The sequence below is a fragment of the Variovorax sp. P5_A3 genome (assembly GCF_056400665.1).
Genome location: NZ_JBFUKW010000003.1, coordinates 56,344 through 168,000, shown reverse-complemented (window position 1 = coordinate 168,000; position 111,657 = coordinate 56,344). Strand labels below are relative to the sequence as shown.

Below are 111,657 nucleotides of genomic sequence, written 5' to 3'. Positions count from 1 at the left end.
CCTGTGGCAGAGCAACGAGCAGGGCCTGACCGTCGGCGGCTTCGTCGCCTACATCGCGGCCATGCTGATGCTCATCGCTCCGATTCGCCGGCTTGCCGACATGGCCAACCCGATCACGCGCGGCCTCGCGGCGCTGGAGCGTGGTCTCGAGCTGGTCGACAGCGTCGGTGCCGAGCCGCAGGGACGCCACGAGGTGGGCCGTGCCGAAGGACACATCGAGCTTCGCAAGGCGCGCGTCAACTACCGCGGCGAAGACGAGGCCCGCGCGCTCGATGATGTCGACCTGACGATCGAACCCGGCGAGACCGTGGCATTCGTCGGCCCATCCGGCTCGGGCAAGACCACGCTGGTCAACCTGCTGCCGCGCTTCGTGCTGCCGAGCACGGGCCAGGTGCTGCTCGATGGCCACGACATCGGCGAGTGGAAGCTCCAGAGCCTGCGCGCGCAGTTCGCGATGGTGAGCCAGGACGTCGTGATGCTGAACGACACGCTGGCAGCCAACGTGGCGCTCGGCGCCGCGATCGACCGCGAACGCGTCGACCAGTGCGTCGCCGCGGCCAACCTGACGGTCCACGTCGACAGCCTGCCGCAGGGTATCGACACCGTGCTCGGCCACAACGCGACGCAGCTCTCGGGCGGCCAGCGCCAGCGCCTTGCCATCGCACGTGCGCTCTACAAGGATGCGCCGATCCTCTTGCTCGACGAGGCCACCTCGGCGCTCGACACCGAATCCGAACGCCTCGTGCAGGAAGCGCTGCAGCGCCTGATGCAGGGCCGCACGACCCTGATCGTCGCGCACCGCCTGTCGACGATCCAGCATGCCGACCGCATCGTCGTCATGGACCATGGGCGCATCGCCGAACAAGGCAGCCACGCACAACTGATGGCGCTCGACGGCCTCTACGCCCGCCTGCAAAACCTCGCCGTCAGGGGCGCGCAGCCCGGTCAGGATCCGACACTCTAGGCCGCGGAGCTAGAGCAAGACGATGTCGTACTGACCCTGGCCCATCGCCGGCTCGGCCTGGAGCGAAATTGGCTTGCCGATGAAGTCGCTCAGGCCGGCAAGATGCTGGCTTTCCTCGTCGAGAAACAGCTCGATCACCTGCGGCGACGACACGATGCGGAACTCGCGCGGCGTGAACTGGCGCGCCTCGCGCAGGATCTCGCGCAGCACGTCGTAGGCCACGCTGCGCGCCGTCTTCACGATGCCCTGCCCTGCGCAGGCGAGGCAAGGCTCGCACAGCATGTGCGCCAGGGACTCGCGCGTGCGCTTGCGCGTCATCTCGACCAGCCCCAGTTGCGAGAAGCCCCCGGCTGTCGTCTTGACGCGGTCCCGCGCCAGCTGCTTGCGAAACTCCGCCAGCACCTGCTCGCGGTGGTCGTCGCGCGCCATGTCGATGAAGTCGACGATGATGATCCCGCCCAGGTTGCGCAGCCGCAACTGCCGCGCGATGGCTTGCGCCGCTTCGAGATTGGTCTTGAAGATGGTGTCGTCGAAATTGCGCGCACCCACGAAGCCACCGGTGTTCACGTCGACCGTCGTCAGCGCCTCGGTCTGGTCCACCACGAGGTAGCCGCCCGACTTCAGGTCGACACGGCGGCCCAGCGCCTTCGCGATTTCCTCGTCGATCGAATAGAGGTCGAAGATCGGCCGCTCGCCCTTGTAAAGCTGAAGCTTGCCGGCCGCCTGCGGCATGAATTCCAGCCCGAACTTGAGCAGCGAATCGAACTGCTCGCGCGAATCGATGCGGATCGTCTGCGTGTCCTCGATCGTCATGTCGCGCAGCACGCGCTGCAAAAGGCTCAGGTCCTGGTGCAGCAGTGACATGGGCGGCATGCGCGACGAAAGCTCGCGAATCCGCGACCACATCTTGCGCAGGTAGGCGATGTCCTCGGCCAATTCGGCGTCGCTCGAATCCTCGCCGTTGGTGCGCAGGATGAAACCCCCCGTGTTCGCCGGCACCACGCCGCCGCTGTCGGCCGCGGCGGCCGCCTCGATCAGCACCTGCATGCGCGTGCGCAGCGCATCGCGGAGGTCCGGCGGGATCTTCTGGGAGACGCCCACATGGTTGTCCTGCGGCAGGAAGACGAGCAGGCGCCCCGCAATGCTGATCTGCGTCGACAGCCGCGCGCCCTTGGTGCCGATCGGGTCCTTGATCACCTGCACCAGCAGCGATTGCCCTTCGAACACCTGCTTCTCGATCGGCACCATCGCACCGCCGTTTCGATGGTCGCGATCCGGCGCGGCGCCACTCGGCCGCGAGCCGGGTGTGAACGGCGACACGATGTCGGCGACGTGCAGGAACGCGGTGCGGTCGAGCCCGATGTCGATGAAGGCCGACTGCATCCCCGGCAGCACGCGCGACACCTTGCCGAGATAGATGTTGCCCACCAGCCCGCGTTCCAGCGTGCGCTCGACGTGGAGTTCCTGCACAGCGCCATGCTCGACCAGGGCCACTCGGGTTTCCTGGGGGGACCAGTTGATCAGGATGTCTTGCATCTGTTTTCTTAGAGCCTGAAGCCGGCCTGGCGCAGCAACTGGGCGGTCTCGAACATCGGGAGGCCCATGATGCCCGAATGCGAGCCGCTGATGTGTTCGATGAAGGCCGCCGCCCGCCCCTGGATGGCATAGGCGCCAGCCTTGCCGAGCGGCTCGCCGCTGGCGACGTAGTCGGCAATCAGCGGCTTGCCGATTTCGGCGAAACGGACGTGCGAGACATTGAGCGCTGCGAGCCGCTTGCTGCCGTCCTGCAGGGCGACGGCGGTCATCACCCGGTGCGTGCGTCCGGAGAGCATGTCGAGCATCCGCTCGGCATCGCGCTCATCCTCGGGTTTGCCGAGGATCTCGCGCCCCAGCGCGACGGTCGTGTCCGCGCAAAGGATGGGCGCCGCCGGCAGGCCGAGCCGCTCGTGCCGCGTCACTGCGGCGTCGAGCTTGAGCGCGGTGACCCGCTGCACGTAGGCCGTCGGCGATTCGCCCTGCAGCACGACCTCCAGCGCCTCCGAGTCCTCGTCCGGAGCAGCCAGCAGCAGTTCATGGCGAACACCGAGCTGTCCCAGAAGCTGCGCGCGGCGCGGACTCTGCGACGCCAGGTAGATGAATTCAGGGTTCATTCGCGGTGATACGGGTGACCGGCGTTGACCGACCACGCCCGATACAACTGCTCGACCAGCAACACCCGCGCCATCGCATGCGGGAGAGTCAGGTCCGAGAGCCTGATGCGTTCGTGGGCCGCCGCCTTGAATGCGGGATCGAGGCCGTCGGGACCGCCGATCACCAGCGCGACGTCGTCGCCCTCGCCTTGCCAGGCCTGCAAGCGGGCGGCGAGTGCCTTGGTGGTGAGTGCAGTACCGCGCTCGTCCAGCGCGACGATGCGCATGCCTTTCGCGATGGCGGACTCGATCCGCTCGCGTTCGGCGGCGTACAGGGTTTCGAGCGTCTTCGAGCCGCGCGGCTCGGTCTTCACGGCGCGCAGTTCGAGCTTGAGTTCGGGCGGAAAGCGCTTGGCGTAGTCGTCCCAGGCGGTCTGCGCCCAGTCGGGCATGCGCTGCCCGACTGCGACCACCAGGAGTTTCATGACCTCGCGGAAGCAGTCTTGCGCGCGGCCTTCTTCGCTGCGGGCGCAGCCTTCTTCGATGCTGCGGTCTTCTTGGCGGGTGCCTTGTTCACCACCACCGTCTTCACTGGCTTCGATGCCGCCGCCTTCCTGGGCGCGGTCTTCCTGCCGGCCGGCTTCTGTTCCTTGGCGGCCTGCTCTGCAGCGCGGATCGCCGTCTTCGCGGCGCTGGAGCGGCGCAGGGAGGTGTTCTTCGCGGCTGGCGCCTTCTCTTCCGTGGCCTTGGCGATGGTGGGCTTCGTCGCGCCGAGCTTGGTGCGCACCGGCTTGTCGCCCCAGATTTCTTCGAGGTGGTAGTACTGCCGGATGGCCGGCTGCATGATGTGCGCCACCGCGGAGCCGCAGTCCACGATGATCCACTCGCCGTTGGCCTCGCCCTCCACCCTCGGCTTGCCGAAGCCTGCCTCCCGCACCGCATCACGCACGCTGGCGGCCAGCGCCTTGGTCTGGCGGTTGGAGGTGCCCGAGGCGACGATCACGCGCTCGAACAGCGGGGAGAGATGCTCGGTGTCGAAAACCTGGATGTCCTGCGCCTTGACGTCCTCGAGGCCATCGATGATGGCTCTCTGGAGTTTCTGGGTGTCTTTCTTGGCGGCGGCTTCAGTGTTCATCAGGTGGAGCGGTAGAGGTGGTGTCGGTCAATATAGCGTGCAACCGCCGGCGGAACCAGACCATCAAGGTCTTCGCCACGCGCTGCGCGCGCCCGGATGTCGGTCGCGCTGGTGTCCATCGGCGGGAGTTCGAGCTTTTCGAATCGCGCGCCAGGAGGAAGAGATGGCAGGGTTCCGGGGTCGAATGAACCGCTGGAGCCCGTGGATGTTGCGCGAAATGCTACGGAAATTATAGCGGTCGCGAGAATCTCCTCCCAACCGTGCCAGCGAGGGAGCGACGATGCCTGGTCCGCGCCCATGATCAGCACCAGTTGTGCCGCAGGCTGCTCGCGTCGCAGTTCGCGCAGGGTGTCGAGCGTGTAGGTGGGCCCGGAACGCGCGATCTCGCGATCGTCGACGACCGTGTTCGCATGGCCGTCGAAAGCCAGCCGCGCCATGGCAAGACGGTCGTCCGCTGAGCTCAGCGCTCGCTCCTTGTGCCACGCCTGCCCTGTCGGGAAGATGCGCAACTCGGCTAGGTCGAGTTGGGCCAGCGCCGCCCGGACCAGGCCCACATGCGCGTTGTGAGGCGGATCGAAAGCGCCGCCGAAGACACCGACACGTGGCTTGTTCAGAGCCATTCGCGCCGCACGATGAAATCGCTGTACAGCGCTGCCTCCGCGCTTCCCGGCTCGGGCTCCTTGCGGTAGGCCCAGCTCGCGAGCGGCGGCATGGAGAGCAGGATCGACTCGGTGCGCCCGCCGGACTGCAGGCCGAAGTGCGTCCCGCGATCCCATACCAGGTTGAACTCGACATAGCGCCCGCGCCGGTAGAGCTGAAATTCGCGTTCGCGCTCGCCATAGGCCGTGTCGCGACGCCGCTCCACGATGGGCAGATACCCGGGCAGGAAGGCATCGCCCACCGAGCGCACCATGGCGAAACTCCGCTCGAAGCCGAGTTCGGAGAAGTCGTCGAAGAAGACGCCGCCGACGCCGCGCTGCTCGTTGCGGTGCTTCAACACGAAGTACTCGTCGCACCATTGCTTGAAGCGCGGGTACTTGTCATCGCCGAAGGGCGCGAGCGCGTCGCGGCACGTCCGATGGAAATGCACCGCGTCTTCCTCGAAGCCGTAGTACGGCGTGAGGTCCATGCCGCCGCCGAACCAGCAGACGGGCTCGGCATCCGGCGGCAGCGCCGCGAGCATCCGCACGTTCATGTGAACGGTGGGAACGTAGGGATTGCGGGGATGGAACACCAGCGAGACCCCCATTGCCTCGAAGGGCGCGCCGGCGAGTTCGGGCCGATGCTGTGTCGCCGATGGCGGCAGCTTGGGCCCCCGCACCTGCGAGAACCCGCAACCTGCGCGCTCGAACAACGCACCGCCTTCGAGAATGCATGTCAGGCCGCTGCCTTGCAGTGGCTCGTCGGGCGCCTTTCGCCACTCGTCACGAACGCTCCGGCCGCCATCGGCTGCCTCGATCGCGGCAACGATGCGCTGTTGCAGGCCGCGCAGATAGTCGCCGACCTCTTCCGGCCTGGTTCCAGGCAGGGTCTGGGTCTGCATCAAGCCTGCGAACCGCGCGCGTGGACGGCGCGGTGCCCGATGTCCTTGCGGTATTGCGCACCGTCGAACTGGATGCGCGCCGCGACGGCGTAGGCCCGCTGCTGCGCCTGCTTGACGCTGTCGGCCAGCACCGTCACGCAGAGCACGCGGCCGCCGCTGGTCTCGAGTTCGCCGTTGTCGAGCGTCGTGCCTGCATGGAACACGACGGCGTCCGCCGCTTCGGGCGGAATTCCGGTGATGCGATCACCCTTCCGGGGATCGAGCGGGTAGCCATGGGCCGCCATCACCACGCCGAGCGCAACGCGGCGGTCCCAGTCGAGTTCGACCTGATCGAGCGTACCGTCGGTCGCGTGCCAGAACACCTCGAACAGATCGGACTTGAGGCGCAGCATGATCGGCTGCGTCTCGGGGTCGCCCATGCGGCAGTTGAATTCGAGCGTCTTCGGATGGCCGGCCGCATCGATCATGAGCCCCGCGTACAGGAAGCCCGTGTACGGAATGCCGTCCTTTTCCATGCCGCGGATGGTCGGCAGGATGATCTCGCGCATGGCACGTGCGTGCACCTCGGCCGTCACCACCGGTGCCGGCGAATAGGCGCCCATGCCGCCGGTGTTGGGACCCTCGTCGCCGTCGAGCAGGCGCTTGTGGTCCTGGCTGGTGGCGAGCGCGGTGACGTTCTTGCCGTCGCACAGCACGATGAAGCTGGCTTCCTCGCCCTGCAGGAATTCCTCGATGACGACGCGCGCGCCGCCCTCGTTGTGGGATACGCCGAACTTGTTGTCCAGCAGCATGAAATCGATCGCCTCGTGCGCTTCAGCCAGCGTAGTCGCGACGACGACACCCTTGCCCGCCGCCAGGCCGTCGGCCTTGATCACGATCGGTACGCCCTTGGCATCGACGTACGCGTGTGCTGCGGCCGCATCGGTGAAAGCCTCGTACTCGGCCGTCGGGATGTTGTGGCGCTTCATGAAGGCCTTCGAGAAGGCCTTGGAGCTTTCGAGTTGCGCCGCCGCCTTCGTCGGCCCGAAGATTCGCAGGCCGTGCGCGCGGAACTCGTCGACCACGCCGGCAGCCAGCGGTGCCTCGGGGCCGACCACCGTGAGGGCGATCTTTTCCTTCCGGGCCCACGCGCGCAGCGCAGCGGGTTCCGAAATGTCGACACACTCGTAGCGCGAATCGGCGCGCGTGCCGCCATTGCCGGGCGCGACATAGATCCTCGAGACCCGATCCGACTGCGCCAGCCGCCACGCCAGTGCGTGCTCGCGGCCCCCTCCCCCGATGACAAGTACCTTCATTCGCAGTCTTTCGTTCGCGCTTCCGTCATTCGGAAAGCGCTGCGTTGTGATAGACATCCTGCACGTCGTCGAGGTCTTCCAGGACGTCGAGCAGCTTTTGCATCCGGGCGGCGTCCTCGCCGGCGAGGTCGATGGTGTTTTCGGCGCGCATGGTGACTTCGGCCACCTCGGGATTCAGGCCCGCCGCCTCGAGGGCGTTCTTGACAGTCTCGAAGTCGCCGACCGCCGTGAGCACCTCGATTGCGCCGTCGTCATCGGTGACCACGTCTTCGGCGCCGGCGTCCAGCGCCACTTCCATGACCTTGTCTTCGCTCGTGCCCGGTGCGAACACGAACTGCCCGCAGTGCTTGAACTGGAAGGCCACCGAGCCTTCGGTGCCCATGTTGCCGCCGTGCTTGGAGAAGGCGTGCCGCACCTCGGCCACGGTGCGAACGCGGTTGTCGGTCATGGTATCGACGATGATGGCCGCGCCGCCGATCCCGTAACCCTCGTAGCGGATTTCCTCGTAGTTGACGCCTTCGAGGTTGCCGGTGGCCTTGTCGATGTTGCGCTTGACCGTGTCGGCGGGCAGGTTGACCGCCTTGGCCTTTTCGACCGCCAGCCGCAGTCGCGGATTGGCGCCGAGATCGCCGCCGCCGGTGCGCGCGGCGACCATGATTTCACGGATGGCGCGGGTCCAGAGCTTTCCTCGCTTTTCGTCCTGGCGGCCCTTCCGGTGCTGAATATTCGCCCATTTGCTGTGTCCGGCCATGGCTCTGTTTCTCGCTGTCGTGTGTTTTCAAAAGCAGGCAGCAAGTTTACTGTCCGGCGCGCGCAACGACCGGGGTTCGTCTGACAGGAGCGCCAATGCCTTTTTGGGATACTCGGGGGTCCCCTTCAGATCAATCCCGCCGACGCGCATGAATATCCCCATAACAACATCGGAATCTTCCGCGCCCTCGTCGGAGGCGTGTGACGTGCTCGTGATCGGGGGCGGCCCGGCGGGCGCCACTGCGGCGGCATTGCTGGCACGGCAGGGTCGCAAGGTCGTGCTGGTCGAAAAAGCCCATCACCCGCGCTTTCACATCGGCGAATCCCTGCTGCCGGCCAATGTGGCCTTGTTCGACAAGCTGGGCGTGCGCGACGAGATCGAGCGCATCGGAATGCCCAAGTGGGGCGTGGAATTCGTTTCGCCCGATCACGATCACGTCGCCCGGCTCGAATTCGCGGAAGCCTGGGACAAGTCGATGCCCTATGCATGGCAAGTGCGGCGCTCCGACATGGACGAGATCCTGTTCCGCAATGCGGCTGCCCAAGGTGCCGAGGCCCTCGAAGGCTGCCGCGTCCGCGAGGTGGATTTCGACGCGGATGGCGCGACCGTGCAGGCGGTGCAGGAAGACGGCGCGAGGCGCTCCTGGCGCGCCCGCTTCGTGATCGACGCCTCCGGCCGCGACACCTTCCTGTCGAACAAGTTCAAGGCGAAGCAGAAGAACCCCCGGCACAACAGCTCCGCGCTCTTCGGCCACTTCACCAATGCCGAGCGCCAGCCGGGCAAGCTCGAAGGCAACATCACGATCTTCTGGTTCCAGCATGGCTGGTTCTGGTACATCCCGCTGGCCGACGGCACGACCAGCATCGGCGCCGTGTGCTGGCCCTACTACCTGAAGTCGCGCACGAAGCCGCTGAAGGAGTTCTTCGCCGACACCATCGCGATGTGCGAACCGCTGGCAAAGCGCCTGAAGGACGCCACGATGGTCGACGACGCGGTGTACGCCACAGGCAACTATTCGTACATCAGCACGCATTGCAGCGGCGAGCGCTATCTGATGCTGGGCGATGCCTTCACCTTCGTCGATCCGGTCTTCTCGTCAGGTGTGTACCTCGCGATGCACAGTGCGTTCGAGGGTGCGGACGTCGTGGCGGCAACGCTGGACCAGCCGGCGAAGGTCGCCACGGCCGCGCGCCACCGCTTCGAACGCGAGATGCGCAGGGGCCCGCGCGAGTTCTCGTGGTTCATTTTCCGGGTCACGAATCCGACGATGCGCGAATTCTTCATGTATCCGCAGAACCCGTTCCGGGTGAAGGAAGCGCTGCTGTCGCTGCTGGCCGGCGACATCCACGGCAAGACGCCCATCTGGCATTCGCTGCGCGTGTTGAAGACCATCTACTACGCGGTGTCCGCCGGTCATCCGCGGCGAACGTGGGACGCATGGCGGCGGCGGCAGCGCAACATCCGCGACCTCGGCCCGCTCGCGGGCGAAAACATCGTCGAGGCCAAGTGACCGCGCGCGTACCTCTGGGGGTGCCGCCCCTGCGCGTCGAGCGCCTGTCCCTCTCCGAAAGCCTAGCCATGGCGGTCAACGGCCGTTCGCCCTTCGGCGCGCTGGGCTACGGCACGCCCGACGACCTCGCATGGATGCCGACCGTGAATGCACGGGTGCTTTCCGACGCGGGTGCGATGGCGGATGTCTGGCACGCCAGCGAACACATCGAGTCCGGCACCACGGGCGTGGTGCGCTGGCGCTGCGACGGGCACTGGATGCTCGGCGCAATCGACCTCGACGAATCGGTGGAGAAACAAGGGCTTGCCGCCCTCGCCCAGCGGGCCTATCGCGATCTCTTCGCCGCGCTGGAGCAGACCGGTTGCACGCATCTGCTGCGCGTATGGAACTACCTGCCGCAGATCAATGGCGACGGCGGCGGACTCGAACGCTACCGGCAGTTCAATCTCGGACGGCAGGAGGCCTTCGTCGAGGCGGGCCAAGCGGCCTTCGAAGGTGCACCTGCTGCCTGCGCGCTCGGCATTCACCAGGGCGCGTTGTGCATTCGCTTCCTGGCAGGGCGTGTCGCCCCGCTGCCCATCGAAAACCCGCGGCAGGTGTCGGCCTACCGCTATCCGGCCACTTATGGCCCACGCTCGCCGACTTTCTCGCGTGCTGCGCTGGCGGAACTGGGCGGCGGTGATGTCGCACTGTTCATCTCGGGCACGGCGAGCATCGTCGGGCACGAGACGGTGCATGTGGGCGAGGTGATCGCGCAGACCCAGGAGACGCTCCGCAATCTCGCCGCTGTGATTGCGGCGGCCAATGAACGCACGAGCGCGCGCTTCGACCTGGCAAAGCTGGACTGCGTGGTCTACGTCCGTCATGTGACGGACGCGCCGCTGGTGCGCCGGGTGCTCGAGGAGGCACTGGGTCCGGCGGCTCATTCCATGACCCACGCGGTGTACCTCGAAGCCGACATCTGCCGCCAGGACCTGCTGGTGGAGATCGAAGCGCATGCCGTCGCCGCCGGCGCCTTGCATCCCTGAAGCATGAAGGGTGCGATGAACCGGCTGCTTCGTCTGGGGCTTTCCATGCTCTTCGCGCTGCCGCTCTATGCGCTGCTGGTGCTGCTCGGGAGCATTTCGCTGGTCTGGAACGTGATCGCGATGTTGCTCTACCCGGTGCTGCCGGCCGAGACGGGGCGCGCGCTCGGCCGCACGGTGATCGCGCGCGCCTATCGTTTTTTCTGGGCGGCTGCGTCGGCCAGCGGGATGATGCGCATCGACGCCGCTTGCCTCGACGCGTTGCGGGAAGAGCGGGGGCTGATCTTCGTCGCGAATCATCCGACCATGCTCGACGCGTTGATGCTGGTGGCACGGCTGCCGCGCAGTGCCTGCATCATGAAGGCGGACCTGATGCGGAACATCTTCCTCGGCGCTGGCGCACGGCTGGCGCGCTACATCCGCAACGATTCGGCGCGGACGATGGTGCGGCTGGCGGTGGACGATCTGAAGAACGGTGGGCAGCTCGTGATCTTCCCGGAGGGTACGCGGACCGTGACACCGCCCTTGAACACGTTCAAGCCGGGTGTCACGCTGATCGCCAAGCTGGCGCAGGCGCCGATCCAGACGGTGTTCATCGACACCGATTCGCCTTATCTTGCCAAGGGCTGGCCGTTGTGGCGCGTGCCGCCCTTCCCCATCGTGTTCACGCTGAGGCTGGGCCAGCGTTTTGCACCGACGCAGGACAGCGACGCGCTGCTGCGGCAGATCGAACAATACTTCCGCCAATCCATGGAACAGCGCGCGCCCGACGCGCAGCCCGCATGCCAGACGTCTCGCGCACCCACCTTGTCCTGATCCCCAGCTACAACACGGGCGAACGCCTGTTCTCGACGGTGAGTGCGGCGCGCGCCGAATGGAATCCTGTATGGGTGGTGGTGGACGGGAGCACGGACGGTACGGGCGAGCGGCTGCAGCAGATGGCGGCGTCGGATCCGGGGCTGCGCGTCTGGCTGTTGCCGGAAAATCGGGGCAAGGGCGCGGCGGTGTTGCACGGTTTGCTTGCGGCGCAGGAGGCGGGCTTCACGCATGCGTTGACGATGGATTCCGATGGGCAGCATCCGGCGGATCTGATTCCGGCTTTCATGCAGGCTTCGAAGGCCCGGCCCGAGACGATGGTGCTGGGGCGTCCGGTGTTCGATGCGAGCGCGCCGCTATTACGGGTACGTGGTCGGCGTGTATCCAACGGATGGACGCAGCTTGAGACGCTGTTCGCGGGGGTCGGTGATTCGCTCTACGGGTTTCGCGTGTATCCGGTTGCGGATCTGATCGCCATCATGAAGCGGCAGCCTTGGATGCGTCGCTTCGATTTCGATACCGAGGCCGTGGTGCGCCTCGCTTGGCGTGGCGTGAAGCCGGTCAACATCGATGCGCCGGTCAAGTACCTCACTGCGGAGGAAGGCGGGGTTTCGCACTTTCGCTATGGGCGCGACAACGCGCTGCTGACGTGGATGCATGCGCGGTTGATGGTGGAGTTTGTGCTGCGGCTGCCTGGGCTGCTGTTGCGCAAGGTGCGAAGGATGCCGCCGTTTCAGGTTTGAATGTGACTGTGCGTTGGGGGGAGAGCCCGGTAGGCGGTGCGGGCCGGTCGACCCCGCTACGCCGGCCCTTCGGGCTGCCCTGCAGTGCTCGCTTCAGGCGGGGTCCGCGCAAACTCGCTTCGCTCAAACACGCGCGGCCCTTATCCGCCTGAAGCTGCGCGCTTCGGCGGCGCAGAGGGGTCGCCCAACCCGCACCGCCTACCGGGCTCCGTGAGTGATCAACGGTTGTGGGCGTCTCGAACGGCGCCAGCCTGCGCGCAATCCCAACGGTTGCGGCGGACAGTTCAACCCCCCAAACCGACGAAAACTAGATCATCCCGCCATTGATAGAGATCACCTGCCCGGTGATATAGGCCGCCTCATCGCTCGCCAGGAAACCAGCAAGCGCAGCCACCTCTTCTGGCTTGCCAGCACGCTTCACAGGCACCATCTGATTGATCATCGCCGCGTCGAACACACCATCCGCCATCGGCGAAGCAATGATCCCCGGCGCGATGGCATTCACAGTCACGCCACGCGCCGCCACTTCGAGCGACAACGCCTTGGTCGCACTGTTGAGCGCCCCTTTGGCCGCAGCGTAGTTGACCTGTCCACGATTGCCGGTCAGCGAGGCCACCGACGAGATGTTCAGGATCCGCCCCCACCGCGTGCGCAGCATCGGCAAAAGCAATGGCTGCGTCACGCGGAAGAAGCCGTTGAGCGACACATCGATCACCTTGTGCCACTGCTCGGGCCGCATGCCAGGAAGGACCGCATCGTCGTGCACGCCGGCGTTGTTCACGATGACCTGCACCGGGCCGCCTTCGAGCATCCGCTCGCAGGCGACGCGCGACGCCTCGTCGCTGCGCAGGTCGAACACCACGCATTCGGCCTTGCCGCCTGCCGCGGCGATCGTGGATGCCAACTGTTCGACCGATTCGGGACGGGAGTTGGCGTGGAGAAGCACCGTGGCGCCATCGCGTGCGAGGCGCTGGGCGATGGCCGCGCCCAATGCGCCACTGGCGCCGGTGATCAGCGCGCGTTTTCCTGTGAGACTCATGAAGAAGCTTTCGTTGCAAGCGGCGTGTTCAGGACGACCACCGCACGGCCTTCTGCCAGCGATCGATCGTGAGAATCCTTCACCGCGAATTCATAAAGGATCTGGCTGACGTCGCCGGAGATCCGCTGGGCGCGCACGTGCAGCGTGCCTTCGATGTCCTCGATCCGTTCGACAGAGAGACGCACATTGCGCGCACTCGCCAGGAAGCCCGCCGATGGCTCGCTGCCCTCCGCCGCGAGCAGGCCGCCATGCAGCGCCATCGCCTGCGCCGCGTATTCGATCAGGTTCGGCGAAAGCAATCCGCTCGCGGTGCGCAATGGATTGTCCGCATGCGCGTGCGTGCCCGTCGTGCAGTGGATGGCATGCGCATCCCACGACTCCAGCCGTTCCAGCAGGCACATCGTGCCGCTGTGGGGAATGCGCCGGGCGATGCCAGCGCGGTCGAGTGTCTGTGGCGAAGTCATTCTGATTCCTTGAGGTCGGCCACCAGCAGCACGTTGGCGAAGGGCGTGCCTTCGCTCATCGGAATGCTCTGTACCGTGAAGCCGAGGCGCTGCAGCAGCGCCATCCAGTCCCTGAGCGGCCGCCCCCAGGTCGGCGACACGCGATGCCCGCGAATGCGCGTCACCGTGCGGTCGACCCATTGGCTGATCGCGAAGCTGCGGCGGCGGTCCGCATCGCCGATACGCAGCAGCAATCGGCCGCCCGGCTGCAGCGCATCGTGCACTCGGCGCAGCACGCCCTCCTGCGCTTCCAGGTCGACGTAGTGCAGCACATCGAGGATCACCACGAGGTCGGTCGAGGGCAGTTCGGCCGTGCACATGTCGGCGCAGATGAAGCGCGGCTCGGGTTGCAGATGCCCCACCGAGGCCTCGGCCCGCGCCACGTCCTTCGGCATCAGTTCGATGCCCGTGTAGCGCGCGCCGGCCGGGGTGGCCGGCCAGTTCGAAGGCCATTCGCCCACGCGCGACTGCATGGCGCTCATGGCCGACAGAAGACTCACGAAAAGCCCCTGCCCGCAGCCGATGTCCACGACGCGGGCGTGGCGCTCGCCGATGAGTCCACGTTCGATGAGCCCGCGGAACACCGGATCGCATCCCAGCTTGCCGCGCGCAAAGTGCCAGGCGAACTTGCCGGCCTTCCTGTAGGGCGCGGTCGCGCGCTCGTGCAATCGACGCCACGCGGCGTCCGTCGAGATCTGGGCGCTCATGCGGCGAACGATTCCGGCAGGGTCACCGCCCGAAGGCCATCGGCACGGATCCTTGCCAGCAGGGGCGGCAATACGTCGAGCACCACGGCGCGTCCCGCGGCGGTGCGCGCGGCATGACCGTCGTGCAGCAACAGGATGTCGCCGGCCTGCAGTTCGTGCGTGAGGCGCGCGAGCACGGTGTCGGCGTTTTTCTGGCGTGTGTCGAAGCCGCGGCGCGTCCAGCTGACCAGGGAGAGTCCCAGCCGATGCAGCACCGGTCCGAGGAAGGGATTGCGCAAGCCTGCCGGCGCCCGGAAGCAAGTCGCGCGCTGGCCTGTGACCTCCTGGAGCACCTCTTGCGCCCGCGAAATCTCGTTCGCAAACCCACGCGGGCCCAGAAGGGAAAAATTGTGGCGATGCCGCGCCGTGTGGTTCTGGATGCTATGGCCGCGCGCCACGATCTCGCGAGCCAGCGCCGGGTGTTCGAGCACACGCTCGGCGATGCAGAAGAAGGTTGCGCGCTGGCCTTGCGCTTCGAGCAGGTCCAGCACCTTCGGCGTGACTTCCGGATCGGGGCCGTCGTCGATGGTGATCGCGATCTCGCGCCGGGCCACGGCCGCGGGCGGCAGCCGCGTGACATTGGGCCCGAGCAGGCTGCTGCGCGGCGTCAGGCCCGCGGCGGTGATCAGCGCGTGATTCAGCACGATCCCGCCGATGGCCCAGGGTGCGGCGCCGGGCACCAGCACGGCGGCGGTGCCGGCGAGCAGATGCCAGCCGACACTGGCGCGAATCATCGGCGGCCAGGGCCAGGATGCGGGAACGGAGACGGGTGCGACTTGCGACATGCGGGGGTCGAGCATAAAGCGCGGCTGGGCGAATTTTCCCATCACTGCCGCTTCGAGGCCATCGGGATCGACGCGCGCACGAATGCGGCCGACAGCAGCAGCGCCAGGAAGGCACCCGGCGCAACGACCCGGCCGATCGACGAGAGCGCCGGAATGTTGGAAATGGCGATCAGGCCGAAAGACACCACCGTCGTCAGGTTGGCGAGCATCAGCGAAGCCAGCGTGTCCTCGTCGGCGCGCCCGGTCTCACGCAACTGGTCGAAGAAGAACGCGTAGTTGGACCCGACGGCAACGATCAGCAGCAACCCGACCAGGTGCAGGATGCCCAGCGGCACTTGCAACACGGCCATGCCCCCGAGCGTGAGCACCACCGCCACCACCAGCGGCTGGCACACGGCCAGCAGGCGACGCCCCGACCGCAGGTAGGCCGCGAGCAGCACGACCACCGCGAGCGCGCCCAGCATGACCTGGACGAAGGCCTCGTGCAGATAGCGCGTGTAGAGACTGGCAAGCTCCTGGCCGACGTTGACGACCTGCACATCGGGCAGGCCGTCGAGCGCCGTGGCGAGCCGCGCGGCATCGAAGCCGGCGCCCGGATGCAGGGAGATCAGGGTCGACCACCCGCCGCCTTGCCGTTCGAACATCAGCGCGCCGACCACCGCATCGAGCGGCCCCCCTCGGAGATCGGCGCGCTCGATCATGGGGTGCGCCTTGGCCGCCTGCACTTCGGCGATGAAAGGTTCGAGGCGCGTCGACGGCAGCGGCAGGCCATGGGTCGCCTCGACGAGCCGGGTGCGCAGCGTGTCCGCATCCGGCAGGCTCGCGATGCGTGCCGCCTGCGCCGCTTCGCTGGGCAACAGGCGGGCGACGGATTCGAATCCGGCGAGGTCGCCCTTGTCCACGAGCGCATCGAGACGCGCGCCAGCGGCTTCGGTGTTGCGCAAGGCGGCCTGCAAGTCCGCGCCGCGAATCACGATCAGCGTGCCGCCGTCGCTGGCGCCGACGTCTTCGCGCAGTTCGGCGTCGAGCACTTGGGCCGCCTTCGGCACCGGGCTCATCGCGCCGAGATCGGCGCGCCAGAGGTGGCCGCCCTGCCAGAGCACCAGCGCCAGGGCGGCAATCCCGAGGCCCGCGAACACATACCGCAGTCGCGGCAGCGCGCGCACGAGGATGCCGGCGACCTGCGCCATCTGCTTTCGCATGCCCATGCCCGTCGCGCCGTCCGGCGCCAGCACCGGCAGCACGTGGCGCGCGACGAGCGCCGCGGCGATCAGGCCGGCGAGCGAGAACACGCCCAGTTGGGCGAGCCCCGGGAATCCCGAGAACACCAGCGCCGCGAAGCCGCAGACCGACGTCAGCAGGCCGAGCCTTACCGTGGGCCAGTGGATGTCGCGCCAGCGCTGCCAGCCGGTGCCCGGCACGGTGGCGCCGCGCGCCTGGATCAGGTAGTAGATGGCGTAGTCGACGGTTTCGCCGATCAGGGTGCTGCCGAAGCCCATGGTGAGGCCGTGCACCCCGCCGAACACCAAGCTCACCGCCGCGGTACCGGCGACCACGCCGGTGGCGACAGGCAGCAGGGCGATCACCAGCGCACGCGGCGATGCAAAGGCGAGCAGCAGCAGCGCACCCATGACGACTCCGCCGACGACGGCGAGGTGAATCGCCTCGCTCTTGATCTGGTCGCGGCTCTGTACCGAAAACACGGGCGCCCCGGTCATCTGCAACTGCGGCCCAGTGCCGGCAAAGTCCCGCGTCGCGGCATCGAAGGCGTCTTGCACACGCGTGATGGCTTGGGCGATCGCATCGAGGTCGCTGCCGGCCGCGTGCGTCGTCGCCAGGATGAGCGCGCGCGGCGCGGTGCGCGACGCCCAGACGCCCTCCTCGCTGCGCGGCGAGCTCGCCGGGATCAGGCCTTCGGCAATGCGTTGCGTCTCGCCGGTCGGGTCGCGCTCCAGCAGTGGCTTGAGCGCGTTGCCGGCGGGCGTGCCGAGCATCGACAGGCTGTCGACGATCGCATCGCGCAGCCCGTCCGCGGTGAAGCGCTCCGGCGTGACGGCGGGAGACAACTGGTAGCGATGGTCGAACACCCAGGTGCCGGCGTCCTTCCATTCGCTGGTGTCGCCGTTCTGCACTTGATCGAACAACTTGCTCTCGCGCATCGCCGACGCCACGGCGCGCGACACGGCCGAGCGCTGCGCCGCATCCTTGCCGCCCTCGATGCCGATGAAGATCGTGCGCGACGCGATGCCGCTTTGCAGTTGCTCGATCAGCACCCGCTGCCGTGCATCGGGGCTGGCCGGCAGGAAAGCCGAGAGATCCGCGCTGAAATGGGTTCGCGCGATCAGCACGATGCCGGCCAGCAGCAGCACCAGCCAGATGCCAAGCGCCAGCCCGGCGCGGCGGCGGTCCGCTGCGGCTGCGACGGACGTCACGGCGCGGAACGGGCAGGCGCCCGCGCCGCCCCCGCCGCACCGCGCTCGGGCGTGATGTTCATCACCGAGCGGTCGCCGCCGATGAATTCCATCTCGATGCCGAGTACCTCGCCGCCCCGCCCGCTCAGCCGCATGCTGCGCACCTGCGCCGCGAGGCGTTCGTCGATGGGCTGCAGGTCGAGCGTCCAGCTGTTGGTGGAGCCCGAGAGCGTGCTGCGGAAATAGCGCTGCAGGCCCTGCGAATTGCCGCTGAGCGTGCCGCGCATCGCCTCGACCATGCCTTGCAGCTCCGGCATGCTGTCCAGTTGCACGGTGCGCGTCCGACCGCCGCGCGACAAGGTCAGCGTGTTGCCTTCCACGCTCATGCTCTCCGGCCGCGGCGTGAGCGTGCGGCGCACGAGCTTGTCGGGCGCGGTGAAGCCGAGCACCCCGCTCGCCTCCAGCGGCCCTTCCAGGCCATGCACGAAGCGCTGCTCGGTGAACTTCGCTTCGCCGCTCCTCTGCTGCGCCAGCAGGGCCATCAGCTCCGGCAGGTCGAAGGCCCAGGCCGACGATGCCGACAAGGCCAGCGCCGCCAGCAATGCCCTGCACCAGCGGTCAAACCGAATCTTCGAGCCAGAAATCATGAAAGTTGAACCAGTTGTACGGGTAGGCGCGGCACAGCGCCTCGAGCCGCGCCACATAGCTTTCGAGCGCGGCGCGGATGCGCCGTTCTCGCTCCGCCGGGTCAGTCACCCGCTCGCTGAAATCGGCCAGCGGCTCGAACAGCACATCGTAGCGGGCGCCGCCTGTGTAGAGCCCGGCCATGAAGAACACCTTGCGGCGCAGCAGGGCCGCGAGCCGGAAAGGTCCGTCGTTGAACAGCGCCGGCTTGCCGAGGAATGGCAGTTCGATGCTGCTGCCGCGCTGCTGCCCCGCTTCCTCGGGTCCGGCCAGCGTGCGATCGGCAAGCAGGCCGGCCAATCCGCCCCCATCGAGCCAGTCGCGCAGGTCGAGCATCGAATGCGGTCGGCCGAGCGCAATGATGTGCGGCCGCAATCCCGGCAGGCTGATCGCATCGAGCACCGCATTGATCTGCTGCGCGTTGTCCGGGTACATCACCATGGCCGCGCGGAGGTGCTCGGGAGCGGCGCTGTGGTTCGTGGTCGCACCGACCGCCTCGAAGCTGCCGACGTGGGCGCCGAGCATGAAGGCCCCTCTCCCCGCATTGGTCTCGGCCTCGACCGGCTGGTTGCCGTAGACGCGAATGTCGAAGAGGTCGAGCCGTCCGCGCAGGAAGTAGAGGCGGTCGAGCACCGTCGACGCGAAGGCATGCAGCAGGCGATAACCGTCGCTCCACCCGGCGTGGGGGCCTATGGCGCGGAACAGGTAGCGCTTGATGTGCCGCCGCGGCGTGGGCGAGAACAGCAGGAAGTAGAGGGAGATCGGGTGAAGGATCAGCCGCGTCAAAGGCCGGCCGCACTGGATCGCGATCCAGCAGATCACGCGCAGCGCCAGCATGTTGCTGCGCTCCGGCGCGCGCGACCACTCGGCCTGGCGCGATTTCAGGTCGCCGGCCTCGGGGGGCCGGTCCGCGTTCATGGCGTGCCGGCGCCGGGTGTCCATCGCCCGCTGACCGCGATCACGTCGTCGCAACGCACTTCGAAACGCAATCCCCGCGACGCGCCGGTCTCGGGGATGAGATCGATCACCAGCGTGCTGCCCGGTCGCACCGGAGCCAGGAACTTCGCCGCAGCAAGTGTCGGTTGCGTGCCGATGCGCGCGGCGAGTGCGGGAACGCTGCGCACGGCTTCGAGCACTTCGGACACGAGAAGCGCCCCGGGCATCAGTGGCTGACCGGGAAAGTGCCCCGCGAACGCGGGATGGTCCACCGGCACTTCGCGTGTGAACTGCACGGACGTGCTGTCCGAGGCCAGGTGCGCAAGCGCGAATTCCCGCAGCGACCGCACGGTGAGCTTGCCCGTGCCCTCGCGCGGAAACGCCGCCACATGCACCACCCGTCGCGGCACGAAGACCGCCTCCAGACGCTCGCGAAGCGCCGCGATGATCGCGTGCGCGTCGAGCGTCGGCGCCACGACGAAGGCCACCGGTCGCACCACACCGTCGGCCACCTCGTCCGGCAGCCAGAACGCACCGTCCTCGATACCGGGAATGCTGTTGAGATGATGGTTGAGGTAGCCCAGCGAACTGCGCCGGCCCGCGACGTGGATCAGGTCGTTGGCACGGCCCAGCAGGCGGAAGCGGCGGTCGTCGATGAGTTCCAGCACGTCGGCCATCGGCGTGGGCTCGGGGATGAAATCGCCTTCGAAGATGAAACGCTCCGCGCCATCGTCGCCGTGCTCGGCATGCACGCGGATCTCGCCGAAGGTTTCCCAGACTTCACTCTGCGTCGGACGTCGGGTCGCGACCTGGCCCGATTCGGTGCTGCCGTAGATTTCGATCAACATGGCGCCCATGGCCTGCTCGGCCTGAGCGGCCAACTGCGGCGACAGCGGCGCGGTGGCCGACAGGACCAGGTCCACCGGCGGCAGTTCGATGCCCGAAAGCAGCAGTGTCTTCAGATGGAAGGGCGTCGTCACCAGCGCGCGCGGCTGCGGCACCGAGGCCAGCGCCTGCGCAACGTCTGCAGGAAAGAAGGGCCGGCCACTGTCGAAAGCAGCGCCGCCCAGCAGCGCCAGCAGCGCGGACGACTCCAGGCCATAGCTGTGTTGCACAGGCACGGTCGCCACGAGCGTCAGGCCGGCCAGCGAGGGACGCCCGAGCAGGCTGGACAGCCGCCCGACCGCGGCCTGCACATCGCCCACCAGCGTGCCCCAGGTCTTGGCATGCGGTTGCGGCGCACCGGTCGATCCCGAGGTCAGCAGGCTCACGGCATGCATGTCGCGCCGGATCAGGGGCACCGTCGCATCGGCCGCGCCTGCTGCGGCGGGGCCGTGTTCAAAGAGCACACGCGGAAGGCCGGGCGTTTCGACGTGCGTGTCGTCGGTGACCACGAAGGCGGGGTCGCCGATTTCATGCACGCGGGCCAGCGTGTCGGGACGCGCATCCGGCGGCAGCAGGCTGGTTTCGCCGCGCACGAGGGCCGCCGCGAGGCTCACGGCGAACGCGTAGCGATCGACGCAAAGGTTGACGACCGGTCCGCCCGGGAGCAGTTGCGGCGCAAAGCGTTCGACGTCGGCCAGGAACTCGCGCGCGCTGACCGGCACGCCGGCACGCCAGGCGAGCGGCTGGTCCGGATCGCGGTCGGCCAGCAGCGGCAGGAAGGGGTTGGAACTCACCGTGAAATCCGGTTCAATGCCGGGCGGTGCGATCGACCGGCCCGCTGTAGAAGGCGCGCACCGCATCGACCAGGCGGTAGCGCTCGAATTCGGGATGCAGCCGATAGCGCACCAGGTATTCGCCAACGAAAAGCACGCCGATCATCACGGGCGTCAGCAGATTCGCCAGCACCGACCAGGTGGCGAAAGGGAGGGTCGCATAAACCACGACGGAGGCCACGGCCATCGCGGCGAAATACAGCGTCCAGACTGTCGTGACCTGCGAGGTATAGATCAGCATGGCCGGCGACAGCGGATGCACCCGCTCGGCGAACTGGCCGATGAGCGACAGTCGTCCGCTGCGCAGCGAGCCGCCGAACCATCCGCACAGCAAGGCGTTGATGCCGACGTGCTGGAACATGTAGAGCCGGTTCGGGTCGCCGGCCTCGCCGCGCAACACGAGCACGAACATGGCCACGCCGCCAAGACCGGCGAGTGCAAGGCCCCAGTTGCCGAAGCGGCTACCGGCGATGCCCAGCGCAGTCAACCACAGGGGCCCGAGCAGCACGGCGAGCGCCCACGGCGCCGCCGGGTGGTAGAGCATCATCCAGTGGGAGACGCAGGCATAGCTCACCCCCGCCAGCAGCAGGAGCGCCAGGCGCCATCGGGACATGGATCAGGAAGCGCGATTCTGCGCGACGTGGGCCGCAAGACTGCGCAGCGACGAGAAGATCTGCTGGTTGCGCTCGTCGTCGGAGCGCAACTGGAAGCCGTACTTGCGGGACACCTCGAGAGCGACTTCCAGGATGTCGATCGAATCGAGGCCGAGCCCTTCTCCATAGAGCGGTGCCATCGGCACGATGTCGGCCGGTGCGACCTCCAGATTGAGCGATTCGACCAGGAGGACGGCCAGTTCATTCTCGAGGGGTGACTGTTCGGAAGCGTCGCCGGCGGCGGGAATGGGGGATTGGGCAGTCGATGACAAAAGAAAACTCCGGGAACGTATGAGGAACTATCGCACGGGGTCGCGATTATAGGAGTCCGGCTTCGCTAGACTGGCTGCTCTCCCAACGACCGGAAAACCCCATGGCCGACCCTCTGCTGATCGCCCGCCACGATTCCATCGAATGCAGCCTGTTGCCGGGCCTCACCAACCGGCACGGCCTGATCACCGGCGCAACCGGCACCGGCAAGACCGTCACCCTCCAGACCATCGCCGAAAAGCTGTCGAACATCGGCGTGCCGGTGTTCATGGCCGACGTCAAGGGCGACCTGACCGGCGTCAGCCAGAAAGGCAGCATCGGCGCCAAGATGTCCGCCACGCTGAAGGAGCGCGGCCTGGACCAGCCTGAATCCCTCGCCTGCCCCGTCACGCTGTGGGACGTGTTCGGCGAACAGGGGCACCCGGTGCGCGCCACCGTTTCCGACATGGGCCCCCTGCTGTTGGGCCGCATGCTGAACCTCAATGAGACCCAGGCCGGCGTGCTGAACCTGGTGTTCAAGATCGCCGACGACAACGGCCTGCTGCTGCTCGACCTCAAGGACCTGCGAGCGATGCTCCAGCACGTCGGCGAGAACGCCAGCCAGTTCACGACCGCGTACGGCAACATCAGTGCCGCCAGCGTGGGCGCGATCCAGCGCGGGCTGCTCCAGATCGAGGCCCAGGGCGGCGACAAGTTCTTCGGCGAGCCCATGCTCAACATCGCCGACTTCATGCAGACCGAAGGCGGCAAGGGCGTCATCAACATCCTGACGGCCGACAAGCTGATGAATTCGCCGCGTCTCTACGCGACTTTTCTCCTGTGGCTGCTGTCGGAACTGTTCGAGCACCTGCCCGAAATCGGCGACCCGGATCAGCCCAAGCTCGTGTTCTTCTTCGACGAGGCCCACCTGCTGTTCAACGAGGCGCCCAAGGCGCTGGTCGAGCGCATCGAGCTCGTCGTGAGGCTCGTGCGCTCCAAGGGCGTGGGCGTGTTCTTCGTGACGCAGAACCCGCTGGACATCCCGGACTCGGTGCTCGCCCAGCTTGGCAACAGGGTGCAACATGCGTTGCGGGCTTTCACGCCGCGCGATCAGAAGGCGGTCAAGGCCACTGCCACCACGATGCGGCAGAAACCGGGGCTGGACATCGAAAAGGCCATCACCGAACTGGCCGTCGGCGAGGCGCTGGTGAGTTTTCTCGATGACAAGGGCCGCCCGAGCATCACGGAGCGCGTGTTCGTGCTGCCGCCGGGCAGCCAGATCGGGCCGATCACGCCGGAGCAACGCCAGGCGCTGATCGCCAATTCGCTGGTCGCGGGCGTGTACGAGAAAACGGTCGACCGCGAATCGGCCTATGAAAAGCTGAAGAGCCGCTCCGAAACGGCACCCGACGCGCCCGTCGTCACCGGAAAGACGGGAACGGGCACCGCCGCGTCGCAGGATTCCGGCGGGGTGATGGGCAGCCTCAACGAGATCCTCTTCGGCACCACTGGACCGCGCGGCGGCAAGCATGATGGCCTGGCGCAGACCATGGCCAAGTCGGCGGTCCGCACCATGGGCACCACGATGGGCAAGGAAATCCTGCGGGGCGTGCTCGGCGGCATCTTCGGCTCGAAGAAGCGCTAAGCCCGCCGCTGCCTTCAGACCAGCTCGGTCAGTGCGTTCTCGAACGCCGTGCGCGCGATGCCGGATCGCGCGCTGGACCGCGCATGGCATCGCTCCAGCGCGGCCGCCACGGTGCGTGACACATCGCTGAAGATGGCCGAATCGGAGATCTCGGCATCGTCCTGCATCAGGAACGCGAAGGCGCGCGCCATGCCGCAATTGGCGATGAAGTCCGGGATGACCGCGACCTGCGAATCCGCCTTCTCGTAGATCGGGCCGTAGAAGATCTCGCGATCCGCAAACGGCACGTTGGCGCCGCTGGCCACCACTTCGAGGCCGCCCTTGACGAGCGCTTCGACCTGCGCCTGCGTCACCAATCGCGAACCGGCACAAGGCAGGAAGACTTCTGCGCCCGCGCTCCAGATGAGCTCGTTGATCTCGTCGAAGCGGAGCATGTACTTGGCCGACAACTGGTTGCCCTTCTTCTCCAGGAAGAGCTGGCGAACCTGATCGAGAGTGAACCCGTCCGGATTCAGCAGCCCGCCCTCGCGGTCGATGATGCCGACCACCCGCGCACCGGCTTGCGCCAGGTAGTACGCGGCGGCCGCACCGACGTTGCCCCAGCCCTGCACGATGACGCGCTTGCCGGCCAGCTGCCCACCATAGAGCCGGTAGTAGTGCAGTACCGATTCCGCCACGCCCCAGCCTGTGATGAGGTCGGCCACCACGTACTTGCGCGTGATGTCCGGCGAATAGTGCCGGTCCTCGACGACCTTGGCCACGCCCATGCGAAGCTGCCCGACCTTCTGGATGCGCTCGCTGTCGCTCGGCGCGAAGTGTCCGTTGACCACGCCTTCCTGCGGATGCCACAGGCCGTAGCTTTCGGTGATCGGAATCACCTCGTGCACCTCGTCGATGTTCAGGTCGCCGCCCGTGCCGTAGTAGCTCTTGAGCAGCGGCGTCACTGCCTTGTACCAACGGCGCAGGACGTCGTTCTTGCGCGGGTCGGCCGGATCGAAGTCGATGCCCGACTTCGCCCCGCCGATGGCCGGCCCGGAGACGCTGAACTTGACTTCCATGGTCTTGGCCAGCGACTCGACTTCGCGCCGGTCGAGTCCCGCGCGCATGCGTGTGCCGCCGCCGGCAGCGCCGCCCCGCAGCGAATTGATGACGACCCAGCCCTTGGCCGGCGTCTCGGCGTCGTGCCATTCAAAAACGATCTCGGGCGCCTTGTTCTCGAAGCGATTCAACAGTTCTTTCATTTCAGTCCTTCAAAGTATCGGAGTCGGTGTCAGGCCAGCAGCAATTTGTCGTCATCGAGCTTTTCGCCACGGCTCTTTTCGAACATGTGCAACAGGTCGGGGACATCCATGCCTGCGCGGTCGGCGCCTTTGACGTCCAGGATCACTCGGCCTTCATGCAGCATCACCGTACGTGTGCCGTAGTCGAGCGCCTGCCGCATGCTGTGCGTGACCATCATGGCCGTGAGCTTGCCGGCCTCCACGATGCGCGCGGTGAGTTCGAGCACGAAGGCGGCCGTCTTCGGATCGAGCGCCGCCGTGTGCTCGTCGAGCAGCAGGATGCGCGACGGCTGCAGCGACGCCATCAGCAGGCTCACGGCCTGCCGCTGCCCGCCGGAGAGCAGGCCCATGCGGTCGGCCAGCCGGTTCTCCAGCCCGAGGTTGAGGATGCCGAGCTTTTCGCGGAAGAGTTCGCGCAGGCTGCGCGTCAGCGAGAAGCCAAAGGTGCGGCGCGCCCCGCGCTTCCAGGCCAGCGCCATGTTTTCCTCGATCGTCAGTGCCTCGCAAGTGCCGGCCATCGGGTCCTGGAAGACGCGGGCGACGAGGTTCGACCGCTCCCACGCCGGGCGGCGGGTGACGTCCTCGTCGTCGATGCGAATCGTGCCGCGATCGACCATCAGATCGCCGCTGACGGCATTCAGGAAGGTCGACTTGCCGGCGCCGTTCGAGCCGATGACGGTGACGAACTGCCCCGTGGGAATCTTCAGGTCCAGGCCTCGCAGCACCCGGTTCTCGATCGGCGTGCCGGGATTGAACGTGATCTCCAAGCCTTTGGCGTGCAACATTACCTGGCCTCCTTGACAGTGACAGCAGCATTCCGGCGAGCACCCGGCATGAGCCCGGCCAGCTTGCGCTTGTAGCCGGGAACGAGCAGTGCGAACGCGACCAGCACGGCGGTCACCAGGTTCAGGTCCTGCGCCTTCAGGCCGATGAAATCGCTGTTCAGCGCGAGCGCGATGAAGAAGCGGTAGAGCACCGCCCCGAGGACACAGGCCAGCGTGGTGATGACCAGGCTGCGCGCCGGCAGGATGGTCTCGCCGATGATCACAGCCGCGAGGCCGACGACGATCGTGCCGATGCCCATCGAAATGTCCGCGCCGCCCTGGCTCTGCACGAACAATGCACCGGCCAGTGCGACCAACGCGTTGGAAAGCGCCAGGCCCCACACCGTCTGCCGGTCGGTCGAGATGCCCTGCGCACGCGCCATGCGTGCATTGCCACCCGTTGCGCGCATCGCCAGGCCTGCTTCCGACGCGAAGAAGAGATCGAGCAGGACCTTGGCCGCGACCACGATCACGAGCAGCACCAGCGGCTTGAGCACATAGTCGGGCATGCCGCCGAACGCGACCATGCTGAAGACGGTCGGCTCGTCGATGAGCGCGATGTTGGGCTTGCCCATCACGCGCAGGTTCACCGAATAGAGCGCGATCATCACCAGGATGCTGGCGAGCAACTGCATGATGCGCAGCCGCACGTTCAGCCATGCGGTGAGGTAGCCGGCGAGCGCGCCGGCCAGGATCGCCGCCGCTGTCGCGGCGAACGGATTCCAGCCCGCCACGATCAGCGCCGCGGCAACCGCCCCGCCGAGCGGGAAGCTTCCATCGACCGTGAGGTCGGGGAAGTTGATGATGCGGAACGACAGGAAGACACCCAGCGCGACCAGTCCGAAGATCAGGCCGATCTCGATGGCGCCGAGGGAAGCAATGAGCGACATGTGGCGACGCCCGCTCACTTCACCACGACTTGGGCGGACTTCACCAACTCATCCGACAGCGTCACGCCCTGCTTCTGCGCGGCACCCGGATTCACGTGCAGTTCGAAGGTGCTGCTGGTCTGCGAAGCGATCGTTCCCGGCGCCTGCCCCTGCAGAATGCGCACGACGATCTTGCCGGTCTGGTGGCCGATGTCGTAGTAGTTGAGGCCCAGCGCCGCAACGGCGCCGCGCTTGACCGCGTCGGTGTCCGCCGCGACCACGGGAATCTTGGCCTGCTGCGCCACCTTGACGATGCCCTCGAACGCCGACATCACGTTGTTGTCCGTCGGTGCGTAGATCACGTCGACCTTGCCGACCAGGCTCTGCGCCGCACTGGCCACGTCGACGGTGCGTGCCGCGGCGCCCTCCACCAGCGTCATGCCGGCGGCCGGCATGGCCTTCTTCAGCGCCTCGATGATCGACACCGAATTGGCTTCGCCCGGGCTGTAGATCACGCCGACGCGCTTGGCATTGGGAACGACCTTCCTGATCAGTTCGAGGTGCTTGTCCAGCGGCGAGAGATCGGACACGCCGGTGACGTTGGTGCCCGAGGCGTCCCAGCCCTTGACCAGCTTGGCGGCGACCGGGTCGGTGACCGCGCTGTAGACCACCGGGATGTCCTTGCTCGCGGCCACCACGGCCTGGGCCGATGGCGTGGCGATCGCGACGATCACGTCCGGCCGTTCACCGACGTACTTGCGGGCGATCTGCGCCGCCGTGCCGTTGTTGCCTTGGGCGCTCTGGTATTCGTACTTCAGGTTCTTGCCGGGCTCGAAGCCGGCCGACTTCAATTCGTCCTTGACGCCGTCGCGTACGGCGTCAAGGGCCTTGTGCTCGACGATCGAGGTGACGGCGACCGACACGGTCTTGTCGGTGGCGTGGCTGGGGGCGGCAGCGCCGGCGAGCGCGACGGCAAGCAGGGTCAAGGAAGAACGCAAGAAAGAATATTGCACTTTGGAGTCCTGATGAGAAATAGTCGGCAAGGTTCAATTTCGGAGGACTCCCGGTCGGGCGTCTCCGCAAGTCCGCGGGTCGTGGGCCGCGTTCCAGGGGAGTAAGTGTGATTTTTTGCACGGAGAATCTGTTTTCATCGGGCGTTGGGGCGAACCCTCGGAAGCGAAAGATAATTTCGCCCATTCACCCAAAAAGGAGACGAACTTGCAAGAGCCCGATTTCGACCGCATCGACCGCAAGATCCTCGCCTTCCTGCAGGAGCACGGGCGCGCATCCAACCTGGAAGTGGCCGCTGCCGCCGGCCTGTCGCCCGCGCAATGCCATCGCCGCCACAGGCGCTTGGAGGAAGCGGGATTCATCGCGCGCTACGAGACGCGCCTGGACGCCGCCCGGCTCGACCTGCACGTCGTGGCGTTCATCCTCGTCGCCATGGAAAAGGGCCACATCCGCGACATGTCGAAGTTCACCGACGTGGTGACCGACCTGCCGGAAGTCCTGGAGTGCTACTCGATCACCGGCGACTACGACTTCGTGATCAAGGTCATCGCGCGCGACCTGAAGGGCCTGTCGCAGTTCCTGATCGACAAGCTGATGCGCCTGCCGGGCGTCGACGGGGTGCGCTCCAGCGTCTGCCTGGACGAGTTCAAGTGCACCAGCGCCCTGCCCTTGCCGGACTGAACCCGGGAAGCCGCGGGCCTACCAGCGAAGGATGCGGGGCCCGATCAGGGCGCCGATGACCACCGGCACAAGGATGCCCGCGACGTACCAGATCGCCAGGAAAGGTGCCGCCAGTTCCGGGCAATGCAGCGCGTAGACGGCAGCGCCCGCCCCACCTGCCATGGCGCCTGCAGCAGCGCCGGCGAGCGCCGGCCGCGTCGGCGCAAGCCCCTTCAACGCAATCAGCGCGCCCACGAACACCGGCAGGGAAATCGTCGCAATGTTCATCGCGCAGGTACGCCACGTCTGCCCCCAGATCAGGGTCGGGCGCTCTTCGGCCGGCGATGACATCAGGATCACGGCCGCCAGCACCCAGATGACGACCAAGGGCGCGGCCAGCCCGAGCCAGGCCTTGCGGACGCGCGCACCGGGCCGCGCCAGCCGCTGCAGGATCACGAAGCCCGCGATGGCCACGCAGATCGGCAGCACGATACGCACCCAGAACATCGGCCAGAACATGGCCTCGATCAGGTCGCGGCGCATGCCGTATGCGTACAGCATCCAAGCGAAGGAAAGCGGCACGCCGACCAGCAGCGCGGCGGACAGCCTGCGCGAGGCCGCACGCCGACGCACCGGCGCGGCGCCGGTGGCGAGCATCGCGACAAGGTCGTCGGTCTTCACATGGACTCCTTGATTTTCAATGCCAGCGCCTTCAGGCCGCGGTGGATGCCCACCTTGACCGCCGACTCCGACATGCCGGTCAGCTTCGCCGTCTCGGCGACCGAGAGGCCTTCGAGCTTTACGTGAACGATCGGCAGGCGGTGCCGGTCCGGCAGGGTGTCGAGCAGGCCAGCGATGTCGCGGCGCGCATCGCTCGCCTCGGTGGCGGAATCGGCGAAGACGGCGAGGTCGTCATCCAGCGGTTCATGCAGCGCCTCGCGGCCGGCCTTGGCGCGCAGCAGGTCGATCATCTTGTAGCGCGCGATCGCATGCACCCAGGCCGTCAGCGGCTGGTCGCTCTGGTAGGTGTGGCGCTGGTTGTGCATGGCGAGAAGGCATTCCTGAACGAGGTCTTCCACTTCATCGGGCCAGCCGAACAGGCGCCTGGCCAGGAACGCGCGAAGGTGCGTGCTGAGCTTCTGCAGGAACGCCCGATAGGCCGCGGCGTCGCCGTCGAGCCCACGCACGAAGAGATCGTGCAGTACGCGCTCCGCATCGCTCTTCGCCAACGGGCTCCCACTGGTCATTCGTGCTTTCGAGTCGGCCGGTTACAGGCACAGCCAAAAAAAGAAATCCGGCGGATTGTGCCGTGACCTGTAACTCGGCGCGAGCAGGCCGCGAAGTTAGAACGACTGCGCCGAGCGGCGCGGTTGAAACCCTCACTCAACCCCAGGAGCATCTCCATGATCACTCGTCCTCTCGCCATCACCGCCCTTGCACTGGGCGCCCTCGCAGCCGGTTCCGCCCTGGCGCAAGACAAACCGATGGCCGACGCGATGGCCAAGGTCGAGAAGTGCTATGGCGTCTCGATGGCCGGCAAGAACGACTGCGCCGCCGGCCCCGGCACCACCTGCGCCGGCACGTCGAAGGTCGACTACCAGGGCAACTCGTGGAAGAACGTGCCGGTCGGCACCTGCACGACGATCAAGACGCCGAAGGGCATGGGCTCGCTGGCGCCGATGAAGTCCTGATGCGCACGGACCGATCGCCACCATGACCACGCATCTCGGCACAGGGCTCGGGCTCAAGCCACAGCACTTCGACGCCGCCGCGTCGGCGCCGCCCGACGGCCTGTGGTTCGAGGTACATCCCGAGAACTACATGGTGGCGGGCGGTCCGCGCCTGGGATGGCTGGAGACGATCCGTGCGCGCCATCCGATCTCGCTGCACGGTGTCTCGCTGTCGCTCGCGGGCGATGACGAGCCCGATGCGGCGCATCTCCAGCGTCTGGGCGCGCTTGCACGGCGCCTGCAGCCCGCGCTGGTCTCCGAGCACCTTGCCTGGTCGGCTTGGAACGGCCAGCACTTTCCCGATCTCCTTCCTTTCCCTCGCACCACCGAGGCCTTGTATCGGATCGCGGCGAACATCGAGCGCACGCAGACGGCGCTCGACAGGCCCATCGCGATCGAGAACCCCTCCCACTACCTGTGCTTCGACAGCCACGCGTGGGACGAGATCGAATTCCTCTCCGAGCTCGCGCGGCGCACCGGCTGCACGCTCCTGCTCGACATCAACAACGTGCACGTGTCGGCGCGCAACCTGGGCTATTCGGCCGGCGACTGGCTCGACCGTTTTCCGGCCGGGCTGGTGACGGAGATTCACCTTGCCGGCCACACGCCCGATCCGACGCTGGGCGACGCGCTGCTGATCGACTCGCACGATGAGCCGGTGGCGCCCGAGGTCTGGCATCTCTACCGCCGCTTCATCGAGCGTGCTGGCGCACGCCCCACGTTGATCGAGCGCGACGGCAACGTGCCCGCGTTCAGCGAACTGATGGCCGAGCGCACGCAAGCCGACGAAGAATTGCGCCGCATTTCGGCGCCGGTCGAGGCCCTGCCATGACTTCAGCACTCGCTCGGTTCCAGGCGGGCTTTGCGGAGGCTCTGTTTGCATCAGAGGACGGCACGGACCCGGCGATCCGGCGTCTGGCGGCGCAGCCCGCGTTCGCCGTCTATCGGAACACTGTGATGAGGGGCTGCATCGACGCGCTCGAATCCAATTTCCCTGCCGTGGCGAGGCTGGTCGGCAGTGCATGGTTCCGCGCCGCGGCGGCCGTGCACGTGGCGGCCGAGCCGCCGCGCGACGGACGACTGATGCACTACGGCCACGGATTCGCCGACTTCCTCGCCCATTTCGAACCGGCCGCCGCACTCGACTACTTGCCCGGCGTCGCGCGCCTCGATGCGTTGTGGTGCGAAGCGCATGTCGCAGTCGACGCGGAATTGCTCGATGCGGCCCGGCTCGCCCGGTGCGAACCCGACCGGCTGGCCCGGCTCGTCCTCGTGCCGCATCCTGCCGCGCGCTGGGCCTGGTTCGCCGACCGGCCGATATTCAGCATCTGGCGGCGCAATCGCGCGCCGTCTGTCACTGACGACGCCGCGGAACTCGCCTGGCATGGCGAAGGCGCATTGATCACAAGACCCGCCGACGCCGTGGCCTGGCGTCAGGTCGGCGAAGCGGATTGCGCGTTCCTCGACGCCTGTGCAGCAGGCCTGCCACTGGCGGAAGCGGCGGAACGCGCACTCGTCGTGGCGCCCGACGTCGATCTTTCCGGACTGCTCGAACGATTGTTGCGCGCCGGCGCCTTCTGCGCCCGCTCCTTTCAACCCACCCCCTGAAAGCCCATCATGAGCACCAGCCCCGCGATCCCCCTGTCCGCCGACAAGCCCGAAAGCCATGGCGTGCGTGCACGCTGGAACCGCCTGGCCGCCGGCCTCACGCGCCTCGTGCCGCACGACCTCCTGGCGCTCGCGAGCCGCTTCGGCATCGCGGCGATCTTCTTCATGTCCGGCCGCACCAAGGTCGAAGGCTTCCTCACGCTGACCGAAGGCGCCTATGAACTCTTTCGCACCGAATACAAGCTGCCTTTCGTCCCGCCCGAGATCGCGGCCCACCTGGCGGCCTACGCGGAGCACCTGTTTCCGGTCCTGCTCGTGCTGGGCCTCTGCACCCGGCTGTCGGCCCTCGCGCTGCTGGGCATGACGCTCGTGATCCAGGTCTTCGTCTACCCCGATGCGTGGCCCACGCATCTTTCATGGGCGGCGCTGCTGCTCTACCTGGTGGGACGGGGCGGCGGCACCCTGTCGCTCGACCGTCTGCTGCGCATCGCATAGCGCCCCACACGCCCCCTTCGGGCGCTACGGCGAATGGCGTACACCCCAACTTGCCAGTTGCGGGAGCCCTCGGTACATTGCGGTTTTTGAGGGCCTGCAATGTCTGTTGACACCGTTCCGACTCCATCTTCCCCATCGCTTTCCCCCACGTCTCCCGAGCCCTCCCCTGACGTCGCGCCGCCCGAGTCTGTCTCGATCTCGCCGGTGTATCCCGGCTCAGCCCCCCAACGCAGCCACATCCGCCTGACCTCGCACGCCGGCGGCTTCGGCGCGCTGCCGATCCAGTGGGGCGCGGCCACTGCGGCCGAGCGCGGGCCGGTGGTCGGCACCACGACCAAGCGTGCGCATCGCAACGTGATCGGCACGCACAGCGGCTCGTACAGCGTCTACCGCGCGCTGGCCGTGGCCTCGGGCGCGCTGTCGCCGCACCACAAGGCCGACCTCACCAACACGGCGCCGACCGATGCCATCGGCCCCTACCCGCAATGGAGCGAGCCGGGCAGGATCGTCTCGCTCGATCCCTGGGGCGCCGTCGTGGCCGACGCTTTCGCCACGGAGCTCGCGGCCGGCTACGACATCCGCCCGACCATCGCGATCACCAAGGCGCACGTGATCCTGCCGGAGGTCATCGAGGCCCTGCAGAAAGGCCGGCTGAAGGCCGACGGCAAGTTCCTCACGGCTGGCGGCGCGGCCATGGTCACCAAGGCGGCGATCGAACCGGTGTGGTTCTTGCCCGCGGTCGCCAAGCGCTTCGGCTGCTCCGAGACCGACCTGCGCCGCGTGCTCTTCGAGGAAACCGGCGGCATGTACCCGGAACTCGTGACGCGCTCCGACCTGGAAGTGTTCCTCCCGCCGATCGGCGGCCAGACCCTCTACATCTTCGGCAACCCGCGCGACCTCGCCAATCCGGAGGTCGAGCTGACTGCGCGCATCCACGACGAGTGCAACGGCTCCGATGTGTTCGGCTCCGACATCTGCACCTGCCGGCCCTACCTCACGCACGCCATCGAAGAGTGCATCCAGGGTGCGCAGCGCGGCGGCGTCGGGCTCATCGCCTATTCGCGCAAGGAAGGCCGCGCGCTCGGCGAGGTGACCAAGTTCCTCGTCTACAACGCGCGCAAGCGCCAGGTGGGCGGCGACACGGCCGACCAGTACTTCGCGCGCACCGAGTGCGTGGCCGGCGTGCAGGACATGCGCTTCCAGGAGCTGATGCCTGACGTGTTCCACTGGCTCGGCATCCGCAAGATCCACCGCCTGGTGTCGATGAGCAACATGAAGTTCGACGCCATCACCGGCTCGGGCATCGAGATCGGGACGCGCGTGAACATCCCCGACGAACTGATCCCGGCCGACGCCCGCGTCGAGATGGACGCCAAGATGGCCGCCGGCTACTTCACGCCCGGCGTGGTGCCGGACGCCGAGGAACTCAAGAAGGCCAAGGGCCGGAAGTTGGACCAATGACAAAGGAAAACTACGGGTTGGATCCGGAACGACCCACCCACAATCCTGCCGTGCGCAGCGCCGACGCGGAAGGGCATGTCGACCCGGCGGCCGAATTCTTGCCGGACACCGAGCACCCCACGGGCGCGGCTGCGTACCTGCGCACGACGCAGGCGGTGCGAAGCCGTGCAGCAGCACTGCTTGCACGCGCACGCGCCGGCGAATCGCAGTGGTTCACGATCGGCGCGGACAATGCGATGGAAGACACCGCGCGCACCGTCGCCGAAGTGACGCGCGACCGCTACCCGTGGAGTCCCATTCCGTACCACAGCCGCTGGCGCCATTTCGAGGCAGGTGGCGTGAACCGGCTCAAGATGCTGGACGACCTGCTGGGCAACGCCGATGCCAGCCAGCGTGCCCGCGCGCACATCGACCTCGTGCTCGTGAGCGTGCTGCTCGATGCCGGTGCCGGCCCGGACTGGCACTATGTCGAGGCGGCCACGGGCCAGCGCTTCACGCGCTCCGAAGGGCTCGGCGTCGCGAGCTTCCACGCTTTCACGAGCGGCCTGTTCTCCTCGAATCCCGCACAGCCGCTGCAGGCCGACTCGGCCGGACTGCGCGCCCTCGTGACCGACCGGCTCGGCGATGCCTTCCAGATCAATGCGGTGAACCCGCTGGTCGGACTGGCGGGCCGTGCGACCCTGCTGCGCCGCCTCGGCGAAGCGATGAGCGAGCAGCCCGAAGTGTTCGGCGACGATGGCCGGCCCGGCGGGATGTTCGATGCGCTCGTGGGACCCTACGGGCCCGCCGCGCCACCGACCGCCGAGATCACGGCGCACGAGATCCTCTCGCTGCTGCTCGACGCGCTCTCCGGCATCTGGCCGGCTTCGAATTCGATCGACAGCATCGCCGCGGACGGCAGCGACACCATCGGCACCGGCGACCCAGCGCATGCGCTGGGCGACTGCTGGCGCCACAGCGCGGTGCGCGGCCCCGGGCTGACCAATGGCTGGATGCCGTTCCACAAGCTCTCGCAATGGCTCACCTATTCGATGCTCGAACCCTTCGAATGGGCCGGCGTCAAGGTCCGCCATCTCGAAGCGCTGACCGCCCTGCCCGAATACCGCAACGGCGGCCTGCTCATCGACAGCGGCATGATCGTGCCCAAGGACCCGGCCTTCCTCCAACGTGACTGGAAGGTGAGCGACGAGTTCATCGTCGAATGGCGCGCACTGACCGTCGCCCTGCTCGACGAACTGGCACCGCGCGTGCGCAAGGTGCTGGGCCGCAGCGAGGATGACCTGCCCCTGGCGCGCGTGCTCGAAGGCGGCACCTGGGCCGCCGGCCGCGTCATGGCACAGCGCTTGCGTGAGGGTGCGCCACCCTTGCGCATCGAAAGCGACGGCACCGTCTTCTAGACTTCATCACCTTTTTCACAACGACAAGAACGCCCAGCCGCTTCTCGACCACTCATGAGCAACGTCCACCTCGTCGACCACCCCCTCGTCCAGCACAAGCTCACGCTGATGCGCCGAAAGGAGGCCAGCACCAACAGCTTCCGGCGGCTTCTCAACGAAATCAGCATGCTGATGGCCTACGAGGTCACCCGCGACATGGCGATGCAGGACATCGAGATCGAGACCCCGCTCGAGGCGATGAACGCCAAGGTCATCGACGGCAAGAAGGTCGTGCTGGTGTCGATCCTGCGTGCGGGCACCGGCATCCTGGACGGGATGCTGAGCGTGATTCCCGGTGCGCGCGTCGGGCACATCGGCCTCTACCGCGACCCGAAGACGCTTACCGCCGTCGAGTACTACTTCAAGATGCCCGGCGGCATGGAAGAGCGCGACGCGATCGTGGTCGACCCGATGCTGGCCACCGGCAATTCGGCCGTGGCGGCGGTCGAGCGGCTGAAGGAGCTCAATCCGAAGTCGATCAAGTTCGTCTGCCTGCTGACCTGCCCTGAAGGCGTGAAGACGATGCAGGATGCGCATCCCGATGTGCCGATCTACACCGCCGCGATCGACCGTGAGTTGAACAGCCACGGCTACATCCTGCCGGGCCTCGGCGACGCCGGCGACCGCATCTTCGGAACGAAATGAAGCTCGCCCCCAGGCTTACTCACTGCGTGTAGACGCCTACCCCCGGCCGGGGGCAACACCGGCGGCCCGGCGAAGCCGGTTCCGCGGTGTTTCACGAATAAGAAGCTGGATTTTTTAACTCGAGGAGAAGCACTGTGACAGCACGTCGTCAGATCATCGTTCGTTCGGTCGCCATTGCCGCTGCGCTCGCGGCGGGGGCGCCGGGCCTCGCGTTCGCGCAGGCGAAGCTCAAGGTGGCGGCGGTGTACACCGTGCCCTTCGAGCAGCAATGGGTGGGTCGCATCCACAAGGCATTGAAGGCGGCGGAAGCGCGTGGCGAGATCGAATACACGGCGACGGAGAACGTCGCGAATGCCGACTATGAACGCGTGATGCGCGAGTACGCGACGGCGGGCAACCAGCTCATCCTGGGCGAGGTGTTCGGCGTTGAAGCGGCTGCCCGCAAGGTGGCGAAGGACTTTCCGAAGACGGCCTTCCTGATGGGCTCGTCGCTCAAGCCCCAGGCGCCGAACTTCTCGGTGTTCGACAACTACATCCAGGAGCCGGCCTACCTGTCGGGCATGGTCGCTGGCGGCATGACCAAGACGAACAAGATCGGCATGGTCGGCGGCTTCCCGATCCCCGAGGTGAATCGGCTGATGAACGCCTTCATGGCCGGTGCGAAGGAAGTGAATCCGAAGGTGGAGTTCAGCGTGAGCTTCATCAACAGCTGGTTCGATCCGCCCAAGGCCAAGGAAGCGGCCTTCGCGATGATCGACAAGGGCGCGGACGTCATGTATGCCGAGCGCTTCGGCGTGAGCGATGCGGCCAAGGAAAAGGGCAAGCTCGCGATCGGCAACGTGATCGACACGCAGGACAAGTACCCGGACACGGTGGTCGCATCCGCGCTCTGGAACTTCGAGCCCTCGGCCGACCGCGCGATCAAGCTGGTCAAGGAAGGCAAGTTCACCGCCGAGGACTACGGCCCCTACTCGATGATGAAGTACAAGGGCTCGGAGCTGGCGCCGCTCGGCACCTTCGAGAAGAAGGTGCCCGCCGACATCGTCGCGAAGGTGAAGGCGAAGCAGGCCGACATCCTCTCCGGCAAATTCACGGTGAAGGTGGACGACAGCCAACCAAAGTCGTCGAAGTGACGCTGACCCCCAGGCTGCGCGCGCTTCGTGTCTGGTTGTTCGCGCTGGGCGTGGCTCTGGCGGGTTGCGCCAGCGTGCCCGACGGCCGCTCGTCGCGGCTCGACGAAACACCACGGATGGCGGTGATCTCGGCTTTCCAGCCTGAGCTCACGCTGTTGTTGGCACGGCTGCAGGATCCTCGCAAGCACAGCGTGAACGGCGTCGAGTTCACCACCGGCACGCTCGAGGGCAAGCCGGTGGTGCTGTTCCTGTCGGGCATCAGCATGACCAATGCGACGATGAACACGCAGCTTGCGCTCGACCGTTTCAAGGTGACGCATGTGGTGTTCAGCGGCATCGCGGGCGGGGTCAATCCGGCGCTGCATATCGGCGACGTGACGGTTCCTGTGCAGTGGGGCCAGTACCTCGAAATGCTCATGGCGCGCGAGACCGCGCCGGGCCGCTTCAGTGCGCCGTCCTGGATGGACGACGCCACGATGCCGGCCTTCGGCATGATGTTTCCTCGCCCGGTGGAAGCGCGTTCGGCGGCGCATCCGGCCATCGCGAAGAAGTTCTGGTTCGAAGTGGATCCGAAGATGCTGGCGGTCGCACGCAGCATCCGCACCGTGGACCTGGCCGACTGCAACGCCGGCAAGTGCCTGAGCCGCAAGCCCCGGCTCGTCGTCGGCGGCAACGGCGTCTCCGGCCAGGCCTTCATGGACAACAAGGCTTTCCGCGAATACACCTTCAGGACTTTCCAGGCCAATGTGCTCGACATGGAAACGGCGGCGGTCGGCATGGTCGCGTACAGCAATGGCGTGCCGTACATCGCCTTCCGTTCGCTCAGCGACCTCGCGGGCGGTGGCGAGGGCGAGAACGAGATGGGCACCTTCATGGGCATCGCGGCCGACAACTCGGCCAAGGTGCTGCTCGCGTTCCTTTCCAGCTGGAAGTAGTTCCTCTTGGCCCAAGTCCTTGCCCTGCGTGGCATCACCAAGCGCTTCGGCGCGCTGGTGGCCAACGACGGGATCTCGCTCGACCTGCAGGCAGGCGAGGTGCTGGCGCTGCTCGGCGAGAACGGCGCGGGCAAGTCGACCCTGATGTCGATTCTGTTCGGGCACTACGTGGCCGATGAAGGCAGCATCGACGTGTTCGGCCAGCCGCTCGCGCCGGGCAACCCGAAGGCGGCACTGGCCGCGGGCATCGGCATGGTGCACCAGCACTTCACGCTGGCCGACAACCTCAGCGTGCTGGACAACGTGCTGATGGGCACCGAGCCGCTGTGGCAGCCCTTCTCGCGCCGCGGCGTGGCACGCGCGCGGCTGCTGGAGGTGGCTCAGCGCTTCGGCCTGCCCGTGCAGCCGGATGCGCTGGTCGGCGACCTGTCGGTGGGCGAGCGCCAGCGCGTGGAGATCCTGAAGGCGCTGTACCGCAACGCCCGAATCCTGATCCTCGACGAACCCACGGCTGTGCTCACGCCGCAGGAGAGCGAGGCGCTGTTCCACACCCTGGGGCAAATGGTGGCGCAGGGCCTGTCGATCATTTTCATCAGCCACAAGCTGGCCGAAGTGCTGCGCGTGTCGCATCGCGTCGCGGTGCTGCGCGGCGGCAAGCTGGTGGCCGAGGCAAGTACCAGCGATACGACGCAGGCGCAGTTGGCGCTGTGGATGGTCGGGCACGCGATCGAGGGCACGGTGCGCCGTCCCGCCCAACGCATCGGCGATGCGGTCTGCGTGCTGGACCATGTGCGGACCACAGGCAGCGGACATGACCGGCTGGAGGACGTGACGCTCACGCTCAGGGGCGGCGAGATCATGGCCATCGCGGGGGTTTCCGGCAACGGCCAGGTGGCGCTGGCCGAACTGTTGAGCGGCACGCGGCGCGCGGTCGCCGGCACGGTGAAGCTGATGGGGCGCGACCTGCCCGCATCGCCCGCCCGGCTGGTGCAGCGCGGGGTCGCGCGTATTCCCGAGGACCGGCATGCGGTGGGCGTAGTCGGCGATCTGCCAGTCTGGGAGAACGCCGTCTCGGAACGGTTGCGCAGCCGGGCGTTCTCGCGCTGGCTCTGGGTCCGGCGCGGCGTCGCCAAGGCGCATGCGCGCAGCGTGGAGAAGGCCTACGACGTGCGCGGGGCTGGCCTCGAATCGCCTGCGCGATCGCTCTCCGGCGGCAACATGCAGAAGCTGATTCTCGGGCGGGCATTGCTCGCGCCGGCGTCGTCGCCGGCGAAGCATCGCATCGCCCGGCTGATCGTTGCGCACCAGCCGACCTGGGGGCTGGACGTCGGCGCAGTCGCCTACGTGCAGCAACAGCTCATCGCCGCGCGCGATGCAGGTGCGGCCGTGCTGCTGATATCGGACGACCTCGACGAGGTGTTGACTCTGGGCGACCGGGTCGCGGTCATGCACGGCGGCCAGTTGGGCGAGCCGCGCCCGGCAGCGGCATGGACGCGCGAAGCCATCGGCCTGGCCATGGCGGGTTCGAAGGCATGAGGCTGGAGCGTCGCCACGAGACATCCCGCGCCGCCCTGGTGCTCGCGCCTGTCGGTGCGGTCGCGTTCACGCTGCTGGTGAGCGCGCTGCTCGTGCTCTGGGCCGGTGCGCCGGTGGGACGTACGTATGCGCTTCTTTTGCAGGGCGGCTTCGGTTCGGTGTTCGCATGGAGCGAGACTCTCACCCGCGCCATTCCGCTGATCCTGACAGGGCTCTCCGCCACGGTCGCCTTCAAGGCCCGGCTCTTCAACATCGGTGCCGAAGGCCAGCTCTACGCGGGTGCGCTCGCCGCAGTCGCCGTGGGCGGCATGCATGGCGGCACCGGCTTCGAGTGGCCACTCTGGCTGCTGTATCCGCTGATGATGCTGGCCGCGGCGACCGCAGGCGCCCTGCTGCTGCTCGGCCCCGCGCTGATGAAGAACAAGCTCGGCGTCGACGAGGTGGTGACCACGCTGTTGATCAACTTCATCGTGCTGCTGGGCGTCTCGGCCATGCTCGACGGGCCGATGAAGGACCCGACTGCCATGGGGTGGCCGCAGAGCGTGTCGCTGCAGTCGGAGCTCGAACTCGGCAAGCTGATCGCGCAGACGCGTGTGCACACCGGGCTGCTGTGGGCCATCTCGCTGTCGGTGATTGTCTGGGCGCTGTTCAAGTACACGGTGATCGGCTTCGACATCCGCGCGGTGGGCGCCAATGCGCGCGCCGCTGCGTTTGCGGGCGTGCCGGTTACGCGCACTGTCGTGCTGGTCGCGCTGCTCTCGGGGGCGCTTGCCGGCCTGGCGGGTGCCATCGAGGTGGCCGGCCGCACCAGCTATGTCACGCTGGACATGTCGCCGGGCTACGGCTACAGCGGCATCGTGATCGCGATGCTGGCCGGGCTGCATCCGCTCGGCGTGCTGGCGGCCGGCGTCTTCGTGGCGGGCGTGCTGGTCGGCGCCGACACCATGAGCCGTGCGATCGGCGTGCCGACGTACATCGCGGACGTGATCGTCGCGGCATCCCTGATCGCCGTGCTCGTGGCAACCTTGCTCACGCAATACCGGGTGCGGCTGAAATGAGCGACGTGGCCGACATTCTTTCCAATGCGTCGTTCTGGGTGGCGGTCCTGCGCATCGCCACGCCGTTGATCTTCGGCACGCTCGGTGTGTTGCTGTGCGAGCGCGCGGGCGTGTTGAACCTGGGCATCGAGGGGATCATGGTCGCGGGCGCCTTCGCGGGCTGGCTGGCGGTGTATGCGGGCGCGCCGCTGTGGGTCGGCGTCGGCGTCGCGGCGCTCACGGGCGCGGTCTTCGGACTGCTGCATGCATTCCTGACGGTGGGGCTGGCGCTGTCGCAACACGTGTCGGGGCTCGGCATCACGCTGCTCGCGACGGCCTTGAGCTACTACGGCTATCGCGTGAGCTTTCCGAAGGTGAACACCCCGCCTACCGTCACGCCGTTCGCACCGATGGAGTGGCTGCATGTTCCCGTGCTCGATGCGCAGACGCCGCTCACGCTGCTGGCGCTACTGATGGTGCCGGTGGTGGCCTACCTTCTCAACCGCACGCCGGTGGGGCTGGCCGTGCGCATGGTCGGCGAGAACCCGCAGGCGGCCGAAGGCCAGGGCGTCTCGGTCGCGGCCACGCGCACGGGTGCGATCGTCGCGGGCTCGGCATTGATGGGCGTGGCGGGGTCGTTCCTGACGCTGTCGGCGTTCAACGCCTTCTTCTTCAACATGATCAACGGACGCGGATGGATCTGCGTGGCGCTGGTGGTCTTTGCATCATGGCGGCCTGGCAAGGCGCTGTTGGGCGCGTTGCTGTTCGCTTTCTTCGACGCCCTGCAGCTGCGCTTGCAACAATCGGGCGACGCGGTGCTGCCCTACCAGATCTACCTGATGCTGCCCTACCTGCTGTCGATCCTGGCGCTGGTGCTGGTGGCCCGCAAGGCGAGCTATCCGCAGGCGCTGATGAAACCCTATAGAAAAGGAGAACGCTGATGCTCGACCTCCTCGTTCAAAACGCCACCCTCCCCGACGGCCGCGCGAACATGTCGATCGCCGTGCAAGACGGTCGAATCGCCGAAGTAACGGCCGGCCTCGATGCGTCGGCCAGGGAGAAGCTCGACGCGCAAGGCCTGCTGGTCTCGCCGCACTTCATCGATCCGCACTTCCACATGGACGCGACACTCAGCTACGGCCTGCCGCGCATCAACGAAAGCGGCACGTTGCTCGAAGGCATCGCGCTGTGGGGCGAACTCAAGCCGCTGTTGACGGCCGATGCGCTCATCGACCGCGCGCTGGCGTATTGCGACTGGGCGGTCGCCAAGGGGCTGCTCGCGATTCGCACCCATGTGGACACCAGCGACCCGAGCCTTCTCGCGGTCGACGCGCTGCTGGAAGTCAAGCGTCGGGTCGCGCCCTACCTCGATCTGCAGCTCGTCGCCTTTCCGCAGGACGGCGTGCTGCGCTCGCCCGGCGGCGTCGAGAACCTCAAGCGCGCGCTCGACAAGGGCGTCGACGTGGTCGGCGGCATTCCGCACTTCGAACGCACGATGGCCGACGGAGCCGCCAGCGTGAAGCTGCTGTGCGAGATCGCGGCCGAGCGCGGAAAGCTGGTCGACATGCACTGCGACGAGTCGGACGACCCGCTTTCGCGCCACATCGAGACGCTGGCCTTCGAGACGCAACGCCTGGGCCTGCATGGGCGCGTGACAGGCTCGCACTGCACCTCGATGCATTCGATGGACAACTACTACGTGAGCAAGCTGCTGCCGCTGATTGCCGAAAGCCGTGTCAGCGTGATCGCGAATCCGCTGATCAACATCACGCTGCAAGGGCGGCACGACACGTACCCGAAGCGCCGAGGCATGACGCGCGTGCCCGAGCTCATGGCGGCCGGCGTGAACGTCGCCTTCGGGCATGACTGCGTGATGGACCCGTGGTACGGCATGGGGTCGGGCGACATGCTGGAGGTCGCGCACATGGGATTGCACGTGGCGCAGATGACCAGCCAGCGCGGTATCCGCCAGTGCTTCGACGCCGTCACGACGAACGCGGCGAAGGTGTTTCACCTGGATGGCTACGGGCTCGAAGCTGGCTGCGATGCGAGCTTCGTCTTGCTGCAGGCGCGCGATGCGGTGGAGGCGATCCGCTTGCGCGCGACGCGGCTGAAGGTCTATCGAAAGGGGAAGCTGCTGGCGGAAACGCCTGCTGCCACTGCGGCGCTCCACCTGCCTGGCCGCGCGGCCGAGACAGCATGGATGAACCCGACGAGAGCCGCATGACTCCCTCTCCCTCTGGGAGAGGGCGGGGGTGAGGGCACCGGGCTTCCGATAGAGGCGCTGCGCTCGATCAGCCGTCCGAGTGCCCTCACCCCAACCCTCTCCCAGAGGGAGAGGGAGAAAGAGCGACGCTGAAGCCTACTGTCGTGATGCCGTCCCTCGAACGCGCGAACACCGTACCGTTGTGCATCACAGCCACGGCCTTGACGATCGACAGGCCGAGCCCATGGTTCTCGCCGCTGTTTCGGCGTGAGATGTCGACGCGATAGAAGCGGTCGAACAGGCGCGGCAGTTGCTCGGGCTCGATCGGCGCACTGGGATTGGAAAAACTCACTTCCGCCGAACGCTCGCCCTGCCCGATCTGAACGACCACGCGCGCGCCGGGCCGCGAATGCTGGATCGCGTTCTGCAGCAGGTTGGTCAGCGCACGGCGGAACAACGAGGTCTCGATCGGCGCGACGGCATCGCCCTCCACTTCCACCGTCATGCCGGCCTCGTCGAGCAGCAGGTCGAGGAATTCCACCGTCTTGCCGACCTCCTGCGCGATCGAGGACGCCACCAGCCCGCGCGCGCGGACGCCTTGCTCGGCCCGCGCCAGGAAGAGCATGTCGGCCACGATGGCGCGCAGCCGCTCCAGTTCCTCCAGGTTGGACTGCAGCACCTCGCGCAGCTCGGCGGCGTTGCGATCGCGCGCGAGCGCCACTTGGGTCTGGCCGATGAGGTTCGCGAGCGGCGTGCGCAACTCGTGGGCCACGTCGTCGCTGAAGGTCGCGAGTTGCCGGTAGGCCGCATCGAGCCGGTCGAGCGCGGCATTGAACGAAGTTCCGAGGTCGGCCAATTCCCTGGGGAGCGCAGGAAGTTGCAGCCGCTGGGCACGGTTGTCGGGGCCGACGCGCTGCGCATCGGCCGAGAGGCGATCGACCGGGCCGAGCCCGATGCGCGCGATCCAGTAGCCCAACGCGGCGGACAGCGCCGTCCCGGCCAGCGTCAGGAGTGCCAGCGCCGTCTCGAAGGTGCGCAAGGTGACGCTGAACGGCTCGGCGTCCACACCCGCCATGTACCGCACGGCAGGCCGCAGTTCGCTCGCGGGCAGCATGCCGCCACGCACATGCATGCGCATTCGTCGGGGCGGCGTGCCGACCTGCAGTTCCACACTGTCCTTTCCGGCCTCGATGGCCGCCTCTACCAGGGGCAGGTCCTCCCCGAAGCGGAAGGCGGGGTCTTCGCTCCACATCCAGGAGCGCGTGCGCGCATCGGCGGAGCTCAGGGTCTCGAGCTTGTCGCGGATACGCTCGCCGAGGTTGGGCGCGCGGCCGTGCTGCAGCATGTACGACATGTCTTCGAGCCGCGCGTCGATCTGTTCCTGCTGGTGACGCGCAAGCTCACCCGACAGCACGTGATGCAGCGCGCCGCCCACCAGCGCGAAGCCCGCCAGCGCCGCGACGGCGAACATCAGCGCCAGGCGAACGGCAATCGAATTCCTCATTCCAGGTCTCCACCGCCGCGGTCTTCCAGCACGTAGCCCATGCCACGGATGGTGTGCAGCAGGTTGTGACCGAAGGGTGCATCGATCTTGGCGCGCAGGCGCTTGATGGCGACTTCGACCACGTTGGTGTTGCTGTCGAAATTCATGTCCCAGACGAGTTCGGCGATCACTGTTTTGGAAAGGATCTCGCCCTGGCGACGCGCCAGCACGGCGAGCAGCGCGAATTCCTTCGCAGTGAGGTCAATGCGCTGGTCCTGCCGGATGGCCTTGCGCCCGAGCATGTCGACGCGCAGGTCGCCGACGCGCAGCAACGTCGACTCATGGGCGCGCCCGCGCCGGGTGAGCGCCTGCAGCCGGGCCAGCAGTTCGAGAAAGGAAAAGGGCTTGACCAGGTAGTCGTCGGCGCCGTCCTGCAGGCCGCGCACGCGGTCCGCGACGCCGTCGCGCGCGGTCAGCATGATGACCGGCGTGTTCTTCACGCTGCGCAGCGACTTGAGCACCGAGAAGCCGTCCAGCCCCGGAAGCATCGCGTCTAGCACGATCACGTCGAAGTCGTAGTGCAAGGCCAGGTGCTGTCCGTCGATGCCGTCGAAGGCGAGGTCCACGGCGCAGCCCTGCTCGGTCAGACCCTGGTACAGGTAGTCGGCCGTCTTGCGCTCGTCTTCGACGATCAGGACTTTCATTCGGCAATGGCTCCCGCCGGTGCTTCCGGCAAGTCAGGTGCATTGCGCTGCCGGCGCGCCTCCTTGCGGCGCACATACCAGTGGTGGGCGCGGTCGAGGTACAGGTAGATGACCGGTGTGGTGAAGAGTGTCAGCATCTGCGAGAGGATCAGGCCACCGACCATCGCATAGCCCAGCGGACGGCGCAACTCCGAGCCGGCGCCGTGGCCCAGCATCAGCGGCAGGCCGCTCAGCAGCGCGCACATGGTGGTCATCATGATCGGGCGGAAGCGCAGCACGCAGGCTTCGAAGATGGCGTCGCGCGGCGACATGCCCCTGTCCCGCTCGGCGTGCAGCGCGAAGTCGACCATCATGATGCCGTTCTTCTTCACGATGCCGATCAGCAGGATGATCCCGATCAACGCAATCACGCTGAGATCGTACCCCCCGGCCATGAGGATCAGCAATGCGCCGACGCCGGCCGACGGCAGTGTCGAGAGGATGGTCAACGGGTGGATGTAGCTCTCGTAGAGCAGGCCCAGCACGATGTAGACCGAGATCAGCGCGGCCGCGATCAGGTAGGGCTGCGTGCGCAGCGAATCCCCGAAGGCCTGGGCCGTACCCTGGAAGTTGCCGCTCAGCGTGGCGGGCACGCCCATCTGCGCCTGCGCCGCATTGATCGCCTCTACCGCCTGGCCGAGCGAGGCGCCCGGCTTGAGGTTGAAGGACAGCGTCACCGCCGGGAACTGCCCCTGGTGGCTGATCGCGAGGTAGCCGGTCTTGCTGGTGTCCAGCTTGACGAAGGTCGACAGCGGGACCTGCTGGCCGTTGATCGGCGAGGTCAGGTAGAGGCGGTCGAACAGCGAGGGATCGCGCTGCAGTTCCGGCGTGACCTCCAGCACCACGTTGTAGCTGTTGAGCTGGGTGAAGTACTGTGCCACCTGCCGCTGGCCGACGGCGTCGTAGATCGTCGCGTCGACCATCGCCGGCGTGATGCCGTAGCTCGATGCGCGCTGCCGGTCGATGGTGACCATGGCCGTCGGCGCCGAGTTCTGCTGGTCGGTGGTCACGTCCGTGAGCTCGGGCAGCTGACGCAGCCGCTCCAGCAGCTTCGGCGCCCAGGTGTTGAGCTCGTTCAGGTCCGGGTCGGTCAGCGTGTACTGGTACTGCGTGCGCGAGAGTCGCCCGCCCACGTTGATGTCCTGCCCCGCCTGCATGAACAGCGCAATGCCCTGGATCGGCGCCAACTTGGGCCGCAGGCGCGCGATCACCTCGTCGGCATTGGCGGTGCGGCCTTCGTCCTTGGGCCGCAGGCCGATGAAGAAGTTGCCGGAATTGAAGGTGCTCGCACCCGCCTGCATGCCGAAGCTCGTGACGTCGGGGTCCTCGCGGATGATGTCCGCGACCTTGAGCATGCGTTCGCGCATCGCCTGGGATGACGAATCCTGCGCCGCGTCGGCAGAGCCGAACAGGAAGCCGGTGTCCTGCTGCGGGAAGAAGCCCTTGGGGATCGTGATGAACAGCAGCCCTGTCGCCGCCACCGTGACGATGAAGCTCATCAGCGTGATGAACGGATGCCGCAGCACGACGCCGAGGCCGCGCTTGTAGCCGTTGAGCATCGCGTCGAAGCCTCGTTCGAGCAGCATGTAGAGGCGACCGTGCTTCTCGCTGGCGACGTGCGGCTTCAGGAAGCGCGCGCAGAGCATCGGCGTCAGCGTGAGTGAGATCAGCACCGACACCGCGATGGTCAGCGTGACGGTGACCGCGAACTCGCGGAACAGCCGCCCGACGATGCCGCCCATCAACAGCAAGGGGATGAACACCGCGACCAGCGACACCGAGATCGAGATGATCGTGAAGCCGATCTCGCCGGCGCCCTGCAGCGCCGCCTCCATCGGCTTCATGCCGTCCTCGATGTGGCGATAGATGTTCTCGAGCATCACGATCGCGTCGTCCACGACGAAGCCGACCGCGATCGTCAGCGCCATGAGCGACAGGTTGTCCAGGCTGTAGCCGACGACGTACATCACCGCGGCAGTGCCCAGCAGCGCGAGCGGCACCGTCACGCTGGGAATCAGCGTCACCGTGACGTTGCGCAGGAACACGAAGATCACCGCCACTACCAGCGCGATCGACAGCAGCAGCGTGAATTCGACATCCTTGACCGAGGCGCGGATGGTCTGCGTGCGGTCGACCAGCGTGTTGACGGTCACGCTCGGCGGAATGGCCGCCTTCAGCTTGGGCAGCGCGGCCTGGATGCGGTCCACCGTCTCGATCACGTTGGCGCCCGGCTGCTTGGTGATGGCCAGCATGATCGCGCGGCCGTCGGTGATGTCGCTGCCTTCCGGCGCCGCCTTGCCGGCGAAGCCCCAGGCGGCGACCTTGCTGTTTTCAGGGCCGTCCACAGCCACGCCGATGTCGCGCACGCGGATGGGCGCGCCGTTGCGCCAGGCCAGCACCATGTCGTTCCATGGCGCGGCCTTGAGCAGCTGGTCGTTGGTGTAGACATTGAAGGCCTGGCGCTCGCCGTCGATCGTGCCGGTCGGCTGGCTCACGGTGGTGGCCGCGATCACGCCGCGCACGTCTTCCAGGCTCATGCCCACCGCCTGGAGCTTGGCCGGATCGACCTGGATGCGCACCGACGGCTTCTGCACGCCGAAGATGTTGACCAGCCCGACGCCCGAGATGCGCGATATCTGCTGCGCGAGCACGTTGTCGGCGTAGTCGTTGACCTGCACCAGCGGCAGCACCTTGGACTGCACGCCCAGAATCAGCACCGGCGAATCGGCCGGATTGATCTTTCGGAAGCTCGGCGGACTCGGCAGGTTCTGCGGCAGTTGGCCTCCGGCGGCATTGATGGCGGTCTGCACGTCGAGCGCGGCGCCGTCGATGTTGCGGTCCAGGTCGAACTGCAACGTGATCTGCGTGAGGCCGAGCGAACTGCTGGAGGTCATCTGCGCCAGGCCGGCGATCAGCGAGAACTGGCGCTCCAGGGGCTGTGCCACGTTCGCGGCCATGGTTTCCGGGCTCGCACCGGGGAGGCGGCCCGTGACCTGGATGGTCGGGAAGTCCACCTGGGGCAAAGGCGCCACCGGCAGCAGGGGCCAGGCGACCAACCCGATGAGCAGCAGCGCCGCGGCGAGGAGCGAGGTGCCGATCGGGCGCTTGATGAATCCCGCTGAGATGTTCACGGCTTGGCTCCCGCGTTGCTGGCGACCGGTGCATTGGCGGCCTTTTCGAGGACGCGCGCGCCGGGCGTCATGCGGTATTGGCCGTCGAGCACGACCCGGTCGCCGGCCGCCAGGCCGGACTCGATCACGGACTTGCCCCGGACGGTATCAACCACCGTCACAGGCTGCACGCGCACCTTGTCGTCGGGTCCGACCACGTACGCGAAGAAGCCGTCCTGGTTGCGTTGCACCACGGCCGAGGGCACGGTGAGCGCATCGGCCCGCTCGCCGAGCACGACCCGGGCATCGACCGACTGGCCGGGCCAGAGCCGGTGCTCGGGGTTCGCGAATTGCGCCTTGAGCGTGATGGTGCCGGTGGCCGCGTCGATCTGGTTGTTGAGCAGCACCAGCTTGCCGGGCGCGAGCACCTCGTGCGTATCGCGATCGATCGCCTCCACCGTCAGCGGCTCGCGGCTGCCGTTGAGCGCGTGGTTGACGGCCTGGAAGCTGCTTTCGGGCAGCGTGAACTGGACTGCGATCGGGTCGATCTGGTTGATCACCAGCAGCCCGTTCGCATCCGCGGCGTGCACGATGTTGCCCGGATCGACCAGCCGCGCGCCGACGCGCCCGCTGATCGGCGCAGTGATGGTGGTGAATCCGAGTTGGACCTGCGCCATGTGGATCTGCGCTTCATCGCTCTTGAGCGCGGCTTGCAACTGGTTCACCAACGCGCGCTGGGTGTCCAGCGTCTGCTGCGTGGTGGCGTCTTCCTTGATCAGGTCACCGTAGCGTTGCAGGTCGGCGCGCGCATTGGCCAGTTGCGCTTCGTCCTTGGCCTTCTGAGCGACGATCTGCTCGAGCTGCGCCTGCAAGGTACGCGGGTCGATGCGCACCAGCACCTGGCCCGCCTTGACGTCCTGGCCTTCCTTGAAGTCGACGCTGTCGAGCTGGCCGTCGACGCGCGGACGCACGGTGACCGACGCCACGGGGAGGACCGTGCCCACGCCCGAACGCGCGATCGGAACCGTCTCGCTCGCTACGCGAACCGTCGTGGCCGGCACGCCGGCTGGTCCGGCAGTCGGCCCTGTGGCGTGTGTGCCGAATTTGCGCCAGGCGCCCGCGGCGGCGAGCACGACGATCAGCGCAAGTGCGCCGATGAGCCACCAGCGCTTGCGCTGGCGAGGATGGGGTGTGGGGAGATCCATGACGTTCACTTGTTCATCGAAACCTGGGGGGCGGCCACCGTGGGACTGGCATCCGGGCTGGGCTGCAGCTCGCTGGCGTTCCAGCCGCCGCCGACCGCCTTGACCAGGGCCACGTTGGCGGCGAACTGCCGGCCTTGCAGTTGCAGCGCGGTCCGTTCGTTGTTGAGGGCCAGGGTCTGCGAGGCGATCACCGTGAGATACGGGGTGGTGCCCGCGCGGAACTGGCTCAACGACACCCGCTCGGCGTTGCGCGCCGACTGGACGGCGCCGTCCTGCACGGTGCGCTCCTGCGAAAGCAGGTCGAGCGCGGCAAGGTTGTCTTCGACTTCCTGGAAGCCCGCGAGGACGGTCTGCCGGTACTTGGAGGCCGAGGCATCGAAGGCGGCGCGCGCCTGCGCCACCTGCGAGTCGCGCAGGCCGCCGTCGAAGATGTTGCCTGCCAGCGCAGCACCGAGCGCCCAGACACGGTCCGGCGTGGCGAACCAGGGGCCGAAGCCGGCGCCGGCGAATCCTCCGGCCGCGCTGAGCGACAGCGTGGGGTAGCGCGCAGCCTGCGCGACGCCGATACCGGCATTGGCGGATGCCACGCGCCGCTCGGCGCCGGCGATGTCGGGCCGGCGTTCGAGCAGTTCAGACGGCAGGATGGCGGGCACCGCCGGCAGGTTCAGCGCGAACGCGTCGGGCGGAATGGAGAACTGCGAGGGGGTCTTGCCGAGCAGCACCGCGATTGCGTGCTCCAACTGGCGGCGAGTGAGCTCATTGTCGATCGCCTGCGCCTGGGTCTGCTGGAGCGTCGTGTTGGCCAGGTCCACGTCGGCGCGGGATGTGACGCCCACGCGGTACTGGCTCTGGGTGATCTGGAGGGACTTGCTGTAGGCCTCGACCGTGCGTGCGTAAAGTTGCTGCTGGGTGTCGGCCACGCGCAGCTGGATGTAGTCATTGACCACCTCCGCCTGTACCGCGAGGCGCACCGCGGCGAGGTCCGCCTCGGTCGCCTGCGCGCTGTCGCTGGCGCCTTCGACCGTGCGGCGCACGCGGCCCCAGAGATCCGCGTCCCAACCGGCCTGCAGCGACCACGCGTGCGCGTTGCCGATCGTCGAGCCGAGGGCAGTCTGGCTGCGCGCCCGGCCCACGGAGGCATTGGCGTCGAGCGTCGGATACCAGGCGGACTGCGCACCCTGCACCAGGGCCTGCGCCTCGCGGTATTGCGCCTCGGCCACCCGAAGATCCTGGTTGGCGATATTGGCTTCTTCCACCAGGGCATCGAGGCGGGTATCGCCGTAGGCCGTCCACCAGGGGTACTTCGAATCGACGCTGCCGGGCGTCGCCGGCTTCCAGCCGGCGCCTTCCTTGAAAGTCGGCGCCATGACGCCTTCGGGCAATGCGGGCCGCTGGTAGTCGGGCCCGACGGCACAGGCGGTCAGGGACGCAGCCAGGGCCAGACACAGTATTCGCATCCCGCCCACTGTAGGAAGCAGGGAGGGACGGCAGCCTGACAGTCAGATGACATTCCTGTCAGGTGCGGCGCATCGGCCGCCGTCGGGTTGGTTCAGCCCAGCGGCCCGACGGCGCACCACATGTGGACCTTCGAGAGATAGGCGCCGTCGAGCGCGACGGCGAAGGGCTCCACGCCGAAGGTCGCGAAGCCGCATTGTTCGTAAAGACTTTGCGCAGGGACATTGCCTTCGGTCACGGTCAACTGCACGAGCTTGACGCCTTCCCTCGATGCCGCGAACGCCAGTGCGGCGGACACGAGTTCGCGCCCATGGCCGCCCTGGCGCGACGCGGGATCGACATACATGCCGAACAGGTTCGCCTTGTGCCGTGCCTTTTCGCGCGGCTCGAACTGGAGTCCCGCGGCCCCGACGAGTCGCGCGCCGTCGAAGGCGCCGAGCACGATCTGGTCGGCCTGCGGCGACGTGTCGAGCCGCTTCTGCCACCACGACAACGGAAGCGCCGCGCGCTCGGCCGCGCTGGAAGTGAACGCGTCGGGATGACGCTCGTAGCCTTCGAGCATCAACGCGCGGTAGTCAGCGGCATCCGAGGGCACCAGGCGGCGTATGGTCATGACGTGTGCATTCAGACAGTGGGCGCGATGGCCTCGGCGTATTCGTACAACGCGCCGAGTATCTCTTCCGCGCGCGCGTCGGCGGTCTCCGCGAGCGTGTCGATCTCGGCGAACAGTTGGTCGACGTTGCGGACGCCGCCTTCGCCTTCGAGCAAACGCGCCACGCGATGCGCCTCCCAGCGTTCGGTCTCTTCCTCGTCGAGCGTCTCGACGAAGTTGCGCGCGCGATAACGGAACAGCAGCTCTTCGAGACGCGGATCGTCGAAGCCGGTTCGGGCCTGCGCGAGCTGGGTGGGCGACAGGCTGCGCAACTGGGTCAGTTTTCGTCGATCGCCATTGCCGACGAATCCGCCATAGAGGTCTTCATCGACATCGGGCGTACCCTCCTTGGGCCGCTCATAGACCTGCGGCCAGATCGCGCTCATGTCGGGCAGCGCAGCAGCGATGGCGGCGTTGCGCATCGTGGCTTCCATGTCGATGGCCCAGCGGTCCGCCATGGCGGGCGACAGCGTCTTGAGGTTGCCGACCACCATCGGCGACTTGTTCAGGTGCACGCCCTTGACCGGCAGCCTGGCGACACCTTCCGGCAAGTCGGCAGTGCGCGTGAAAAGTCGAAGTCGCAGTGTCGCCACGTCGAGATCGCGCAGTTCGCTGGGGTCGTGCGCCAGGTCCCAGGCGAGCAGCTCGTTCTTGTTGGTCGGATGGCTCGCCAGCGGCCACATGACCGCCAGGCAGCCACGCTCCGCCGGGAACATGCCGGAAACGTGCAGGAAGGGCCGCGCCGAATCGCGCGTGGCGGGCAGCCCGAGCTCGGAGGCGACGCGATCCTTGCGGTGCAGCGCGAATGCGAAATCGAAGAGCTTCGGTTGCTTGTCGCGAATCAGCCGCGCCAGCGCGATGGTGGCGCGCACGTCGGACAGCGCATCGTGGGCGGCTTCATGGAGCAGCCCGTTCGCGCGGGCCAGGTCTTCGAGCTTGAAGCTCTGGCTGCCGTCGGCCTTCTTCGGCCACTCGATGCCGTCCGGGCGCAGCGCATAGGTCAGGCGCACCACGTCGAGCAGGTCCCATCGGCCGCAGTCGTTCTGCCATTCGCGCGCATACGGATCGATGAGGTTGCGCCAGAACAGGAAGCGCGTGACTTCGTCGTCGAAGCGGATCGTGTTGTAGCCCACGCCGATGGTGCCCGGGCGGGCAAAAGCCTGCTCGATCTGCGCCGCGAATTCGTATTCCGGAACGCCGCGCTCCAGGCACTGCTGCGGCGTGATGCCGGTGATGAGGCAGGCCTCCGGACTTGGGAGGTAGTCGGGTGCGGGCTTGCAGTAGATCATCAGCGGCTCGCCGATCTCGTTGAGTTCGGCATCGGTGCGGATGGCGGCGAACTGGGAGGGTCGGTCGCGGCGCGGCACGGCACCGAAGGTCTCGTAGTCGTGCCAGAGGAAAGTGTGAGGGGGCATCGTCAAAGCAAGGGGGAAAACAGGCGGGCGACCGAGTCGCCGAAGCGTCGGATGAAGGGCTGCGGACGGCTGGCGCGCACCGGGGAGGCGCTGGTCAGGTCGGTCTCGAACTGGGCAATGAGCGGCGTGGCGAGCATCGGACCGTAGATCACCGCGCAGACCTCGAAATTGAGGCGGAAGCTGCGGTTGTCGAAATTGGCGGTGCCGATCATGGCGCAGTTGTCGTCGACCACCAGTGTCTTCGAATGCAGCATGCGCGCCTTGTATTCCCAGACCTTGACGCCAGCCGCGATGAGTTCGTCGTAGTAGGAGCGCGCCGCGGCGCTCACGATCAGCGAATCGCTCCGCCGGGGCACCAGGAGCCGCACGTCGACGCCGCGCAACGCAGCACTCGTCAGCGCCATCAGCGCCGGCTCGCCGGGCACGAAGTACGGCGTGGTGAGCCAGGCACGATGCACGGACGACTGGATCGCGGCCAGGTGCATCCGGTGGATGGGCTCGAGCATGTTGTCGGGTCCACTGGTCACGATCTGCACCGGAATCCTGCCGGCGCCCTCGCTCGCGGGAAGGCGGGGGAGCAGGTGCAAGAGGGTTCGGTCGATGTCGCGCGGGTCTTCGCCCGTCGCATAGGTCCAGTCCTCGAGGAAGGTCGTCTGCAACCAGCGGACGGCGCTCCCCTCGATGCGCAGATGGACGTCGTGATAGGCATCGGCGCAGGTTCGCGAATCCTCTTCGTCGGTGATGTTCACGCCCCCCGTGAAGCCGATGCGCCCGTCGCAGACGACGATCTTGCGGTGGGTGCGGTAGTTGGTCACCGGGCGCAGGCGGCGGCCGATGCGCGTATCGTGAAAGAGCGCAACGTGAATGCCCGCCGCGTGCATCGGCGCCATGAACTTGCGGCCGATGCGCTTGGACCCGAGTGCGTCGAGCAGGAGCCGCACGGCCACGCCTTCTTTCGCACGCTCGATCAGCAGGTCGCGCAGCGCAGTGCCGATCTTGTCGGGCTCGAAGATGTAGTACTCGAGGTGCACATGATCGCGTGCGTTCCGGATCGCTTCGAAGATGGCATCGAAGGTGCGTGCGCCGCCGGAGAGCAGTTCGGCCGATGTCGCACTTGACACCGGCAAGCCGCAGGCCGCCGTGCCCAGGTCGGCCATCTGCCGCAGCGCAGGCGGCGCCTGCTCTCTCGCATCCCGCAACAGCGCGAGATCCCCTGGCGCCTCCGCGCGGCTGCGCAAGCGCTTGAGCCGCTGCTTCTTCAGGCGCTGCGGACCGAGAAAGTAATAGATGACGAAGCCGACAAACGGAATCAACGCCAACGACAGAATCCAGCTCATCGTCGACACCGGCGCGCGCTTCTGCATCACGATCCAGACGGAAAGCACCGCGATATAGCCGCTCCACGCGAGTGAGAGGCCGGTCTTCCATTCCTGGCTGAGCTCGGGGACGATCAAGGGAAAAAGATTCTGCAAATGAAAAAAGGCCGGTAGCGATGCTACCGGCCTTTCTTCCTAGTCCAGAAATACCGCGGATCCGGCTCCGCCGGTCCGCAGGTATTGCCCCCCGCAAGGGGGTGGGCGGCCACACGAAGTGGGCAAGCCTGGGGGTTAGCCAATCAGCCGGTGGCTGCTTCTTCGGCCTCGGGCTTGGCCCTGCCTTCCTTCTTGGCGATCGGCTGGATGTCGAGCTGCACTTCTTCCTTGTCGTCCAGGTCGACGGTCAAGCGACCACCTTCCTGAAGACGACCGAAGAGCAGTTCGTCGGCCAGTGCACGACGGATCGTGTCCTGAATCAGACGCTGCATCGGACGCGCACCCATCAGCGGGTCGAACCCCTTCTTGGCGAGGTGCTTGCGCAATGCATCGGTGAACGTGACGTCGACCTTCTTCTCGGCGAGCTGCGTCTCGAGCTGCAGGAGGAACTTGTCCACCACGCGCAGGATGATCTGCTCGTCGAGCGCCTTGAAGCTCACTGTCGCGTCCAGGCGATTGCGGAACTCCGGCGTGAACAGGCGCTTGATATCGGCCATTTCGTCGCCCGCCTGACGGGGGTTGGTGAAGCCGATGGTCGCCTTGTTCATGGTCTCGGCACCCGCGTTGGTGGTCATCACGATGATCACGTTGCGGAAGTCGGCCTTGCGTCCGTTGTTGTCGGTCAGCGTGCCATGGTCCATGACCTGCAGCAGCACGTTGAAGATGTCCGGGTGCGCCTTCTCGATTTCGTCGAGCAGCAGCACCGCGTGCGGCTTCTTCGTGATCGCTTCGGTCAGCAGACCGCCCTGGTCGAAACCGACATAGCCCGGGGGCGCGCCGATGAGGCGGCTCACTGCGTGGCGCTCCATGTACTCCGACATGTCGAAGCGGATCAGCTCGATACCCATGATGTAGGCGAGCTGCTTGGCCGCTTCGGTCTTGCCGACGCCCGTGGGGCCGCTGAACAGGAATGAGCCGATCGGCTTGTCCTCGCGACCGAGGCCCGAACGCGCCATCTTGACCGCCGAGGCGAGCACTTCGAGGGCCTTGTCCTGGCCGAACACGACGCTCTTGAGGTCGCGTTCGATGGTCTGCAGCTTGCCGCGGTCGTCGTTCGACACGTTGGCCGGGGGAATGCGCGCGATCTTGGCGACGATCTCCTCGACCTCGGTCTTGCTGATGGTCTTCTTGCGCTTGTTCGCGGGAAGGATGCGCTGGGCGGCGCCGGCTTCGTCGATCACGTCGATCGCCTTGTCGGGCAGGTGACGGTCGTTGATGTACTTGGCGCTCAGCTCGGCGGCGGCCTGCAACGCCGCCACGCCGTACTTCACGCCATGATGCTCTTCGAAGCGCGACTTCAGGCCCTTGAGGATGTCGACGGTTTCCTGCACCGTCGGCTCGACCACGTCGACCTTCTGGAAGCGACGCGACAGGGCCGCATCCTTTTCGAAAATGCCGCGGTATTCGGTGAAGGTGGTTGCACCAATGCACTTGAGCTGGCCGCTCGAGAGCGCCGGCTTGAGCAGGTTCGAAGCGTCGAGCGTGCCGCCCGAAGCGGCACCGGCACCGATCAGCGTGTGGATCTCGTCGATGAACAGGATCGCGTTCGGCTTGTCCTTGAGTGACTTGAGGACGCCCTTCAGGCGCTGCTCGAAGTCGCCGCGGTACTTGGTACCAGCCAGCAGCGCGCCCATGTCGAGCGAGTACACGTTGGACTCGGCCAGAATTTCCGGCACGTCGTTCTGGGTGATGCGCCAGGCGAGGCCCTCGGCGATCGCCGTCTTGCCCACGCCAGCCTCACCCACGAGCAGCGGATTGTTCTTGCGCCGGCGGCAAAGGATCTGGATCACGCGCTCGACTTCGTATTCGCGCCCGATGAGCGGATCGATCTTGCCTTCCTTGGCAAGCTGGTTGAGGTTCTGCGTGAACTGCTCGAGCGGAGAAGACTTCTCGTTCTTCTCGCCGCCGCCCTCTTCTCCTTCGCCCGAAGACGCGTCGCTGTTGCCCTTGGCGGCTTCCGGCGGATCGCTCTTCTTGATGCCGTGCGCGATGAAGTTCACCACGTCGAGGCGCGTCACACCCTGCTGATGCAGGTAGTAGACGGCATGCGAGTCCTTTTCACCGAAGATCGCGACCAGCACGTTCGCGCCGGTGACTTCCTTCTTGCCGTTGCCGGTGGACTGCACATGCATGATGGCGCGCTGGATCACGCGCTGGAAACCCAGCGTGGGCTGGGTGTCGACATCGTCGGTACCCGCCACCTGGGGCGTGTTGTCCTTGATGAAGTTGGTGAGCGACGCGCGAAGGTCGTCGACGTTGGCCGAGCATGCGCGCAGAACCTCTGCGGCGCTCGGGTTGTCCAGCAAAGCGAGCAGCAGGTGCTCCACCGTGATGAACTCGTGGCGCTGCTGCCTGGCCTCGACAAAAGCCATGTGCAAGCTGACTTCCAGTTCCTGGGCAATCATGTGATTTCCTTTTGCCTTGCTGTAAATAATTTCTCAGATGGGTTGGAGCGCGATTTATTCAACCGGTTCACTGACGCATTGCAGCGGGTGCCCGGCCTGGTGGGCCGCTTCCATCACCTGATTGACCTTGGTCGCCGCCATGTCGCGGGAGTAGACCCCGCACACGCCACGACCGTCGAGATGGATCTTGAGCATGATCTGCGTGGCGGTTTCCCGGTCCTTGTTGAAGAACTCCTGGATCACGACGATCACGAACTCCATCGGGGTGTAATCGTCGTTCAGCATGACGACCTGGTACATCTGGGGCGGCGCGGTCTTCTGCGGCCGCCGTTCGAGAACGACCGCATCGCCATCGTCCCGCCGCGGCTTGGCGGCCGGCGGCGTCTTGGGGGTCGAGGGGATTCTGGTAGCCATGAAAATCATTTTATAGAGCAGGCGCGAGTTGCACCTGCTGTAGTGGCACAACTGGAGGCAGCTTTGTGACATTCAAGGCGGATGAGAGGGGGGCGGGCTGCTCCACGCATGCAAACTGCGTGCCCTGTATCGCCCTGACAACGTACGCACGGTGGGCCGCCTGCGCAACAGCAGCAAATAAAAAAGCCCCGGCACCTTGCGGGCACGGGGCATTTCCGGCGAAGCGTCGGTAGACGCCCGTCGACTTACATGTTGTCGATCATCACCTGGCCGAAGCCGGAGCAGCTCACCTGGGTGGCGCCCTCCATCAGGCGCGCGAAGTCGTAGGTGACCTTCTTGCTTTCGATCGACTTTTCCATCGAGCTGATGATCAGGTCGGCCGCCTCGGTCCAGCCCATGTGGCGCAGCATCATTTCGGCGGAGAGGATTTCGGAACCGGGGTTCACGTAGTCCTTGCCGGCGTACTTCGGGGCCGTGCCGTGGGTGGCTTCGAACATGGCGACTGTGTCGCTCAGGTTGGCGCCGGGCGCGATGCCGATGCCGCCGACCTGCGCGGCCAGGGCGTCCGACACGTAGTCGCCGTTGAGATTCAGCGTGGCGATTACGCTGTACTCGGCCGGGCGAAGCAGGATCTGTTGCAGGAATGCATCAGCAATCGAATCCTTTACGGTAATTTCTTTTCCCGATTTCGGGTTCTTGAACCGCATCCATGGGCCACCGTCGATCAGTTCGGCACCGAATTCCTTTGCAGCCAGGCCGTAGGCCCAATCGCGGAATCCGCCCTCGGTGAACTTCATGATATTGCCCTTGTGCACGATCGTGACACTGGGCTTGTCGTTGTCGATGGCGTACTGGATCGCCTTGCGCACCAGGCGCTCGGTACCTTCACGCGAAACCGGCTTGATGCCAATGCCCGAGGTGTTCGGAAAGCGGATCTTCTTGACGCCGAATTCGTCCTGCAGGATCTTGATGAGCTTCTTCGCCTTGTCGCTTTCGGCTTCGAATTCGATGCCGGCGTAGATGTCTTCCGAGTTCTCGCGGAAGATCACCATGTTGGTTTTTTGCGGCTCTTTCACGGGGCTGGGCACGCCCTCGAAGTACTGGATGGGCCGCAGGCAGACGTAGAGGTCGAGTTCCTGGCGCAGCGCGACATTCAGCGAACGAATACCGCCCCCAACCGGTGTGGTCAATGGACCCTTGATCGAAACGACATAGTCGCGAACGGCGTGGAGCGTTTCCTCGGGAAGCCACACATCGGGACCATAGACCTTGGTCGACTTCTCGCCGGCGTAGACCTCCATCCAGTGGATCTTCCTCTTGCCGCCGTAGGCCTTGTCCACCGCGGCGTCGACCACCTTGAGCATCACGGGGGTGATATCCAATCCGGTACCGTCGCCCTCAATGAACGGAATGATCGGCTGATCCGGCACATTGATCGAGTTGTCGGCATTGACCGTGATCTTCTGGCCTGCGGCCGGGACTTTGATGTGCTGATAGCTGGACATGAGGACAAGGACTCCGGATGAAATGATGGCTGGAAGACACTACGTTTCCGGCCCACTGAATACCTTTAGAATTTTAGACGCAACCTGAGGAGCCCGAAGGAATCTGTCAACCACGGCCATATTGGCTCCGTTGTTGACTGACCCTTCTGCTGGCCGGGAGGCGTTTTCAACCATATCCATTGAGGAATCCGTAATGAGCAAAGTTCTCGCAGTAACGATGGCCGGCCTGATCGCAGCCGGTGCAGGTCTGTTCTCGGTTAGTGCGTCCGCGCAAGGCGGCTCGACCTCGCAAGAAGCCGCCCCCCCGACCAACACCAAGCCCCAACAGCGTGCAACCGAACGTCGTGCTTCCAAGCCGCAAGGCGAAGTTCGTCCTCAGGGTGGCGATACGCCCAACACCCCTGAAGGCAGCGGCGGCCTGACGTCGAACAAGTCGACTGCCGCCGGCCAGGCTCGCGCAAACACCCGCAGCGATCGCCGCCGCGACAAGAGCGGAAACGTCCGCAAGATGAACCCGCAAGGCGGCACGCCCAACTGATCGAATCGATCCGTTGCCAAAAGAGCGTTCTTCGGGGCGCTTTTTTTTCGTCCACTTGCCGGCCATTGGTCCTGAACAAGCAATTCGCCGGAATAAGAGGTAAGCTCCGCCGTCAATTGGCCATGCCCGCTTCCGCGGGCATTCTTGTTTGTGTTGCCGTCCTGAAAGTCGACCCATGTTCCAGCGTTTTTTCACCCTTTTGGCGCTCTCTGCCACATTGCTGACTTTTGCGCACGCGCAGGAACCGCAAAGCAATCTTCAGCACACCCGAATCACCGCCGGGATGTATCAAATCGATGCGCAAGTCGCGCAGACGCCCGTGGAGCGCCAGATCGGGCTGATGTTCCGCAAGGAGATGCCCCAGACCGAGGGCATGATCTTCGTCTTCGAGCAACCCGCCACCCAATGCTTCTGGATGAAGAATACGCTGCTTCCACTGACGGCAGCGTTCGTCGCGGACGACGGCCGGATCGTGAACCTGGTCGACATGAAGCCCATGACCGAGGATTCCCACTGCTCCAAGGAGCCGGTTCGTTTCGTTCTGGAGATGAATCAGGGCTGGTTCTCGCACAAGAACCTCAAGGAAGGCAGCAAGCTCGGCGGCGAACTCTTCGCCAGCCGGCGCTGAACCTCGTTGCCCCATGAAAAAGCCGACCCTCGGGTCGGCTTTTTCATGGGTGAAGAACTCGGATCAAGCGAAGTTCTTCGCGGCGAAGTCCCAGTTCACCAGCTTCGCGAGAAAGGTCTCGACGTACTTGGGGCGCAGGTTGCGGTAGTCAATGTAGTAGGCGTGTTCCCAGACGTCCACCGTCAACAGGGCCGTGTCGGCCGTTGTGAGGGGCGTGCCGGCTGCGCCGGTGTTGACGATGTCGACCGAGCCGTCGGCCTTCTTCACCAGCCATGTCCAGCCGGAACCGAAGTTGCCCACGGCCGATTTCACGAAGGCTTCCTTGAACGCCGCGAAGTTGCCCCACTTGGCATCGATCGCCTTGGCGAGCGCACCCGTGGGCTCACCGCCGCCCGCGGGCTTCATGCAGTTCCAGAAGAAGGTGTGGTTCCAGATCTGGGCCGCATTGTTGTAGATGCCACCGCTGGACTTCTTGACGATCTCTTCGAGCGTCATGCTCTCGAACTCGGTCCCCTTTTGCAGGTTGTTCAGGTTCACGACGTAAGCATTGTGGTGCTTGCCATAGTGGTATTCGAGCGTCTCCTTCGAGTACTCGGGTGCCAGAGCGTCCAACGGGTATGGCAGAGGCGGAAGAACGTGTTCCATGTTTTATCTCGCGGGTTGGTTGTGGGATGGCCGATTCTAGAAAGGAATTACGCGCCCGGCGTCGGACGTGTTCCCTTTGTCCCTGCTTGCATCACCTTCAGGTCAACGGTGCCATCGGCGAGGCGCGCCTGCACGTCGTCGCCGACCCCGACGCTGCGCACGCTGGTCACAGCGTGCCCCTCCGCGTTCGTGAGCCAGGCATAGCCGCGCTGCAGCACCAAAGCCGGGTCCAGCAACTGCAGGCGCAGTGCCGCCCGATCGAGGCGCTCGTGCTGTCGGATCAACGCCGCACGAAACCTTTGCGGCAACTCGGCCTGCAGGGTCTGCTGGGTCTGCGAGAAACGCCCCGCCCTGGACGTGACAGCGTAGTGCATGCGCTGCGCATGGTGTGCCAGACGCAATTTCTGGCGCCCCACGAGCGTCGATGGCCGACCGAGCCGGCCGGCCGCCACGTCGAGGCGCTGGCTCGATGCATCGATGCGCGCCATGATCGATTCGCGCAGGCGCTCATCCAGCAGTTCGAGCGCGCCGAGCCACAGATCCCGCGGCGCAGCGACGAGTTCGGCAGCGGCAGTCGGCGTTGGCGCCCGGACGTCGGCGCAGAAGTCGGCGATGGTGAAGTCGGTCTCGTGGCCGACGCCGCTGATCACCGGCACCGGGCTCTGCACGATGGTGCGCGCCAGTTGTTCGTCGTTGAATGACCAGAGATCCTCGATCGAGCCTCCCCCGCGAACCAGCAGGATGACATCGACCTGCGGCCGTGCCCTGTACAGCGATTGCAGCGCGCCCACGAGTTCGCCCGCCGCGTTGGCGCCCTGCACGGCTGCAGGTGCCAGCACCACCGGAATGTGCGGCACGCGACGGCGCAGCGCGGTGACGACGTCATGGAGCGCCGCGGCGCCGAGCGAAGTCACCAGGCCGATGGCGCGCGGCATAGTGGGCAGCGGTCGCTTTCGCGCGCTGTCGAAGAGCCCTTCCGCCTCGAGTCTCGCCTTGCGCTGGAGGAACTGCTCGAACAGCGCGCCCTGGCCTGCTCGGCGCAAGCTCTCGACGACCAGTTGCAGATCGCCACGTGGCTCGTAGACGGCCAGCCGCCCGCGGACCTCGACCTGGTCGCCGTCACGGGGCGAGAAATCGAGCAGGCTCGCCGCGCGACGGAACATGGCGCAGCGGAGTTGGCCGAACTCATCCTTCAGCGCGAAGTAGGAGTGCCCGCTTGCGGCACGGGAAAAGCCGGAGATCTCACCGCGCACCATGACCGGGTTGAAGCGCGCATCCAGCGCATCGGCGATCGCGCGACACAGCGCGCCCACAGCCCAGACTCGCGTTCCGGACGCAGGTGTTTGCTCACGTTCATTCATGCGGGGAGCGCGTAACAGGGGGTGATTCGTCCACAAGGGGCCTTTTCGTCGCCAAGCGTGCCACCTGGCATGCAGCAAGGGCACGAGTCCACGTGCAAGCTGTTGATTTGATTGGGAAAAGTGCTGCTCAAAATTCGTTCTACGCAATGAAACGCCCAGCCGGTGCGGGCTCTGACACGTTGCGCGGCGTGTTAATCACAAAGTTATCCACAGTTTCTGTGCGTCTTCGCCTACGTGAAAGACATGGCGGGAAGGGGCGCCGGCTCGGTGGATAATCGCCGCGCATTTGCAGTCCATGGGCCGGAGGAATTCTTGTTTTCCATCATAGTTGCTGCGGGCTGGCCGATCTGGCCGCTGCTCGCCTGTTCGGTGATCGGGCTCGCGCTCGTCATCGAGAGATTCACCAGCCTGAAGACCTCCAGGGTCTTGCCTCCCAAGTTGCTCGACGAGGCCATCACGGTGTCGCGCACTTCGATTCCCGGCCCTGACGTGGTGACGAAGCTCGAAAAGAATTCAGGACTGGGCGAAGTGCTGGCCGCAGGCTTCCGCGCCCTCAACACCAATCCCATGTCGAGCGAGGACGACCTTCGCGTCTCGATGGAAGCGGCCGGTCGCGTCGTGGCCCATCGGCTCGAGCGCTACCTGCCCGCGCTGGCGACCATCGCTTCGGCCGCACCCTTGCTGGGGCTCCTGGGCACCGTGATCGGGATGATCGAGATCTTCGGGTCGCAGTCGCCCTCCAGCGGCGCGGTCGGCTCGGGCAATCCGGCACAGCTCGCGCACGGTATCTCCATCGCGCTCTACAACACCGCCTTCGGGCTCATCATCGCGATTCCGGCGCTGATCTTCTGGCGCTATTTCCGCAGCCGAGTCGACGAGTACCTGCTGAACCTCGAACTGGCCGGCGAGCGTTTTGCCCGGCACCTGAACACGCTGCGCCGATGAGAATGCATTTCCGCCACGGCTCGCGCGATGAGCCCGAGATCAACCTGATCCCGTTCATCGACGTTCTGCTTGTCGTGCTCATCTTCCTCATGCTGTCGACCACCTACAGCAAGTTCACCGAGATGCAATTGCGCCTCCCGGTGGCCGATGTCGAGGCGCAGCGCGACTACCCGAAGGAAGTGATCGTCGCGGTGTCCTCCGACGGGCGCTACTCGATCAACAAGACCGTGCTGCCGGATCGCAGTGTCGACGCCGTCGCGGCGGCGCTGTCGGCAGCGACAAGCGGCAACAAGGAAAACGTCGTGATCATCAGCGCGGACGCCAACGCCGCGCACCAGTCGGTGATCACGGTGATGGAAGCGGCCCGCCGGGCCGGCCTGATGCAGATCACCTTCGCCACGCAATCGGCCGCGCAGGCGGGACGCTAGCCTTGGCGTCGTTGCGGCAGGCCTGGCTGCAACGCGGCGTGACGGCGCGGCTCCTGTGGCCGCTGTCCCTGTTGTTCGGTGCGCTCGCCGGCTTTCGGCGCGCGCTCTATCGAAAAGGTGTCTTGCGGACTGAACGGGTTCGCGTGCCCGTTGTCGTCGTCGGCAACGTCATCGCCGGCGGCTCGGGCAAGACGCCGGTGGTCATGGCGATCGTCCGGCACCTCCAGGCGCGCGGCATCCGGGTGGGCGTCGTGTCGCGCGGGTATGGGAGAAAGACCGACGATTGCCGTGAAGTGCTCGACGACGCCGATCCGCGCGACGTGGGCGACGAACCGGCGCTGATCCGCCATTCGACAGGCGCACCGGTCTTCGTCGCTCGGCGGCGAATCGAGGCGGCCCGCGCCCTCCTCGACCGTTATCCGGACACCCAGGTCATCGTCAGCGACGATGGACTTCAGCACCTCGCGCTCGCGCGCGATGTCGAGATCTGCGTCTTCGACGACCGCGGCATCGGCAACGGCTGGCTGCTGCCGGCGGGCCTGCTGCGCGAACATTGGCCCCGCTCGTGCGACTTGGTGATCCATACCGGCGAACGACCGGCTTTCGGCGGCTTCACCGTGCGCAAGGCGCTGGCCGATCACGCCTTGGGCCGCGACGGAAGACAGGTCCCGCTCAAATCCCTGGCCGATCGAAAACTCATCGCCGTTGCCGCCATCGCCAAGCCCGAAGCCTTCTTCCAGATGCTGCGCGAGCGCTCCCTCGTGCCAGAGCAATGCATCGCGCTGCCCGACCATCACGATTTCGAAGACTGGGCGCTGCCGGCGGACGGCAAGCACACGCTGCTCTGCACCGAAAAAGACGCCGTGAAGCTGTGGCGCAAGGCACCCGACGCCCTGGCAGCGCCCCTTGTTTTCGAACCCTCCCAAGCCTTCTTTACGGCACTCGATGCAAAGCTATCATCGCTCGATGGACACCAAGCTGCTTGAATTGCTCGTCTGCCCCGTGACCAAAGGGCCGCTCACCTGGAACGCCGAAAAGCAGGAGCTTTCGTCGCGCAGCGCCCGCCTCGCCTACCCCGTGCGCGACGGCATTCCGGTGCTGCTCGAGACCGAAGCGCGCACGCTCTCCGACGAAGAGTTGGGCCTTTGAACACGCCTTTCACGGTCCTGATTCCGGCCCGGCTTGCTTCGACACGGCTGCCCGACAAGCCCCTGGCCGACATTGCCGGGCTGCCGATGGTCGTTCGCGTCGCCCGGCGCGCCATGGAGTCCGGCGCTGAAAGTGTCGTCGTCGCCGGCGACGATCCGAGGATCATCGCCGCGTGCCATGCACATGGCGTCCGGGCCTTGCTCACGCGCACCGATCACGCCAGCGGCAGCGACCGTCTTGCCGAAGCCTGCACGCAGCTTGGCCTCGCGGACGATGCGATCGTCGTCAATGTGCAGGGCGACGAACCCCTCATCGAGGCGGCCCTGATCGACGCCGTCGCGCAAACGCTGGCGGACCATCCGGATGCGGCCATGAGCACGGCAGCGCACGCCATCGATTCACCCGAGGAGTTCAACAACCCGAACGTCGTGAAGACGGTACTCGATGCCTATGGCAACGCGCTCTATTTCAGTCGCGCGCCGATTCCATGGTGGCGTGACGGGTTCGCTGAAAAGGGTGCACAGGCCGTGCCGACTTCCCCTCCTGCGCTGCGGCACATCGGAATCTATGGCTACCGTGCGAGCTTTGTACGCGGCTTTCCAGGCCTGCCCCCGGCGCCCGTCGAGGCAACCGAAGCGCTGGAACAACTGCGCGCACTGTGGCACGGCCACCGAATCGCGGTGCACGTCAGTTCGCATGCACCCGGCCCCGGAATCGACACGCCGGAAGACCTCGCCCGCGTTCGCGCCCTGCTCGCCACAGGCTAGTTTTCGCCTGCGCCCAGGCCCGAATGCCTGGGGAGCGCGTGCTATCCTCGAAGCAAATCCGCCCTGTGGCGCGCCTCGGGGCGCCCCTGGCGCGACAGAAATCAAAGAACCTTCCGAGGACACCATGAGACTGATTTTGTTGGGCGCCCCCGGGGCGGGCAAGGGCACGCAGGCGGCCTTCATTTGCCAGAAGTACGGCATCCCGCAGATTTCGACGGGCGACATGCTGCGCGCCGCCGTCAAGGCGGGTACGCCGCTCGGACTGCAGGCCCAGGCTGTCATGGCTTCCGGCGCACTGGTGAGCGACGACCTGATCATCAATCTGGTCAAGGAACGCATCGCCTTGCCGGATTGCGTCCAAGGCTTTCTCTTCGACGGCTTCCCCCGCACCATTCCCCAGGCCGAAGCCATGCGCGCCGCAGGCGTCAAGCTGGACTACGTGCTCGAGATCGACGTGCCCTTCTCGGACATCATCGAACGCATGAGCGGCCGCCGCTCGCACCCGGCCTCGGGACGCATCTACCACGTGAAATTCAATCCGCCGAAAACGGATGGCAAGGACGACCTCACCGGCGAGGACCTGATCCAGCGCGAAGACGACAAGGAAGAGACCGTGCGCAAGCGCCTCGAGGTCTACAGGCAGCAAACCCGGCCGCTGGTCGACTACTACTCGGACTGGGCCAAGTCCGAACCCGCCGCCGCACCGAAGTACCGCGCCATCAGCGGTGTCGGGACGGTCGACGAGATCACCCAGCGCGCGCTCGCGGCACTGAACAGTTGATCAGGCCGGGCTGGAGCGCAGCCCGTAGGCCTTGCCGTCGACGAACAGGTATTCGACGCGCATCACGGCCTCCCCCTTTTCGTCCTTCGAGGCAAAGCCGACGGCCGAGATGCGGGCGCCAGGCTTGATCTCCTGGACTTTCCAGGCCTCCATTCGCGTGAGCGGCGCGAGCTCGAGTTCCCACTGACGGTCGTTGCGGCGGGGCACGGTCGTCTTCGCGAGCAGCCCCGGCCCATCGACCGGCGCGCTCTGCGCAGGCAACGCGCGTTTTGCCAGATCCGGCGGAACCTTGAGATCAGGCGGTACCTCGATCATCAGTTCGGCGTGAGGGTTCTGCCAGCGAGAAGTCACGACCCGGCCCTCCAGGTAGAGGGGGCGATCCTGGTCGAAGCCGCTCCAGCCATGGTGCGCCCAGGCGGGGCGAATCGCGACGGCAGTCGAAGCGGCGGTCCATAGGAAGCTGCGACGTTTCATGCAGGAAGCTCCTTTCCGATCAGTAGGCGATCCATCGGCCGCAGAAGATCACAGCCAGCCAGATCGCAGTGGACGACAACATCTGTATCCGCGCCATCAAGTCGAGTTTCAGCAACGAGCCGCGTGCATGGAACCAGACGGCATTGCAGCCGGCCACGAAGAGCAATCCCATCTTGAGCAGGAAGGCCCGGTTGGCAAGCAGTTCAAAAGGCTGAGTGGCGAACATCAAGGAACCGCTGACTGCCGCCAGGACGAAGCCGGACAAGGCGATGGTCAGCGACAGCCTCGCCAGCCCGCTCACCGGCAGGACGACGGCGCGTCCAAAGACGCGCATTTCGAGGGCGACCAGATTGCCGACGAGCAGTGCAATCCCGACGATGTGCACGACCTCCAGCGCAGGATAGGCCCAGGGAGTCGATTGCAACGCGCCGAACATGCGCTCAGGCGGGAGGTCCGCCGGACAGAAGCTCGAGGATCAGCGCGATGCGCGCCTTGACCGGTGTCAGTGCCCCCGCGTCACGCAACACTTCCTTTGACCTCGGGAGAATCCGCCCCTGCGAACATCGCGTCGCGCGGACGACCGATACCCCATCAGCCTGCGCGCGAAGTGCGGCCGCTTCGAGTGCGTGGTGCAACGTGCCGTTGCCGGTAGCAGCAAGCACGAGTCCCTGGAGCGGTTCCGCACCGCCCCGCTTCCGCTCTTCCAGCAATGCATCCACGATCGTGCCGCGAGCCTCGGCATGGCTCACGAGGATTTCGACGCGTGGCCAGGACGTGGCGCCTTCGATTCGATCGAAGGCAAGCTGTGCGGCGGTTGCCGGCACGGGCCAATCTCTCAGCACGCGCACGGCGCCTTCTTCGACGTACGCCACCGGCCCCGCATCACCCGAGTCGAATGCGTCGAGCCTGTAGGTGTGGACCTTCTGGACATCGAACGCGCTGTGAACGGTGCCTGCGCAAACGGCGATGACACCCCGCGCCCCGGGTGAGGCCGCCACGACAATGGCATCGCGCACATTCTGGGGCCCGTCCGGCGCCAGCGCGGTGGACGGGCGCATCGCGCAGGTCAACACCACCGGCTTCGACGGCCCCAGCACACACTGCAGGAAGAAGGCCGTCTCCTCCAGCGTGTCGGTCCCGTGGGTGATGACGATACCCGCCACGTCGGGTTCCGCGAGCCAATGGGCACAACGCAGCGCCAGCGTTCGCCAGATCGGGAAGGACATGTCCTTGCTGTCCACCTGCGCCACCTGCTCGGCCGACAACGAAACGCCGGGCGGCGCGTCGATGTCGCCCAGCAGTTCCGCCACGCCGACCTCGCCGGCGGTGTAGCCGATGTTGTCATTGGCGGCGGAAGCGCGACCCGCGATCGTGCCTCCCGTGCCCAGGACGATCACGCGACGCGCGTCATTTCGATTGCCTTCGGCCATGGCTTGCCAACTTCCGGAAACTGGTTAAAAATACAGGTACTGGATATTCACCCAGTGCCCATCAGGAGCCAACATGCAGTTCGCCGTGAAGCTTACCGCCCGTCAGCAGCAGATTCTGGACTTGATCCAGAGCGCCATTGCGCGCACCGGCGCCCCTCCCACGCGCGCCGAGATCGCCGCCGAGCTGGGCTTCAAGTCAGCCAACGCGGCCGAAGAGCATCTGCAGGCGCTGGCGCGCAAGGGCGTCATCGAGCTCGTGAGCGGTACCTCGCGCGGTATCCGGCTCAAGGGCGACGCGCTGCGCTCGCTCAACGAATCCCGCAACAACCAGTTCTCCCTGTCGCTGCCCGGCATGGCGCAGCTCGCACTGCCGCTCATCGGCCGTGTGGCCGCCGGTTCGCCCATCCTGGCGCAGGAACACGTCGACCAGACCTATTACGTCGAGAACACCCTCTTCCAGCGCCAACCCGACTACCTGCTCAAGGTGCGCGGCATGTCCATGCGCGACGCCGGCATCATGGACGGCGACCTGCTCGCCGTGCAGGCAACCAAGGAAGCCCGTAACGGGCAGATCGTCGTGGCCCGGCTCGGCGACGAGGTCACCGTCAAGCGACTCAAGCGCAACAAGCAGGTCATCGAGCTGCATGCGGAAAACCCGGACTACCCGACCATCATCGTCCAGCCCGGCGAGCCCTTCGAGATCGAAGGCCTGGCAGTCGGCCTGATCCGCAACACGATGCTGATGTAGGCGTCGAATGAATGCGCGCACGGCTTCGGCGGTGCGCTCACACCCGGCCGCGACAGGTGGCGGGCGTATGGCGAAGTGCCATCACCCTGTCGAGGCCGATCAAAGCAATCCTGCCTGTGTTCAATCTCTGACCTTTGGAGTTCACATGGGAATCGCCCTGCTCAGCATCGTTGATTTGTTGACCCCCCTGCAATCGCTGGCCAGCCGCTGGATGCCGGCGCGCAGTTCGCATCGCATCAATTCGTCGGGTCTGCGCTATGTCGGGGTCCGGCCCAGTTGCACGGCGCGCCAGACTGCCACGGTACAGGCCTGCTCGCCAGCGGCGGCGCGGCCGTTGCGGGTGGTGCGCATGGTCGACGCACAGCAACCGGGCCGTCACCAGAGCCGCATGGTGATTTCGGGCCGCATGGCCGATGTCTGCGCTGAGCTCGATCGACTGGTTGCGCTCGAAGCAGCAGGCACGGCGCCCCGATCCGCCCACGTGCACTGAGGGCCGAACTGCGTCCACACTGACTGGCGCTTCATCGCCGGGCAGCGACGTTCAACCACCCTGCAAGTGCCCCCGGCGACCGGCGCATGCAATGGCAACATGATGCGTCCGCACAGCTTGCCGGTGGTGCGAGGCACAATGGCACGCCATGAACATTGTGATCCTCGACGACTATCAGGATGCGGTGCGCAAGCTGCAGTGCGCTGCCAAGCTCGATGCGTATGCCGCCAAGGTCTATACCAACACGGTCAAGGGCATCGGGCAGCTTTCGGTGCGCCTCAAGGATGCCGACGTGATCGTGCTGATCCGTGAGCGCACCCACATCTCCCGGCAGCTCATCGAGAAGTTGCCCAAGCTCAGGCTCATTTCGCAGACCGGGCGGGTCGGCGGCCACATCGACGTGAACGCCTGTTCGGAACAAGGTATCGCGGTGGCGGAAGGCACGGGGTCGCCATTGGCGCCGGCCGAGCTGACCTGGGCGCTGATCATGGCCGCGATGCGTCGCCTGCCGCAGTACATCAGCAACCTGAAGCATGGCGCGTGGCAGCAGTCGGGCCTCAAGTCCGCATCGATGCCACCGAACTTCGGACTCGGCTCGGTGCTCAAGGGCAAGACGCTCTGCATCTGGGGTTACGGGCGCATCGGCCAGCTGGTCGCGCGCTACGGCCAGGCCTTCGGGATGCAAGTGGTGATCTGGGGTCGCGAGCAGAGCTGCGCCAAGGCCAGGTCCGACGGATTCCAGGTGGCACCGAACCAGGAAGCCTTCTTCGCCGCGGCCGACGTGTTGTCGGTGCACCTGCGGCTGACGGAGGAGACGCGCGGTCTGGTCACGCTCGAGGATCTTTCGCGGATGAAGCCCACTGCGCTGTTCGTGAATACCTCGCGCGCCGAGCTGGTGGAGCAGGACGCCCTTCTCGCCGCGCTCAATCGCGGTCGGCCCGGGCTGGCGGCGATCGATGTCTTCGAGAGCGAACCGCCATTGCAGGGCCATGCGCTCCTCCGTCTCGAGAACTGCATCTGCACGCCGCACATCGGCTACGTGGAGCAGGACAGCTACGAGATGTACTTCGGGCAGGCTTTCGACAACGTCGTCAGTTTCATCAAGGGCAATCCGACGAACATCGTCAACCCCGGCGCTCTGCAGGTCCGCCGTTGAAGCGGCCTGCACTGCCGGCCTCGTTGTGGGCCCTGCTGGCAGGCAATTTCGTGATCGGCACGGGCGTGATGGTGGTGCCCGGCACGCTCAACGAGCTCAGCACGTCGCTGGACGTCAGCGCGGCGACGGCCGGCCAGTTGATCACGGCCGGCGCCGTCGTGATGTGCCTGGGTGCTCCTTTGCTTGCCGCCGTGGTCGCGGGCTGGGACCGCCGGCTGCTGCTGGCCTGCACCATGCTCTGGTATGGCGCCGGACACCTCGTCGCCACGCTGATGCCGAGCTTCGGCGGCCTGTTGATGGTTCGCATGCTCACGGTGATTGCACCCGCGATATTCACGCCGCAGGCGGCCGCATGCGTCGGCTTGCTGGTGCCGCCGGATCAGCGCGGGCGCGCCGTTACCTTTGTCTTCCTCGGATGGTCCATGGCGTCGGTGCTGGGCCTTCCGATCGGCGCGGTGGTTGGAGGACATTTCGGATGGCGGACGGCATTCGCGGTGATCACCGCCCTCTCGGTCATCAGCGCGGTCTGGATCTGGCTGAAGCTTCCCACAGGCATCCGGCCCGCGGCCCTGTCGCGTGAGGCCTGGGGGCGAGTGCTCAAGAGTCCCCTGCTGATGGGCGTCGTGTCCGTCACCGCTTTGCAGGGCGCGGGCCAGTTCGTGCTGTTCAGCTATTTCGCGCCGATCCTCAAGCAGACGCTCCATGCCGACGCCACGCAGTTGGGACTTATGTGGGCGTGGTTCGGCGCCTGCGGACTCGTGGGCAACATGCTCGTGAGCCGGCATATCGACCGCGTCGGCGCGCCTCGCATGGTGCTGCTCACCACGTCGCTGATCGCGCTGAGCCTGCTTCTATGGCCGCTCGGCGTCACGCTCGCCTGGCTGGCGCTCCTTCTGACTCCGTGGGGCCTGGGCTGCTTCGCGACCAATTCGGCGCAGCAAGCGCGCCTGGTCTCGATGTCGCCCGCGCTCGCACCGGGCTCGGTGGCGCTGAACAGTTCCGGCATCTACATCGGACAGGCTGTCGGCGCCGGGGCCGGCGGCTGGCTCCTCGCCAATGATGCGATCGCATGGATGAACTGGGTGGGATTGGCCATGGTGCTCGTGGCGCTGACGCTCAGCGCAGCAGTGGACAGGGCACAGCGCCGTGCCCCTGCCTTCAGCGCTTGATGACCGGTCGCGGAGCGATCTCCGCTTCGGTGTTCGGGTCGAACAGATCGAAGTCGATCACATGCGGATCGGTCGAAGGCGCCGGGGACGGCTTGGGCGTTTCGATCGGCGTCGGCATGGTCTCGTAGGCCGTCTTGTCGAATTCGGCGAGATCCAGGTCGATAGTGGGCTTCGCGCGAGGCGGCGCTTCGCCTGTGGGGGGAATCGGTACCGGTGCATCCGGAACCATCACCGTGTCGTGATGCAGGCCATCATCGATCACGCCATAGATCGAGGGCGGCAGCACCGGACCATCATCGTGCAGGGCCGGAGGCTGGGTATCGACCTCGAGGGGTGGCGTCGCCGTCGGCATCTCTTCGTGGCCGAAGGTGTCGACAAACGAATGCGGCGTGACAGGCGCAGGCGGCGCACTGTCGGGGTCGATCACCTCCTTGGCCACGGCGTAGAGAAGCAGCAGTTCCTGGTACGCGGCGAGATCGAATGCACCTTCCTCGTGGACGCCGGGCTTGCGGAAGATCAGTTCCTCGATCAGCGCCAGGGTCCCTGGCGCCGGCCATTGTGTTTCGATGCGCGCCAAGGCGCTGCGGTAATGCTCCAGCCCCTTGCCGGCTTCGGTGAAGTGGACGAAGGCCGGTACGTCGGCATTGAAGGCGCGTTCGAACTCTTCGGCCAGCCGCGCGTAGTCTTCCTTGCGCTCGAGCGAATGGAAGATGCGCAGCAGGTCGAGGTAGGCCAGCGCGCTGGTGCCGGGATTGGCAGCGATGTGCTCGCGCAGCACGGCGATCGCCTGGTCATGCTGGCCGAGCGAGAGGAAGAAGTCCGATTGCTGCTGGACGTCGAACAGCTCTTCGGTGTTGACCGGTCGCACCGGGGCGTTGTCGAAAGTGCGCACGGGGTGCGGCAGGGGCTCGTCGAAGCCGCTGTCGTCGGGGACGTTGGGTTCGAGCGGCGCGAACGGCGTCGGCACGAAGGTCCTGCCCGTGCTGGCACTGCGTCGGGGGGGCGGCGCGTCCGGCTCCGAGTCCAGGTCCATCTCGTCGTCCAGCACCCCCCGCTTCGGCAGGCGCCTGCGGACACCTTCGCCCTTCGGAGGCGGCGCCTCGCCCCACCAGGCGGGTGCGGCCGGGCGTCGCGCGAGGCGCCACAGCAGCAACATGCCGATGAGCGCCAGCAGCAGCAAGACGATCAAGGTATAGACGAGCGGATTGCGGAACTGGCTTTCGCGCGCCTGGGTCAGTTCGCTGCGCAGTTCCAAGAGCGCGCGCTGGTTCTGCGCGGTCTGCTCGCGCAATGCGGCGAGCGTGGCATCCATGTCCTTTGCGTGCTGGGCTTCGCGCTGCGCCTCCTGGGGTTGCGGATTCATGGCGCTCCAGAGCGCCGCCGCAGCGGCACGCCGCCCGGGATCTTCCACGGCAGGTAGCCTCAGTTCCGTCGTGGTCTTGAGGCCGGCCTCCCTCGTGACCTGGGGTTCCAGCGGCTCGACGCGCAGGCGCGAGCCGCCTGCCGCAGCCTCTTGCTTGAGAGCCGGAGCGGGTGCTGCCGGCGCTGCGGGAGCGACCTGAGGCGCCGCGGACGCCTTCGGGGCGGTAGCACGGCGCGGCGCAACCGGCGCAGCGACCGCCGGAGCGCGACGCGGCGCTGGCGCTTCCGCGTCGGGTGAGCCCTCGTCCCTCGGAGGCGTGCTGCGTTGCGCCGTCCTCACTCGCGCGCTCTCGGCGGAGCCCGTGCCCCCATTCGAATTGCGCGCGACTGGGCGTGGAACAGGCCTCGCGGTCGGCGCACCAGCGTCCGATGAGAAAGACCGGGCCCCGGATGCCACGACCCCCGGCAATGCGACATCGGTGGGCACGTCGGCCAGCAGCACATAGCTGCGCGTCGACTTCATCTCGCAGCCCGCGCGCACCGTGACGGTGACCACCGGCTCCTCCATCGGAACGGTGGATCGGATGCGCATGTTGGGATTGCCAGGACCCGCTCCCGGTTCGAGGGATACAGTCACACGCCGGTCGGAGATGGGCGTGTCGCCTTGCAGGACGGTCGCCTCGAGGCACAAGGACCCGCCCGACTCCGCCGAATCCAGCGACAGCGGGATCGCCACGTCCATCGGCTTGCCGATCCAGACAGCCCCTTGCGGCCGACCGATCGTCAAGGCGGATGATTCAAGGGCCAGCCCGAGTAGAAACAGGCTCGCCGCTAAGCGTGGGAACTGCAAAATGGGCTGCAATTAGCAATCAAAAGTTAACGCATTCTGACATGAGGGTCAGAGGCGATCTTTCAGCGAGAGACAATTATCAAATGACTGTGAACTTTTCCAACATAGGTGTAATCGGCGCTGGCGCCATGGGGCGCGGCATTGCGCAGATCGCTGCACAGGCCGGCAGCGAGGTCCATTTGGTCGACAGCTTCGCGGGCGCAGCCGCGCGTGGACGCGATGCGATCCTCGCCCAATGGCAGAAGCTGCTGGAGAAAGGCAAGCTGGATGCCGCACAACGCGATGCCTTGTCCGCGCGGGTCCACGCAGTCGATTCGGTGGAGGCACTCGCGGGCTGCGATCTGGTGATCGAGGCCGTGGTCGAAGACCTGGAGGTCAAGCGCAAGCTGTTCAAGGAACTGGAAGCCGTCGTGGCGCCCACCGCCACGCTGGTCACCAACACCTCCTCGCTGTCCGTCACCGCCGTCGCGGCGGTGATGAAGCATCCCGAGCGCATGGCGGGGTTCCATTTCTTCAATCCTGTGCCGCTGATGAAGGTCGTGGAGGTGGTGGCCGGCTTCAAGACAGATGCCGAAGTCTGCAAGCAGCTCGCAGGGTATGCCACGCAGATGGGTCACAGCGCCGTGCAGGCGAAGGACACGCCCGGCTTCATCGTCAACCACGCAGGACGCGGCTACGGCACCGAAGCGCTGCGCATCGCCGGTGAAAGCGTGGCGGACTTCGCCACGATCGACCGCATCCTCAGGGACCAGGCTGGTTTTCGTCTCGGGCCTTTCGAACTGCTCGACCTGACCGCGCTCGACGTCTCGCATCCGGTGATGGAGTCGATCTATCGCCAGTACTACGAAGAACCGCGCTATCGCCCGAGCGTGATCACGGCGCAACGCCTGGCCGCGGGCGCGCTGGGACGCAAAACAGGCGAAGGCTTCTATCGCTACGCCGACGGTGCAATGGAGCAGGTCACGGAGCCGCCGGTGCCGAAGGTCGATGCGACGCCCTCGGTCTGGGTGTCGCCCCGCGCGGCTCGCCGGCCGGAATTGCTGCGCCTGATCCATGCACTGGGGGCGCAACTCGAAAGCGGCGCCACGCCTTCCAGCGCGGCGCTGATCCTCGTCGCGCCGCTGGGCTTCGATGTCACCACCGTAGCCGCGGTCGAGCGCCTCGATGCCACGCGCACCGTCGGCATCGACATGATGGTCGACGACGTAGCGACCAAGCGCCGCGTGCTGGCGACCAATCCCGCGACCCGGCGCGACATGCGTGATGCGGCGCACGCACTGTTCGCGCGCGATGGCAAGGCCGTCAGCGTGATTCGCGACAGCGGCGGCTTCGTCACGCAGCGCGTCGTTGCGACGATCGTGAACATCGCCTGCGACATGTGCCAGCAAGGCGTCTGCTCGCCGGCCGATCTCGATACGGCCGTTCGACTTGGGCTCGGCTATCCGCAAGGGCCGTTGGCCATGGGTGATCTGTACGGCCCGACCAACGTGCTCGAGATCCTGTTCAACCTTCAGACCGTCTACGGCGATCCCCGCTATCGCCCGAGCCCGTGGTTGCGCCGCCGTGGCGCCCTCGGCCTGAGCCTCACCCATCAAGAAGAGTAAGACACCCATGACCGCAGAACTGAAGAGCACGACCGAGGGCCGCACGATGGTGCTCACGCTCTCCAATCCCTCCCAACGCAACGCACTGGGTCCCGAGATGTACGCGGCCGGCATCGAGGCGCTCAACGGTGCCGAGAACAGCGACGAGGTCCGCAGCGTCATCCTCGTCGGCGAAGGCAAGTGGTTCTGTGCGGGCGGCTCGCTGCAGCGGCTGTCGGCCAACCGCGACCGAGATCCCTCCGTGCAGGCCGAGAGCATCGACGCCCTGCACAACTGGGTCGATTCGATCCGCGCCTTCCCCAAGCCCATCATCGCGGCCGTCGAAGGCGCGGCGGCCGGTGCGGGTTTCTCCCTGGCATTGGCCTGTGATTTCGTCGTCTCGGCACGCGACGCCGTATTCGCCGCCTCCTACAGCAATGTCGCGTTGTCGCCGGACGGCGGGCTGAGCTGGCATCTGGGGCAGGCGTTGCCGCGCCAACTGGCCAGCGAATGGCTGATGCTTGGCGAACGCCTGGACGCATCGCGCCTGCACGCGCTCGGGCTGATCAACGAGATCACCGAAAGTGGCCAGGCGCTGGCGGCCGCGCTCGCGCTCGCGGAGAAGCTCAATGCGCGCGCGCCGAATGCACTGGCCAGCATCAAGGAACTGCTCAGCGAAGCGCGCGGCGCGTCGCTGGTCTCGCATCTGTCGCAGGAGCGCGATCACTTCGTGCGCAATCTTCACCACGCCAACGCGGGCATCGGCATCGCCGCATTCCTCTCCAAGCAGACGCCGCGCTACGAATGACGGGGCTGGTCACGCTCGTGACAACCCCTAGCTTTTCAGTCACCGACAGGACAGTCCATGGACGACCCCATTCTTACCATCGAAGAACGTGAAGCGATCAACGGTGGTCGCTGGTTCTCTTCTCTCTCCCCATCACTGCGCCACGACATCCTCCGATGTACTTTCGTCAAACGCTACAAGGACGGCGAGCTGATCTCCGCACGAGGCGATCCGCCGGAGCAGTGGATCGCCTGCGCGAAGGGCGCGGTGCGGGTGAGTTCGACAGCGGTGTCGGGCAAGCAGGTGACGCTGACCTACGTGGAGCCGGGCATCTGGTTCGGCGACGTGGCGATGTTCGACGGGGACCGGCGCACGCACGATGCCTATGCGCACGGCGACACCACGATCCTCTGCGTGGCGCGTGCGGACTTCCAGAAGATCCTCTCGAACCACGTCGAACTCTACGAAGCGCTGATGCGCCTGCAGGCCAGGCGCATTCGACAGCTCTTCGGGCTGGTGGAAGACCTCAACACCCTGCCCCTGCGCGCGCGGCTGGCCAAGCAGCTCATCCACCTGGTCCGCAGCTATGGCGTGCCGAATCTTGCGGACGGCAGCCAGATGCGCATCGGCCTGCATCTCGCGCAGGAAGAACTGGCGCAATTGCTGGGCGCATCGCGCCAGCGCGTCAACCAGGAACTCAAGGCGATGGAGCGCGAGGAAGCGATACGCATCGAACCGGGCGGCCTCGTGGTCCTGGACCGCGCCGCGCTGATGCGCATCTCGGAAGCCGACGACCAATAAATCCGGAGACATCCAGAGACATGACCCAGGACTTCGACAAATTCATCGGTACGCGTGCCGTCTCCCAGCAGCACCTCGTCGACATCGACGCGCTCACCGCATGGCTCGAGACCAATCTCGACGGCTTCAAGGGACCACTCACGGTCGAGATGTTCAAGGGCGGACAGTCCAACCCGACCTACAAGCTCATCACGCCGTCGCAAAGTTACGTGATGCGCGCCAAGCCGGGGCCGGTCGCCAAGCTGCTGCCCTCCGCGCATGCGGTCGAGCGCGAGTTCAAGGTCATGAGCGGCCTCGCGGGCACCGACGTTCCGGTGCCGCGGATGTACTGCCTCTGCGAAGACGAAGGCGTGATCGGCCGCGCGTTCTACGTGATGGAGTTCATGGCCGGCCGCGTGCTGTGGGACCAGTCCCTGCCCGACATGGACAACGCAGGGCGCGCCGCCATCTACGATGAGATGAACCGCGTGATCGCCGCGCTGCACACCGTGAAGTTCGCCGAACGGGGCCTGGCCGACTACGGCAAGCCCGGCAACTACTTCGAGCGCCAGATCGGCCGCTGGAGCAAGCAGTACGTCGCATCGATCACGCAGCCGATCCCCGAGATGGATCGACTCATGGAGTGGCTGCCGGCGCACATTCCGGAAAGCGCACGCGACGAAAAGATGAGCTCGATCGTGCACGGCGATTTCCGCCTGGACAACGTGATGTTCCACCCCACGGAGCCCCGCGCGATCGCCGTCCTCGACTGGGAACTGTCGACGCTGGGCCATCCGCTGGCCGACTTCAGCTACCACTGCATGGCCTGGCACATACCGCACGCGATGTCGCGTGGCATCGGCGGCCTCGACCTGGAGAGCCTCGGCATCCCGACGGAAAGCGAATACATCCAGCGCTACTGCGACCGCACCGGCCTCACGACGCCGGAGGCGCTGGCGCCCGACTGGAACTTCTACCTGGCCTACAACATGTTCCGCATCGCGGCGATCCTGCAAGGGATCGCGAAGCGGGTCGAGGCCGGCACCGCATCGAGCGAACAAGCCGTGGCCTCGGGCCGCGGTGCGCGACCGATGGCCGAAATGGCCTGGCAATTCGCCAAGAACGCATGATCGGCGCGGCAGCGGCCGCCTGACCCCTTACCCACCTGGAGACGACATGGACTTCGAATACTCGGCCAAAACCAAAGAGCTTCAAAAGCGCGTCAGTGCTTTCATGGAGGACTACATCTACCCCGCCGAGGCTGAGTACTCGGCCGAGCTGGCCGCCAACACGGCAGCGGGCAAGCGCTGGACCGCGCTCCAGACCGTCGAGAAGCTCAAGGTCAAGGCCAAGGCACAGGGCCTGTGGAACCTGTTCCTGCCCGTCGACAGCGCGGCCGCCTCGGGCTACGACGGCGCCGGCCTGACGAACCAGGAATACGCGCCGCTGGCCGAGATCATGGGCCGGGTGCCATGGGCGAGCGAAGCCTTCAACTGCTCGGCGCCCGATACCGGCAACATGGAAACCATCGCGCGCTACGGCTCGGACGAGATCAAGGCGCGCTGGCTCAAGCCGCTGCTCGAAGGCGAGATCCGTTCGGCCTTCGCCATGACCGAGCCCGACGTGGCTTCCAGCGATGCGACCAACATCGCGACCCGCATCGAGCGCCAGGGCGACGAGTACGTGATCAACGGCCGCAAGTGGTGGATCTCGGGCGCCGCCGATCCGCGCTGCAAGGTGTTCATCACGATGGGCAAGTCGGAACCCGATGCGCCCCGCCATTCCCAGCAGAGCATGGTCATCGTGCCGGCTGACGCCAAGGGCATCCGCATCGTGCGCCCGCTCAACGTCATGGGCTACGACGACGCGCCGCACGGCCACGTGGAGATGTACTTCGAGAATGTTCGCGTTCCGGTGGGCAACATCCTGCTCGGCGAGGGTCGCGGCTTCGAGATCGCCCAGGGCCGCCTCGGCCCGGGACGCATCCACCACTGCATGCGACTGATCGGCCTGGCCGAGCGCGCGCTGGAACTCATGTGCAAGCGGGCCTCCTCGCGTGTGGCCTTCGGCAAGACCGTCGCTTCGCAGACCGTGACGCAGGAACGCATCGCCGAAGCGCGCTGCAAGATCGACATGGCACGCCTGCTGACGCTCAAGGCCGCGTGGCTGATGGACGTGGCCGGCAACAAGGTTGCCAAGACCGAGATCGCGATGATCAAGGTGGTCGCGCCAAGCATGGCTTGCCAGGTGATCGACTGGGCCATGCAAGTGCACGGCGGCGGCGGCATGTGCGATGACTTCCCGCTCGCCTACGCCTACGCCGGTGCCCGCACGCTGCGCTTTGCCGACGGTCCGGACGAAGTGCACCGCAATGCGATCGCGAAGTGGGAACTGGGCAAGTACGCCCCCAGCAAGGGTGACGAGGCCATGCCTGTCACTCGGTTCTAGAGCTCGCCCCCAAGTTGCCCGCACTTCGTGTCGGGCGCCCACCCCCAGCCGGGGGCAACACCAGCGGACCGGCGAAGCCGGCTCCGCGGCGTTTCACCAACGGGCCACGCTTCGCGGCCGGCTTCAAGCATTCCGCGTCAGAGCTTCTTCTGCAGGAACATCGCGGAACCGAAGGCGGGATCGAGCTGGTAGCTCGCGAAACCCTCGCGCTCGTAGGCACGCAATGCGCTTTGATTCCCTGACAGCACCTCGAGCGTGAGCTTGCAGGCACCGCGGCGGCGCGCCTCTTCTACCACCCGGGCGAGCATGCGCTGCGTCACCCGCTTCCCTCGATGGCTGGCCAGGACGACCACATCATGGACGTTCACGAGCGGCTGGCAGGCAAAGGTGGAAAAGCCCTCGATGCAATTGATCAACCCTACTGGCTGCTCACCATCGTAGGCAAGCACGCTGAAGGCCTGGGGCCGAGCCGCGAGTGCCTCGGGCAGATTCGACATGGCATGCGCTGCCAGCGGCGTGCCTCCACCTGCGGGATCGCGCGCGTAGGCATCCAGCAGGTCGACGAGTGCGCGCGCATGCGCAGGGTTGCGGTAGTCCGCCATCACCACATCGACCATCTCGCTCAACCTTCCTGCACGGCCGCGACCAGGCGCTGCGCGCAAGCCTCGGCCTGCGCTGCGTCGCGCGCCTCGACCATGACGCGCAGCAACGGCTCGGTACCGCTGGCGCGGATCAGCACTCGGCCCGCGTCGCCCAGTTCAGCCTCGGCGCGTTGCGTCTCGGCCGCGAGCCCCTTGCTGGACGTCCAGTCCTGTCCCTCGGCAAGACGCACGTTGATGAGCGTCTGCGGATACAACGCAACGCCGGCCAGCAGTTCGCCGACGCCCTTGCCGCTCCGCACGCAGGCCTGCAGCACCTGCAATGCACTGACGATGCCGTCGCCTGTCGTATGACGGTCGAGGGCCAGCAAATGGCCGGAGCCTTCCCCGCCGAGCAGCCAGCCGCGCTTCTCGAGTTCCTCGAGCACGTAGCGGTCGCCGACCTTCGCCCGCACGAACTCGATGCCCTGCTTCTTGAGCGCCATCTCGACGGCCTTGTTGGTCATCAGGGTGCCAACGACGCCTGCCGGCTTTTCGCCGCGCGCGATGCGCTCCATCGTCATCAAGTACAGCAGTTCGTCGCCATTGAACAGGCGTCCGCTCGCATCGACCAGTTGCAGCCGATCGGCATCGCCATCGAGTGCGATGCCGTACTCGGCACCTTGCGCCTTGACCGTATCGATCAGCGCCTGGGGGTGGGTCGCGCCAAAGCCCTTGTTGATGTTGAGCCCGTCAGGCGCACACCCGATGCTCGACACCTCGGCCCCCAGTTCATGGAACACGGCCGGCGCCACTTGGTAGGCCGCGCCGTGCGCCGCATCGACAACGAGCTTGTGGCCGCGCAGGGTCAGGTCGTTGGCAAAGGTGCTCTTGCAGAACTCGATGTAGCGCCCGGGCGCGTCGTTGAGGCGGCGCGCCTTGCCGAGGTTCCTGGAGTCGACCCACACCGGCGACTCCTGCAGGGCGGCCTCGACAGCCAACTCCCACTGGTCGCTGAGCTTGGTGCCATGCGCGCTGAAGAACTTGATGCCGTTGTCCGGATAGGCGTTGTGGCTCGCGCTGATCACCACCCCCAGGCTCGCACGTTGCGCGCGCGTCAGGTAGGCCACGCCGGGCGTCGGCAACGGGCCGAGCAGCACCACGTCCACGCCGGCAGAGTTGAAGCCCGACTCCAGCGCCGATTCGAGCATGTAGCCGGAAATGCGTGTGTCCTTGCCGATCAGCACGGTAGGACGCGACTCTGTCCTCTTGAGAACGCGTCCCACGGCATGCGCGAGGCGCAGCACGAAGTCGGGTGTGATGGGCGCCTGGCCGACCGTTCCACGGATGCCGTCGGTGCCGAAATATTCCCTTGTCATTGTTTTGACTCCTGTCCTTGTTGTTCTCGTTTCATGGCGCGCCACACGGCCAGTGCAGCCACGGTTTCGCGCACATCATGCACGCGGACGATCGCGGCGCCCTGCTCCACCGACAGCACGGCGGCAGCCACGCTGGGCACCATGCGTTCGCCAGCCTCTTCGATGCCTGTGACCGCGCCGAGCGACGACTTTCGCGACCAACCGGCGAGCACGGGCCAACCCGCGGCGACCAATTCACGCTGCCGCGCAAGCAAGGCGAAATTCTGCGCGACGGTCTTGCCGAATCCAATGCCCGGATCGAGCACGATGCGGGCAGCGCCGACGCCGCGCGCCAACAGTGCCCTTGCCTGCTCCTCGAGAAATGAGCGAACCGCCGGCACCACGTCGCCCTGCATCGGGGCCGTCTGCATGGTCTGGGGATCGCGATGCATGTGCATCAAGCAGATGCCGCACGTGGGATGCGCCGCAACGGCTTCCAGCGCACCCGGTCGGCGCAACGCCCAGACGTCATTGATCATGTCCACGCCGAGGTCCAGTACTGCGCGCATCACTTCGGCCTTGTAGGTATCGACGGAGACGGGGATACCCAGCTTCACCGCTTCGCGCACCACCGGCAGCACGCGCGCCAGTTCGGCGTCGAGCGGCACGGCGGGACTCCCTGGGCGTGTCGATTCACCGCCGATGTCCAGGATGTCCGCGCCCTCGTCGACCAATTGCGCGCAATGGCGCACGGCGGACTCGGTCGACGCATGAGCGCCTCCGTCGGAAAAGGAATCGGGCGTGACGTTTACGATGCCCATGACCCTTGGCTGCGCCAGGTCGATGGCAAAGCGCGTGGTGCGCCAAACCGCCGTCATGCCTCGTCCCCAAGAAAAAACGGGGCCAGAGGCCCCGTTGATCGCCAGAGCGTCATGCTCAAGCCGCGGTCGGCGCCGGATCGGGATTCACCGCCGGCGTACCACCGCTGCCACCGCCACTGCCAGAGGGCGGGATGCGCGGGGTCCAATCCTTCGGCGGACGCGGCGCGCGGCCGGCCATGATGTCGTCGAGTTGCTCGGTGTCGATGGTTTCCCATTCGAGCAGGGCCTTCGCCATCGCGTGCATCTTGTCGCTGTTCTCCTCGATCAGGCGGCGCGCCAGGGCGTACTGCTCGTCGATGATGCGACGCACCTCGGCGTCGACCTTCTGCATGGTCGACTCGCTCATGTTCGTGGTCTTGGTGACTGAGCGGCCGAGGAACACTTCGCCCTCGTTCTCCGCGTAGACCATCGGGCCCAGCGATTCGGTCATGCCGTAGCGCATCACCATGTCGCGGGCGATCTGCGTGGCGCGTTCGAAGTCGTTGCTGGCGCCGGTGGTCATCTGGTGCATGAACACTTCTTCGGCGATTCGGCCACCGAACAGCATGCTGATCTGGTTCAGCATGTATTCGCGGTCGTAGCTGTAGCGGTCCTGCGCGGGCAGGCTCATGGTCACGCCGAGAGCACGTCCGCGCGGGATGATCGTCACCTTGTGGACCGGGTCGCACTTGGGCAGCAGCTTGCCGATGAGCGCGTGGCCAGACTCGTGATAGGCCGTGTTGCGGCGCTCTTCCTCGGGCATGACCATGCTCTTGCGCTCGGGGCCCATGAAGATCTTGTCCTTGGCCTTCTCGAAGTCCTGCATCTCGACGACGCGCGCATTGCGGCGAGCGGCCATCAGTGCCGCTTCGTTGCACAGGTTGGCCAGATCGGCGCCCGACATACCGGGCGTACCGCGCGCGATGATGCTGGGGTTCACGTCCTGGCCCAACGGCACCTTGCGCATATGGACGTTGAGGATCTGCTCGCGGCCGCGGATGTCCGGCAGCGTGACGTAGACCTGGCGGTCGAAGCGGCCCGGACGAAGCAAAGCGGCGTCAAGGATGTCCGGACGGTTCGTCGCGGCCACCACGATCACGCCGAGGTTGGTTTCGAAACCGTCCATCTCGACCAGCATCTGGTTGAGCGTCTGCTCGCGCTCGTCGTTGCCGCCGCCGAGGCCGGCACCACGCTGGCGACCGACGGCATCGATTTCATCGATGAAGATGATGCAGGGGGCGTTCTTCTTGGCGTTCTCGAACATGTCGCGGACGCGGGCCGCACCCACGCCGACGAACATTTCGACGAAGTCGGAGCCGGAGATCGAGAAGAAGGGAACCTTGGCCTCGCCGGCGATGCTCTTTGCCAGCAGGGTCTTGCCGGTGCCGGGAGGGCCGACCAGCAGCAGGCCGCGCGGAATGCGCCCGCCAAGTTTCTGGAACTTGGCCGGGTCCTTCAGGAAGTCGACGACCTCCTTCACTTCCTCCTTGGCCTCGTCGCAGCCCGCGACGTCGGCGAAGGTGACCTGGTTGTTGTTCTCGTCGAGCATTCGGGCCTTGCTCTTGCCGAAGCTGAAGGCACCGCCCTTGCCGCCGCCCTGCATCTGGCGCATGAAGTAGACCCAGACGCCGATGAGTAGCAGCATCGGACCCCAGCTCACGAGAAGCGTCATGAGGAGCGAGCCCTCTTCGCGCGGCTTGACGTCGAACTTGACGTTGTTGGCGATCAGGTCGCCGACCAGGCCGCGGTCGAGATAGGTGGCCGTCGTGCGGATCTTGCGGTCGTCATTGGTGATCGCGACGATCTCGCTGCCGCCCTGGCCTTCCTGGATCGTGGCACTCTTGATGCGGTTGTTGCGCACTTCCTCGAGGAAGTCGGAATAGCCGATGTTGCCTGCGCCGGCGACGCCGCGAGTGTCGAACTGCTTGAACACAGTGAACAACACCATCGCAATGACGAGCCAGACGGCAACTTTGGAAAACCACTGATTGTTCAAACGAAGCTCCAGTCGAAAGCGCGTGGTATGAAAAAACAAAACGCGCTGAGGCACGCAATTTGCGGCTATTTTAGGCTTTTCAACCCGCGAAAGAGGCTGATTTCCCTATAGCAGCCATAGGGTGCGAGCGGTCTTAGGCACGCGCGTGCGGCGCCGGCGGGCGTATCAATTCGTATCCGCCGCCTTGAGCCCGATTCCCACCATAAAGGTTTCCGAAGATTTGTCGCGCGAAGCCTTGGGTTTGATCGGCTTGACGACTCGGAAGTTGTCCTTGAAAAGCTTCGTCAACTCGCTGTAACCGCTGCCATGGAACAGCTTGGCGACCAGCGCGCCCTCCGGCTTCATGTGGTGGTGCGCGAAGTCGATCGCAAGCTCGATCAGGTTCGAGATGCGCGCGGCGTCTGCGGACGCGATTCCTGACAGGTTCGGCGCCATGTCGGACACGACGACATCGGCCAGTCGTCCGCCCATCACCCCGGAAAGTCGTTCCAGCACCTCATCTTCACGGAAGTCGCCCTGCAGGAAGGTCACGCCCTCGATCGGCTCCATGGGCAGGATGTCGAGCGCGATGATGGTTCCGGCCAGCTCGCCCGAAGCCGCGCCGCCCGGCGACATCCGACGCCGCACATACTGGCTCCACGCACCGGGCGTCGAACCCAGGTCGACGACCAACTGGCCCGGCTTGATCAGGCCCAGCGTCTCGTCGATTTCCTTGAGTTTGTAAGCGGCTCGCGCTCGATAGCCCTCCCGGGTGGCCAGCTTGACGTAGGGATCATTGATGTGATCGTGCAGCCACGCCTTGTTGACCTTCTTGCTTTTCGGTTTCGGATTCATTGACACTCGATAATACGGGGATGCCCGCCATTCAACTTACCCCTGCGCAGCGCAAGGTGCACCGCTCCGAAGCGCACCACCTGGACCCGATCGTCATGATCGGCGGCGACGGGCTGACGCCGGCCGTCAAGAAGGAAGCCGACGCCGCGCTCAAGGCCCACGGCCTGATCAAGGTGCGCGTGTTTTCCGACGACCGCCCCGCCCGCGAAGCCATGCTCCAGGCCCTGGCCGACGAACTGGACGCCGCGCCGATTCAGCACATCGGCAAGCTGCTCGTCCTCTGGCGGCCGATTCCGGAGAAGGAACGGGCCATCGACGAAGACCGCATGCCCGGCCCGCGCGACGTCAAGGTCATCAAGTACAGCAAGCGTGCCGGCCAACGGCCCGAGATCAAGACCCTGCGCGTCCTCGGCAACCAGCGGCTGACGCCCGGCGGTACGATCAAGCGCGCCAAGGCCCGGAAGCCGCTGTCGGTCAAGAAGCGGCGCCAGGCGGATTGAGGATGCGGAGCGAGACAGCGGCCGGACCGCAGCGGCACATCCTGTGCATGAAATGGGGCACGAAGTACGGTCCCGACTACGTCAATCGTCTCTACGCGATGGTGCGCCGTCACCTGAGCGGCGACTTCAAGTTCGTCTGCCTGACCGATGACAGCAAGGGCATCCGCAAGGAAGTCGAGTGCTATCCGATCCCCCCGCTGGACCTGGAACTGGCGCCGGGACAGGTCGATCGCGCATGGAAGAAGCTGACTACCTTCGAGCAGGACCTTCATGGCCTGCGCGGCACGGCACTCTTCGTCGATCTCGACGTCGTCATCGTGGGCAGTCTGGATGAATTCTTCGAGTATCCCGGCGAGTTCCTGATCATTCACGACTACGAGCGCCCCTGGCGTCGGCGGCGCATCACCGGCAACTCGTCGGTGTACCGCTTCGAACTCGGCGCGCACCCCGACGTGCTCGCCTATTTCCGCCAGAACATGGACGCCGTGCAGGCCGAGTTCCGCAACGAACAGACCTATCTGTCGGACTTCATGTATCGCAAGGGAACGCTCGCCTACTGGCCCGAGACATGGTGCCCGAGCTTCAAGTACCACGGCATTCCGATGTGGCCAACCAACTACTGGCGCGAGCCCTTCGTGCCGGAAGGCGCCAGGATCATGGTCTTCCACGGGGAATGCAATCCGCCTGATGCGTTGGCCGGACGGCGCAATCGGCGCTTCCGGTTCATCCGGCCGGCGCGCTGGATCACGCAGTTCTGGAAGGCCTGATCAGCCCTGGCGGCGTCCCATGCGCCAGAGCAGGACGCCCGCGCACACCCACTGACCGAGGTACATGGCACTTCCGAGCGAGTGCCAAAGCCTGAGGTTCTCCCGAGCGAGGATGCGGGGGGAGACGGCATATTGCTGAAGCAGCGCCAGCAACAGCGCCGTGATGACCAGGAAAATCGCGGTTCGTGCGGGGCCATCCACCCGATCCCCACCTTTTGCGCGGAAGTGAACCAGCAGCACCAGACCGCAACCCAGGGCCACCCAGGTCTGCGCCGCGAACAACTGCCCGGCAAAGTTGCCGGCAACCGAGGGGTTGCCGAGCCGGGCGAAGAGCATTGGCACCACGAGGAATCCGATCGTCGTCAGGCTGCCCCACCAGAAGGCGGCGAGCAAAAGCGCGATACGGTCCTTCATGACGCCCGCCGGCTCAGAGGTAGCTGACGGCGACGATCTCGTAGCGCTTGACACCGCCCGGCGCCTGCACCTCGGCTGTATCGCCCTCTTCCTTGCCGATCAGCGCACGTGCGATGGGGCTGGAGACGTTGATGAGGCCCAGCTTCAGGTCGGCTTCGTCTTCGCCGACGATCTGGTACTTGACGGCTTCACCCGTCTTCTCATCCTCAAGTTCGACAGTGGATCCGAACACCACTTTGCCGCCAGCGTCGAGTTGGGTCGGATCGATGATCTGTGCGGCCGAGAGCTTGCCCTCGATGTCCTGGATGCGCCCTTCGATGAAGCCCTGGCGATCCTTGGCGGCTTCGTATTCGGCGTTTTCGCTCAAGTCGCCCTGCGCGCGCGCTTCGGCGATCGAGTTGATGACCCAGGGGCGGTCGACCGTCTTGAGACGTTGCAGTTCTTCGCGCAGCTTTTCTGCGCCACGCTTGGTGATGGGTATGGTGGCCACGTTGGTTGCTCCAGAAAGCGAAACCGCCGAACGCTGCCGTTCGGCGGTCGATGGGAGAGAAAGCTCAGACGAGCTGGCGTCCGGTCAGCCGGCTCAGGATGGCGAGCGGGCTCGAATCAGGATTGTATTGCCTCGCGGCGGGCAGATGCAGGGTCTGCTCCAGCATGTACTGGCCCGACATGACGGCGTGCGAGGTCTGATCGGAAAAGCAGACCCAGACCGATCCGGCCGGAAACGGCACGGTTTGCTGGTCGGCGTTCTTCTGGTAGTCCAGGTCGGATTTCATGCCGTCGTGCAACTGCAGCATGAGATGGTCGTACTCGCTGCGCAGCGACTTGGTGACCCGAAGCGTACGCAGCATGCGCGCCTGCCAGCGCGAATAAGGCTTGGCGCGGGGCAGGAAGCGCTGCGCGACCGTCTCGAACGGCTCGCCAACGCGCCAGACGCGCGGCGCACCATCGGGATTGGCATTTGTGAACACACGAAGGATCCGTTCACCGTAGTTGGGCCGTGACGGAAAGGCATCTACATGCAACCGGCGGTCGTCGGCCCGCCACGACTGGACGCGGGTTTCGACCTGGGCCGGCCGATAGCTGGTCGGTGCGAGCCGCAGCGCTGGGGTGTAGTGCGGCAGCAGGCCATGGATCAGCTGCGTCGCCTGCGCACGAAAACGGCCGACCATCGCCGCCACTGCGCGCTGCCGGTCCTCGTCTCCCGCCACGCCCTTGATGCGACCGTTCGCGTCCAGGCTGATGTTGCGCACATCGGGCGACAGTATTGCCGGCGACAGCAAGGCCTTCTCGTCGGCCAGCAGTTCGAACCCGAGGCGCGGAAAGTACAGCACCTTGCCGGCCTCGAGCGCGGCGATCCATGCCTCGTTGGGTACGGCTCCGCCCCAGTTGGCCAAGTCGAGTTCGACGAGTTGCGATTCCATCCTTTTGCCGTTACGCGAGCTGGGCGTGCATTTCCTGGATCGAGATGACGTCCAGATCCTTCATGTGCCGCATGCCTTCAACCGCAGCTTCGGCACCGAAGATCGTCGTAAAGGTCGTCACCCGGGCCAGGAGCGCCGAGGTACGGATCTGGCGCGAATCGGCGATTGCATTGCGACGCTCTTCCACCGTGTTGATGACCAGCGCAATCTCGTTGTTCTTGATCATGTCGACGATGTGCGGGCGGCCTTCAGTGACCTTGTTGACCACCGCGCAGGCGATGCCCGCGGCCTGGATCGCCGCTGCGGTGCCCTTGGTCGCGATGAGTTCGAAGCCCAGTGCGGCGAGGCCGCGCGCGACTTCCACCGCCCGCGCCTTGTCGTTGTTCTTCACCGAAACGAAGACGCGGCCGGACTTCGGCAGGTGCGTGCCCGCACCAAGCTGCGACTTCACGAAGGCTTCGCCGAAGGTCTTGCCCACGCCCATCACCTCGCCGGTCGACTTCATCTCCGGCCCGAGGATGGTGTCGACGCCCGGGAACTTGACGAACGGGAACACCGCTTCCTTGACACTGAAGTACGGCGGCGTCACTTCCTTCGTGACCCCCTGTGCCGTCAGCGACTGGCCCGCCATGCAGCGTGCAGCCACCTTGGCGAGCTGGATGCCCGTTGCCTTGCTCACGTAAGGCACCGTGCGCGAGGCACGAGGATTCACTTCGAGCACGTAGATGACATCCTGGCCGTCCTTCTCCTGGATCGCGAACTGCACGTTCATGAGGCCGACCACGTTCAGCGCCTTGGCCATCGCGGCGCTCTGGCGCTTGAGTTCTGCGATCGTCTCGGCCTTCAGGCTGTACGGCGGCAGCGAGCATGCGGAGTCGCCGGAATGCACGCCGGCCTGCTCGATGTGTTCCATCACGCCACCGATGAGGGTGTTGCCTTCGGCATCGCGCAGGCAGTCCACGTCGCATTCGACGGCATCGTTCAGGAAGCGGTCCAGCAGCACCGGTGAATCGTTGCTGACCTTGACGGCTTCGCGCATGTAGCGCTCCAGGTCGCGCTGCTCGTGCACGATCTCCATCGCGCGGCCGCCCAACACGTAGCTCGGACGCACCACCAGCGGATAGCCCAGCTCGGCCGCCTTTTCCAGCGCCTCGGGCTCGGTACGTGCGGTCGCGTTCGGCGGCTGGCGCAGCTTCAGCTCATGAAGCAGCTTCTGGAAGCGTTCGCGGTCTTCGGCGGCGTCGATCATGTCGGGGCTCGTACCGATGATCGGAACGCCATTGGCCTCCAAGTCAAGCGCGAGCTTCAGCGGCGTCTGGCCGCCGTACTGCACGATCACGCCGGTCGGCTTTTCCTTGTCGACAATCTCCAGCACGTCCTCGAGCGTCAGTGGCTCGAAGTACAGGCGATCACTGGTGTCGTAGTCCGTCGAGACAGTCTCTGGATTGCAGTTGACCATGATGGTCTCGTAACCATCCTCGCGCATCGCGAGCGCGGCGTGCACGCAGCAATAGTCGAACTCAATGCCTTGGCCGATACGGTTGGGTCCGCCGCCAAGCACCATGATCTTCTTCTTGTTGGTCGGCTCGGCCTCGCACTCGTCCTCGTAGGTCGAGTACATGTAGGCGGTGTTGGTCGCGAACTCGGCGGCGCAGGTGTCCACGCGCTTGTAGACCGGGCGTACGCCCAGGGCGCGGCGCTTTTCGCGGATCGCGGTGTCGGTGGTCTTCAGCTGGCGTGCGAGGCGGCGATCGGAGAAGCCCTTCTTCTTCAGCGCAAGCAGCGTGTCGCGATCGATGTCGTCGAGCGACTTGGTCTCCAGTTCGAGCTCGATCTTCACGATCTCCTCGATCTGCACGAGGAACCAGGGGTCGATCTTGGTCAGCGCGAAGACCTCGTCCACGCTCAGGCCCATCGCGAAGGCATCGCCGACGTACCAGATGCGGTCCGGACCGGGCTCGCCGAGTTCCTTTTCGAGCACTTCGCGGTCCTGCGTCTTTTCGTTGAGACCGTCCACGCCGACTTCCAGGCCGCGCAGCGCCTTCTGGAACGATTCCTGGAAGGTGCGGCCCATGGCCATCACCTCGCCGACCGACTTCATCTGCGTCGTCAGGCGCGAATCGGCCTGCGGGAATTTCTCGAAGGCAAAGCGCGGGATCTTGGTGACCACGTAGTCGATGCTGGGCTCGAAGCTCGCGGGAGTGGCGCCGCCGGTGATCTCGTTGCGCAGCTCGTCGAGCGTGTAGCCGACCGCCAGCTTGGCCGCGACCTTGGCGATCGGAAAACCGGTAGCCTTGGAGGCCAGCGCGGACGAACGCGAGACCCGCGGATTCATCTCGATGACGACCATGCGGCCGTCTTTCGGATTGATGGAGAACTGGACGTTCGACCCGCCAGTGTCGACGCCGATCTCGCGCAGCACGGCCAGCGAGGCGTTGCGCAGGATCTGGTATTCCTTGTCCGACAGCGTCTGCGCGGGTGCGACGGTGATCGAGTCGCCGGTGTGCACCCCCATCGGGTCGAGGTTCTCGATCGAGCACACGATGATGCAGTTGTCGGCCTTATCGCGCACGACTTCCATCTCGTACTCTTTCCAGCCGAGCAGCGACTCTTCGATCAGCAACTCGTTGGTGGGCGAGGCTTCCAGGCCGCGCTTGCAGATTGTCTCGAACTCTTCCGGGTTGTAGGCGATTCCGCCGCCGGTCCCGCCGAGCGTGAAGCTGGGGCGGATCACTACCGGGAAGCCGACGGTCTTCTGCACCGCCCAGGCCTCGTCGAGCGAATGGGCGATGCCCGAACGCGCGGAGCCGAGGCCGATCTTGGTCATCGCGTCCTTGAACTTCAGGCGGTCCTCGGCCTTGTCGATGGCTTCCGGGGTTGCACCGATCAATTCGACCTTGTACTTGTCGAGCACGCCGTTGCGCCAGAGGTCGAGCGCGCAGTTGAGCGCGGTTTGTCCGCCCATCGTGGGCAGGATCGCATCCGGACGCTCCTTGGCGATGATCTTCTCGACCGTCGGCCAGGTGATCGGCTCGATGTAGATAACGTCGGCCGTGGCCGGGTCGGTCATGATCGTCGCGGGATTGCTGTTGATCAGGATGACCTTGTAGCCCTCCTCGCGCAGCGCCTTGCAGGCTTGCACCCCGGAGTAGTCGAATTCGCAGGCCTGGCCGATGATGATCGGCCCGGCGCCGATGATGAGGATGCTCTTGAGGTCTGTGCGCTTAGGCATTCTTCTGTCCTTCTTTGTGACTTTGCATGAGTGCCGTGAAGCGGTCGAACAGGTAGCCGATGTCGTGCGGGCCGGGCGATGCTTCCGGGTGGCCCTGGAAGCAGAAGGCCGGCTTGTCGGTGCGTGCCAAGCCTTGCAGCGTATTGTCGAACAGGCTGATGTGCGTGGGGCGCAGGTTGGCGGGCAAAGTCTTTTCGTCGACGGCAAAGCCGTGGTTCTGGCTGGTAATGCTCACCCGGCCGTTGTCGAGATCCTTCACGGGATGGTTCGCACCGTGGTGGCCGAACTTCATCTTGAAGGTCTTCGCGCCCGAAGCGAGCGCCATGATCTGGTGACCCAGGCAGATGCCGAAAACCGGGATGCCAGTCTCGATCAGCTGCCGCGTCGACTCGATCGCGTAGTCGCAGGGCTCCGGATCACCGGGGCCGTTGGCGAGGAAGATGCCGTCGGGTCGCAGCTTGAGTACGTCGGCCGCGGGCGTCTGCGCCGGCACGACGGTGATGCGCGCGCCGCGCTGGGCGATCATGCGCAGGATGTTCTTCTTGACGCCGTAGTCGAAAGCAACGACGTGGAACTTGGGCGTGATCTGCACGCCGTAGCCGGACCCGAGCTTCCACTCGGTCTGCGTCCATTCGTAGGTTTCCTTGACGGACACGACCTTGGCCAGGTCGAGGCCGGCCATGCTGGGTGCCGCCTTGGCGGCAGCCACGGCCTTGTCGATCAACGCCTGGGTGGCGGTTTCGCCCTCGGCCAAACCCATGATGCAGCCGTTCTGCGCACCCTGCGTTCGCAGGTGGCGCGTCAGCTTGCGGGTGTCGATGTTGGCAATGGCGACCGTGTTGCCGCGCACAAGATACTCGTTGAGCGTGGCGGTCTTGCGAAAGTTGGACGCGACCAGGGGCAGGTCCTTGATGATCAGGCCCGCGGCATGGATCTTGTCGGCCTCGATGTCTTCCTCGTTGACGCCGTAGTTGCCGATGTGCGGATACGTGAGCGTCACGATCTGCTGGCAGTAGCTCGGGTCGGTCAGGATTTCCTGGTAACCGGTCATGGCGGTGTTGAACACCACTTCGCCAGTCGTGACGCCGGTGGCGCCGATCGAGTTGCCGAGAAAGACCGTGCCGTCTGCAAGCGCCAGGATGGCGGGCGGGAATTTTCCCTTGAGAGACAAAAGCACTGGGATCTCCGGATGGATGACGCCCAAAGCGAACCCAAGAGCTGACTTTGGGCTGCGACTTTCGTCGAGGAGTTGGCTTGCGTGCGCTGAGGGCGGGGTGTGAGCGGGAAAGCCCTTGATTATAGCCGGCAGTAGTTCACGAACTGGCCGCCGCAGCGCTTGCATGCAGGCAAATCGCCGCCGCCGCGGCGACGTTGAGGGACTCCTCGCCGCCGGGCTGGGCAATGCGCACATGGCGGGCCGCTCGCGCCTCCAGTTCGGCGGAAACGCCCTGCCCTTCGTGCCCCATCAACCAGGCGCAGGGATGCGGCAGGCTGGCGCGGTGGAGCCAGTCGCCGCGGTGCGAACTGGTGGCGATCATGGGCGCAGTCAACACGTCCAGCGCATCCAGTTCAACGCCCTCGATCAGGCGCAGCCCGAAATGAGCGCCCATGCCGGCCCGCAGCACCTTGGGCGCCCAGAGCGCGGCCGTGCCCTTGAGCGCCACGATCTGGTTGAACCCGAATGCCGAAGCACTGCGCAGGATCGAACCGACGTTGCCGGCATCCTGAAGGCGGTCGAGCACCACGGTCGGCGCGGCTGGTTCGATGGCGGGACGTGCGGGCAGGTCCAGCACGAAGCCCATCGGCGCGGGCGATTCCAGGCCACTGATGCCGGCCAGCAGGTCGTCTGCCAGCACCACCGTCTTGCTGCTTGCGTTGGCCCATTCGTGGCGGGCCGAAGGCCAGAGCGATTCGGCAAAGACGGCGACGGCCGGGCGCACGCCGCGATCGCGCGCGGCGCGGCAGAGGTGGTCGCCCTCGATCCAGACACGACCCGCCTTGCGGTAGCCGCCCGGGTCGTGGGCCAGCCTGCGCAGTTCCTTCAGGAGCGGGTTGTCCCGCGAGGTGACGTGGCTGACGTCGGCGGAAGTCACGGTGAAATCCGCATCTCGACAGATGCCGTCTGGACCACCACCATGGCGTCCGGCAGCGCGACTGGGTCGATCTGCCCCGTCATCCTCGCGAGGGCGGCCGCCACCGGGCTGAAGGTCTTGCGATGGTGGACGCAGGCCCCATGACGCAAGAGCGCTTCCAAGTGCTCGGGCGTGCCGTAGCCCTTGTGCCCGGCAAATCCGTAGTGCGGAAATTCTTCGTGCAACTGCTCGCAGAGCCTGTCCCGGTGCACCTTCGCCAGGATCGAGGCTGCGGAGATCGCCTTGACGCGGGCGTCGCCCTTCACGATCGCCTCCGCCAGCACATCGAGCGTGGGCAGACGATTCCCGTCGACCAGCACCTTGACCGGCTTCAGCCGCAACCCTTCTACCGCCCGCCGCATGGCGAGCATGGTGGCCTGCAGGATGTTGTGGGTGTCGATTTCCTCGACGCTTGCCTGCGCGACGGAGCAGCACAGGGCCTTGGCCAGGATCTGGTCGTTGAGGCGCTCGCGCTGCAGCGCCGTGAGCGTCTTCGAGTCGGCGAGGCCTCGGATGGGCCGCTGGTCGTCCAGGATGACCGCCGCAGCGACAACCGGCCCGGCCAAGGGACCCCGGCCAGCCTCGTCGACGCCGGCGACCAGTCCCGGCGCGTCCCACACCAGGGTGGCCTGTTCAGCCTTCAAGAACTTTCTGGATCGCATCGGCGCACAGTGTCGGCGTATCGCGCAGCAATTCGGCGTGCAGCGCGCAAAAACGTTGTTGCAAGGCGTGAACCTTGTCGGGGGCCGCGAGCCACTCCAGGGTGGCGTCGGCCAGCGCTTGCGGCGTCGCGGACTCCTGAAGCACCTCGGGCACGACAAATTCACCGGACAGGATATTCGGCAGACCGACCCAGGGTTGAAGCTGCTTGTGGCGCATCACCAGGTTCCAGGTCAGCGAATTCATGTGGTACGAAATGACCATGGGTCGCTTGAAGAGCGCGGCTTCCAGCGTGGCGGTGCCGCTGGCAATCAGGGTGACATCGCATGCAGCCAACGCGTCGTGCGAGCGCCCGTCGAGCAGCGTCACCCTTCCGGCCATCCCGGCTGCCTGCAGTGCTTGCTCCACGTCGGCCCGGAGGTTTGGCAGCACCGGTGAAATGAATTGAAGCGCGGGTTGCGCCTTCTGCATCAACGCCGCCGCCTCGAAGAACCTCGGAGCGATGTGCCTAACCTCCGAGCGGCGGCTGCCAGGCAGCAAGGCCACGATCGTGGCTTCGCCGTCCAGACCGAGCGATGCGCGCGCAGCTGTCCGGTCGGGCTCGATGGGGATGACCTTGGCGAGCGGGTGGCCGACGTAGCTGGCAGCGATGCCGTGCTTCGCCAGCAACTCAGGCTCGAACGGGAAGATGCAAAGTACGTGATCTGCCGCGGCACGCAACTTTTCGACACGCTCCGGCCGCCAAGCCCAGATCGACGGGCAGACGAAGTGGGCCGTCCTGATACCTCGGCTTCGCAGCCCTGCTTCGAGGTCCAGGTTGAAATCCGGCGCATCGACGCCGATGAAGATGTCCGGCGACTCGCGAAGAAGCCGCGCCTTGAGCTGCCGGCGGATCCCCGCGATTTCCGCGTAGTGGCGCAGCACCTCGACGTAGCCGCGCACGGCGAGCTTCTCCTGGGGCCACCAGCTCTCGAAGCCACGCGAGAGCATCTGCGGCCCTCCGATGCCCGCAGCCTTCATCATGGGCCAGCGCGCCTGCAATCCGTCGAGCATCAATCCCGCGAGAAGGTCACCCGAGGCCTCACCGGCGACCAGTGAAAACTGCCGCTGCGCTTCAGACATGGGGCAGCTCAGCGCGCGATGCCGCGCGTGGCACCGGCGAGGAATTCGCTCATTAGCGCCACGTCGGGCGCAGATTCCGGCACTTCGGTCGCGAGTGCCTCGATCGCGGCGCGGGCCTCCTCGAGCGTCTTGCCCTGCCGGTATAAGAGCCGATGCATCTGCTTCACTGTCGCGATCCGGGCCGGCGAGTACTCACGGCGGCGCAAACCGACCACGTTGAATCCGCGCACCGCGAGCGGATTGCCATCGACCAGCATGAACGGCGGCACGTCCTGCGTGACCGCACTGGCGAAACCGAGCATGGCATGGGCCCCGACCGACACGAACTGGTGGATGCCGGTCAACCCGCCCACCGTCACCCAGTCGGCCAGATGCACGTGACCGGCCAGCGTGGTGTTGTTGGCAAGCGTGGTGTGGTCATCGACGCGGCAGTCGTGCGCGATGTGCGTGTAGGCCATGATCCAGTTGTCATTGCCCACGCGCGTGACGCCGCCCGCACCAGGCACGCCGAGGTTGAAAGTGCAGAACTCGCGGATCGTGTTGCGATCACCGATCACCAGCTCGGTCGGCTCTCCGGCGTATTTCTTGTCCTGCGGCACGGCGCCCAGCGACGCGAACTGGAAAATCCGGTTGTCACGGCCGATCGTCGTCCTGCCCTCGATCACGCAGTGCGCGCCAATCGTGGTGCCCGCGCCGACCCGAACATGCGGGCCAATCACGGCATAGGGACCGACGCTGACCGTCGGATCGAGTTCGGCCTGGGCGTCGACGATGGCCGTCGAATGAATCAGGGTCATGCCAGCGCAGGTTCAGTTGATCTGGCGCATGGCGCACATCAACGTGGCTTCGCAGGCCAGTTCGGCACCGACCAGCGCGCGCCCCTTGAACTTGGAAATGCCGGCCTTCATGCGCTCGATCTCGACCTCTAGCGTCAGCTGGTCTCCGGGTTCCACCGGGCGTTTGAATCGCGCGCCATCGATGGCTGCGAAATAGTAGACCGTGTTGTCGTCCGGGATGATGTCGAGCGAATGGAAGGACAGCAGCGCAGCAGCCTGCGCCATGGCCTCGAGCATCAGCACTCCCGGCATGACGGGGCGATGCGGGAAGTGGCCGTTGAAAAACGGCTCGTTCATGGTCACGTTCTTGAGCGCCGTGATGCGCTTGCCCTTTTCCATCTCGAGCACTCGGTCCACCAGAAGGAACGGGTAACGGTGGGGCAGCAGCTTGAGGATTTGATGGATATCGAGCGTCATGATTTCTTGTCCTGCATCGTCATTTTTTCCAGCGCCTTCAGGCGCTCGCGAAGACCGTGCAGTTGCTTGAGCGTGGCTGCATTCTTTTCCCAGGCGGCATTGTCGTCGATGGGAAACACGCCGGTGTACTGACCCGGCTTGTGGATGGATCGCGTTACAAGGGACATCGACGAGATGTGCACGTGGTCCGCGATCGTCAGGTGGCCCAGGACGCCGGCGCGACCTCCGAAGGTGCAATACGCGCCGATCGTGGCGCTTCCCGCCACCGCCGCGCAGCCTGCCATCGCGGTGTGCTTGCCGATCCGCACGTTGTGGCCGATTTGGATCAGGTTGTCGAGCTTGACGCCGTCCTCGATCACGGTGTCTTCGAGCGCGCCGCGATCGATGCAGGTGTTGGCACCGATCTCGACGTCGTCACCGATGCGCACCGCACCGAGTTGCTCGATCTTGACCCAGCCGCCCTCGTGGGGTGCGAGCCCGAACCCGTCAGCGCCGATCACCACACCCGGATGCAACAGGCAGCGCGCGCCGATGACGCAGTCTTCGCTGACCGTGACGCCGGATTTCAGGACGGTGTCGGCCCCAATCCGCGCGCCGCGCTCTATGACGCAGAGCGCCCCGATGCGAGCGGTGGGGTCGACCGAGGCGTCTGGATCGATCACTGCACTGGGGTGGATCCGCGCCGCCTCGGGTTTCGCGTGCGCCCTCTTCCAGAGTTGGGTCAACCGGGCGAAGTACAGGTACGGGTCGGGAGCGACGATGAACGCGCCGCGTTCGGCCGCCGCCTCCCGCATGGCGGGCGAGACGATCACACACCCCGCTCGCGAGTCAGCCAGTTCCTTGCGGTATTTCGGATTGCTCAGGAAGCTGATGGCGTCGGGCTGAGCCGTCGAAAGCGGTGCCAAGCGCTCGATCGACAGCGCGGCATCGCCCTGAAGCTCGCCCCCGAGGGCTTGGATGATTGCGCCTAGCCGCAGTGCCACGCCGGATTTGCGGCGCTACTTGCCGCCGTTAGCAGTCGACGCGTTGAGCGCCTTGATCACCTTTTCGGTGATGTCGTGCTTGGGATTGATGTAGATCGCTTCCTGCAGGATCGCGTCGTACTTTTCAGCCTCAGCCACTTGCTTGACCACGCGATTGGCACGCTCGTAGACCTGCTGGAGTTCTTCGTTCTTGCGTGCGTTCAGATCTTCCTGGAACTCCCGGCGACGGCGCTGGAAATCACGGTCCTGGTCGACCAGGGCGCGTTGGCGTGCGATCCGCTGGGTTTCTGTCAGCGTCGACGCCTCGCGCTCGAACTTCTCGGAAGCCGCCTTCAACGCCTCGCCCTGGGCAGTCAGATCCTTCTCGCGCTTGAGAAATTCGGCCTCCAGCTTGGCTTGTGCGGCCTTTGCGGGCAGGGCCTCGCGCAATACGCGGTCCGGATTGACGAAACCGATGCGGAAGGTCTCTTGCGCATGGGCCGGCGCGCCCGCAGCCATGAACGCGGGAATCAATAGCGCACCGGCGATGCGGAGCAATGGGGTCATTAGAAAGAGGTTCCGATTTGGAATTGCACGCGCTGAATTCTATCCTTCGGGATATAGGTCGACGGATCGAGCGCATTTCCCTCAGCCTTCTGGTAAACGACCGGGAACGCGTAGGCAATGCGAAGCGGACCCAGTGGCGAAATCCAGCTGATACCGATGCCAACGGAAGCGCGGATCTTCGTGATCGCGTCCCACTGCACATTGCTGAAGTACGGATACAGGCTGCGGTCGCCCCAGACGTTGCCGGCGTCGAAGAAGCCGTACATGCGCAGCGTGCGATCGTTGCCGGCGCCCGGGAAGGGCGTGCTGACTTCGGCATTGATGATGGCCTTCTTGGTGCCGCCGAGGGCGGCTCCTTCGGTCTGCCCCAACAATGGAATGTCTCGCGGGCCGAGCGAGTTCTGCTCGAAGCCCCGAACCGAGCCCAGGCCGCCCGCATAGAAGTTCTTGAAGATCGGGTAGGGCTTGTCGCCGTAAGCCTTGGCATAGCCCACCTCGCCGTTTATCGCGAAGGTGTACTGCTTGTTGATGGGATAGAACTGCTGATACTGGTAGCTGCCCTTGTAGTACTGCATGTCCCCACCCACACCGACTTCCAGGTTGGCGCGTTGCAAGCGCCCCCTTGTCGGAACCAGCGCGCTATCGCGATCGTCGCGCGCCCAGCCGATGGTGAGTGGGACGCCCGTGACCGTATCGTTCGTACAAGCGAGAATAAGGATGCCGTCAGGTCCAGTCACACATCCGAAGTAATTCCGGTAAGACTGCGGCGTCGCCGACGCCGCGGTGCTTCCCGGGTTGAAACTATAGCGTTCGAGTCCAGCGCCGAAGAAGACGGTGTCGACTTCGCTGAACGGGACGCCGAAGCGAATGATCCCGCCGTCGTTCGTCAACCGGTAGTCGCCGTCGACGGTGTAGTACGGCCGCGTGGTCGTGCTGTACAGGCTGAGACTGCGCGAGATGCCCTCTTTGGTGAAATAGGGATCAGTGGTGGTCAACGACAGCGTCCGGTTGTACTTGCTGGTGTTGACCTGAACGCCGAGGTAGTTGCCGGAGCCGAACACGTTTTCCTGCGAGATGCCGAAAGTGAGGCTCACTTTCTCGGCGCTGGAGAAACCGGCGCCCAGTTGCAGCGATCCAGTCGGCTTTTCCGTCACGGCGATCGCCAGGTCGACCTGATCGGGCGTACCGGGCACCTCTTGCGTATCGACGGTCACATCGGTGAAGAAACCCAGCCGGTCGACCCGATCGCGAGAAAGCTTGATCTTGTCACCGTCGTACCAGGAGGCCTCGTACTGACGAAACTCACGCCGGATCACTTCGTCGCGCGTGCGGTTGTTCCCGCCGACGGCGATGCGCCGCACATAGACGCGTCGACCGGGGTCCCCGGTGATGGTCAGCGCAACGCGGTTGTTGGTCCGATCGATTTCCGGTTCGGCCTGCACGCGCGCGAAGGCGAAGCCGAAGGAGCCGAAGTAGTCGGTAAAGGCCTTGATCGTCTCCGTGACCTGCTCCCCGTTGTAGGGCTCGCCTGGCCTGATCGTCACGAGCGACTTGAATTCGTCCTCGCGCCCCAGGAAGTTGCCATTGAGCTTGACGCCCGAGACCACGAACTTCTCGCCTTCGGTGATATTCACGGTCACGGCGAGGTCTTGGCGGTCCGGAGAAATGGCGACCTGGGTCGAGTCGATATGAAACTCGAGATAGCCGCGCGTAAGGTAGTACGAACGCAACGTCTCCAGGTCGGCATTGAGCTTGCTGCGCGAGTACTGGTTGGACTTGGTGTACCAGGCGAGCCAGCCGCCGCTGTCCTGATCGAAGAGGCTCAGCAGCGTGGACTCGCTGAAGTCCTTGTTGCCGACGATATGGACCTCGCGAATGCGGGCGGGTTCGCCCTCGGTCACGGTGAAGGTCAGATTGACGCGGTTGCGCTCGATGGGCGTCACGGTCGTGACGACCTGCGCGTTGTAGAGGCTGCGGCTCACGTACTGGCGCTTGAGTTCCTGCTCCGCGCGGTCGGCCAGGGCCTTGTCGTAGGGGCGACCGTCGGAGAGGCCGACTTCGCGCAAGGCCTTCTGCAGGGCCGACTTTTCGAATTCCTTGGTGCCGACGAAGTCGACGTCGGCGATGGTCGGCCGCTCCTCGACGATCACGACCAGCACATTGCCGTTGACGTCGATGCGCACGTCCTTGAAGAGTCCCAGATCGAACAGTGCCCGGATCGCCGCCGACCCACGCTCGTCGCTGTAGGTGTCGCCAACACGGAAAGGCAACGACGCGAAGATCGTTCCCGGCTCCACGCGCTGAAGTCCTTCGACCCGGATGTCACGCACCGTGAAGGGCTCGACGGCCCAAGCTGCGGTGGCGGCAAGCGCACTCACCACTACCGCGGCGACGCTGCGCAGGCGAAAGCGACTGTTTGTTATGTTCATCTGTGAATTGAGCCGGCGCGGAAAGGGCCGGCAGAAAGTTAACCAAAGAGCCGCGTGACGTCGTTGAAGAGTGCGATCGACATCATGACCAGCAACAACGCGACACCGCCGCGTTGAAGCCTTTCCATCCAGGCATCGGAGACGCTTTTGCCGGTCAGGCCCTCCCAAAGATAATACATCAGGTGTCCTCCATCGAGGACCGGGAGCGGCATCAGATTCAGTACCCCGAGGCTCACGCTGATGAGAGCCAGGAACACCAGATATTGCGTGATTCCCATGCTGGCGGACTTGCCCGCATAGTCGGCAATCGTCAGGGGGCCGCTCAGGTTCTTGAGCGACGCTTCGCCGATCAGCATCTTGCCCATCATGCGAACGGTGAGCGCCGACACTTCCCAGGTCCGCACCACCCCGCGCCAGGCGCCCTCAACCAGCCCTTGCCGGACGAGGACCATCTCCGGCGGCGCGCCCACGTAGGCGCCGATGCGGCCCACCTTGACGCCCCCCTCATCGCGCACGTCCGGCGTGACTTCGATGCCGACCACCCGGTCGCCCCGCTCGACCTGCCAGGGCTGTGTGCGAGACTGCCCGCCATCGACCGAAGCGCGGATCACTTCGCGCAACTGTTGGCCATCGACGATGGCCGTGTCGCCGACCGATCGCACGACGTCGCCGGCGCGAAGTCCGGATCGTTCCGCCGCGCCCTGGGCCATGACCTCACCGATCTCGGGGCGCGTCAGCGGCGTGATGAGGCCGATCTTGCGGAACATCTGCGCATCGGCGTCCTTGGCCTCGATCCGGCTCAGTGGCAGCACGATCGCTCGTGCGGGCCGACCGCCCTCGCCCGCGATCTCGAGCGTGAGATCGCGTCCATCCAGGGCACCGCGCGTCATGCGCCAGCGCAGATCTTCGAACGACTCCACCGGGTCCAGTTCGCCACCGAAACCCGCGTGCGTGATGTGTTCGCCGCCGTGCAAGCCCGCACGCTCCGCAAGCGAAGCTGCCACCGGTCGCGCAAGCTTGGCCACGGGCTCCTGGACACCGATCCAGTTGACGACGCTATAGAGCAGCACGGCAAGCAGCAAGTTCGCGATCGGACCCGCCGCCACGATGGCCGCGCGTGCACGCAGGGGTTGGGTGTTGAACGCGCGGTGACGCTCTTCGGGTGCGACGGGCCCTTCGCGTTCGTCGAGCATCTTCACGTAGCCCCCGAGCGGAAAGGCGCCGATGACGAACTCTGTGCTCTGCCCCGGATGCTGGCGCTTGGGTTGCCACCGATAGAGCGTCTTGCCGAAGCCGACCGAGAAGCGCAGGACCTTGACCCCACAAGCCACAGCGACCCGATAGTGTCCGTACTCGTGCACAGCGATCAGCAAGCCGAGCGCAGCGATGAAGGCAACGACTGTGAGCATCGGGATTTCCGGAGGTTGGGGATGTCAGGCTGCGAAGCGAAGCGCTGCCGCATTGGCGGCTGCACGGGCGCTCGCGTCCAGGGCTAGAAGGTCCGCGAGCGATGCCGGATTGGAGGGATGCACCCTCTCCAAAGTTTCCATGTTGACCGCATGTATCCGGTCGAATCGCAGGCGACGATCAAGGAAGGCGTCCACCGCGACTTCATTGGCGGCGTTCAATACCGCCGTGGTGCCGGGTGCCGCGCGCAACGCATGCCAGGCCAGGCCAAGTCCGGGAAAGAGGGCCGCATCCGGCGCATCGAAAGTCAAGGCTGCCATCTGGCGGAAGTCGAGCCGGCCGGCACCGCTGTCGATGCGCTCGGGCCATGCAAGCCCGACCGCGATCGGGACCCTCATGTCAGGCGTGCCGAGTTGCGCGATCACGGAAGCGTCGGTGAACTGCACCATCGAATGCACGACGCTTTGCGGGTGGATCACGACCTCGATCTGCTCCGGCTGGACACCGAACAGGTGGCGCGCCTCGATCACTTCGAGCGCCTTGTTCATCATCGTCGCGGAATCGACCGAGATCTTGCGGCCCATGACCCAGTTGGGGTGGGCACACGCTTGCTCGGGCGTCACGGTCGACAGCGTCTCCGGCGCGCGGGTGCGAAACGGTCCGCCAGAAGCAGTCAGGATGATCTTGTCGATGCGCCGCGACCAGGTCGCGGGGTCCTCCGGCAGGGATTGGAAGATGGCCGAGTGTTCGCTATCGATGGGGAGGAGAGTCGCTCCGCCTTCACGCACGGTACGCATGAACAACTCGCCGCCGACAACCAGGGCTTCCTTGTTCGCGAGGAGCAGCCGCTTGCCCGCACGGGCCGCGGCAAGGCAAGGGCCGAGCCCGGCCGCGCCGACGATGGCGGCCATCACTGCGTCGGTTTCTTCGTGCGATGCGATGCTTTCGATGGCGCCTTCACCGCTCAGCACTCGCGTCGGCAGACCGCCCTGCTTCAGCTTTTCGGCCAGCAGGCTCGCGTGTGGAACACTGGCCATGACCGCGAACTTCGGGGAGAAGCGGGCGCACTGCGCCAGCATGTCGTCGACCTTCGTCGCGGCCGACAAGGCGAAGACGTCAAAGCGATCGGGATGTCGTGCAATCACGTCGAGCGTGCTCACGCCGACGGACCCCGTCGAGCCGAGCACCGTGATGCGTTGTTTGGATGCGTTCACAGGAAGGCCAACATCATTGCAATGGGCAGCGTCGGAAGAAGTGCATCGATCCGGTCGAGCACTCCGCCATGACCGGGCAGCAGGCCGCTGCTGTCCTTGGCCCCTGCGCTGCGCTTGATCAGGGACTCGACCAAGTCGCCCACCACGCTCATGGCCGATAAGAACATCACGCTGACCAGTAGCAGCCACCACCCCCGTTCGGCCAGACGCGTATAGAGACTGGCAACCGAAGCTTGTGCCGCGGAATCGGACCAGACCCAGCCAAGCGCCAGGACGACCACACCCGCCATGCCACCCCAAACGCCTTCCCAGCTCTTGCCGGGACTGATGGTTGGCGCGAGCTTGCTGCGAGTGAACTTGAGGCCGAACGCCCGACCGGCGAAATACGCGAACACGTCGGCAACCCACACGAGCACAAGGATCGACAAGAGGAAGTTGATGCCTACCATGCGGGCCTGGACCGCCGCGAGCCAGGCCACCCATAGCGCCAGCAAGCCGCCGACCAGCCGCAGGCCCTTGGGCACGCGCGGCCACCCTGGCACGGCGACGCGAAGCAGCGCGGCTCCGCCCAGAACCCAGGCCGCGCTGGCGATGATCCAGACCACGAGCAACGGCACCTCGAGCAGGCCCAGCCACCACGTCAGGGCGCAAAGCAGGATCATCTCAGCGCCGAGAAACAGCGACAGGCGCGGACCGTAGTCGTTCAGCCGACCCCATTCCCAGGCGGCGGCACCGATCAGCGCCAGCATCACCCATGCAAAGGGAACGTATGAGGGATAGAAGAGCGCGGGCAACAGGATCGCCAGCAGGACGATCGCAGTGATGATGCGTTGTTTGAGCATGCGCTCAGGCGACTTGCTGGTCGGGCTGCGCGTTCGCACCGATCTGCGCGGAAGTCTGGCCGTACCGGCGCTCGCGGAGCTGGAATGCGGCAATCGCCTCGTCCAACGCCGTCTCGTCGAACTCGGGCCACAGTCGATCGCTGAAGAACAACTCGGCGTAGGCACTCTGCCAGAGCAGGAAATTCGAAAGACGTTGCTCACCGCCGGTTCGGATGAACAAGTCGGGATCGGGCACGTGCGACAAGGCCATTGCCGCATCGAGGTTGGCCTCGGTGAGCGCTTCGCCGCGTGCAACGATTTCGGCAGCGGCTCTGGCAATATCCCAACGCCCGCCGTAGTTGAAGCAAACGTTCAGCACGAGCCGGCTGTTGTGCGCCGTCGCGGCTTCCGCCTGGAGAAGCCCCGCGGTGATCTTTTCGGACAACCCGCCCCGCTCGCCGATGAAGTGCAGCCGTACGCCATCCTGACTCAGCTTGGGCACTTCGCGTCCCAGCGCTCCGACCATCAGGTCCATCAACCCGGAGACTTCGTCAATGGGTCGGTTCCAGTTCTCAGAAGAGAAGGCAAACACCGTCAGAACCGCGACACCACGGGCCACGCATGCCTTGACACACCGCCTCAGCGACTCGACGCCTTGCTTGTGGCCCGCGACGCGAGGCAGGAAGCGGCGCGTGGCCCAGCGACCATTGCCATCCATGACGATGGCAATGTGGTGGGGGACGGCACGCTCGGACTTCACGTCAGACCGCCAGGATTTCGGCTTCCTTCGCCGCCACCAGCCGATCGATGTCAGCGATGTGGCGGTCGGTCACCTTCTGAATCTCGGCCTCGGCACGCTTCTGGTCATCTTCCGAGGCGAGCTTGTCCTTGACCAGCTTCTTGATGGCGTCATTGGCGTCGCGGCGCAGATTGCGGGTCGCGATCTTCGCGCTCTCGCCTTCGTTGCGAACCAGCTTGGTCATTTCCTTGCGACGCTCCTCGCTCATCGGCGGCAGCGGCACGCGAATCAGGTCACCCATCGAAGCGGGATTCAGGCCGAGATCGCTTTCGCGAATCGCCTTCTCGATCTTGGCGCCCATGCCCTTTTCCCAGGGCTGGACGCTGATGGTGCGCGAATCGAGCAGCGACACATTCGCGACCTGCGACAGGGGGACTGCGGAGCCGTAGTAGTCGACGTGGATCGAATCCAGCAGCGCCGTATTCGCGCGACCCGTGCGGATCTTGGTGAGGTTGTTCTGGAACGCTGCGAGCGACTGGTTCATCTTCGCGTCGGTTGCGTTGCGGATTTCTGCAATGGTGGTCATCTCTACGATTCCTTGGATCCCGGACGATGATTCTTGTCAGGCATGCACCAGCGTGCCTTCGTCCTCGCCCATCACGACACGCTTGAGCGCGCCGTTCTTGAAGATCGAGAACACCTTGATTGGCAGATTCTGGTCGCGGCACAGCGCGAAAGCAGTGGCGTCCATGATGCCGAGATTCTGGGCAATCGCTTCGTCGAAGCTCAACCTGGCGTAGCGGGTCGCAGTCAGATCCTTCTTGGGATCCGCGGTGTAGACACCATCGACCTTCGTTGCCTTGAGCACGAGTTCGGCGCCAATCTCGGCGCCGCGCAAGGCGGCTGCAGTGTCCGTCGTGAAGAACGGGTTGCCGGTGCCGGCAGCAAAAATCACGACCTTGCCTTCTTCCAGGTATTGCAGCGCCTTGGGTCGCACGTACGGTTCAACCACCTGCTCTATGGCGATGGCCGACATCACACGAGCGATCAGACCTTGCTTGTTCATGGCGTCGGCCAGGGCAAGCGCGTTCATGACGGTCGCCAGCATGCCCATGTAGTCTGCCGTGGCGCGGTCCATGCCCACGGAGCCTCCCGCGACGCCGCGGAAGATGTTGCCGCCGCCGATCACGACGGCGACCTCGACGCCCATGTTCACCACCTCGGCAACCTCGCCCACCATGCGAACGATCGTCGCGCGGTTGATGCCGAAAGCGTCATCGCCCATCAATGCCTCGCCCGACAGCTTCAACAAGATTCGCTTGTGGGCTGGGCGGGCTTCGGGCATGGATCGTTCCTTTAGAGGTTGGCTGGGCGAGTGTAAAACGTGACAGTAAAGAAGCGGCAGCACACCATGCACTGCCGCCCCCAAGGCGGCGTGGGCTACGCCGCGGCCTTTGCGGCAGCGACCTGCGCTGCCACTTCAGCCGCGAAGTCGTCGACCTTCTTCTCGATGCCTTCGCCGACCACGTAGAGTGTGAACCCCTTGATGGACGTGTCGGCCGCCTTGAGCATCTGCTCCACGGTCTGCTTGTCGTTCTTCACGAAAGCCTGGTTGTGCAGCGAGACTTCCTTGAGGTACTTCTGCACACCGCCCTCGATGCGCTTGGCAACGATGTCCGCCGGCTGCGGCTTCTTGCCCTCGGCTTCGGCGATCTTGCGGTCTTCCTCGGCCTTGCCGGCTGCAACCGCGCGTTCCTTCTCGATCAGGTCGGCCGGCACGTCGGCGCTCGAAATCGCGACCGGCTTCATCGCAGCGATGTGCATCGCGACATCCTTGGCGGAGGTGTCGTCGCCTTCGAACTCGACCATCACGCCGATGCGGGTACCGTGCAGGTACGACGCCAACTTGCCATTGCCGGCAAAGCGCTTGAAGCGGCGGAAGCTCATGTTCTCGCCGATCTTGCCGACGAGCCCCTTGCGCACGTCTTCGAGCGTGGGACCGAAACCGTCCTGCTCGTACGGCAGGGCGCCCAGTGCGGCGAGGTCTGCGGGATTGTGCTTTGCAACCAACATCGCGGCCGCATTGGCCATCGTGAGGAAGCTGTCGTTCTTGGTGACGAAGTCGGTTTCGCAGTTGATTTCGATCATCGCGCCCGCGTCGCCTTCGACGAACGCCGTGACAACGCCTTCGGCCGTGATCCGACCGGAAGCCTTGCCAGCCTTGTTGCCCAGCTTGATGCGCAGCAACTCTTCGGCCTTGTCCATATTGCCGTCAGCTTCGGTCAAGGCCTTCTTGCATTCCATCATCGGCGCGTCGGTCTTGGCGCGCAGTTCGCCAACCATGCTTGCGGTGATTGTTGCCATGTGTGTTCTCCGTTCGGTTTGTCAGTTGCGGCAACCCGCACCGGGCGCCACGAAAATCAGATTAAAAAAAAGGGGCAACGAAGCCCCTTCTTCAGGCTCGCAAGAGCACGAATCAGGCGGAAGCGCCCTCTTCGACCTCGACGAACTCATCGGAATTGCCTTCGGACACAGCCTTGACCACGTCGCTGACCGCGCTGGAGCGGCCTTCGATGATCGCGTCGGCGATACCGCGAGCGTACAGAGTGACGGCCTTCGACGAGTCATCGTTGCCGGGAATCACGTAGTCGATGCCTTCGGGCGAGTGGTTGGAGTCGACCACGCCGATCAGCGGGATGCCCAGTTTCTTGGCTTCGGCAACGGCGATCTTGTGGAAGCCCACGTCGATCACGAAGATGGCGTCGGGCAAAGCGGTCATGTCCTGGATGCCGCCGATGTCCTTTTCGAGCTTCTCGATCTCGCGTGTGAATGTGAGTTGCTCTTTCTTGCTCAGGCTGTCGAGACCGGCTTCCTGCTGGGCCTTCATGTCCTTCAGTCGCTTGATGGAGGTCTTGACGGTCTTGAAGTTGGTCAGCATGCCGCCGAGCCAACGGGTGTCGACAAAAGGAACGCCAGCACGACGAGCCTCGGCCGCCACGATTTCGCGGGCCTGGCGCTTGGTGCCGACCATCAGGATGGTGCCGCGATTGGCTGTGAGTTGCTTGGCGTACTTCATCGCTTCCTGGAACATCGGAAGCGACTTTTCCAGGTTGATGATGTGAATCTTGTTGCGATGGCCGAAGATGTACGGGGCCATCTTGGGGTTCCAGAAGCGGGTTTGGTGGCCGAAATGGACACCGGCTTCCAGCATTTCGCGCATGGTGGTCGACATAGAGATAACTCCAAAGGTTGGGTCTAAAATCCAGCCCGTTTTGCGTGCCTTCCTTCACTGGAATTAGGGCTCACAACACCTTGAATGGGCTGGTTTGCGGATGCGTCTCGCAGCGGGAAAGTACCCAGGGCGAAACCCAAGGAGTATAGCACGCACCACCCTCTCTCCCCCTCACACTCCCAGCCACCGAGACCATGCGCCCAGACCTGCACGCCACCCGCTTTTCTCTTCTGGCGGGCACCTCCGATGCGCGCACCGAAATGGAGCATTCCATCGCAGCGGCCGAATCGCCCGCCTGCGACCATGTCTTCACGCGCAAGTTGTTCGACGATGGCCGCCTAGCCGCTGCGGCAGCGGATCCGGGACAACCCCTCGCCGGCCTGGCCTTTTCCGCCAAGGACCTGTTCGATATCGCCGGCCAGCCGACGCCGGCAGGCTCTGTCGTGCTGGCCCATGCCCCCGCGGCCAAGGTCGACGCAGTGGCTGTTGCGCGCCTGCGTGCAGCTGGCGGCGCCTTGCTCGGCCGCACCAACATGACGGAGTTCGCCTTTTCCGGTGTGGGTGTGAATCCGCATCACGGAACACCAGCGAACCCGAACGATCCAGCCACGCCCCGAATCCCCGGAGGCTCGTCTTCGGGCGCCGCCGTGTCGGTGGCCAGCGGCGCTTCCTTCATTGGGCTCGGCTCCGACACCGGCGGCTCGATCCGGATTCCGGCGGCGCTGAACGGCATCGTCGGATTCAAGAACACCGCGCGGCTCGTTCCGACGGAAGGCGCCCTGCCGCTGTCGACCACCCTCGACACCGTCTGCGCCATGACGCGCTCGGTACGTGACGCGGTCGCGGCGCACGAGATTCTTGCCGCCCGGCGCGTGACGGCGGGGACCGCACCGCTGGCCGCGTACCGGCTCGCTGTGGTCAAGGACCTGTTCCTGGAGGGCCTCGATCCGATCGTCGCAGCGGCGTTCGACCGCGCGCTGAAGACCCTGCGCAATGCCGGCGCGCACATCGAGGAAATCGGCCTTCCCGAGCTTGCGGACCTGGCATCGATCAACTCGACCGGCGGCTTCTCGGCGGCCGAGGCCTATGCCTGGCACCGATTGCTGATGGAACGCAGCGTCGCCGGCTACGACCCACGAGTGGCGCAGCGAATCCTCAAGGGCGCGTCCATGAAGGCGCATGAGTACATCGAGCTCGGCAACGCCCGTCGGAGTTGGATCGCCCGCATGGAGCGCTCGCTCGCGTCCTTCGACGCAGTCCTGTCGCCAACGGTGCCGATCACCGCGCCCACGATTGCGAGCGTAGCGCCGGGCGAACAGCGCGACGCGGAATTCTTCCGCATCAATGCATTGCTGTTGCGCAATCCGTCAGTGATCAACATGCTCGACGGGTGCGCCATATCCATTCCCTGCCATGCTGCAGACGAGTTGCCTGTCGGCCTCATGCTATGGCATGCCGCACTGCACGATGACGCGGTACTGGCCGTCGCGCTTCAGGCAGAGCGGGCACTGCAGGTCCGATAGCGTCTGCCGGGCGCCCGTACGCGCCGAAGAACAAATTTCACCGCAAAGTACCGAATGAAAATAGCGATCGTGGGAGCCGGAATCATCGGCGTCACCACTGCATGGGAGTTGGCCTCCGATGGCCATGAGGTGGTAGTTTTCGAGCGCCGCGGCGCCGCCGCCGAAGAATCGAGTTTTGCCAACGCCGGCGTGGTCGCACCCGGCTATGTCACGCCCTGGGCCGGCCCGGGGATGCGCGGGAAGGTGCTGCGCTCCCTGTTGTCGACGCACGGTGCGATCAAGTTGCGCTGGCCGCTGTCTGCGCGCGATGTTCGCTGGATGGCGAGCTGGCAACGCGCCTGCAAGCTCGAAACCTATCTCGCCAACCGCGCCCGCATGCAGCGGCTCGCCTTCTACAGTCGCGCCCGCCTGCATGCGATCACCGAGGCCTGCGAGTTGGACTACGAGCGCAGCGACGGCTATCTCGTCCTGCTTCGCTCCAAGCGCGAAAAGAAACTGGTGCAGGCCGGGCTTGACGTGCTGCGCGCAGCGGGAAGCGTTTTTCGGGAGGTCGATGCCAATGAAGCCCGAAAGATCGAGCCCGCGCTCAACACGGACACGACTCTCGCCGGCGCCATTCATCTGCCGGACGACGAAGTGGCGAACTGCAGGCAGTTCGCCCTGCTGCTCAAGTGGGAGGCGGAAGCCCTGGGTGCTCAGTTTCACTTCAACTGCGACCTGGCACCGTTGCAGCGCGCCGCGCCGACCGAACTGTCGCTGGCGCGCGGCTCCGAAGGTCACCGCTTCGATGCGGTCGTGGTGTGCGCAGGCGTCGATTCCGCCCGATTCATCGAGCCGCTGGGCCTGCGAATCCCGCTGGCACCGGTCTACGGCCACTCGATCAGCGCAAGCATCCGCGAACCACTCAACGCGCCGCGCAGCGCAGTAATGGACGAACGCTACAAGGTCGCCATCTCCAGGCTGGGGCAGCGCGTTCGAGTGGCCGGCAGCGCCGAAGTGGGCGGCTCGCCCGGAACGATAAATTCCGCCTCGCTCCAGACGCTGTACAAGGTGCTGCAGGACTGGTTTCCCGGCGCAGTCACCTTGCGGTCGGGCGTCCAGCAATGGAAGGGGGCACGCCCGATGATGCCCGACGGCCCGCCGATCATCGGCCCGAGTGGGATCCCAGGCGTCTGGCTGAATCTGGGACACGGATCCAGCGGCTGGGCGTTGTCTTGCGGAAGTGCACGCGTCCTGGCGGATCTCATCGCCGGACGCGATGCCGGCGTCGATCTCGAGGGATTGGGCGTCGAGCGATTGCTGCAACACTGACGGCCTGGAGGCGCCTTCCATGCAACGAATCACATCCGACACCACCGCCGCCCTATTCGACATCGCGGCCACACGCCGGACGGAGCACGCGGCAGGGAGTACCCTGGCGCCTCACACCCTTATGCAGCGCGCGGGCCTTGCGGTGGCAAGGCTGGCGATGGCTACCACGCCTCATGCACGCACGATCTGGGTGGCCTGCGGGCCCGGAAACAATGGCGGCGACGGCTTCGAAGCGGCAGCCCAATTGCAGAAAAGGGGCTTTGCCACGGTCGTGACCCGCATCGGAGACGAGAGTCGCCTGCCTGCAGACGCACGTGCATCCCTGCAGCGCGCTCTAGACGCAGGCGCGCAGTTCTCCGAAGTGCCGCCGGAGCACGCCGACCTTGCCATCGATGCCTTGCTCGGGCTCGGCGCCGCTCGGCCACCCGAAGGCCGGATGGTCGAATGGCTCCGGCGCATGCACGCCGGCCGCTCACCGGTCCTGAGCGTCGATATGCCGTCGGGCCTGAATGCGGATACCGGCACGCTGTCTTCGGACTACCTCGGGTCGACCCCATTGGGCAGCGGCATCGCTCGCCGCCTGACCCTGACCCTGCTCACCCTCAAGCCAGGCCTCTTCACTGCACAGGGTCGGGATGTTGCCGGCGACGTATGGCTCGAAGACCTTGGCGTCACTTCGAGCGCCGAGCGGCCAGTGGCGCGACTGCAGGGCGCTTCGCCGACCGTGGCCCGTTGGCAGGCCTCGCACAAGGGGACCTATGGCGACGTTGCGGTGATCGGCGGCGCGCCCGGGATGGCGGGTGCCACCCTGCTGGCCGCCTCGGCCGCCCTCGGCGCTGGCGCCGGGCGCGTATTCGTTGCGCCTATTGATGCGACGATCACCCCACTCGACTTCGTCCAGCCGGAGTTGATGTTCCGTCGCCCGGAAGCTCTAGACCTCGGCACAATGACGGTCGTTTGCGGCTGCGGTGGTGGTTCTGCCGTGCACGACCTGCTACCGAACGTGCTGGAAACCGCCCGAGAGCTGGTGCTCGACGCGGACGCGCTCAATGCCATTGCCAACGACGACGCACTGCAAGGCCTGCTGAAGACACGCACACAGTCGAGACGCCTCACGGTGCTCACCCCGCATCCTCTGGAGGCGGCGCGTCTGCTGGGCACGAACGCCCGCGACATCCAGGGCGACCGGCTCGGCGCCGCGAAGCGCCTCGCAGAACGCTTCGGCGCTGTCGTCGTACTGAAGGGCTCGGGCACGGTCGTCGTCGAGGCGGGCCAGATCCCGGTGATCAATACCAGCGGCAACGCCCGACTGGCCACCGCCGGCACCGGCGACGTACTCGCCGGGATGGTCGGCGCCGCGCTTGCCGCAGGTCGCCCCGCACTGGCCGCAGCGTCCGAAGCCGTTTGGCGGCACGGAAACTTGGCCGATCGGTGGCCTGCCCACACCCCCCTCACCGCCGGCGCACTGGCGCGCGGCCTTTCCAAGCCGCCGTGTTGATCGCGCGCTAGCCGCGCCCGACGAAGGGCATCTTCGTCGCCATCACCGTGTGGAAAAGCACGTTGGCTTCCAACGGCAGGTTGGCCATGTAGAGAACCGACTGACCGACGATAGAGACATCCATCACCGGTTCGATCGCGATCTCCCCGTTGGCCTGCGGCACGCCCTTTGCCATGCGCGCGGCGAGTTCGGTCAGCGCATTGCCGACGTCGATCTGGCCCACTGCGATGTCGTACTTGC

At 65.7% G+C, this 111,657-nt stretch carries 110 protein-coding genes (2 of these 110 cut by a window edge); 42 read left to right on the top strand and 68 right to left on the bottom strand.

The window, feature by feature from the left end:
* Window positions 1–964, top strand: the 3' portion of a protein-coding gene (gene msbA, locus AC1D3B_RS06170; protein ID WP_478189780.1) for a lipid A export permease/ATP-binding protein MsbA. Its footprint begins 821 nt before the window's first position; the window shows 964 of its 1,785 coding nt (coding positions 822–1,785); the start codon falls outside the window, past its left edge; its stop codon occupies window positions 962–964.
* A gap of 9 nt (window positions 965–973) precedes the next feature.
* Here the strand turns inward: msbA and rng are convergent, their stop codons facing one another.
* From rng to AC1D3B_RS06130, 8 genes are read right to left on the bottom strand one after another with little or no spacing between them, the layout of a single operon-like run.
* Window positions 974–2,500 (bottom strand): ribonuclease G, encoded by a 1,527-nt coding sequence (gene rng, locus AC1D3B_RS06165; protein WP_478189779.1) that lies wholly within the window; start codon window positions 2,498–2,500, stop codon window positions 974–976.
* Window positions 2,501–2,508: 8 nt separating this feature from the next.
* Window positions 2,509–3,114, bottom strand: a complete 606-nt coding sequence (locus tag AC1D3B_RS06160; RefSeq protein WP_478189778.1) for a Maf family protein — start codon at window positions 3,112–3,114, stop codon at window positions 2,509–2,511.
* Window positions 3,111–3,578 (bottom strand): 23S rRNA (pseudouridine(1915)-N(3))-methyltransferase RlmH, encoded by a 468-nt coding sequence (gene rlmH, locus AC1D3B_RS06155; protein WP_478189777.1) that lies wholly within the window; start codon window positions 3,576–3,578, stop codon window positions 3,111–3,113. Before rlmH ends, AC1D3B_RS06160 begins: the two co-directional genes overlap by 4 nt.
* On the bottom strand, window positions 3,575–4,228 hold the full coding sequence (rsfS, locus tag AC1D3B_RS06150) for a ribosome silencing factor (RefSeq protein WP_478189776.1): 654 nt from the start codon (window positions 4,226–4,228) through the stop codon (window positions 3,575–3,577). Before rsfS ends, rlmH begins: the two co-directional genes overlap by 4 nt.
* Window positions 4,228–4,848, bottom strand: coding sequence for a nicotinate (nicotinamide) nucleotide adenylyltransferase (gene nadD, locus AC1D3B_RS06145; RefSeq protein WP_478189775.1), 621 nt, complete (start codon window positions 4,846–4,848; stop codon window positions 4,228–4,230). Before nadD ends, rsfS begins: the two co-directional genes overlap by 1 nt.
* On the bottom strand, window positions 4,839–5,771 hold the full coding sequence (hemF, locus tag AC1D3B_RS06140; protein ID WP_478189774.1) for an oxygen-dependent coproporphyrinogen oxidase: 933 nt from the start codon (window positions 5,769–5,771) through the stop codon (window positions 4,839–4,841). The genes nadD and hemF overlap by 10 nt, the downstream gene beginning before the upstream one ends.
* A complete protein-coding gene (purD, locus tag AC1D3B_RS06135) occupies window positions 5,771–7,066 on the bottom strand; it encodes a phosphoribosylamine--glycine ligase (protein ID WP_478189773.1) in 1,296 nt (431 codons plus the stop codon). The genes hemF and purD overlap by 1 nt, the downstream gene beginning before the upstream one ends.
* 25 nt (window positions 7,067–7,091) lie before the next feature.
* Entirely contained in the window at window positions 7,092–7,817 is a 726-nt protein-coding gene (locus AC1D3B_RS06130) for a YebC/PmpR family DNA-binding transcriptional regulator (RefSeq protein WP_478189772.1), read from the bottom strand.
* Between the two features lie 148 nt (window positions 7,818–7,965).
* Here AC1D3B_RS06130 and AC1D3B_RS06125 point away from each other — a divergent pair, with 148 nt between their 5' ends.
* The 4 genes from AC1D3B_RS06125 to AC1D3B_RS06110 are packed head-to-tail and all read left to right on the top strand — an operon-like array spanning window position 7,966 to window position 11,911.
* Window positions 7,966–9,327: an NAD(P)/FAD-dependent oxidoreductase gene (locus AC1D3B_RS06125; RefSeq protein ID WP_478190007.1), complete on the top strand. Its 1,362-nt coding sequence runs from the start codon at window positions 7,966–7,968 to the stop codon at window positions 9,325–9,327.
* Window positions 9,324–10,355, top strand: a complete 1,032-nt coding sequence (locus AC1D3B_RS06120) for a chorismate transformation FkbO/Hyg5 family protein (protein ID WP_478189771.1) — start codon at window positions 9,324–9,326, stop codon at window positions 10,353–10,355. The genes AC1D3B_RS06125 and AC1D3B_RS06120 overlap by 4 nt, the downstream gene beginning before the upstream one ends.
* 15 nt (window positions 10,356–10,370) lie before the next feature.
* Window positions 10,371–11,168: a lysophospholipid acyltransferase family protein gene (locus tag AC1D3B_RS06115; protein ID WP_478189770.1), complete on the top strand. Its 798-nt coding sequence runs from the start codon at window positions 10,371–10,373 to the stop codon at window positions 11,166–11,168.
* Window positions 11,135–11,911 carry a glycosyltransferase family 2 protein gene (locus AC1D3B_RS06110; RefSeq protein ID WP_478189769.1) on the top strand — a complete coding sequence of 259 codons (777 nt, stop codon included), beginning with the start codon at window positions 11,135–11,137 and terminating at the stop codon, window positions 11,909–11,911. Before AC1D3B_RS06115 ends, AC1D3B_RS06110 begins: the two co-directional genes overlap by 34 nt.
* A gap of 307 nt (window positions 11,912–12,218) precedes the next feature.
* On the opposite strand, the gene fabG is transcribed toward AC1D3B_RS06110, so the two are convergent.
* From fabG to AC1D3B_RS06060, 10 genes are read right to left on the bottom strand one after another with little or no spacing between them, the layout of a single operon-like run.
* Window positions 12,219–12,950 carry a 3-oxoacyl-ACP reductase FabG gene (gene fabG / locus AC1D3B_RS06105; RefSeq protein ID WP_478189768.1) on the bottom strand — a complete coding sequence of 244 codons (732 nt, stop codon included), beginning with the start codon at window positions 12,948–12,950 and terminating at the stop codon, window positions 12,219–12,221.
* Window positions 12,947–13,414, bottom strand: coding sequence for a hotdog family protein (locus tag AC1D3B_RS06100; protein WP_478189767.1), 468 nt, complete (start codon window positions 13,412–13,414; stop codon window positions 12,947–12,949). The genes fabG and AC1D3B_RS06100 overlap by 4 nt, the downstream gene beginning before the upstream one ends.
* Entirely contained in the window at window positions 13,411–14,160 is a 750-nt protein-coding gene (locus AC1D3B_RS06095) for a class I SAM-dependent methyltransferase (protein WP_478189766.1), read from the bottom strand. Before AC1D3B_RS06095 ends, AC1D3B_RS06100 begins: the two co-directional genes overlap by 4 nt.
* Window positions 14,157–14,984 (bottom strand): polysaccharide deacetylase family protein, encoded by an 828-nt coding sequence (locus tag AC1D3B_RS06090; RefSeq protein ID WP_478189765.1) that lies wholly within the window; start codon window positions 14,982–14,984, stop codon window positions 14,157–14,159. Before AC1D3B_RS06090 ends, AC1D3B_RS06095 begins: the two co-directional genes overlap by 4 nt.
* A gap of 41 nt (window positions 14,985–15,025) precedes the next feature.
* On the bottom strand, window positions 15,026–17,416 hold the full coding sequence (locus AC1D3B_RS06085) for an MMPL family transporter (RefSeq protein WP_478189764.1): 2,391 nt from the start codon (window positions 17,414–17,416) through the stop codon (window positions 15,026–15,028).
* Window positions 17,413–18,042: a LolA-related protein gene (locus AC1D3B_RS06080; protein ID WP_478189763.1), complete on the bottom strand. Its 630-nt coding sequence runs from the start codon at window positions 18,040–18,042 to the stop codon at window positions 17,413–17,415. Before AC1D3B_RS06080 ends, AC1D3B_RS06085 begins: the two co-directional genes overlap by 4 nt.
* Window positions 18,014–18,997 carry an acyl-CoA synthetase gene (locus tag AC1D3B_RS06075; protein ID WP_478190006.1) on the bottom strand — a complete coding sequence of 328 codons (984 nt, stop codon included), beginning with the start codon at window positions 18,995–18,997 and terminating at the stop codon, window positions 18,014–18,016. Before AC1D3B_RS06075 ends, AC1D3B_RS06080 begins: the two co-directional genes overlap by 29 nt.
* On the bottom strand, window positions 18,994–20,694 hold the full coding sequence (locus AC1D3B_RS06070) for an AMP-binding protein (RefSeq protein ID WP_478189762.1): 1,701 nt from the start codon (window positions 20,692–20,694) through the stop codon (window positions 18,994–18,996). Before AC1D3B_RS06070 ends, AC1D3B_RS06075 begins: the two co-directional genes overlap by 4 nt.
* Window positions 20,695–20,707: 13 nt before the next feature.
* A complete protein-coding gene (locus AC1D3B_RS06065; protein ID WP_478189761.1) occupies window positions 20,708–21,346 on the bottom strand; it encodes a COG4648 family protein in 639 nt (212 codons plus the stop codon).
* A gap of 3 nt (window positions 21,347–21,349) precedes the next feature.
* A complete protein-coding gene (locus tag AC1D3B_RS06060; RefSeq protein ID WP_478189760.1) occupies window positions 21,350–21,658 on the bottom strand; it encodes a phosphopantetheine-binding protein in 309 nt (102 codons plus the stop codon).
* A gap of 101 nt (window positions 21,659–21,759) precedes the next feature.
* Here AC1D3B_RS06060 and AC1D3B_RS06055 point away from each other — a divergent pair, with 101 nt between their 5' ends.
* Entirely contained in the window at window positions 21,760–23,280 is a 1,521-nt protein-coding gene (locus AC1D3B_RS06055; RefSeq protein ID WP_478189759.1) for a helicase HerA-like domain-containing protein, read from the top strand.
* A gap of 14 nt (window positions 23,281–23,294) precedes the next feature.
* Here the strand turns inward: AC1D3B_RS06055 and AC1D3B_RS06050 are convergent, their stop codons facing one another.
* Genes AC1D3B_RS06050 through AC1D3B_RS06035 form a run of 4 tightly spaced genes read right to left on the bottom strand, consistent with a single transcriptional unit; the run spans window position 23,295 to window position 27,266 of the window.
* Window positions 23,295–24,521, bottom strand: a complete 1,227-nt coding sequence (locus tag AC1D3B_RS06050) for a Glu/Leu/Phe/Val dehydrogenase dimerization domain-containing protein (RefSeq protein ID WP_478189758.1) — start codon at window positions 24,519–24,521, stop codon at window positions 23,295–23,297.
* A 29-nt stretch (window positions 24,522–24,550) separates the two neighbouring features.
* Window positions 24,551–25,345, bottom strand: a complete 795-nt coding sequence (locus AC1D3B_RS06045) for an ABC transporter ATP-binding protein (protein WP_478189757.1) — start codon at window positions 25,343–25,345, stop codon at window positions 24,551–24,553.
* Window positions 25,345–26,274, bottom strand: coding sequence for an ABC transporter permease (locus AC1D3B_RS06040; protein WP_478189756.1), 930 nt, complete (start codon window positions 26,272–26,274; stop codon window positions 25,345–25,347). The genes AC1D3B_RS06045 and AC1D3B_RS06040 overlap by 1 nt, the downstream gene beginning before the upstream one ends.
* Before the next feature lie 14 nt (window positions 26,275–26,288).
* On the bottom strand, window positions 26,289–27,266 hold the full coding sequence (locus AC1D3B_RS06035) for an ABC transporter substrate-binding protein (protein ID WP_478189755.1): 978 nt from the start codon (window positions 27,264–27,266) through the stop codon (window positions 26,289–26,291).
* Window positions 27,267–27,471: 205 nt separating this feature from the next.
* On the opposite strand from AC1D3B_RS06035, the gene AC1D3B_RS06030 reads away from it, so the two are divergent.
* On the top strand, window positions 27,472–27,945 hold the full coding sequence (locus AC1D3B_RS06030; RefSeq protein WP_478189754.1) for an Lrp/AsnC family transcriptional regulator: 474 nt from the start codon (window positions 27,472–27,474) through the stop codon (window positions 27,943–27,945).
* Between the two features lie 18 nt (window positions 27,946–27,963).
* On the opposite strand, the gene AC1D3B_RS06025 is transcribed toward AC1D3B_RS06030, so the two are convergent.
* Both AC1D3B_RS06025 and AC1D3B_RS06020 read right to left on the bottom strand, forming a co-directional pair.
* Complete coding sequence (locus AC1D3B_RS06025) at window positions 27,964–28,605, bottom strand: NrsF family protein (RefSeq protein WP_478189753.1); 642 nt, start codon at window positions 28,603–28,605, stop codon at window positions 27,964–27,966.
* Window positions 28,602–29,171 (bottom strand): sigma-70 family RNA polymerase sigma factor, encoded by a 570-nt coding sequence (locus tag AC1D3B_RS06020; protein WP_478189752.1) that lies wholly within the window; start codon window positions 29,169–29,171, stop codon window positions 28,602–28,604. The genes AC1D3B_RS06025 and AC1D3B_RS06020 overlap by 4 nt, the downstream gene beginning before the upstream one ends.
* 156 nt (window positions 29,172–29,327) lie before the next feature.
* Between AC1D3B_RS06020 and AC1D3B_RS06015 the strand changes: the two genes are divergently transcribed.
* The 13 genes from AC1D3B_RS06015 to AC1D3B_RS05955 all read left to right on the top strand — a co-directional run bounded on the left by AC1D3B_RS06015 (window position 29,328) and on the right by AC1D3B_RS05955 (window position 42,167).
* Window positions 29,328–29,615 (top strand): BufA1 family periplasmic bufferin-type metallophore, encoded by a 288-nt coding sequence (locus AC1D3B_RS06015; protein ID WP_478189751.1) that lies wholly within the window; start codon window positions 29,328–29,330, stop codon window positions 29,613–29,615.
* Between the two features lie 22 nt (window positions 29,616–29,637).
* Window positions 29,638–30,486 carry an MNIO family bufferin maturase gene (gene bufB / locus AC1D3B_RS06010; RefSeq protein ID WP_478189750.1) on the top strand — a complete coding sequence of 283 codons (849 nt, stop codon included), beginning with the start codon at window positions 29,638–29,640 and terminating at the stop codon, window positions 30,484–30,486.
* Window positions 30,483–31,262, top strand: coding sequence for an HvfC/BufC family peptide modification chaperone (locus AC1D3B_RS06005; protein WP_478189749.1), 780 nt, complete (start codon window positions 30,483–30,485; stop codon window positions 31,260–31,262). Before bufB ends, AC1D3B_RS06005 begins: the two co-directional genes overlap by 4 nt.
* A gap of 9 nt (window positions 31,263–31,271) precedes the next feature.
* Window positions 31,272–31,757 carry a DoxX family protein gene (locus AC1D3B_RS06000; protein WP_478189748.1) on the top strand — a complete coding sequence of 162 codons (486 nt, stop codon included), beginning with the start codon at window positions 31,272–31,274 and terminating at the stop codon, window positions 31,755–31,757.
* Window positions 31,758–31,856: 99 nt separating this feature from the next.
* Entirely contained in the window at window positions 31,857–33,218 is a 1,362-nt protein-coding gene (locus tag AC1D3B_RS05995) for a GTP cyclohydrolase II (RefSeq protein ID WP_478189747.1), read from the top strand.
* Window positions 33,215–34,615, top strand: coding sequence for a URC4/urg3 family protein (locus tag AC1D3B_RS05990; protein WP_478189746.1), 1,401 nt, complete (start codon window positions 33,215–33,217; stop codon window positions 34,613–34,615). Before AC1D3B_RS05995 ends, AC1D3B_RS05990 begins: the two co-directional genes overlap by 4 nt.
* A gap of 54 nt (window positions 34,616–34,669) precedes the next feature.
* Entirely contained in the window at window positions 34,670–35,299 is a 630-nt protein-coding gene (upp, locus tag AC1D3B_RS05985) for a uracil phosphoribosyltransferase (protein WP_478189745.1), read from the top strand.
* 134 nt (window positions 35,300–35,433) lie between these two features.
* Window positions 35,434–36,432, top strand: a complete 999-nt coding sequence (locus AC1D3B_RS05980; protein WP_478189744.1) for a BMP family protein — start codon at window positions 35,434–35,436, stop codon at window positions 36,430–36,432.
* Between the two features lie 2 nt (window positions 36,433–36,434).
* The gene (locus AC1D3B_RS05975) at window positions 36,435–37,367 is read left to right on the top strand and encodes a 5'-methylthioadenosine/S-adenosylhomocysteine nucleosidase (protein ID WP_478190005.1); all 933 of its coding nucleotides are present in this window, start codon (window positions 36,435–36,437) and stop codon (window positions 37,365–37,367) included.
* Between the two features lie 6 nt (window positions 37,368–37,373).
* Window positions 37,374–38,903, top strand: coding sequence for an ABC transporter ATP-binding protein (locus AC1D3B_RS05970; protein WP_478189743.1), 1,530 nt, complete (start codon window positions 37,374–37,376; stop codon window positions 38,901–38,903).
* Window positions 38,900–39,961 (top strand): ABC transporter permease, encoded by a 1,062-nt coding sequence (locus AC1D3B_RS05965; RefSeq protein WP_478189742.1) that lies wholly within the window; start codon window positions 38,900–38,902, stop codon window positions 39,959–39,961. Before AC1D3B_RS05970 ends, AC1D3B_RS05965 begins: the two co-directional genes overlap by 4 nt.
* On the top strand, window positions 39,958–40,881 hold the full coding sequence (locus AC1D3B_RS05960; protein ID WP_478189741.1) for an ABC transporter permease: 924 nt from the start codon (window positions 39,958–39,960) through the stop codon (window positions 40,879–40,881). Before AC1D3B_RS05965 ends, AC1D3B_RS05960 begins: the two co-directional genes overlap by 4 nt.
* The gene (locus AC1D3B_RS05955) at window positions 40,881–42,167 is read left to right on the top strand and encodes an amidohydrolase family protein (RefSeq protein WP_478189740.1); all 1,287 of its coding nucleotides are present in this window, start codon (window positions 40,881–40,883) and stop codon (window positions 42,165–42,167) included. Before AC1D3B_RS05960 ends, AC1D3B_RS05955 begins: the two co-directional genes overlap by 1 nt.
* A gap of 85 nt (window positions 42,168–42,252) precedes the next feature.
* On the opposite strand, the gene AC1D3B_RS05950 is transcribed toward AC1D3B_RS05955, so the two are convergent.
* The 11 genes from AC1D3B_RS05950 to icd all read right to left on the bottom strand — a co-directional run bounded on the left by AC1D3B_RS05950 (window position 42,253) and on the right by icd (window position 58,065).
* On the bottom strand, window positions 42,253–43,650 hold the full coding sequence (locus AC1D3B_RS05950; protein WP_478189739.1) for a heavy metal sensor histidine kinase: 1,398 nt from the start codon (window positions 43,648–43,650) through the stop codon (window positions 42,253–42,255).
* Window positions 43,647–44,333 (bottom strand): heavy metal response regulator transcription factor, encoded by a 687-nt coding sequence (locus tag AC1D3B_RS05945; RefSeq protein ID WP_478189738.1) that lies wholly within the window; start codon window positions 44,331–44,333, stop codon window positions 43,647–43,649. Before AC1D3B_RS05945 ends, AC1D3B_RS05950 begins: the two co-directional genes overlap by 4 nt.
* Complete coding sequence (locus tag AC1D3B_RS05940; RefSeq protein ID WP_478189737.1) at window positions 44,330–47,503, bottom strand: efflux RND transporter permease subunit; 3,174 nt, start codon at window positions 47,501–47,503, stop codon at window positions 44,330–44,332. Before AC1D3B_RS05940 ends, AC1D3B_RS05945 begins: the two co-directional genes overlap by 4 nt.
* The gene (locus AC1D3B_RS05935; RefSeq protein ID WP_478189736.1) at window positions 47,500–48,687 is read right to left on the bottom strand and encodes an efflux RND transporter periplasmic adaptor subunit; all 1,188 of its coding nucleotides are present in this window, start codon (window positions 48,685–48,687) and stop codon (window positions 47,500–47,502) included. Before AC1D3B_RS05935 ends, AC1D3B_RS05940 begins: the two co-directional genes overlap by 4 nt.
* A 5-nt stretch (window positions 48,688–48,692) precedes the next feature.
* The gene (locus AC1D3B_RS05930) at window positions 48,693–50,144 is read right to left on the bottom strand and encodes an efflux transporter outer membrane subunit (protein WP_478189735.1); all 1,452 of its coding nucleotides are present in this window, start codon (window positions 50,142–50,144) and stop codon (window positions 48,693–48,695) included.
* A gap of 92 nt (window positions 50,145–50,236) precedes the next feature.
* The gene (locus AC1D3B_RS05925; protein ID WP_478189734.1) at window positions 50,237–50,755 is read right to left on the bottom strand and encodes an N-acetyltransferase family protein; all 519 of its coding nucleotides are present in this window, start codon (window positions 50,753–50,755) and stop codon (window positions 50,237–50,239) included.
* An 11-nt stretch (window positions 50,756–50,766) separates the two neighbouring features.
* Window positions 50,767–52,209 (bottom strand): exodeoxyribonuclease I, encoded by a 1,443-nt coding sequence (gene sbcB / locus AC1D3B_RS05920; protein WP_478189733.1) that lies wholly within the window; start codon window positions 52,207–52,209, stop codon window positions 50,767–50,769.
* 2 nt (window positions 52,210–52,211) lie between these two features.
* Window positions 52,212–53,663: a cardiolipin synthase gene (gene cls, locus AC1D3B_RS05915; protein WP_478189732.1), complete on the bottom strand. Its 1,452-nt coding sequence runs from the start codon at window positions 53,661–53,663 to the stop codon at window positions 52,212–52,214.
* A gap of 161 nt (window positions 53,664–53,824) precedes the next feature.
* Entirely contained in the window at window positions 53,825–56,146 is a 2,322-nt protein-coding gene (gene clpA, locus AC1D3B_RS05910; RefSeq protein WP_478189731.1) for an ATP-dependent Clp protease ATP-binding subunit ClpA, read from the bottom strand.
* 54 nt (window positions 56,147–56,200) lie between these two features.
* The gene (gene clpS, locus AC1D3B_RS05905; protein ID WP_478189730.1) at window positions 56,201–56,560 is read right to left on the bottom strand and encodes an ATP-dependent Clp protease adapter ClpS; all 360 of its coding nucleotides are present in this window, start codon (window positions 56,558–56,560) and stop codon (window positions 56,201–56,203) included.
* A 245-nt stretch (window positions 56,561–56,805) separates the two neighbouring features.
* Window positions 56,806–58,065, bottom strand: a complete 1,260-nt coding sequence (gene icd, locus AC1D3B_RS05900) for an NADP-dependent isocitrate dehydrogenase (protein ID WP_478189729.1) — start codon at window positions 58,063–58,065, stop codon at window positions 56,806–56,808.
* A gap of 193 nt (window positions 58,066–58,258) precedes the next feature.
* On the opposite strand from icd, the gene AC1D3B_RS05895 reads away from it, so the two are divergent.
* Together AC1D3B_RS05895 and AC1D3B_RS05890 are read left to right on the top strand one after the other, a co-directional pair.
* Complete coding sequence (locus tag AC1D3B_RS05895; RefSeq protein ID WP_478189728.1) at window positions 58,259–58,603, top strand: cell envelope biogenesis protein TolA; 345 nt, start codon at window positions 58,259–58,261, stop codon at window positions 58,601–58,603.
* A 175-nt stretch (window positions 58,604–58,778) separates the two neighbouring features.
* Window positions 58,779–59,231, top strand: a complete 453-nt coding sequence (locus AC1D3B_RS05890) for a DUF192 domain-containing protein (protein ID WP_478189727.1) — start codon at window positions 58,779–58,781, stop codon at window positions 59,229–59,231.
* A gap of 63 nt (window positions 59,232–59,294) precedes the next feature.
* Here AC1D3B_RS05890 and AC1D3B_RS05885 read toward each other — a convergent pair whose 3' ends face one another.
* Both AC1D3B_RS05885 and xseA read right to left on the bottom strand, forming a co-directional pair.
* Window positions 59,295–59,876: a superoxide dismutase gene (locus AC1D3B_RS05885; protein ID WP_478189726.1), complete on the bottom strand. Its 582-nt coding sequence runs from the start codon at window positions 59,874–59,876 to the stop codon at window positions 59,295–59,297.
* 47 nt (window positions 59,877–59,923) lie between these two features.
* Entirely contained in the window at window positions 59,924–61,237 is a 1,314-nt protein-coding gene (xseA, locus tag AC1D3B_RS05880) for an exodeoxyribonuclease VII large subunit (RefSeq protein ID WP_478189725.1), read from the bottom strand.
* A 312-nt stretch (window positions 61,238–61,549) separates the two neighbouring features.
* On the opposite strand from xseA, the gene AC1D3B_RS05875 reads away from it, so the two are divergent.
* The 6 genes from AC1D3B_RS05875 (at window position 61,550) to adk (ending at window position 65,307) form a co-directional block, all read left to right on the top strand.
* Window positions 61,550–62,182: a MotA/TolQ/ExbB proton channel family protein gene (locus AC1D3B_RS05875; protein ID WP_478189724.1), complete on the top strand. Its 633-nt coding sequence runs from the start codon at window positions 61,550–61,552 to the stop codon at window positions 62,180–62,182.
* A gap of 2 nt (window positions 62,183–62,184) precedes the next feature.
* A complete protein-coding gene (locus AC1D3B_RS05870; RefSeq protein WP_478190004.1) occupies window positions 62,185–62,610 on the top strand; it encodes an ExbD/TolR family protein in 426 nt (141 codons plus the stop codon).
* Window positions 62,611–62,612: 2 nt separating this feature from the next.
* Window positions 62,613–63,596: a tetraacyldisaccharide 4'-kinase gene (lpxK, locus tag AC1D3B_RS05865; RefSeq protein ID WP_478189723.1), complete on the top strand. Its 984-nt coding sequence runs from the start codon at window positions 62,613–62,615 to the stop codon at window positions 63,594–63,596.
* Window positions 63,577–63,759: a Trm112 family protein gene (locus tag AC1D3B_RS05860; protein WP_286609246.1), complete on the top strand. Its 183-nt coding sequence runs from the start codon at window positions 63,577–63,579 to the stop codon at window positions 63,757–63,759. The genes lpxK and AC1D3B_RS05860 overlap by 20 nt, the downstream gene beginning before the upstream one ends.
* The gene (gene kdsB / locus AC1D3B_RS05855) at window positions 63,756–64,526 is read left to right on the top strand and encodes a 3-deoxy-manno-octulosonate cytidylyltransferase (protein ID WP_478189722.1); all 771 of its coding nucleotides are present in this window, start codon (window positions 63,756–63,758) and stop codon (window positions 64,524–64,526) included. The genes AC1D3B_RS05860 and kdsB overlap by 4 nt, the downstream gene beginning before the upstream one ends.
* A 124-nt stretch (window positions 64,527–64,650) precedes the next feature.
* The gene (gene adk / locus AC1D3B_RS05850) at window positions 64,651–65,307 is read left to right on the top strand and encodes an adenylate kinase (RefSeq protein ID WP_478189721.1); all 657 of its coding nucleotides are present in this window, start codon (window positions 64,651–64,653) and stop codon (window positions 65,305–65,307) included.
* Here adk and AC1D3B_RS05845 read toward each other — a convergent pair whose 3' ends face one another.
* The 3 genes from AC1D3B_RS05845 to AC1D3B_RS05835 are packed head-to-tail and all read right to left on the bottom strand — an operon-like array spanning window position 65,308 to window position 67,211.
* Entirely contained in the window at window positions 65,308–65,781 is a 474-nt protein-coding gene (locus tag AC1D3B_RS05845) for a DUF6152 family protein (protein WP_478189720.1), read from the bottom strand.
* Between the two features lie 19 nt (window positions 65,782–65,800).
* Window positions 65,801–66,217 (bottom strand): hypothetical protein, encoded by a 417-nt coding sequence (locus AC1D3B_RS05840; RefSeq protein ID WP_478189719.1) that lies wholly within the window; start codon window positions 66,215–66,217, stop codon window positions 65,801–65,803.
* A 4-nt stretch (window positions 66,218–66,221) separates the two neighbouring features.
* The gene (locus tag AC1D3B_RS05835; protein WP_478189718.1) at window positions 66,222–67,211 is read right to left on the bottom strand and encodes an asparaginase; all 990 of its coding nucleotides are present in this window, start codon (window positions 67,209–67,211) and stop codon (window positions 66,222–66,224) included.
* A 73-nt stretch (window positions 67,212–67,284) separates the two neighbouring features.
* Here AC1D3B_RS05835 and lexA point away from each other — a divergent pair, with 73 nt between their 5' ends.
* From lexA to AC1D3B_RS05815, 4 genes are all read left to right on the top strand, one after another.
* Window positions 67,285–67,959 (top strand): transcriptional repressor LexA, encoded by a 675-nt coding sequence (lexA, locus tag AC1D3B_RS05830; protein ID WP_028260076.1) that lies wholly within the window; start codon window positions 67,285–67,287, stop codon window positions 67,957–67,959.
* Between the two features lie 145 nt (window positions 67,960–68,104).
* A complete protein-coding gene (locus AC1D3B_RS05825) occupies window positions 68,105–68,449 on the top strand; it encodes a hypothetical protein (protein ID WP_478189717.1) in 345 nt (114 codons plus the stop codon).
* Between the two features lie 148 nt (window positions 68,450–68,597).
* Entirely contained in the window at window positions 68,598–69,605 is a 1,008-nt protein-coding gene (locus AC1D3B_RS05820) for a D-2-hydroxyacid dehydrogenase family protein (protein ID WP_478189716.1), read from the top strand.
* Window positions 69,602–70,774, top strand: a complete 1,173-nt coding sequence (locus AC1D3B_RS05815; RefSeq protein ID WP_478189715.1) for an MFS transporter — start codon at window positions 69,602–69,604, stop codon at window positions 70,772–70,774. The genes AC1D3B_RS05820 and AC1D3B_RS05815 overlap by 4 nt, the downstream gene beginning before the upstream one ends.
* On the opposite strand, the gene AC1D3B_RS05810 is transcribed toward AC1D3B_RS05815, so the two are convergent.
* Window positions 70,764–72,923, bottom strand: coding sequence for a tetratricopeptide repeat protein (locus AC1D3B_RS05810; protein ID WP_478189714.1), 2,160 nt, complete (start codon window positions 72,921–72,923; stop codon window positions 70,764–70,766). The genes AC1D3B_RS05815 and AC1D3B_RS05810 overlap by 11 nt on opposite strands.
* A gap of 146 nt (window positions 72,924–73,069) precedes the next feature.
* Between AC1D3B_RS05810 and AC1D3B_RS05805 the strand changes: the two genes are divergently transcribed.
* From AC1D3B_RS05805 to AC1D3B_RS05785, 5 genes are read left to right on the top strand one after another with little or no spacing between them, the layout of a single operon-like run.
* Window positions 73,070–74,590: a 3-hydroxyacyl-CoA dehydrogenase gene (locus AC1D3B_RS05805; protein ID WP_478189713.1), complete on the top strand. Its 1,521-nt coding sequence runs from the start codon at window positions 73,070–73,072 to the stop codon at window positions 74,588–74,590.
* A 7-nt stretch (window positions 74,591–74,597) separates the two neighbouring features.
* Window positions 74,598–75,377 (top strand): oxepin-CoA hydrolase, alternative type, encoded by a 780-nt coding sequence (locus AC1D3B_RS05800; RefSeq protein ID WP_478189712.1) that lies wholly within the window; start codon window positions 74,598–74,600, stop codon window positions 75,375–75,377.
* Between the two features lie 57 nt (window positions 75,378–75,434).
* Window positions 75,435–76,157, top strand: a complete 723-nt coding sequence (locus AC1D3B_RS05795) for a Crp/Fnr family transcriptional regulator (protein ID WP_478189711.1) — start codon at window positions 75,435–75,437, stop codon at window positions 76,155–76,157.
* 20 nt (window positions 76,158–76,177) lie between these two features.
* On the top strand, window positions 76,178–77,266 hold the full coding sequence (locus AC1D3B_RS05790; RefSeq protein WP_478189710.1) for a phosphotransferase: 1,089 nt from the start codon (window positions 76,178–76,180) through the stop codon (window positions 77,264–77,266).
* Between the two features lie 46 nt (window positions 77,267–77,312).
* Window positions 77,313–78,584: an acyl-CoA dehydrogenase family protein gene (locus AC1D3B_RS05785; protein ID WP_478189709.1), complete on the top strand. Its 1,272-nt coding sequence runs from the start codon at window positions 77,313–77,315 to the stop codon at window positions 78,582–78,584.
* Between the two features lie 137 nt (window positions 78,585–78,721).
* Here the strand turns inward: AC1D3B_RS05785 and AC1D3B_RS05780 are convergent, their stop codons facing one another.
* The 5 genes from AC1D3B_RS05780 to AC1D3B_RS05760 form a co-directional block, all read right to left on the bottom strand.
* On the bottom strand, window positions 78,722–79,201 hold the full coding sequence (locus tag AC1D3B_RS05780) for a GNAT family N-acetyltransferase (RefSeq protein ID WP_478190003.1): 480 nt from the start codon (window positions 79,199–79,201) through the stop codon (window positions 78,722–78,724).
* A 5-nt stretch (window positions 79,202–79,206) separates the two neighbouring features.
* Window positions 79,207–80,541 (bottom strand): phosphoglucosamine mutase, encoded by a 1,335-nt coding sequence (gene glmM, locus AC1D3B_RS05775; RefSeq protein WP_478189708.1) that lies wholly within the window; start codon window positions 80,539–80,541, stop codon window positions 79,207–79,209.
* On the bottom strand, window positions 80,538–81,398 hold the full coding sequence (gene folP, locus AC1D3B_RS05770; protein WP_478189707.1) for a dihydropteroate synthase: 861 nt from the start codon (window positions 81,396–81,398) through the stop codon (window positions 80,538–80,540). Before folP ends, glmM begins: the two co-directional genes overlap by 4 nt.
* 58 nt (window positions 81,399–81,456) lie before the next feature.
* On the bottom strand, window positions 81,457–83,376 hold the full coding sequence (gene ftsH / locus AC1D3B_RS05765) for an ATP-dependent zinc metalloprotease FtsH (RefSeq protein ID WP_286566424.1): 1,920 nt from the start codon (window positions 83,374–83,376) through the stop codon (window positions 81,457–81,459).
* A gap of 165 nt (window positions 83,377–83,541) precedes the next feature.
* A complete protein-coding gene (locus AC1D3B_RS05760; protein WP_478189706.1) occupies window positions 83,542–84,210 on the bottom strand; it encodes an RlmE family RNA methyltransferase in 669 nt (222 codons plus the stop codon).
* 20 nt (window positions 84,211–84,230) lie between these two features.
* Here AC1D3B_RS05760 and AC1D3B_RS05755 point away from each other — a divergent pair, with 20 nt between their 5' ends.
* Both AC1D3B_RS05755 and AC1D3B_RS05750 read left to right on the top strand, forming a co-directional pair.
* Window positions 84,231–84,710, top strand: coding sequence for a YhbY family RNA-binding protein (locus AC1D3B_RS05755; protein ID WP_478189705.1), 480 nt, complete (start codon window positions 84,231–84,233; stop codon window positions 84,708–84,710).
* Window positions 84,711–84,712: 2 nt separating this feature from the next.
* On the top strand, window positions 84,713–85,477 hold the full coding sequence (locus tag AC1D3B_RS05750) for a glycosyltransferase (protein ID WP_478189704.1): 765 nt from the start codon (window positions 84,713–84,715) through the stop codon (window positions 85,475–85,477).
* Here AC1D3B_RS05750 and AC1D3B_RS05745 read toward each other — a convergent pair whose 3' ends face one another.
* The 21 genes from AC1D3B_RS05745 to rpsB form a co-directional block, all read right to left on the bottom strand.
* Entirely contained in the window at window positions 85,478–85,891 is a 414-nt protein-coding gene (locus AC1D3B_RS05745) for a DUF4149 domain-containing protein (protein ID WP_478189703.1), read from the bottom strand.
* A gap of 13 nt (window positions 85,892–85,904) precedes the next feature.
* On the bottom strand, window positions 85,905–86,381 hold the full coding sequence (gene greA, locus AC1D3B_RS05740; protein ID WP_478189702.1) for a transcription elongation factor GreA: 477 nt from the start codon (window positions 86,379–86,381) through the stop codon (window positions 85,905–85,907).
* Window positions 86,382–86,445: 64 nt separating this feature from the next.
* On the bottom strand, window positions 86,446–87,315 hold the full coding sequence (locus tag AC1D3B_RS05735) for a Kdo hydroxylase family protein (RefSeq protein ID WP_478189701.1): 870 nt from the start codon (window positions 87,313–87,315) through the stop codon (window positions 86,446–86,448).
* 10 nt (window positions 87,316–87,325) lie between these two features.
* Window positions 87,326–90,547 carry a carbamoyl-phosphate synthase large subunit gene (gene carB, locus AC1D3B_RS05730; protein ID WP_478189700.1) on the bottom strand — a complete coding sequence of 1,074 codons (3,222 nt, stop codon included), beginning with the start codon at window positions 90,545–90,547 and terminating at the stop codon, window positions 87,326–87,328.
* Window positions 90,540–91,724 carry a glutamine-hydrolyzing carbamoyl-phosphate synthase small subunit gene (gene carA, locus AC1D3B_RS05725; protein ID WP_478189699.1) on the bottom strand — a complete coding sequence of 395 codons (1,185 nt, stop codon included), beginning with the start codon at window positions 91,722–91,724 and terminating at the stop codon, window positions 90,540–90,542. The genes carB and carA overlap by 8 nt, the downstream gene beginning before the upstream one ends.
* Before the next feature lie 136 nt (window positions 91,725–91,860).
* A complete protein-coding gene (locus AC1D3B_RS05720) occupies window positions 91,861–92,640 on the bottom strand; it encodes a TrmH family RNA methyltransferase (protein ID WP_478189698.1) in 780 nt (259 codons plus the stop codon).
* Complete coding sequence (gene rnhB / locus AC1D3B_RS05715) at window positions 92,637–93,341, bottom strand: ribonuclease HII (RefSeq protein ID WP_478189697.1); 705 nt, start codon at window positions 93,339–93,341, stop codon at window positions 92,637–92,639. Before rnhB ends, AC1D3B_RS05720 begins: the two co-directional genes overlap by 4 nt.
* Complete coding sequence (lpxB, locus tag AC1D3B_RS05710) at window positions 93,313–94,461, bottom strand: lipid-A-disaccharide synthase (protein WP_478189696.1); 1,149 nt, start codon at window positions 94,459–94,461, stop codon at window positions 93,313–93,315. Before lpxB ends, rnhB begins: the two co-directional genes overlap by 29 nt.
* 8 nt (window positions 94,462–94,469) lie before the next feature.
* Window positions 94,470–95,258: an acyl-ACP--UDP-N-acetylglucosamine O-acyltransferase gene (lpxA, locus tag AC1D3B_RS05705; protein ID WP_478189695.1), complete on the bottom strand. Its 789-nt coding sequence runs from the start codon at window positions 95,256–95,258 to the stop codon at window positions 94,470–94,472.
* A gap of 12 nt (window positions 95,259–95,270) precedes the next feature.
* Entirely contained in the window at window positions 95,271–95,714 is a 444-nt protein-coding gene (fabZ, locus tag AC1D3B_RS05700; RefSeq protein WP_478189694.1) for a 3-hydroxyacyl-ACP dehydratase FabZ, read from the bottom strand.
* Window positions 95,711–96,697 (bottom strand): UDP-3-O-(3-hydroxymyristoyl)glucosamine N-acyltransferase, encoded by a 987-nt coding sequence (gene lpxD / locus AC1D3B_RS05695; protein WP_478189693.1) that lies wholly within the window; start codon window positions 96,695–96,697, stop codon window positions 95,711–95,713. The genes fabZ and lpxD overlap by 4 nt, the downstream gene beginning before the upstream one ends.
* A gap of 15 nt (window positions 96,698–96,712) precedes the next feature.
* Window positions 96,713–97,243: an OmpH/Skp family outer membrane protein gene (locus AC1D3B_RS05690; protein ID WP_435516638.1), complete on the bottom strand. Its 531-nt coding sequence runs from the start codon at window positions 97,241–97,243 to the stop codon at window positions 96,713–96,715.
* The gene (gene bamA, locus AC1D3B_RS05685) at window positions 97,243–99,672 is read right to left on the bottom strand and encodes an outer membrane protein assembly factor BamA (protein WP_478189692.1); all 2,430 of its coding nucleotides are present in this window, start codon (window positions 99,670–99,672) and stop codon (window positions 97,243–97,245) included. The genes AC1D3B_RS05690 and bamA overlap by 1 nt, the downstream gene beginning before the upstream one ends.
* A 38-nt stretch (window positions 99,673–99,710) precedes the next feature.
* On the bottom strand, window positions 99,711–101,081 hold the full coding sequence (rseP, locus tag AC1D3B_RS05680; RefSeq protein ID WP_478189691.1) for an RIP metalloprotease RseP: 1,371 nt from the start codon (window positions 101,079–101,081) through the stop codon (window positions 99,711–99,713).
* A 24-nt stretch (window positions 101,082–101,105) separates the two neighbouring features.
* A complete protein-coding gene (gene ispC / locus AC1D3B_RS05675; RefSeq protein WP_478189690.1) occupies window positions 101,106–102,293 on the bottom strand; it encodes a 1-deoxy-D-xylulose-5-phosphate reductoisomerase in 1,188 nt (395 codons plus the stop codon).
* Window positions 102,290–103,135, bottom strand: coding sequence for a phosphatidate cytidylyltransferase (locus tag AC1D3B_RS05670; RefSeq protein WP_478189689.1), 846 nt, complete (start codon window positions 103,133–103,135; stop codon window positions 102,290–102,292). The genes ispC and AC1D3B_RS05670 overlap by 4 nt, the downstream gene beginning before the upstream one ends.
* Window positions 103,136–103,139: 4 nt before the next feature.
* Window positions 103,140–103,874, bottom strand: a complete 735-nt coding sequence (uppS, locus tag AC1D3B_RS05665; protein ID WP_478189688.1) for a polyprenyl diphosphate synthase — start codon at window positions 103,872–103,874, stop codon at window positions 103,140–103,142.
* 1 nt (window position 103,875) lies between these two features.
* A complete protein-coding gene (gene frr, locus AC1D3B_RS05660) occupies window positions 103,876–104,439 on the bottom strand; it encodes a ribosome recycling factor (protein ID WP_478189687.1) in 564 nt (187 codons plus the stop codon).
* Window positions 104,440–104,475: 36 nt separating this feature from the next.
* On the bottom strand, window positions 104,476–105,198 hold the full coding sequence (pyrH, locus tag AC1D3B_RS05655) for a UMP kinase (RefSeq protein WP_478189686.1): 723 nt from the start codon (window positions 105,196–105,198) through the stop codon (window positions 104,476–104,478).
* A 95-nt stretch (window positions 105,199–105,293) separates the two neighbouring features.
* Window positions 105,294–106,217 (bottom strand): translation elongation factor Ts, encoded by a 924-nt coding sequence (gene tsf / locus AC1D3B_RS05650; protein ID WP_478189685.1) that lies wholly within the window; start codon window positions 106,215–106,217, stop codon window positions 105,294–105,296.
* A 112-nt stretch (window positions 106,218–106,329) separates the two neighbouring features.
* Window positions 106,330–107,085, bottom strand: coding sequence for a 30S ribosomal protein S2 (rpsB, locus tag AC1D3B_RS05645; RefSeq protein ID WP_478189684.1), 756 nt, complete (start codon window positions 107,083–107,085; stop codon window positions 106,330–106,332).
* Between the two features lie 194 nt (window positions 107,086–107,279).
* Between rpsB and AC1D3B_RS05640 the strand changes: the two genes are divergently transcribed.
* Genes AC1D3B_RS05640 through AC1D3B_RS05630 form a run of 3 tightly spaced genes read left to right on the top strand, consistent with a single transcriptional unit; the run spans window position 107,280 to window position 111,417 of the window.
* Entirely contained in the window at window positions 107,280–108,608 is a 1,329-nt protein-coding gene (locus AC1D3B_RS05640) for an amidase (protein ID WP_478189683.1), read from the top strand.
* 54 nt (window positions 108,609–108,662) lie between these two features.
* A complete protein-coding gene (locus AC1D3B_RS05635; RefSeq protein ID WP_478189682.1) occupies window positions 108,663–109,919 on the top strand; it encodes a D-amino acid dehydrogenase in 1,257 nt (418 codons plus the stop codon).
* 19 nt (window positions 109,920–109,938) lie between these two features.
* Window positions 109,939–111,417 (top strand): NAD(P)H-hydrate dehydratase, encoded by a 1,479-nt coding sequence (locus tag AC1D3B_RS05630; RefSeq protein ID WP_478189681.1) that lies wholly within the window; start codon window positions 109,939–109,941, stop codon window positions 111,415–111,417.
* A 7-nt stretch (window positions 111,418–111,424) separates the two neighbouring features.
* On the opposite strand, the gene AC1D3B_RS05625 is transcribed toward AC1D3B_RS05630, so the two are convergent.
* Window positions 111,425–111,657, bottom strand: the 3' end of a protein-coding gene (locus AC1D3B_RS05625; RefSeq protein ID WP_478189680.1) for an SDR family oxidoreductase. 529 nt of this gene lie beyond the right edge of the window; only the last 233 of its 762 coding nucleotides appear in the window; the start codon falls outside the window, past its right edge — the gene reads right to left on this strand; its stop codon occupies window positions 111,425–111,427.

What these genes read in the sequence shown, in the direction of transcription:
- rng (WP_478189779.1), bottom strand. Translation starts at nt 2,500, where the DNA reads ATGCAAGACATCCTGATCAACTGGTCCCCCCAGGAAACCCGAGTGGCC.
- AC1D3B_RS06160 (WP_478189778.1), bottom strand. Translation starts at nt 3,114, where the DNA reads ATGAACCCTGAATTCATCTACCTGGCGTCGCAGAGTCCGCGCCGCGCG.
- rlmH (WP_478189777.1), bottom strand. Translation starts at nt 3,578, where the DNA reads ATGAAACTCCTGGTGGTCGCAGTCGGGCAGCGCATGCCCGACTGGGCG.
- rsfS (WP_478189776.1), bottom strand. Translation starts at nt 4,228, where the DNA reads ATGAACACTGAAGCCGCCGCCAAGAAAGACACCCAGAAACTCCAGAGA.
- nadD (WP_478189775.1), bottom strand. Translation starts at nt 4,848, where the DNA reads ATGGCTCTGAACAAGCCACGTGTCGGTGTCTTCGGCGGCGCTTTCGAT.
- hemF (WP_478189774.1), bottom strand. Translation starts at nt 5,771, where the DNA reads ATGCAGACCCAGACCCTGCCTGGAACCAGGCCGGAAGAGGTCGGCGAC.
- purD (WP_478189773.1), bottom strand. Translation starts at nt 7,066, where the DNA reads ATGAAGGTACTTGTCATCGGGGGAGGGGGCCGCGAGCACGCACTGGCG.
- AC1D3B_RS06130 (WP_478189772.1), bottom strand. Translation starts at nt 7,817, where the DNA reads ATGGCCGGACACAGCAAATGGGCGAATATTCAGCACCGGAAGGGCCGC.
- AC1D3B_RS06125 (WP_478190007.1), top strand. Translation starts at nt 7,966, where the DNA reads ATGAATATCCCCATAACAACATCGGAATCTTCCGCGCCCTCGTCGGAG.
- AC1D3B_RS06115 (WP_478189770.1), top strand. Translation starts at nt 10,371, where the DNA reads ATGAACCGGCTGCTTCGTCTGGGGCTTTCCATGCTCTTCGCGCTGCCG.
- AC1D3B_RS06110 (WP_478189769.1), top strand. Translation starts at nt 11,135, where the DNA reads ATGCCAGACGTCTCGCGCACCCACCTTGTCCTGATCCCCAGCTACAAC.
- fabG (WP_478189768.1), bottom strand. Translation starts at nt 12,950, where the DNA reads ATGAGTCTCACAGGAAAACGCGCGCTGATCACCGGCGCCAGTGGCGCA.
- AC1D3B_RS06100 (WP_478189767.1), bottom strand. Translation starts at nt 13,414, where the DNA reads ATGACTTCGCCACAGACACTCGACCGCGCTGGCATCGCCCGGCGCATT.
- AC1D3B_RS06095 (WP_478189766.1), bottom strand. Translation starts at nt 14,160, where the DNA reads ATGAGCGCCCAGATCTCGACGGACGCCGCGTGGCGTCGATTGCACGAG.
- AC1D3B_RS06090 (WP_478189765.1), bottom strand. Translation starts at nt 14,984, where the DNA reads ATGTCGCAAGTCGCACCCGTCTCCGTTCCCGCATCCTGGCCCTGGCCG.
- AC1D3B_RS06080 (WP_478189763.1), bottom strand. Translation starts at nt 18,042, where the DNA reads ATGATTTCTGGCTCGAAGATTCGGTTTGACCGCTGGTGCAGGGCATTG.
- AC1D3B_RS06075 (WP_478190006.1), bottom strand. Translation starts at nt 18,997, where the DNA reads ATGAACGCGGACCGGCCCCCCGAGGCCGGCGACCTGAAATCGCGCCAG.
- AC1D3B_RS06065 (WP_478189761.1), bottom strand. Translation starts at nt 21,346, where the DNA reads ATGTCCCGATGGCGCCTGGCGCTCCTGCTGCTGGCGGGGGTGAGCTAT.
- AC1D3B_RS06055 (WP_478189759.1), top strand. Translation starts at nt 21,760, where the DNA reads ATGGCCGACCCTCTGCTGATCGCCCGCCACGATTCCATCGAATGCAGC.
- AC1D3B_RS06050 (WP_478189758.1), bottom strand. Translation starts at nt 24,521, where the DNA reads ATGAAAGAACTGTTGAATCGCTTCGAGAACAAGGCGCCCGAGATCGTT.
- AC1D3B_RS06045 (WP_478189757.1), bottom strand. Translation starts at nt 25,345, where the DNA reads ATGTTGCACGCCAAAGGCTTGGAGATCACGTTCAATCCCGGCACGCCG.
- AC1D3B_RS06040 (WP_478189756.1), bottom strand. Translation starts at nt 26,274, where the DNA reads ATGTCGCTCATTGCTTCCCTCGGCGCCATCGAGATCGGCCTGATCTTC.
- AC1D3B_RS06020 (WP_478189752.1), bottom strand. Translation starts at nt 29,171, where the DNA reads ATGACCAGTGGGAGCCCGTTGGCGAAGAGCGATGCGGAGCGCGTACTG.
- AC1D3B_RS06015 (WP_478189751.1), top strand. Translation starts at nt 29,328, where the DNA reads ATGATCACTCGTCCTCTCGCCATCACCGCCCTTGCACTGGGCGCCCTC.
- bufB (WP_478189750.1), top strand. Translation starts at nt 29,638, where the DNA reads ATGACCACGCATCTCGGCACAGGGCTCGGGCTCAAGCCACAGCACTTC.
- AC1D3B_RS06005 (WP_478189749.1), top strand. Translation starts at nt 30,483, where the DNA reads ATGACTTCAGCACTCGCTCGGTTCCAGGCGGGCTTTGCGGAGGCTCTG.
- AC1D3B_RS06000 (WP_478189748.1), top strand. Translation starts at nt 31,272, where the DNA reads ATGAGCACCAGCCCCGCGATCCCCCTGTCCGCCGACAAGCCCGAAAGC.
- AC1D3B_RS05995 (WP_478189747.1), top strand. Translation starts at nt 31,857, where the DNA reads ATGTCTGTTGACACCGTTCCGACTCCATCTTCCCCATCGCTTTCCCCC.
- AC1D3B_RS05990 (WP_478189746.1), top strand. Translation starts at nt 33,215, where the DNA reads ATGACAAAGGAAAACTACGGGTTGGATCCGGAACGACCCACCCACAAT.
- upp (WP_478189745.1), top strand. Translation starts at nt 34,670, where the DNA reads ATGAGCAACGTCCACCTCGTCGACCACCCCCTCGTCCAGCACAAGCTC.
- AC1D3B_RS05965 (WP_478189742.1), top strand. Translation starts at nt 38,900, where the DNA reads ATGAGGCTGGAGCGTCGCCACGAGACATCCCGCGCCGCCCTGGTGCTC.
- AC1D3B_RS05960 (WP_478189741.1), top strand. Translation starts at nt 39,958, where the DNA reads ATGAGCGACGTGGCCGACATTCTTTCCAATGCGTCGTTCTGGGTGGCG.
- AC1D3B_RS05955 (WP_478189740.1), top strand. Translation starts at nt 40,881, where the DNA reads ATGCTCGACCTCCTCGTTCAAAACGCCACCCTCCCCGACGGCCGCGCG.
- AC1D3B_RS05950 (WP_478189739.1), bottom strand. Translation starts at nt 43,650, where the DNA reads ATGAGGAATTCGATTGCCGTTCGCCTGGCGCTGATGTTCGCCGTCGCG.
- AC1D3B_RS05945 (WP_478189738.1), bottom strand. Translation starts at nt 44,333, where the DNA reads ATGAAAGTCCTGATCGTCGAAGACGAGCGCAAGACGGCCGACTACCTG.
- AC1D3B_RS05935 (WP_478189736.1), bottom strand. Translation starts at nt 48,687, where the DNA reads ATGGATCTCCCCACACCCCATCCTCGCCAGCGCAAGCGCTGGTGGCTC.
- AC1D3B_RS05930 (WP_478189735.1), bottom strand. Translation starts at nt 50,144, where the DNA reads ATGCGAATACTGTGTCTGGCCCTGGCTGCGTCCCTGACCGCCTGTGCC.
- AC1D3B_RS05925 (WP_478189734.1), bottom strand. Translation starts at nt 50,755, where the DNA reads ATGACCATACGCCGCCTGGTGCCCTCGGATGCCGCTGACTACCGCGCG.
- sbcB (WP_478189733.1), bottom strand. Translation starts at nt 52,209, where the DNA reads ATGCCCCCTCACACTTTCCTCTGGCACGACTACGAGACCTTCGGTGCC.
- clpA (WP_478189731.1), bottom strand. Translation starts at nt 56,146, where the DNA reads ATGATTGCCCAGGAACTGGAAGTCAGCTTGCACATGGCTTTTGTCGAG.
- clpS (WP_478189730.1), bottom strand. Translation starts at nt 56,560, where the DNA reads ATGGCTACCAGAATCCCCTCGACCCCCAAGACGCCGCCGGCCGCCAAG.
- icd (WP_478189729.1), bottom strand. Translation starts at nt 58,065, where the DNA reads ATGTCCAGCTATCAGCACATCAAAGTCCCGGCCGCAGGCCAGAAGATC.
- AC1D3B_RS05895 (WP_478189728.1), top strand. Translation starts at nt 58,259, where the DNA reads ATGAGCAAAGTTCTCGCAGTAACGATGGCCGGCCTGATCGCAGCCGGT.
- AC1D3B_RS05890 (WP_478189727.1), top strand. Translation starts at nt 58,779, where the DNA reads ATGTTCCAGCGTTTTTTCACCCTTTTGGCGCTCTCTGCCACATTGCTG.
- AC1D3B_RS05885 (WP_478189726.1), bottom strand. Translation starts at nt 59,876, where the DNA reads ATGGAACACGTTCTTCCGCCTCTGCCATACCCGTTGGACGCTCTGGCA.
- xseA (WP_478189725.1), bottom strand. Translation starts at nt 61,237, where the DNA reads ATGAATGAACGTGAGCAAACACCTGCGTCCGGAACGCGAGTCTGGGCT.
- AC1D3B_RS05870 (WP_478190004.1), top strand. Translation starts at nt 62,185, where the DNA reads ATGCATTTCCGCCACGGCTCGCGCGATGAGCCCGAGATCAACCTGATC.
- AC1D3B_RS05860 (WP_286609246.1), top strand. Translation starts at nt 63,577, where the DNA reads ATGGACACCAAGCTGCTTGAATTGCTCGTCTGCCCCGTGACCAAAGGG.
- adk (WP_478189721.1), top strand. Translation starts at nt 64,651, where the DNA reads ATGAGACTGATTTTGTTGGGCGCCCCCGGGGCGGGCAAGGGCACGCAG.
- AC1D3B_RS05845 (WP_478189720.1), bottom strand. Translation starts at nt 65,781, where the DNA reads ATGAAACGTCGCAGCTTCCTATGGACCGCCGCTTCGACTGCCGTCGCG.
- AC1D3B_RS05840 (WP_478189719.1), bottom strand. Translation starts at nt 66,217, where the DNA reads ATGTTCGGCGCGTTGCAATCGACTCCCTGGGCCTATCCTGCGCTGGAG.
- AC1D3B_RS05835 (WP_478189718.1), bottom strand. Translation starts at nt 67,211, where the DNA reads ATGGCCGAAGGCAATCGAAATGACGCGCGTCGCGTGATCGTCCTGGGC.
- lexA (WP_028260076.1), top strand. Translation starts at nt 67,285, where the DNA reads ATGCAGTTCGCCGTGAAGCTTACCGCCCGTCAGCAGCAGATTCTGGAC.
- AC1D3B_RS05825 (WP_478189717.1), top strand. Translation starts at nt 68,105, where the DNA reads ATGGGAATCGCCCTGCTCAGCATCGTTGATTTGTTGACCCCCCTGCAA.
- AC1D3B_RS05820 (WP_478189716.1), top strand. Translation starts at nt 68,598, where the DNA reads ATGAACATTGTGATCCTCGACGACTATCAGGATGCGGTGCGCAAGCTG.
- AC1D3B_RS05805 (WP_478189713.1), top strand. Translation starts at nt 73,070, where the DNA reads ATGACTGTGAACTTTTCCAACATAGGTGTAATCGGCGCTGGCGCCATG.
- AC1D3B_RS05800 (WP_478189712.1), top strand. Translation starts at nt 74,598, where the DNA reads ATGACCGCAGAACTGAAGAGCACGACCGAGGGCCGCACGATGGTGCTC.
- AC1D3B_RS05795 (WP_478189711.1), top strand. Translation starts at nt 75,435, where the DNA reads ATGGACGACCCCATTCTTACCATCGAAGAACGTGAAGCGATCAACGGT.
- AC1D3B_RS05790 (WP_478189710.1), top strand. Translation starts at nt 76,178, where the DNA reads ATGACCCAGGACTTCGACAAATTCATCGGTACGCGTGCCGTCTCCCAG.
- AC1D3B_RS05785 (WP_478189709.1), top strand. Translation starts at nt 77,313, where the DNA reads ATGGACTTCGAATACTCGGCCAAAACCAAAGAGCTTCAAAAGCGCGTC.
- AC1D3B_RS05780 (WP_478190003.1), bottom strand. Translation starts at nt 79,201, where the DNA reads ATGGTCGATGTGGTGATGGCGGACTACCGCAACCCTGCGCATGCGCGC.
- glmM (WP_478189708.1), bottom strand. Translation starts at nt 80,541, where the DNA reads ATGACAAGGGAATATTTCGGCACCGACGGCATCCGTGGAACGGTCGGC.
- folP (WP_478189707.1), bottom strand. Translation starts at nt 81,398, where the DNA reads ATGACGGCGGTTTGGCGCACCACGCGCTTTGCCATCGACCTGGCGCAG.
- AC1D3B_RS05760 (WP_478189706.1), bottom strand. Translation starts at nt 84,210, where the DNA reads ATGAATCCGAAACCGAAAAGCAAGAAGGTCAACAAGGCGTGGCTGCAC.
- AC1D3B_RS05755 (WP_478189705.1), top strand. Translation starts at nt 84,231, where the DNA reads ATGCCCGCCATTCAACTTACCCCTGCGCAGCGCAAGGTGCACCGCTCC.
- AC1D3B_RS05750 (WP_478189704.1), top strand. Translation starts at nt 84,713, where the DNA reads ATGCGGAGCGAGACAGCGGCCGGACCGCAGCGGCACATCCTGTGCATG.
- AC1D3B_RS05745 (WP_478189703.1), bottom strand. Translation starts at nt 85,891, where the DNA reads ATGAAGGACCGTATCGCGCTTTTGCTCGCCGCCTTCTGGTGGGGCAGC.
- AC1D3B_RS05735 (WP_478189701.1), bottom strand. Translation starts at nt 87,315, where the DNA reads ATGGAATCGCAACTCGTCGAACTCGACTTGGCCAACTGGGGCGGAGCC.
- carB (WP_478189700.1), bottom strand. Translation starts at nt 90,547, where the DNA reads ATGCCTAAGCGCACAGACCTCAAGAGCATCCTCATCATCGGCGCCGGG.
- rnhB (WP_478189697.1), bottom strand. Translation starts at nt 93,341, where the DNA reads ATGCGATCCAGAAAGTTCTTGAAGGCTGAACAGGCCACCCTGGTGTGG.
- lpxB (WP_478189696.1), bottom strand. Translation starts at nt 94,461, where the DNA reads ATGTCTGAAGCGCAGCGGCAGTTTTCACTGGTCGCCGGTGAGGCCTCG.
- lpxA (WP_478189695.1), bottom strand. Translation starts at nt 95,258, where the DNA reads ATGACCCTGATTCATTCGACGGCCATCGTCGACGCCCAGGCCGAACTC.
- fabZ (WP_478189694.1), bottom strand. Translation starts at nt 95,714, where the DNA reads ATGACGCTCGATATCCATCAAATCCTCAAGCTGCTGCCCCACCGTTAC.
- AC1D3B_RS05690 (WP_435516638.1), bottom strand. Translation starts at nt 97,243, where the DNA reads ATGACCCCATTGCTCCGCATCGCCGGTGCGCTATTGATTCCCGCGTTC.
- bamA (WP_478189692.1), bottom strand. Translation starts at nt 99,672, where the DNA reads ATGAACATAACAAACAGTCGCTTTCGCCTGCGCAGCGTCGCCGCGGTA.
- rseP (WP_478189691.1), bottom strand. Translation starts at nt 101,081, where the DNA reads ATGCTCACAGTCGTTGCCTTCATCGCTGCGCTCGGCTTGCTGATCGCT.
- AC1D3B_RS05670 (WP_478189689.1), bottom strand. Translation starts at nt 103,135, where the DNA reads ATGCTCAAACAACGCATCATCACTGCGATCGTCCTGCTGGCGATCCTG.
- frr (WP_478189687.1), bottom strand. Translation starts at nt 104,439, where the DNA reads ATGACCACCATTGCAGAAATCCGCAACGCAACCGACGCGAAGATGAAC.
- pyrH (WP_478189686.1), bottom strand. Translation starts at nt 105,198, where the DNA reads ATGCCCGAAGCCCGCCCAGCCCACAAGCGAATCTTGTTGAAGCTGTCG.
- tsf (WP_478189685.1), bottom strand. Translation starts at nt 106,217, where the DNA reads ATGGCAACAATCACCGCAAGCATGGTTGGCGAACTGCGCGCCAAGACC.
- rpsB (WP_478189684.1), bottom strand. Translation starts at nt 107,085, where the DNA reads ATGTCGACCACCATGCGCGAAATGCTGGAAGCCGGTGTCCATTTCGGC.
- AC1D3B_RS05640 (WP_478189683.1), top strand. Translation starts at nt 107,280, where the DNA reads ATGCGCCCAGACCTGCACGCCACCCGCTTTTCTCTTCTGGCGGGCACC.
- AC1D3B_RS05635 (WP_478189682.1), top strand. Translation starts at nt 108,663, where the DNA reads ATGAAAATAGCGATCGTGGGAGCCGGAATCATCGGCGTCACCACTGCA.
- AC1D3B_RS05630 (WP_478189681.1), top strand. Translation starts at nt 109,939, where the DNA reads ATGCAACGAATCACATCCGACACCACCGCCGCCCTATTCGACATCGCG.